The sequence below is a fragment of the Shewanella kaireitica genome (genome assembly GCF_023284045.1).
Lineage (GTDB): Bacteria > Pseudomonadota > Gammaproteobacteria > Enterobacterales > Shewanellaceae > Shewanella > Shewanella kaireitica.
In genome coordinates this window covers 1-115,343 of the sequence record NZ_JAKIKQ010000009.1, presented here as the reverse complement: position 1 = coordinate 115,343, position 115,343 = coordinate 1, and the positions used below count along the sequence as shown (strand labels likewise).

The following is a 115,343-nucleotide window of genomic DNA, read 5'->3' as shown; positions in this document are numbered from 1 at the left end:
GCTGCGTTTTAAAGAGCAAATTGGTGATGTGACGCATGACATCTTAATCAATCCATCACGACCTGACATGATCAACTACTATCACCGCCAAGAGAATGTACCGTTGACAGAGTTTATTGTGCCTGAAGGTCAATACTTTGCAATGGGTGATAACCGCGATAACAGTACCGATAGTCGTTTTTGGGGCTTTGTACCTGAGCATAACCTCGTCGGCAAAGCCGTCGCGATTTGGATAAGCTTTGAGTTTGACAGAAAACCGGCTGACTTTTTACCAGCTTGGATCCCAACAGGGGTGCGTTTTAACCGTGTAGGCGGAATTGTGTAATATGGAACCGATTAAAAATATCCCTAGACTATGTCGTACCTTGGGTTACGAGTTTGCTGAGCAAGCATTATTAGATCAGGCGCTAACACATAGAAGTGCCTCTAATAAGCATAATGAGCGACTCGAGTTTTTGGGTGACTCTATCTTGTCTATTGTGATTTCCGACGCGTTATATCATCAGTTTCCTAAGGCGACTGAAGGTGATTTAAGTCGGATGCGTGCCACGTTAGTCTGTGGGAAAATGTTGGCTGAAATAGCCATAGAGTTCAAATTAGGTGATTATCTAAAACTTGGACCCGGTGAATTAAAAAGCGGTGGGTTTAGACGTGAGTCTATATTGGCCGATGCGGTCGAAGCCATCATTGGCGCTATCTATCTTGACTCAGATATTGAGAAATGCCGTAAATTGGTGCTGAACTGGTATGCATCGCGCTTGCGAGTGATTGAGCCCATTAACCAGAAAGATCCAAAGACGTTACTTCAAGAGCATTTGCAGAAGTTTAGAAAACCGCTGCCAATCTATAAAGTCGTCCATACTGAAGGAGATGCCCATGAGCAAACCTTCACCGTTGAATGTGTTGTAGAAGACTTGAGACAAGCCGTTGTCGGGGTTGCTAGTTCACGCAGAAAAGCAGAGCAAAGTGCAGCCGCTCAAGTGTTGGAGTTAATTAAGAAATGAGTAACGAAAAAGATTTACCTGAGAGCAATGAACCTAGTCTAGACGACTTACTCGCGCAGATGAATAACCCTTCATCAGCTGTTAAGTACGCGGTGACTTATTGCGGTATGGTGGCGATTGTTGGCCGACCAAACGTTGGTAAATCAACCCTGCTTAACAAATTGTTAGGCCAGAAAATCAGTATTACCTCTAAAAAACCGCAGACGACTCGTCACCGTATTATGGGGATCCATACTGACGGTCCACGTCAGGTGGTGTTTATCGATACACCAGGCCTTCACATGGAAGAAAAGCGTGCGATTAACCGATTGATGAACCGAGCCGCTGCTAGTTCATTGGCAGAAGTCAGCTTGGTGATATTTGTGGTTGACGGCATGAACTGGACAGCTGATGACGAAATGGTACTGCGTAAGTTGCAGAGCCGTGATGATGGTCGCAAAACGGTTCTAGCCATCAACAAAGTCGATAACATCAAGGATAAAGAAGCACTATTTCCTCATCTTGAAGAGTTATCGAAAAAGTTTGAATTTGATGAGATCTTGCCTATTTCTGCAACACAGGGCACCAATGTGCAACGGATTTTAGATATGTCCGTTGAATCGGTACCTGAGTCACCACATTTCTTCCCTGAAGATTATGTGACTGACCGCTCGCAGAAGTTCATGGCATCAGAAATCGTACGTGAAAAGTTAATGCGCTTTTTGGGCGATGAGCTTCCATACGATTGTACTGTTGAGATTGAGCAGTTCAAGATGATGGAAAACGGTGTCTATCAGATCAATGCGTTAGTACTCGTTGAGCGTGAAACACAAAAACGCATGGTGATTGGTAACAAGGGAGAGCGCATCAAAAAGATCAGCTCTGCCGCTCGTGTTGATATGGAAGTCTTGTTTGATAATAAGATTTTCTTAGAGATGTGGGTGAAGGTTAAATCAGGTTGGGCCGATGATGAGCGTGCACTGCGCAGCTTAGGTTACGGCGAAGAGTAACGGTTACATTCATATCGCGTAATAATGCCTCTTTTTAGCAATAGAAAGGGGCGTTTTTGTAAGCGGTTTAGGCTATTTGAGCTGCATTGGTATTAGCACTCAATTGGTTTTATGATGGTTACTGTTATTTTTATCAATTTACTCAGCGGAATTAAATAATCATGGAGCGTGGCTACGTTCTTCATACTAGACCCTTTCGTGAATCAAGTGTGCTGGTCAACCTTTTGGTTGATGGCAAAGGGCGCGTTGATGCAGTTGCTCGTCTCGGCAGCAGTAAGAACTCTATTCGCAGTATCGTGCAGCCATTTCAGCCGCTCATTTTTCAGCTGCAAGGAAAATCAGACCTTAAGAACTTAAAGCAAGTTGAAGCAGCAAGCCCTGCAGTACCGCTAACTGGTAATTGCTTGTATTCAGGTCTGTACCTTAACGAGCTGCTTATTCGGTGCTTAACGGTTCAGCATAGCGCTGAAGAGCTGTTTTTTAACTATCATCAAACATTGATAGCAATGGCAAAGGAATTTAATCAAAGTCAGTTACGCTATTTTGAGCTGGCGTTGCTACAAGAATTAGGAACCATGCCGTCGCTAGAGTATGACCCGTCAGGTGCAGAGATGACGGCTAGTGGTTTTTATCGACTTGAACTTGAACATGGTTTTATGCCGGTGATAGCGACACAATATAATCAACATAAATTCTTCACTGGCGAGATGCTATTTGCACTTAAACAACAGACGTTGTTGGCTGAGCACTTTGCCGAAGCTAAAAAGTTGATGCGACAATTGTTGGCACCAACATTGGGCGATAAGCCGCTGCACTCGCGTAGTTTGTTCATCAAGAAGAACGTCAGTTCGAGTAAAGCGACGCCAAGTGACTAACTGATTTTCACTCAAATAATTCAATGGGGTATAGCAGCTCAGATGCTGGCTATAGACTAAATCTCGCAGTACAATAGCGGCTTTATAAATTCGTTTAATCAAGGAACACACATGAGCCGGATCCTACTGGGCGTTAACATTGACCACATTGCAACTCTACGCCAAGCTCGCGGTACTAACTATCCCGATCCTGTTCATGCTGCCGCAGTTGCCGAACATGCTGGCGCTGAAGGCATTACTATTCATCTGCGTGAAGATCGTCGCCATATTATCGATAGAGACGTATATACCTTAGCGAAAACGCTTAAGACTCGGATGAATTTTGAGATGGCCGTCACTGAAGAGATGCTTGATATTGCCTGCGAGATTAAGCCTGCTTATGTGTGTCTAGTGCCAGAGAAGCGAGAAGAGCTTACTACTGAAGGTGGTCTTGATGTTGCTGGTCAGCAAGATAAGATAGCAGCTGCTGTAACGCGCTTATCTAAAGAGGGCATTAAGGTGTCTTTGTTCATCGATGCTGATAAAACGCAAATTGACGCTGCTGTTACAGTTGGAGCGCCAGTGATAGAGATCCATACTGGTTGCTATGCTGACGCCGAAACTGACGCTGAAGCTACAGCTGAACTTAACCGCATTAGTACCATGGCGACATACGCCCATGGAAAAGGCTTAGTTGTGAATGCTGGTCATGGTTTGCATTACCATAACGTCAAGCCGATAGCTGCTATTCCTGAGTTATATGAGCTCAATATTGGTCATGCCATTATCGCCCGCGCTGCTATTGACGGTTTAGCTACCGCGGTACGAGATATGAAACAGTTGATGGTTGAAGGTCGCCGAGGCGAGTAAGTCGCTTGCAAATGTGATTTAAAGAGCCGAGCATGGCACTAAGTTATGCTCGGCTTTTGTTTAGTTAAAAAGGTAATTTATGATTGTTGGTTTGGGCACTGATATTGTTGAGATTGCGCGCATAGAGACTCGAGTTCCGGTGGCTAGCGAGAAGGGGCTGCAAACTAATCGTTTAGCTAAAAGAGTGTTAACACCGTCAGAGCTTGATATTTTTATCAAATCTTCCAATCCTGGCCGTTACTTGGCTAAGCGCTTTGCAGCAAAGGAGGCTGCAGCAAAAGCGTTAGGTACAGGTATTGGTCGCGGTGTGTCATTTCAACATATTGAGATCAGTAATAACGGCAATGGTGCTCCAGTAGTCACCTTTAGCGGTGGCGCGGCTGAGCGGCTAGCGCTACTTGGTGGCGTTAAAGGTCATTTATCGATTGCTGATGAGAAACACTATGCAACAGCAACGGTTATCATAGAGTCATAAACACATTGAGGATTGTGATTGCTCTGCAGAAGGGTACATTTAATCAGATTAAACTCGCGGGCAACATTTATTAGTCAGCTATTGAAGGAGTTATTATGACAACTAGAGTCTACGTATTAGCACAGTTTCAACCAAAGGAAGGTAAAGAGTCGGAGTTATTTGAGGTGCTAAAAGCACTAGAGCCTGATGCTTACCGTGAACAAGGCTGTATTCAATATATGCTAACCCGCCAAATTGATCACCCGAGCGCTTCTCGCACAGATTATCCGATAGTATTTAATGAGATCTGGCAAGACGCCGATTCTTGGTCTGCCCATGGCCGTCGTAAACAGATCCAGCAGTTTTTTGAGACTCAAGTCAAAGCTGATAGTGGTCTGGTCAAAGATGCAATTGTCACCGCCTATACCGATGAAGGCTATGAGTACGATAAGCCTATTTTTGAGTAACCGCGATTCAGTGCTTTTTGTGGACTTCCTTTATACAAATGCGTATTTAGGTTGAATATTTGCTCTATTAATTGTCGTCAAAATCCATTAGGTTAATGATTGGTTAAATTCTAACGCCTAGCCATTTAAGCGTTAAGCACAGATAACCCAATAATAATCATAATAAGCGTTAAGTTTAGTAAGGAGACTGATAGATGAAATCCGCCGTAGAGCAGCTGTCGACCTATAAAAGTGTGCACTTAAACCCGAGCAATATAAAAACTCATTTCTTTGGCGTACCGCTGATCATCTGGTCGGCATTTGTAGGCTTCAATCTTATCCCTATCAACTTTGCTGTATTTGATGACCCCGTCATTAGTTTTAACGTGGCGACTGTTTTTGCTGTAGTGGTATTGGGGTATTACTTTATGTTGCATGCAAAATTAGCGTTCGGTCTAACCTTGTTCATTATTCCAGTGCTTTATACCTCTAGCATTGTTGCTCAATATGCTGGTGCAGGCTACCTTGCGATAGCTACTTTTGTTGTTGGCTGGGTCATTCAGTTTATCGGTCATAAATATGAAAAGGCAAAACCAGCTTTTGTGGATGACTTAAATCAGTTATTGATCGGGCCGTTCTTTTTGATGGCGGAAGTGTATTTTAAGCTTGGTTTTGAAAAAGAGCTGTTAGCTGAGATTACGCCAATCGCACGCGATAAACGCCGAGCGCTAGAAGCTGCGAAGAAAGGAAAATAAATGATAATAAAAAACGCTAACCAATTGGTTAGCGTTTTTTATTTAAGCTGTAGGTTGCGCATAGTGTTGAGGTAATACTCGTACCGTTTTCACCATGTTATCGCCTAGTTCTATTACCTCAATGGGGTAGCCTGCAATTCGCATACTGGTTTTGACCGTTGGGATCTCTTCAAGATGTTCCAATATTAAGCCGTTAAGGGTCTTAGGACCATCAATTGGAAACTGCCAGTCCATCTCTTTATTCAGTTCTCGAATGTTGATACTTGCTTCAATCAGGAAGCTACCATCTTGTTGTTCATTAATATCTTCACTCGGTGTGGTGATCATCGAGGTCGTATAATCGCCAACTATCTCTTCCAGAATATCTTCAAGGGTGACTAAGCCCTGAATATCGCCGTACTCGTCTACCACTAGACCAATGCGTTCTTTATTTTGCTGGAAGTTACTCAACTGGACATTCAGTGGTGTACCTTCAGGGATGAAGTAAAGCTCCTTTACTGCACGTAGAAGCGAAGACTTACTAAATTGTCCTTTAGATTGCAGACGTAGTGCATCGCGCAGGTGAACAAAACCAACTGCGTCATCAACAGTATCACGGTATAGCAGCACTCGAGTATGAGGGCTCTGAATCACCTGTTTATTAATACTCTTGAACTCGTCATTGATATTAATGGCGTAAAGTTCAGAGCGAGGCACCATCACATCTTCAACAGTGACCTTTTCCAAATCCATAATTGACAGCAGCATCTCTTGGTGACGTCTAGGTATCAATGCACCTGCTTCGTGTACTACTGTGCGCAACTCTTCTTGGCTTAGTGCATCTGAAGTTTTTGTCGAGCGGATACCAACCATTCGCAGCACTGCAGAAGTAATAAGATTGACTGCTTTTACGAATGGAAGCAGTACTATCAGTAGTAAACGTAAAATGTGGCTAGACGGAAATGCGATACGTTCCGGGTGCAGCGCGGCAAAGGTTTTAGGCGTCACTTCGGCAAAAACCAGTACAACCATGGTCAATACACCGGTAGAGATCGCAATCCCCACGTCACCAAATAAGCGCAGACCGATAATGGTGGCTATGGAGGAGGCGAGGATATTGACCAAGTTGTTACCGATCAGGATAAGTCCAATCAATCTATCAGGGCGCTCAAGTAGTTTTGTCGCGCGAATAGCGCCTTTATGGCCGCTTGATGCCAAATGACGTAAACGGTATCTATTTAGGCTCATCATGGCTGTTTCAGACCCTGAGAAATAGGCTGAAAGTAAAATCAAGACGAACAGAACAGATAATAGTACGCCAGTGGATATTTCGTCCAAAAGTTGGAGCTCCGCTGTGGATTAATTAAAACCGTAAAAAATTAGTAATTACAGATATTTCGAAAACATGTCAAGTTTGGCTCAATACTGAATCGATTGAGCCAACTGACGAGAGTGGGATTAACCGAGGATTAACTCTTTAACAATACGGGCACCAAAGTAGGCAAGTGATAGTAAAACTCCGCCAGTCAAGGTGTATGCAACGGCTGTTCTAATCTTACAACCGACCCAATATTGCTGCGCTAGCATACCTATATACACACACCATGCAAGGATGGACAAAATCGCTTTGTGACCTTTCCCCTCTTCGAACATATCGTCAAGGAATATGAAGCCCGTTGCCAGTGCTAAACTTAATAGAATGACGCCGACAATCACTAAGTGGTAAAGCTGCTTTTCAACCGTCATTAATGGCGGCATCGCTGACGTCATAACCAGCTTCTTGCTCTTGAGTCGATGTTGAATGATGGCTAATTGGATTGCATAAAGTGCTGCAATCATTAAGGCACTGTATGCCATTAGTGACAATACGACATGCACCAATACATCTGGGTGGATCTCAAAGTGAGTGATGTATTCTGGTGGAACGAGCCATAATAGCGCGACGGAGATCACCGAGCAGGCGTAGACCACTGGTACCACGACGATAACCTTGAGGCGAAACAGCAATATGGTAAAGCTAAAGGTGATAATCCAATTCACCAAAGAGATGACATTAGTCAAGCTAAAGTTTTGACCATCACCAGTAAATACCGCTTGTGATAGGGCGGCTGCATGCAACACAACACCTATGGCTGCAACGCCTGCAACTAATTTCCTGTTTGGTCCATCTGCGTGAAAAAGACGAGTCGCGACGAGAACCAAAGCAATACTGTAAAAAAACATGGCTGAAGCTGAAAAAATAACCATTGAGTATTAACCTATTGTTGTGAGCTAATTGTTTTATTAGCTTGTTGGCCCTAACCAAAAGTCAAAGCAGACTTATATTAACTTGATTCAATCAGAAGTTAAATTACTGAATCACAAATCGTAACCCACCAAGTTTCTATTCTAAAGTCATAGGATTTGAATCACAGAAACCCAGTGGTTAGATTAACATGAGCTTGGGTTATTTGGGCAGTGACATTGGTTGCAAAAATAGGCTGAATCTATGTCTTAGGTCAGTTTTTTCATAAAATGTCGTCGATAGGACTGATGTAAGGCAAGTTACTTGGCTCATTGAGTAGCATAATATCTGGGCATCGCTATAATACTGCCCATCAATATCAATTTAAAACGGTAAAGAACTGGATAATGTTTGAGAACTTAACTGACAGATTGTCACGTACGCTGAAGAATATCAGTGGCCGTGGTCGCTTAACGGAAGAAAACGTTAAGGAAACTTTGCGCGAAGTTCGTATGGCCCTACTTGAGGCCGATGTTGCTTTACCGGTTGTGCGCGAATTTGTTAATAGCGTAAAAGAGCGTGCTGTCGGACAAGAGGTTTCTAAAAGCCTAAGCCCAGGACAGGCGTTTATTAAGATTGTCCAGAGTGAGCTAGAAAATGCGATGGGCGAAGCCAACGAGGCTTTGGATCTATCAGCTCAACCTCCGGCAGTGATAATGATGGCGGGTCTGCAAGGCGCGGGTAAAACTACCAGTGTCGCTAAGCTGTCAAAGTTTTTGCGAGAGCGTGAAAAGAAATCTGTATTGGTTGTCAGTGCTGACGTATACCGTCCTGCTGCAATCAAGCAACTAGAAACCTTAGCTGAAGAAGTTGAAGTTGAGTTTTTCCCATCAGATGTTAGCCAAAAGCCTGTTGATATTGCTAATGCTGCGATTGCACATGCCAAGCTTAAGTTCATTGATGTAGTGATTGTCGATACGGCAGGTCGCTTACATGTTGATGAAGCGATGATGGACGAAATTAAAGAGCTTCACGCGACTGTAAACCCTGTTGAGACCTTGTTTGTGGTTGATGCCATGACGGGTCAAGATGCGGCTAACACTGCTAAAGCCTTTAATGAAGCGCTACCACTAACGGGTGTTGTACTGACAAAAGTGGATGGTGATGCTCGCGGTGGTGCAGCGTTATCGATTCGTAATATTACGGGTAAACCGATTAAGTTCTTGGGTGTCGGTGAGAAAACTGACGCACTAGAAGCTTTCCACCCAGACCGAATCGCTTCGCGTATTCTTGGTATGGGCGATGTATTATCGCTGATTGAAGAAGTCGAGCGCGGCGTTGACCAAGAAAAGGCGATGAAACTTGCCTCTAAGGTCAAAAAGGGCGGTAGTTTCGATTTAGAAGATTTCCGTGAGCAGCTGCAGCAGATGAAGAACATGGGCGGCATGATGAACATGATTGAGAAGCTGCCAGGTGTTGGTCAACTGCCACCAGAAGCGCTTGCTCAAGTTCAAGACGGTAAGATGACTGGACAAATGGAAGCTATTATCAACTCAATGACTCCCGGTGAACGTCAACGTCCTGACATTATTAAAGGCTCTCGTAAGCGCCGTATTGCTATGGGGTCTGGTACACAAATTCAAGATGTAAACCGTTTACTTAAACAGTTTACTCAGATGCAGAAGATGATGAAGAAAATGTCATCTAAAGGCGGCATGAAAAAGATGATGCGTGGTATGAGCGGTATGTTACCACCGGGTATGAAAATGCCAGGCCGCTAGTCTATTATTAATCGTTCCGTACAAAATTTTACAGGCTAGAGTGAGTTTTCATTCTAGCCTGTAAATCGTTTTTGGCGTAATAAACGTCGATTACGGTTGCATTCGCCGGTCAGTCAGGTAAAATCGGCCGGCTTTCTATCTGGGGCTCTCCGCGAACACGGAGTTTCAGTTTTTATTTTTGCTTGATAAAAAGCAAATCATTAGAGGATACAAAACGCATGGTTACCATTCGTTTAGCTCGTGGCGGCGCAAAAAAGCGTCCATTTTATAACATCGTTGTTGCTGACAGCCGTAACGCCCGTGACGGTCGTTTCATTGAGCGTGTTGGCTTTTTTAACCCATTAGCTCGTGGCCAAGAAGAAGCTCTACGCTTAGATCTTGACCGTGTTGAGCACTGGGTTTCTAACGGTGCTGCTACATCTGACCGTGTAGCAAAATTGATCAAAGACGCTCGTAAAGCAGCTGCTTAATAGCGTTAAGGTATAGATTGATGAGCAGTAAACAAGAACCCGTCGTACTTGGGAAATTAGGTTCAAGTCACGGCATTAAAGGTTGGTTGAAGATCACTACCTATACCGATTCTGTTGAAGGTATTTTTGATTATTCTCCTTGGTTGTTAAAAGAGCAAGGTGAATGGCGTGAGGTTAAAGTCCTCCAGTGGCGTATGCAAGGTAAAGCGGTAGTCGCTTGTCTTGAAGGCGTAGAAACACGGGATCAGGCTCAGGCACTTACAAATTGTGAGATTGCCGTCACTCCTGAACAGATGGAAGTTTTGCCAGAAGATGAATTCTACTGGCGAGATCTTATCGGATGTGAAGTGGTGAATACCAAAGGCTATAACATGGGTAAAGTGCAAGAGATCGTGGAAACAGGATCAAATGACGTACTCCTAGTTAAAGCTAACGCAAAAGATGGCTTTGGCAAAGCGGAACGAATGATCCCCTTTGTTACCGAACAGTTCATCCAAAAGGTGGATTTGACGGCAAAACAGATTTTAGTGGATTGGGATCCGGACTTTTAAGTCGAGGTAGAGCAGATGTGGTTAGGGGTAGTAACCCTGTTTCCGGAGATGTTTCGTGCCGTAACAGACTTTGGTGTAACGGGTCGTGCAGTTAGTAAAGGATTACTAGAGATGCAAACGTGGAATCCTCGTGATTTCACCCATGATAAACATAAGACAGTGGATGACCGCCCATACGGTGGTGGCCCTGGCATGTTAATGATGGTGCAACCTCTACGTGATGCCATCCATGCGGCGAAAGCTGCAGCTGGAAAAGAGGCAAAGGTGATCTACCTTTCTCCTCAAGGCCGTAAGCTGACACAGCAAGGCGTTGAAGAGTTAGCAAAATCATCCTGTTTGGTCTTAGTGTGTGGACGATACGAAGGTGTCGATGAGCGCATTATACAAACTGAAGTGGACGAAGAGTGGTCGATTGGAGATTACGTGCTTTCGGGCGGTGAACTTCCTGCGATGACTTTGATTGATTCAGTATCGAGACTTGTTCCTGGCGTGCTAGGAAAGAAGGCTTCAGCAGAGCAGGACTCCTTCTCTGACGGTTTACTGGATTGCCCCCACTATACGCGTCCTGAAAGTATGGATGGGCTGGATGTTCCAGCCGTGTTACTAAGTGGCAACCACGAACATATTAGACGCTGGCGTTTGCAACAAAGTCTCGGAAGAACTTTGTTAAGACGACCAGAATTACTTGAAAATCTAGCTCTGACTGGCGAACAAGAGCAGCTTTTAGCTGAATTTGTTGACAGCATCAAACAAGATGCTTAGTCGAAGCGCAGTTATTACTAGTATGGAGTTTATTTAATGAATAACATCATCAAAATGCTCAACGAAGAGCAAATGAAAACCGACGTACCAGAATTTGGTGCCGGTGATACAGTAGTTGTAAAAGTACGTGTTGTAGAAGGCGGTAAAGAGCGTCTACAGGCGTTTGAAGGCGTTGTAATCGCTAAGCGTAACCGCGGCGTTCACTCTGCATTCACAGTACGTAAAATCTCTAATGGTGAAGGTGTTGAGCGTGCGTTCCAGACTCACAGCCCAATCATCTCTAGCATCGAAGTTAAGCGTCGCGGCCGTGTTCGTCGTGCTAAGCTTTACTACCTACGTGAGCGTTCAGGTAAGTCTGCACGTATCCGTGAGAAGCTTTCAACTAAGTAATTACTTTTTAGTAATAATTAGTTCGGCTAAAAAAAGATGCAGTGTTCGCACGAGAAACCGCCTATATGGCGGTTTTTTGTTGGCTGCGATTTATGATCTTTCATTTTCCTATTCTGAAGACTTATAGCCAGTGCCTTGTTTCAAACGCTGAAGCATCATAGAGAGCCAAACCAACAACAATAATTTTCATTATTTAAATTTGCTGCTTGATCTTAGCCTTGCTCGCTGGCATAGTGCTCTCAAGATGTAATGGTGTAGCAGTACGGCGTTACGATTAATTAGTTTAGCTAACGGTTAACTCTGCAAATTGGTTTGCAACAGTAGAAGACTTAAATCAGGTGATGAGCATGCAGCAAGATACAATTAACAACGTACATATTAGTTCAGAGAAAGTGTTGGTGACTCCAGAGGAGCTAAAGCGTGCTTTGCCATTATCTGCTCATGCTAGTCAATATGTGATTAATGCGCGTAAAACCGTATCCGACATCGTCCACAAACGAGATAATCGAGTGTTGGTGATCTCTGGACCTTGTTCAATCCATGATATTGATGCCGCTAAAGAGTACGCGCTTAAACTTAAAAAGCTCCATGATGAGTTGGGTGACCAATTTTACGTATTGATGCGGGTGTACTTTGAGAAGCCACGCACCACTGTAGGTTGGAAGGGGATGATCAACGATCCAGATATGGATGAGTCATTTGATGTTGATAAAGGCTTACGTAAAGCACGCGAACTGATGATTTGGCTTGCTGAGCTTGAGCTGCCGGTTGCGACTGAAGCGCTTGATCCTATTAGCCCCCAGTACATGTCAGAGTTGATCACTTGGTCAGCTATTGGCGCACGTACAACTGAATCACAAACTCACCGTGAGATGGCATCGGGTCTATCTATGCCAGTTGGCTTCAAAAATGGTACCGATGGCAAATTAGGCGTAGCAATAAATGCATTAGAATCAGCCGCAAGTAGCCACCGCTTTATGGGGATAAACCAAAAAGGCCAAGTTGCCCTGCTGCAAACAGCGGGTAATCCAGACGGGCATGTGATTTTGCGTGGCGGTAAAGCGCCAAATTACGATGCCGCAAGTGTCGCTGAGTGCGAACAGCAGTTACATGCAGCCAATTTGAATGCACGCTTGATTGTTGATTGTAGTCACGGTAACTCTTCAAAAGATCACAATAAGCAGACACCAGTATGCGAAGATGTATTCAATCAAATTCTTAACGGCAACCAGTCGATTATTGGTGTGATGCTTGAAAGCCACCTTAATGCGGGCAAGCAGAGTAGTGATTTGCCGGTTAGTGAACTCGCTTATGGCGTGTCTGTTACTGATGCATGTATTGATTGGCAGACAACCGATACATTATTACGCAGTGGAGCTGCAGACTTAGCTTCAGTATTACCAACAAGGTTTGATATGCTGAAAGTAGCAAACGGCTGATGGAAGAGAGAGTAATGAACGAGAAGACCACTGCAGAGCTTGAAAACCTAAGAGGCTTGATTGATGGCGTTGACCAGCAATTACTGCACCTACTCAGAAAGCGTTTAGATTTAGTGGCGCAAGTAGGCGCTGTTAAGCACGGTGCAGGGCTTCCAATCTATGCGCCACAGCGTGAAGCGAAGATGCTAGCTAAAAGGCGCGCAGAAGCACAAGCGATGGACGTTGCACCGCAACTTATTGAAGACATTTTACGGCGTTTAATGCGCGAGTCTTACCTTAATGAAAAGGATGTTGGCTTTAAGCAAGTTAAAGCTGATTTAGGGCATGTGGTCATTGTCGGTGGAGAAGGTAAGCTTGGCGGGTTATTTTCGCAGATGCTTACTTTATCTGGATATGAAGTTAAGTCGTTAGATAAAGATGACTGGCTTAATAGCCAAACTATTTTTGACGGCGCTGGTCTCGTCATTGTTACCGTGCCTATCAATATTACCTGCGAATTGATTGCCAGTAAGCTGACCCAGCTACCAAGCAACTGTATTCTTGCGGACTTAACCTCGATTAAGAGTGCGCCAGTTGAAGCTATGTTAGCGGCCCATTGTGGACCGGTTTTGGGATTGCACCCGATGTTTGGCCCTGACGTTGGTAGCCTTGCTAAGCAAGTTGTTGTGGTTTGTCATGGTCGCGGTGAGTCTGAATACCAATGGCTTATCGAGCAGATAAAAATTTGGGGTGCACGCATTGTTGAGGCTGAGCCTGAAAAACATGACAAAGCGATGCAGCTGGTGCAAGCGATGCGCCATTTCTCCTCATTTGTTTATGGGCTTAATCTTTATAAAGAGGAAGCCGATATTGAGTCGTTGTTGCAGTTTAGCTCGCCTATTTACCGTTTAGAGCTGGCGATGGTAGGGCGCTTGTTTGCCCAGAGTCCAGAACTCTACGCTGACATCATCTTTGCTCAAGAGGAGAGTTTAGTTGCTATTAGTGACTACCTTGATAATTACTCACAGGCATTGCAGATCCTAAAATCTGGTAATCGAGAGGCTTTTGTTAAGCAGTTTGAAGAAGTTGCGCAGTGGTTTGGTGATTTTGCACCGCAGTTTCAACGTGAAAGCCGCGCAATGCTGCAATCTGTGAATGACATGAAAACTGGCTAACCTGATTTGAGTTTTTGTGAGAGATAAAAGGAGCCACGGCTCCTTTTTTGTTTTCTAGCATTTATAAAATTCTTATCCAGTCCTCAAAATACTAATTCAAAACCCATTACAAAGCCGACTCCAGCGTCTTTACTTTAATTCAAACACACTGAAATGAGAGTCGTTATCAGGTTGATTCTTATCCATGGCCAATATAAGGCAAATATCAGCCAATATTTATAATTTAGCATTCGCTTAAAGTGATCTCTTTCATAGTTTTAGTCTTTGTCGATAAAAAGTGCTTTTGCAATTTTTTAATCGGCGTAAACTTAGCTTTAAAGATGCAAATTATATGCATGTATTAAGTATTAGGAGTAAGTGTCGTGTTTTGTATTCAATGTGAGCAAACAATTAGAACGCCTGCGGGCAATGGCTGTAGTTACACTCAAGGTATGTGTGGTAAGTCGTCTGATACATCAGACCTACAAGATCTTCTGATTTATATTCTTCAAGGGGTGTCAGCATACGCTGTTCGTGCTCGTGAAGTCGGCGTTATCGATCACGAGATTGACACTTTTGTGCCAAAGGCATTCTTTGCTACGCTAACCAATGTTAACTTCGATGATGACCGTATTATTGAATACACAGCGCAAGCAAACACTTTCCGTAGTCGTTTACAAACAGCTTATGAAGCTAAATGTGCTGAGCTAAATGTTGAAGCAAAAGCTCCAACAGCGACAATGCAGCTAGTCTTGGGTACAACTAAGCCTGAGATGCTAACACAAGCTCTTCAAGCTGCGCCTAACCGCGGTAAAGATGAAGTTCATGAGGATATCATGGGTTTACGTTTACTTTGCTTATATGGCCTTAAAGGCGCAGCGGCTTACATGGAGCATGCTCGCGTTCTTGACCAAACTAACGATGAAGTTGCTGGTGAATTCCACGAAATTATGGCTTTTCTAGGTGAAGATTCTGTTGATGGTGACAAGCTATTTGAAACCGCAATGCAAATCGGTCAGCTAAACTACCGCGTCATGGCGATGCTCGATGAAGGCGAGACACACGCATTTGGTCACCCAGAGCCAACTCAAGTGAACACCAAATCTGTAAAAGGTAAAGCTATTTTAGTGTCTGGTCATGACATGAAAGATCTAGAGCTTATCTTGCAACAAACTGAAGGTAAGGGCATCAACGTATTCACTCACGGTGAAATGCTACCTGCACTTGCTTACCCAGAGTTGAAAAAATACCCACACCTTGTAGGTAACTACGGTAGTGCATGGCAGAACCAACAGAAAGAGTTCGCCACATTCCCTGGTGCTGTAGTAATGACTTCTAACTGTATTATCGACCCTAATGTGGGCGATTATTCAGACCGAATCTTCACTCGTAGTATTGTTGGCTGGCCTGGTGTTAGTCACATCATCGGTGATGATTTTAGTGCTGTTATCGCTAAAGCTGAGGCTTTAGAAGGTTTTGCTTATGATGAGATCCCCCATCTAATCACTATAGGCTTTGCTCGTAACGCACTTATGGCAGCTGCACCAACCGTGATTGATAATGTGAAAAGTGGTGCTATTAAGCATTTCTTCTTGGTTGGTGGTTGTGACGGTGATAAAGAGGAGCGTGGATACTTCACAGATATAGCCACTCAAGCGCCTGATGACTCGCTTATCCTGACTTTAGGTTGTGGTAAGTACAAGTTCAACAAACTTGAGTTTGGTGATATCAACGGTATCCCACGTTTACTGGATATTGGTCAGTGTAATGATGCTTACTCAGCAATCCAACTTGCAATTGCACTTTCAGAAGCATTTGAGTGTGACATCAATGAGCTTCCTTTGACCTTGGTATTGTCTTGGTTTGAGCAAAAAGCGATTGTGGTATTGCTTACGTTACTGTCTCTAGGAGTGAAGAACATCCTTACTGGTCCAACGGCGCCAGCGTTCTTAACTGCAAACTTAGCTAACGTGTTAGAAGAGAAGTTTGGACTACGCACTACAACAACTGTAGAAGCGGATCTTAATCGCATTCTAAACGTGGCGTAACAGCTCGTTTAGGCGCTGATGAGTTAGTAAAAATGGCCACTCATATGTGGCCATTTTTATGTCGGTAATAGGGTAAAAAGAAATGATGAATAGTACGAATACACCTGTAAATGGCTCTTTCACTGCTGAGCAGTGGCAAGCGGGTGAGCATCAATTGGTTTGTGTGGAAAAATGGCATGAAACTCATGATGTGATCAGTTTTCGTTTCCAAGGTGTGAGACCGGCAAAGTTTCACTTTAAACCGGGGCAGTTCCTTACATTATTGCTAGAGATAAATGGTGAGAAAATCGGCCGCAGTTACACCATTAGCTCATCACCATCTCGTCCATTTTCAATTGTATTGACCGTTAAGCAGATTGAGGGCGGTAAGGTATCGAACTACCTTGCTAACAACCTAGACGTTGGTCATGTTGTGCGTGCCTTAGGACCAGATGGTGCCTTTAACCTGATCGATATAGAAGCTGAAAAATACCTATTTTTGAGCGCTGGTTGCGGGATCACGCCGATGTACTCAATGTCTAGATGGTTGGCGGATACTCAGATTAATCCAGATATTGCTTTTTTACATAGCGCTAAGTCAACAGAGGATCTCATTTTCAAGCAACCGCTTGAGCAGATGGCTGATCGCAGTGACCAGTTTAAACTTAACTATATTTTAGAAAACGTCGATTCCGAGACTTGTGCTCATGTCGACAGTGAAGCCGGCAGGTTGTCTGCGGACAATCTACAGCGATTAGTTGCAGACTTTCACTCGCGCACAGTATTTGTCTGTGGACCTGAGCCATATATGGCAGCGGTAAAAACACTGCTTGAATCAATTGATTTTGATATGAGTAAGTTTCATCAAGAGAGCTTCGGTTCGTTCAAAGGCGATCTTGGTGAGCTTGCAGCGGCAAAAGAGGTTGCTGCAAGTGATGAAAAGAGTGGCTTTATGTTGCAAATTGGCGACAGAACCCGGGCACTTTCTAGTGAGCAAACTGTGCTCGATGGTGTTGAGGCCGAAGGCCTACCTATTATTGCTGCATGCCGCTCAGGTGTCTGCGGTGCCTGCAAATGTAAGGTGGTAGAGGGTGAAACTGAGTCAACCAGTCAAATGTCATTGACCGCTGACGAGATAGCGCAAGGCTACGTATTAGCTTGCTCAACTAAGTTGAAGTCTAACGTCACGCTAGAACTTTAAACTTTGCTCAGTAAAGAATGTTAAGTAATTCCAAATAAATCAGTAGTGAAAGTTGCGAAACTCACAATGAGAAAGTAAGGTTAAAGGCAGGCAGTAATGTAATTTACGCCTGTCTTTTCTTTTTTGGTGGAGTGGAATATGGTATCAACAACGCATACTGAAGCTTTACCTTTAGAAGACAAAAGTCTTGCTCATATGCTCTACGGGCTAATGGCATGCTTCCCTATTGTGTTACTCCCTGCGGTATTAAGCTTATGTATTAACTTAAACCAACGTCCAAATACCTTAAGTTCTATGCTTGCATCCCACCTTAGGTGGCAGCGATGGTCGATTATCTGTATGTTACTGGTTATGGCCATCGGTTACTTAAGTAATCAACCTTGGCTTAGCGCAATGCTCTATGTTGCTGCTTCAGTTTGGTTTAGTGGTCGTATATTTAAAGGCTGGTTGAGCCTCATTGAAGGCCGTTGTATATAACTTCGCCTATCTCTAGGCCTTAATTACGAGTACAACCTGTGACCAGCTATGAAATTCTCTGCCTGCTATCTGCGCTTTCTTTAGTTATTTCGTTAATCTCTTCTCGCTTACATCGATGGCAAGACACCATTACCATCACAGCATTAGCCTTATTGTTGAGTTTACTCATCTTAGCGGCAGGGAAGATCTTCGGTGTGTCAGTTTATTCAAGCTTAGTAACTGATCTTGAACAGCTCGACTTTAAAGCTTTGTTGCTTAACGGTATGTTGGGTTTTTTACTGTTTGCTGGGGCGCTGCAAATAAAACTACAGGTACTTAAAAAGCAGCGCTGGGAGATATTCACCCTTGCCTTTGTGGGTACGCTTATCTCGACGGCAGTTATTGGTGGTGTACTTTATTGGGTTTCTAGCTTTCTAGGCTTATCGCTTCAACTTAGCTACTGCTTGTTATTTGGTGCACTTATATCACCAACCGATCCGATAGCGGTGCTGGCTATCATCAAGCAACTTGGTGCGCCTGAAGACATTGCTACACAAGTTGAAGGCGAGTCATTGTTTAATGATGGTATAGGTTTAGTGATTTTTGTTGCTATCTCACAGGTTGCCTTTTCCACTGAACCGTTGACGGTAATGGGTATCGCAGGTCTATTTTTACAAGAAGCGGTCGGTGGCGTTATTTATGGTGCTATTCTCGCCGCAGGCTTACATTTTATGTTGGGCTTCTCTGAAGATAAAACCCAGTATCTGTTGATGACTCTATTGCTACCCACTGCAGGTTATGTGGTGGCAGATATGATTGGTGTTTCAGGGCCTTTAGCAATGGTAACTGCTGGGATTATCGCTGGCAATTTAAGTATTCCTAAACTACTGAAAAAGAACGAATGTGTCACTCTAGAGAGTTTTTGGGGGCTGATTGAGTCGTTCTTTAACTCACTGCTGTTCTTACTACTAGGTCTACTGTTACTGCTTATTGATTTCGATGCTGAGCTTTGGTGGTTCATGCTGCTATCAGTTCCGATTGTGCTGCTTGGCCGTTCAGTGAGTGTTTACTTGCCATATTTGGCTTTTCGCCGAGTAAAGCATTACAACTCTTTTGCTGAAAAAATTCTTGTCTGGGGTGGACTCAGAGGTGGCTTAGCATTAGCGATGGCGATGAGCTTACCTACAGGAGTGATGTTGGCGACGGGGAGTAATATTGATTTGAGGGAGCTATTGATGGTGATGACCTACGCAGTGGTCGTGTTTTCCATCTTGGTTCAAGGAACAACTATTCCTCGGCTCATTGATAAGAGCAATGCCGAAGATAAAGGCACGATGTAACACATAATAATGGCCGTGAGCGTAAGTGCTCACGGCCGTTATTATTAACTATTTTTAGCGGTATAGATTGTTGAGTAGATCGTTAAGTAGCGTTTGTTGCTCCTCGCTATTACCTGCCTGTTCAATGCTGGCGATATTGACGACTATGCCGTCGCCGCCAAGTTGCTTAATCGCTGTGCTAAATCCTGCTAGCTGCTCAGTTTCTACAGCGTAGCTAGGGTTGACTAGCACAGGTAGGTGGCTAGCCGTTTTAAGCTGTACTAACGCCGCTAAATCCAGTGACGGTTTGCCTGAATTATTCAGTGTACTTACACCAGATTCACATAGCGCCAATTGTTGATTGCCTTGACTCAATACCACCTCAGCAGCATCTAACAAGTCATCAATACTCGCCATGGTATTTCGTTCTATAATGACTGGCAGCAACAATGAGCCTAACTGAGTGAGTATTGCTTGGTTATACATTTGCGTACCAGACAATATAATCGCATCAGCTATCTGAGCGGTTACAGCTAAGTCGGTTTCATGCTCAACCATTAAAATACACACGAGTCCAAACTGTTCTAAGGTCTTTTTAAATTGAGAGAGTGATACAAGTAGTTCTCTTTGTTGACTTAAACCTTGGATCACTACCGCTTGGAATCCAGCTTCTTTTAATGCTTTCGCGCGTTGCTCAAACTCGGTCGTTTCAAAAGGCAGGTGCAATTGAGCAATGGCGGCCAAATGATTGTTACCTATATTGAGTTGGCCACAAACTATCTCTGTTGCTTGGGTTTTAAACTCTTTGCTATAGCGTTTCTCTTTGGTCGATGCGGTGCTCGCTAAAGTGCTTACTTTTGATGTACTAGGTTCAATCATCAATTGGCTGTTGGTTAGTTGTGTAGGGTTGACCGTTTCACATGGGTAACATCCCAATACCTTGATAAAGCGCGTCGTTCTTTCTAGCTCTTTTAATGCTGCTTGCATTGGCTCACTGGAAAGGTTTGCGTCGATGTCCAAATAGAACATCTCTTCCCATGGTGTACCGGGAATTGGACGCGATTCGAGTTTACTCATATTTAGGTTTCTAGCCTTTAGCACTAATAAAGCTTCGACCAAGGCGCCGGGTTTTTGTCCTGTGGCCATAATCAAGGTGCACTTGGCAGGTAATTGTTCAGGAACATCAACGGCTTTACGGGCGACAACAATAAAGCGACTTTGGTTAATTTTTTGATTGGCTAAGCCTGTCTCGATAGCTTCAAGCTGATATAAAGCGCCGCCCTCACTGCTACCAATAGCTGCAACGCTGTTGTCTTGAGCGTTACAGACCATATCCATTGCTTCAGCGCTACTAGAGCAATACTCTAGCTTGAAGTCACCATGTTGACTTAGATAACGACTGCACTGACTAATAGGTTGTGGGTGCGCGTACACTGTTTTTACATCATTGATGTTGGTGCCGCTTTTCGCTAGCAGGCAGTGTCCAACTTCAATGGTTGTTTCGCCGACAATGGCTAAACTTGTGTGTTGCAGTACATCGTATACTTCGTTGATTGAACCTGAAGAGGTGTTCTCTATCGGCAGGAAACCATAATCTGCATGACCAGATTCAACCGCTTGCACTATCTCATCAAAACTTTGGCAGCCTAAATCCTGCATTTCAACTTGGCGTCTGTCGCAGTAGCGACTTGCTGCTAAATAGGAATATGAGCCTCTAGCACCGAGATAAGCAACACAATACTGCTGCTGTTGAGTTTGTGGATTAGCGCGGCCATGTAAGTAGGCTTGCTGGTTTAGTACCGAATCTTCAATAATGCTTTGATAAAGCGAGATAACATAATGCGCATCTAACCCTTGTTCGCGGCCTTGCTTAACGAGGCGCGCTAGCAACTCTTTTTCGCGGATTGTATCGCGTATAGGTCTGACATCCACTTCTTTACTACGAGCAACATCTAAACTTAACTCGCGGCGTTTAGCCAGCAGAGCTAAAAGATCATTGTCGAGAGTCGTTATTTGCTCTCGAGTGTGGTTTAAAGGTTGTGGTTTGCTCATTAGTGCCTCTACATCTTATTTAGCGCGCTTAGAATTAAAAAAGCCTCCCGTGTGGGAGGCTTTGGAATTTTCACTTTCGTTTTTACACCGAAATTCCGCCTCCGAGGGTGGGGGGCATAAAAAAGAAAGTAAAAAACGCAGTTTGGATTTTGTTCATGGATTAAAACTAAAGCGGAGTCGGTTTACTGTCAATCAAAACTTGGGCTATTTGAAAATTTTGTAAGAAAAAGCGCACCTGAGGTGCGCTTTTGGACAAAAGTTAATAATAAAATCAAGCTGCGTATTCCTCCTCTATGTTGTCGTCAAAGCCTTCATCAATGGCATCATCTTCTCTTTTAAGTGTTGCGTGACGTTGGCTTTCTGGTTTGTGTGTTAGGCGATTTAGCTGTTTCTCCAGCTTTTGTCCCATTGCATTGATTGCTGCATATAGGTCTTCATGTTTCGCCTGGGCAAATAACTTGGCACTTGGAATGCCGACAGAAGCTTCAATCTTAAAACCTTGTTTCTCCTGTAGTATGATTACATGTGGATTAATAAGCTGCACATCGTGTCGTGCTAATTTTGCTAATCTTGCTTCAATACGTTCGCGGATAGATTCAGTAACTTCGAAGTGCTTGCTAGTAATCTTTATCATATGTCGAACCTTTTGTTGTTTCCTTGAATTCAGACTAACAATCTCACTAACGAAAGTCGTGATCTAAATCACGTTTTACAGTGTCTTTTAAATCGTTCGCTTTTTATTTGATCACTTAGACAAATATAGTCAATAACTGCCAAAATTTCCTTGAAAACCGCGAAAAACAGGTTCATATTTGAATAGATAAGAGCCCGCTCAATTAGCTGTTTTTTTAAAATCCTCTGCATAAATAACCCCATAGCTCTTACCCTCAGCTCAATATATAATGCTCACAAAAGACCAATTAATTTCTGAGACCGAACATTCATGACGCAAAACACTGTCAAAGTTAAAGTATGGGATATTCCAACAAGGCTCTTTCACTGGGGGATGTTGTGTTTGCTTGGTGGATTATGGTGGACTGCTGAGTCAGGAGAGATGGAGTGGCACCAACTACTGGCTTACAGTTTAATGATTTTACTTGCCACGCGACTGCTTTGGGGCTTTATAGGCAGTGATACTGCACGGTTTAGCCATTTTGTTCGCTCTCCGAAAACGGTATTTAACTACCTTAAGCAAACTAAGCAGAATGGGATTTCTGCGAGTGTTGGGCATAATCCGGTTGGTGGCTATATGGTTGTCGCACTCATCTCGCTTGTTTGCTTGCAGCTGGTGAGTGGACTTTTCGCAACGGATGACATTTTTACCGAGGGGCCACTATATAGTAGTGTGAGTAGTGATACTGCTGCATGGTTAACTTGGCTGCACAAAAAGAACTTTGATCTGATTTTGATATTAGCTGCGATACATGTTTTGGCTGTCGGTGTACATATGATAAAAGGTGATAAAATTATAATGGCGATGTTTAGTGGCTATAAACGTCTTCCAGAAGTTCAAGCGCCGTCTTTAGCATTTGCATCGGTATTAAAGGCAGTTGTAATCTTGCTGGTGATAGGGGCGTTGGTGTTGAATTATTTGATGTTGCCGATTATCGATATGCTGTAGTGACAATATTTGAATCGTAAAGGGTAAAATGTAAGAGCCAGCTTAATCTAAGCTGGCTCTCTTGTTACTTAATCTTTCTTGTATACGTCGTGACAACCTTTACAGCTCTTACCTGTATTCATAAAGGCTTTCTTGATCTCTTTCTTGTCACCTTTCTCTGCAGCTAAAGCAAGCACAGCTGCATTCTCTTGGAAGGTCTTCATCTTGGCATCAAAATCAGTTTTATCACTCCAGATCTTTGCAAGAGCTTCTGTTTCACCTTTATCAGAACCACTGATAAAACCTTCAAGTGGCAGCTTAGAAAGAGCAGCAACATTTGTCGCACGCATGGCGAATACGCTAGCGTCGTAATCTTTCTTGCCTTTTAGCATTGCGCCCATGTCACCAAAGTTATAGGCAATCATCCCAAAAGCAGATTGACGATAATGAATGGCGTCATCAGCGTCATCAAAATTATTAGCTTGCACACCAGTAGTAATAGTTGCTGTCGCAGCGAGTGCGATTAGACTCATCTTTAATGATTTTTTCATGGCTATTCTCACGTTTTTATTATGTTATGTGACTTGTTTCGCGCTATTGTACCTATTTTTAGCTAGTTGACTCCATTCGTTTTTTATTAAAATTACGCTTAGTTACAATTAAGTTGGATATAGCACTTAAATTTCTTCTCTCAAAATACGTGACTGGAAACTGAATCCTGATAAACTGGCTGTAATGATGCACTAGTACACCATTGAGGCTGAAATGCGCGCAGAGTGGGATTTAGTTTTAGACAAAGTCATGGCTCAAAAGGATCACAGTGCTTTAGTGACACTGTTCGAATTGTTATTAACCGAAGAGGAGCGTAGTGCTGTTGCTGGTAGGCTTAAGGTTTTTCAGACATTGTTGCATGGGGATATGAGCCAGCGACAAATCGCCCATGAATATCAAATTAGTATCGCAACCATCACTCGTTGTTCTAATTACTTAAAACACATGACTGAAGCACAGCGCGTGCAGATAAAGCAGTTGACCTTGTAGCTAAATGTAGCTTGAATGAATAACTTTGTGCTTACGATAACTGAGCCGTCGAATAAATATGTACATACTATAACTGCACAGACAAAGACCGAAAACAGGGGCTGTTTTGGCGTCTAACTTGTTGGTTAAAAGTGCAGCTAGAAAACACAGAGCGGGAACATGTTCATAAACCTGAGTGGGCAGCCAGCCTTTTTTACGACGTTTTTTTGAATCTGTGCGGCGGTTATTGGAACGAAGAGCGTAAACTCTGCTACCTAATAGGACGAGAATAATCGCAAGTCCTTGCGCAAAGGGATGCTCGATAATTAATAGTGAGAGGCTTCCAATAGCAATGTAGCAGTAGGGTAAAGCCTCATAAAGTGGTTTCGATAACATCGGCAAATCCTTTGCACGCAATTCATGCTCTTGAGTGTAGAACATAAAAAAAGCGCGTTTCATTTTTGTAATGAAACGCGCCTTAAATCAGTCTAAAGAGCTAGATAGTTTTAGTGTCTGCAACCACAGCCACCGTTGCCATCGCAACCCTCTTTAGCTTCTTTGGTTTCGTCGTCACTGCAACAACCGCCTTCATGGCTGTGCTCATGCTCGCCACCACAACATCCACCTTCATGAGAATGTTCGTGTCCGCCACAGCTAGAACCTGCCGCGTGAATGTGACCGTGAGCGACTTCTTCTTCTGTCGCAGTGCGCACGTCAAGAACTTCAACGTTAAAGCTCAGTGTTTGACCTGCTAAAGGGTGGTTACCATCTACGATAACAACGTCATCTTTAACTTCTGTCACTTGAACAGGACGTTGTCCCATTTCTGTTTCAGCGATGAAACGCATGCCAGGTACGATATCTTCGATGTCACCAAAAGCTGATAATGGGACTTCTTGGCATAGACCATCATGGTATGCGCCATAGCCTTGCTCTGCATCGACAGTTACATCAAGTACGTCACCTTGCTCTTTACCTTCAAGAGCAGCCTCTAGGCCTGGGATCATGTTTTCTGCACCGTGCAAATATAGCATCGGCTCGCCTTCAAAAGAGCTTTCTACAAGCTGGCCTTTTGCATCTGATAATCGGTAATGGATGCTTACTGCACATTTTTCGGTGATTTTCATATTGGCTCCAATCGGTAATTTGCGCGCATTCTAGCTCGGATTGTGTCAATTTGCGACAGATTGGATCGACTTATGCTACCTAAGCCACATCTTTATTAGGAATCGAATTGGCTTAGTAAATATAATTAGCTACCACTTATAGCTAAATATCATAAATAGTGCTTTTTAGTTTTATCAGTAACTGCGCTGGATTCTTGCAGAGGCCTTTGAGGCTAAAATGTAAAAATGAGCCTCAGTTATAAGATTTGACTATTACCCATAGCGTTAATCCGTATTAATTTTTGCAGTATTTCAACTCTGTAAAATCGTTTAATTAACAATGATATGTGTGTTGTCGCTGTTTATGTTTACGTTAACGTAACATTTGAGACTGTAAAGGAGTATTAACGACTACTTATTAAAATTACCATTTATAGCGCTTTATTGCTGTTTACTCGAGAAAATGGTCATTAATAACAATAATGATAATTTAGGGGTTGACACTTCTTGGTTAAAAAGCAATTCTGTTAGCACACAAATTATTCCAATTGGATTAAACCTAATTTATATGTCTAGCCATCAGTTAATGATCACCACGATTATTACAACCACCACGATTACCAACGTGGGGGCGGGCTAAGCACAACCTGATATAAGTTAAATATCAAGCCCGCTCCCCACAAAGGAGCGGGCTTTTTTGTTTCTTAACGTGGCGCGGCACAAGGAGTTTTCGATGAAAGTAATGAAATTTGGTGGAACCTCGCTCGCAAATTGGCAGCGATTTAGAACTGCAGCCGATATTGTAATCCAGTCGGCAAAAGCTGAGAGTACTGCGGTGGTATTATCTGCGCCAGCAACGGTGACCAATGGTTTAATTGAAATGGTAGAGGTCGCGGTAAAGGGCGGCGACTATAAAGTTGTATTAGCTAAAGTTGAGCAGGTGTTTAATGCTTTATATGCTGAGGCAGCGAGTTCTTTAACTGACGAACAAAATCAACACTTAGCTAATCGATTACAACAGCAGATGAGCTTTTGGAGCGATAAGCTTGCTGGTATGAGCCTACTCAATGAGTGTCCAGAGAGTGTAGAGGCCGCTGTGTTAGTAGGCGGTGAGAAACTGTCTTCTGCATTGATGGTTGAAGTGATGAAGGCGGCTGACTATTCGTCAGCGATATTGGAACCAGAATCTCTGCTGGTAGGATATGGTCCGCGGTTGGAGTCTGTGGTCGATATTGAAGCGAGTAAGCTACGGTTCGGCGAGTTAGATCTGAGCGCTGCTCATGTGTGGGTTATGCCAGGTTTTACCGCTGGAGATAGCGACGGTAAGATAGTGACTTTAGGTCGGAATGGCTCCGATTATTCTGCAGCGGTACTATCAGCGTGCCTACAAGCAAGCTGTTGTGAGATCTGGACCGATGTCGATGGTGTTTACAATACGGACCCGCGAGTGGTCAGCGACGCCAAACTTCTTTCACAGATGAGTTACCAAGAGGCGATGGAAGTTTCCTATTTTGGCGCGAAAGTTTTACACCCAAAAACAGTAGCGCCAATTGCTCAATACCACATTCCTTGTTATATCCGAAACACGTTAAACCCCCAAGCCGTTGGCACCTTAGTGTCTAATGAGCCAGATGAAACCGGACTCAATGTAAAAGCGATCTCAAATCTCGATGATCAAACCATGTTTGATGTGTCAGGCCCGGGCATGAAAGGCATGGTGGGGATGGCAAGTCGTACATTAGGCGCTATATCTCGTTCTGGCGTGTCAGTATCACTGATCACTCAAAGTTCCTCTGAATACAGTATTAGCTTCTGTGTCGCTACCGAAGATGCTGCTAAAGCGAAATATGCGTTAGAGCAGGAGTTTGACTTAGAACTTAAGAGTGAGTTACTGGAACCTATCGAGATGCGCCATCAATTGGCTATTGTCTCTTTAATTGGTGATGGTATGCGCACCCATAAGGGCGTTGCCGCCAAATTCTTCCAAGCTCTGGCGCAGGCGACAGTCAATATTGTTGCTATTGCACAGGGCTCATCTGAGCGCTCTATTTCTGCAGTTGTCGAGCAGCGAAAAACCAAACATGCGATATCTGCCTGTCATCAATCATTCTTTGATGTGCAGCACTATTTAGATGTATTCCTTGTTGGCTGCGGTAATGTGGGTGCCGGTTTACTTGAGCAGATTAAACATCAGCGTCAAATGTTAAAAGAGCAGCATATTGCTGTTCGTGTTTGTGGTATTGCCAACTCTAAACAGATGCTATTGGATGCTCAGGGTATCGATTTGTCTAACTGGCAGGGGTTATTAGCCGCAACAAAGCAGACCGCCAATATTGAAGAGATGCTGCTATGGGCTAAAGAGCAACAGCTGTTAAACCCAGTGCTTGTGGATTGTACCTCTAGTGAGTTTATCTCTGATCAATATCTTGCGGTAATGAATGCCGGATTGCACGTTGTTACGCCAAATAAGAAGGCCAATACTCGTGACATGGATTACTATCGTTCTCTGCGTCAAACAGCGTTAACGCAGCGCCGTCAGTTCCTTTATGAAACAACCGTTGGTGCGGGGCTGCCTGTTATCGACAACCTTAAAAAGCTACTATTTGCCGGTGATAAACTACTACGCTTTAATGGCATTTTATCGGGCAGTTTATCGTACATCTTTGGTATGTTAGATGAGGGGATGACGCTATCTCAGGCCACTAGTATTGCCAGAGACAAGTGCTTTACAGAACCAGACCCTCGTGATGATTTAAGTGGTATGGACGTTGCGCGAAAAGTACTCATACTGGCTCGTGAAGTGGGTATGGAGCTTGAGTTATCAGACATAAATGTGGAATCAGTATTGCCTGAGTCATTTGATGCATCTGGCGATGTTGACGCATTTATGGCGAATTTACCCTCTGTTGATGCTGCCATTGCACAACGCATTGAGGCGGCGAAAGCCGAAGGGAAAGTACTACGTTACGTCGGACAGATTGATGATGAAGGCTGTAAAGTGAAAATAGCTGAAGTGGATGCCAGTGACCCACTTTATAGCGTTAAAGGTGGCGAGAATGCCTTGGCATTTTATAGTCGCTACTATCAACCCATCCCATTTGTATTAAGAGGTTATGGTGCCGGAACGGATGTCACTGCGGCTGGTGCTTTTGCAGATATCTTAAGGACGTTGAACTGGACACGTGAGGTGGGCGTATGAGCGTAACTATCTATGCCCCTGCTTCAATGGGCAATGTTGGGGTGGGTTTTGACTTACTCGGCGGCGCGTTAGCACCTGTTGATGGTAGCTTACTCGGTGATAAGGTCACCGTTGAAAGCGCTGAGCAAGGGCTTGAACTCGTTGTTGTCGGTCATTGGGCTAACAAGCTTCCTGCCAAGCAAGATGAAAATATAGTGTATCAATGTGCTGTTTTTTTCCTTGAGCATTTAGGACAAAATGTAGGGCTTAAGCTGACGCTGGAGAAGAACCTACCTGTTGGCAGTGGTTTAGGCTCTAGTGCTAGCTCAGTTGTTGCTGCATTGATGGCACTCAATGAGTATTTTGAGCAACCATTTTCCGAGCTGCAAGTACTCAAACTCATGGGTGACTTTGAAGGTAAGATTAGTGGCTCTGTGCATTACGACAATGTGGCTCCTTGTTTTCTAGGTGGTATGCAGTTAATGCTAGATACCCCGCAAGCCATTTGTGAACCTATACCGACTTTTAAGCAGTGGTACTGGGTGGTCGCTTACCCTGGTATTTCATTATCAACAGCACGCATGCGTGGCTTAATGCCTGAGCATTATTCAAAGCAAACGACCATCGATTTTGGTCGTTACTTAAGTGCGTTTGTACATGCTTGCTATAAGCAAGATGACAAGCTTGCTATTGCGGTACTAAAAGATGTACTTGCTGAGCCATATCGCGCCGCTGAGATCCCACAATATCAGCAAGCAAAGTCTGCACTGAGTGAGTTAGGCATGTTGACCACAGGAATTTCGGGCAGTGGTCCGACCCTGTTTACCATTACAGATGATGCGGAAACAGCACAAGCTGCCAAGCTGTGGCTCGATGAACACTACATAGATCCTGAACTGGGTTTTTCTCATATATGTCAAATTGATGATTTAGGGGCGCGTCGCGTCTAAATAGATTTTTATGCTTTTGCCTAATGCAGCGCAATTAGCGAATAGATATAAAGAATTAAAGGAAATAGTCATGGAATTGTACAACCTAAAGCATCCCTCACAAGTCGTGAGCTTTACTGAAGCAGTCAAACTTGGGCTTGGAAAAGATCGTGGGCTTTTCTTTCCTAAAAGCATCCCTAGCTTAGAAGGTATCGACAGTATCCTTGCCTTGCCGTTTGTTGAACGCAGTAAAAAAATCATTGGAGCTTGGCTTGCGTCGGAACTGGGACAAGAGACTGTAGATCGATTGGTTGAGAAAGCATTCAATTTTGAACTGCCTTTGGTACAAGCAGATAAAAACCTCTATAGCTTGGAGCTATTTCATGGTCCTACGTTAGCCTTTAAAGATTTTGGCGCCCGTTTTATGGCGCAATGTCTAAATGAGTTAGCTAAAGATGAAAAGATAAACATTCTAACAGCGACCTCAGGGGATACTGGCGCCGCGGTTGCTGATGCATTTTACGGACTTGATAATATCAATGTTGTCGTTCTGTACCCCAAAGGCAAAATCAGTCTATTGCAGGAGAAGATGTTCACTACATTAGGTGACAATATTCATACTGTTGCAGTAAGTGCCGATTTTGATGCATGCCAGACCTTGGTAAAACAATCATTCGAAGACAGTGATATCCGTGACGGCTTGCACCTTAACTCGGCAAACTCAATTAACATTAGTCGCTTGCTGGCACAGATTTGTTATTACTTTGAGGCTGTTGCGCAATACAGACAAAGCAATAATGATGCTCCTGTTATTGCAGTACCAAGTGGTAACTTTGGTAATCTGACTGCTGGTTTGTTTGCTAAAGCGATGGGACTACCCGTTAAGCGCTTTATCGCTGCGACTAATAGCAATGATACCGTGCCACGCTACCTGGATAATGGTGAGTGGTCGCCGCAGTTAACAGTGGCAACTATGTCTAATGCAATGGATGTGGCAGAGCCAAGTAACTGGCCAAGAGTCGAGGCGATTGTTAAGGCGATGAACTGGTCTTTGGCCGAGATTAAAGGCGTTGGAGTCTCTGAAGCTGATACCTGTAATTCTGTTAAAGCGCTACATAATGGTGGATACCTATCTGAACCTCATGCGGCAATTGCCGCTTTTGCATTGAATCAAACAATGTCTGCAGATGAAAAAGGGATTTTCCTTGGCACAGCGCATCCTGCTAAGTTTAACGAAGTGGTCGAGCAAGTGTTAGAGATAGAGTTAGCACTTCCGCCAGCGCTTGAAAATGTTGTACCTAAGACTATTTTGTCGGCAGAACTGGCAGCCGATTTTGACGTCTTGAAGGCTCACTTGTTTGACGTATTAGACAAATAAATTTATTGATTAAACTCAAATAAGATAAAAGGGAAGCTGTTATGGTTTCTCTTTTATTGTGTTTGGTATGTGCGCCGCCTGTATTTTTACGTACTTTTATGTGTAACTGTTGTTATGTATATGCTGGGAGGGTTTCGCGTGTTTACAGGTGATTCTAAATGTATCGTTTAAATCTCTCTTACTGTTATTTGCACCATTTTTTTTGCTCTACATATTCTATATTATTGCGCGCAGTTTTCCTTGTGGGTGCATATCGGTGTTACGTTTCTTTGTCAGTATATTATTAGTGACTCTATTAAGTGGTTGCGCTAGCGAAGAGTTTCAGCTTTACCATAGAATAAATGAAGCATACGACTTTGAAGTGACTCACTGCGATAGCTTTGCCATGGTTACCGGCGTTGGACGTGGCGAAAATGCGCTGGCCGATGCTAAGCTCAGCGCTATCAAACAGGGTGAGGAGATCCAAGGCACGCACATAGTGTGGTTGCAAATCGATCAAGGTGAACCTACACGGGTTGTTGCAGTGATCTATAAGTGTTTACTTTAGCTCCGCTCCTTCCTACTTTTCTATTGTGGCACTAAGCTACGTAGCCAGTTAATTTCAGCTGGCCAAAGAGCGGCGTCTATCGTTTCTAAAATCAGTGGGATCCCTTTCACAGCTTCAAGCGTCATTAACGTTGAAAATGCCTCAGCACCTATTTCCCCTTTGCCTAATGACTCATGGCGATCTACTCGGCTATTAAGCTTAGTTTTGCTGTCGTTAAGGTGCATTGCTTTTAAATAGCGATTACCGACAACTTTATCAAACAAGTTAAAGGCTGACAGACAGCTCTCTTGACTGCGAATATCATAGCCCGCCGCAAACATATGACAGGTATCGATACAGATGCCAACCCGTGACTTATCTTCAACTCCATCAATTATCTGTGCCAGCTGTTCAAAGCTATGGCCTAGGTTAGAGCCTTGACCTGCGGTATTTTCGATGACAGCAGTGACTTTAGTTGACTGTGATAGTGCAAAGTTTATCGATTCACTAATGCGCGATAAGCACTTGTCTGTATCTATCTGCCTTAGATGGCTGCCAGGGTGAAAGTTAAGTAGAGTTAAACCTATCTGTTCGCACCTTGCGATTTCGTCATAGAAGGCTTCTCTCGACTTTGTAAGCAACTCATCATCGGGGTGGCCTAAGTTTATAAGATAACTGTCATGGGGGAGGATGGCATCCATTGAGATATTAGCTTCCGCGCAGTTTTTTTGAAACAGTGCTATCTGCGCTTCATCTAAAGGTTTGCTTACCCATCTACGTTGATTTTTGGTAAAGAGTGCGAAAGCATTGGCACCGATGGAAGCGGCGTTTATTGGCGCATTAGCTATTCCGCCAGAAGCGCTGACATGGGCGCCAATAAGGTGTTGTGGTTGCATTATGGCGTTTTCCTGTATTTGTGTTGCAAGGCAGCCTGCGGCTTAACGGCAATGAAAATGAATCTTATTCTTTTAATGTTTACTTCAAGCAATGGAGTAAGTGATTGTAACATAATCCAATTTTGTTGATCTCAATCACGAACAGATTGATTATCATTTTGTTATAGTTGGGTGTTATTCGTACGGTTTACTAATATTGTATCTAGTGGGGCTTAATTCGGGTGGAGAAAACTATGCTAGCCAGACTCATGCACGATCACAAGCATATTGGTATTTTGCTTAAGATTTTAAAAACCAAACATATTAAGCTAGCGGCGGGTGAAGGGATTAATTACAACTTGGTTCGCGACATTGTTGAATATATGCAGAGCTACGCTGAACACAGTCACCACCCGTTGGAGGAGGTGATCTCTGAGTTTTATTGGAACAAGTTAGGCAGGGCGCATATTAACGAAACGCTCACATCAGAGCATAAGAAGCTAGTTGATGCATCAGCCTCGTTAATGGCTACTCTGAATCTTATTTTAAGCGATGTTGTGGTTTCTAAAGAGCAGCTAGTCAATGACTTAGAAAATTATGTTGATATACAGCAGTCGCATATGGATTTTGAGGAATCGACAGTCTTTCCTAAATGGCAGAATGTGATAACGGAAACGGATTGGCAAACCGTTGTGCAGATGTGTGATGCAAGGCTTATTGATGACCCGTTATTTAGTGAAAGCGATAATGTGTTGTTTGAAGAGTTGAAAGAGTATATTGAGTCTGATGAGTAGCTATGCCTCTAACGAATATCAGAGACAAAAAAAGAGCGCCTAAACGCTCTTTTTTTATGGTTACATCAGGAGGGTGTCCAATTCACCTTCAAAGCTGGTGTCAATGTCTTGAAGTTCTTTAAGTAAACGGTGCTTTTCCTTTAGAGCTTCAATTTCACGCCACTTCCGCTTTTTGTTGGAGCTTCTCGAGCGGCTTGGCTTCTCAACTATACTATCTAGCGCACTACCATAATCTAGTCGATTCATGGCAACCTCCTGTTGTTTATTTTGTCATCAAATAAATAGCATGTTTTTCAAGCATGGTGCAACATAAATGTTTCATTTATGTTAACTGATTATGAAATTTCAATGTTGGGCTGGAGGCGTTAATCTGGATAAACTTGAATTTTATTCATGTTTATTTGGGGATGTTGACAATGGAAATCAAAAAAGCCAGTCGAAACTGGCTTTTTTAGTGTAATTAACTATTAAACTGAATGGTTAAATTTTATTCTGCTTGAATAGGTTAATTAGCGCATTACTTGAGGTATCTAAATCTGTTGCCTCAGATTGAGCTGTCAATCTGTCCAGCACATCATTACCCAACTGTTTACCTAGCTCTACACCCCATTGATCAAAAGAGTTGATCTGCCATATTGCACCTTGAACAAAAGTTCTGTGTTCATACAGTGCAATCAGCGCACCCAATGTTGTAGGTGTAAGCTTGTCCATCAGCAGTGTGTTGCTAGGTTTATTACCTGGCATCACTTTGTGTTGCGCAATAAGCTGCTTTTCACTATCTGACAATGAGCTAGCGCTTAATTCTGCTAATGCTTCGTCGAAAGTCCTTCCCTGCATTAATGCTTGGGTTTGGCCAAAGCAGTTTGAGGCTAGCTGAACATGGTGCTCACCAATTGGATTATGGCTGTTCAATGGCATAATAAAATCGGCTGGGATAAGCGCAGTACCTTGGTGTAACAGCTGGTGGTAGGCATGCTGTCCATTCGTGCCTTCACCGCCCCAGATCACAGGTCCAGTGCTGTAATCCACATCAGTGCCATTAAGCGTGACTGATTTTCCGTTACTTTCCATATCAAGCTGTTGGAAGTATGCGGGCAGGCCACGTAAGTAGTGATCGTATGTCAGTACGACGTGAGATTGCGCATTAAAGAAATTACCGTACCAAAGAGAAAACATTCCCATGATCACCGGCATATTGCTTTCGAGCGGGGTCTCAAGGAAGTGATTATCCATTTCGTGGGCGCCAGTAAGCAGCTCACGAAAGTTGTCCATACCAACAAGCAATGCGATAGGTAAACCAATTGCCGACCATAGTGAGTAACGTCCACCAACCCAGTCCCACATTGGGAAGATGTTATTAGCATCAATACCAAATTCAGTGGCTTTAGCCACATTAGAACTAACGGCAACAAAGTGCTTAGCAACATCTGACTGGGTAGCCCCCTGTGCTAAGAACCAATCTTTAGCACTTAATGTATTGGTCAATGTCTCTTGGGTGCCGAAAGATTTAGAGGACATGACAAACAATGTTGTCTCTGCATTGAGTCCTTTAAGCTTTTCAGTAATAGATGTGCCATCAACATTGGCAACAAAATGACAATTTAGCTGTCCAGTCCAATATGGACGCAGCGCTTGGGAGACTATTTTAGGACCTAAAAATGACCCACCAATGCCAATACTCACAACGTCAGTAATGGTTTTGCCTGTATAGCCTTTCCAGTTACCTGTTGTTACCGAGCCAACAAAGCCTTCCATCTTGTCTAAGGTTTGCTGAACTTCAGCAACAATGTTGACACCGTCAACGTTTATAACCTTATCTTTTGGCGCTCGAAGTGCTGTGTGCAGTACTGCTCGCTGCTCAGTATTATTAATTGTGTCACCAGCAAACATTGCTTTGATTTTTTCTTCAAGTTTAGATTCTTTTGCCAATGCAAAAAGCAGTGACAAAGTTTCTGTTGAAGCTCTATTTTTAGAGTAATCTAAAAGCAAGCCGCATGCCTTGGTAGACATATCATCGAATCGCTGTGGCTGTTGCTTAAATAGCTCGCGCATGTGCGGCACGGTTTTACTGTGCAGCTCTAGTGCTTGCCAACTGGCAAGCTGAGTCAGTTCGGTCATTTTAGTAGTCCTATTCCTTTAAGACGATAGCTCTGCTTTAAGCATGACTTCAAGTTTACCTTGGTCTACAGCAAAGTTACGGATCCCTTCAGCTAGCTTTTCTACCGCCATTGGGTCTTCATTAAATTCCCAGCGGAACTGTGCTTCAGACATCGCAGGCTCGGCCGCAACCGTTTCTGTTGCAGGTAGCAATTTTTGTACGATAGGCGTACTGCTGTTTGATAACTCTTCTAACAGCGCTGGGCCAATGGTCAGTCTATCACAGCCAGCCAATTCGATGATTTCACCGGTGTTACGGAAACTCGCGCCCATGACTACAGTGTTAAAGCCATGACGCTTATAGTAGTTGTAGATACTTGTGACAGACACAACACCTGGATCTTCTGCCGCTGAGTACTCTAGACCTGTATCTTTCTTATACCAATCTAAGATACGGCCTACAAATGGAGAGATTAGGTAGACACCTGCTTCTGCACAAGCTCGAGCTTGAGCGAAACTAAATAGTAGCGTTAGATTACAGTTAATACCTTCTTGTTCAAGCTCTTTCGCTGCGCAGATCCCTTCCCATGTAGAGGCAAGCTTGATCAAAATACGTGACTTGTCGATACCCGCTTCTTTGTACAGCTTGATAAGCTTGTGTGCTTTTGCGATAGAAGCAGTTTTATCGAAAGATAGACGTGCATCGACTTCAGTAGAGATGCGACCAGGAACAATTTTAAGGATCTCTAAACCAATATTTACCGCAAGTTTATCGCCAGCATCTTCAATTTGCTGTTCAAGATCGTCACTTTGGCTTTTTGCCCAAGTAATGGCGTTTTCAATGAGGCCACTGTATTCAGGAATTTGTGATGCTTTTAGAATGAGTGATGGGTTCGTAGTTGCATCTTCTGGCTGGTAACGTTTTATGGCTTCAATATCACCAGTATCCGCCACGATAGTAGTGATGGGTTTAAGTTGTTCTAATGTGTTGGCCATGTGAATTACATCCTTCTCAATGAGCAGCATAAGTTTGATGGTTAATTAGCAGGTATTAAAAGCCATTTTAATGATCATTCCAACTAAATATGAAAAAAAATTACAGAAAAGTTGCAAAAAATCAGTAAAACAGCTTTTTTTGGTAATATTGCTACTAATGTTAACGTTTCATTCTTGCAGTCTGATGAAATTCCTGTGCCACAGACTGCTAAAACAAAAATATTGAGTAATGAGCTAAACCTTAGCTGTTGAGTATAGTGGCTGCAACAATTAAACAAAAAGCTCACAGCCATTAAAAGCTGTGAGCTTGTTTAAATCATCCAACAAATACTATATCAAATATTATCGAAATAATGAGATGTATAGTGATGTAGATTGATAGTTCTTACTTTAGCACTGGCACTTTTTCTGTGCCGCTTACATGTGCTTCAATACGACGGTTTGCTTGGTTAGCTTCTATTGAACGGCCTTCAATTAATGGTTGAGTGATACCGTAGCCTTTAGATGACACTTTACCCGGTGCAACTCCATACTTGTTGATTAGAATATCAGCAACAGCAATTGCACGGCGCTCAGACAACGCCATATTGTAGTCAGCTGCGCCAGTATTAGAGGCGTGACCGGCTATGACGACTTCTGAATTTGGGTGCTTACTCATGTATTCGGCTAGATCCTTAATATCACTATAAGATGACTCTTTTACAGTGGCAGAGTTACTGGCGAATTTAGCTTCAATCTCAAATTTATCTTCGGCGTCTTGATAGATAGTACAACCATTACTATCAACTTTGTGAGTGGCTGGGGTATCTGGACATTGGTCTATATCGTCATTAACGCCATCACTATCGGCATCACCGATCACAACTGCTACAGGTACTATTGGCTTAGATTTGCTGCCGAAACGGTAACTTAACTCAAGTCCCCAATAGTTACTCTCCATCTCTAGTGTTTTCCACTTGTCTTCGTCTAGGTTTTCATAACGACGATACTTAGCTTGTAGCTTTAGGTTATCGGTAATATTGTAGCCGATACCTGCACCAATGTATGGCGCTACTCCGCTATCACTATAGTATTCGCTGCCGTAATTTTTGTTGTTGGAGATGAGGTAGTTCAGTGCGCCAGCTTCTGCTGATAAGCTCCAGCGGTTGGCAAATGGCCAAAATGCGACTAAACCTAGGTTCATGCCTCGAGCACCGACGTCATTAAGCTTGTTTGAGTAGTCCACCCATTCAGCGCGGCCTAAGTCGCGATAGCCTAACTCAACACCAAAGTAATCGTTAAATAGGTAACCAGCAAATACATCCCATGCATATGGATCATCATCGCCACAAGTTTTCATGGTTTTTTGATCGCAATTGGGCTCGTAGTTATTGATACCGACACCGCCACCAACGTACCAAGGGCTCATACCGTCAGCTGCGCTAGCAGCGAAAGGTAGCATTGAAGTCAGCAATACTGCTTGTAGAGTTTTGTTCATCATTCGTAGTCCTTATGTTTTATTTATAAAACTCCTCCGTCTACTTAATACTTAGGTAGTGCCAGCACTTATCACGGAGATCCTTTGGTTTTATAGCTGGCTGACACTATTATCCGTCGTAGATGTAACATTTTCCACTTTATTGTTAATATAAATGCTTGGGTTGATAATAAAAAAAAGGTGCCTTCTTGAGAAGGCACCTTTTTAATTGGATTAATTTGAGGAGGCGTTATCGCGTCCACACCCAGTTTTCGATACTTACAGGGTCAACACCGTTAGCTTTGATGTAGTTTCTGTGGTCAACCAAACGTTGCAGCATATCTGTGGTTAATGCGACGTGTTGTGTCTCATCAATAACACCTTGCTGGAATAGTTTGTAGGCCATATCAATAACAAGGTGGTAGCGTGAAGTACCGTTACGAACGCCCATATCAAATGGTGTCGTTGTTGAACCTTCTTCTTCGTAGCCTTTGATTCTGAAACGGTCGCTGCCTTTGTAGTCAAACACTAGTTTCTTAATCGTATTCGGGTAGCCGTGGTAGTTGAATACTACGCCTTTATCCGCGGTGAATACTTCGTCCATTAACCATGGCTTGCTTTGGAAGTCTAAGCTACCTAACCCGCTGCTAGTAAGTTCTGTGACACTAACAAAACGAATACGTACACGTGGTAATAGTTCTCTAATGAGTACCAGTGCAGCCATCGCTTCTTGAGTCACGTAATCACCACACCCAACAAGTACCACGTCTGGGTTTTCATCAGAAGCGAAATCCCAAACCATGACACCATCTTTAGCTTGTTGACGTGCTTCATCAAGTGTTAGCCACTGTGGTAGATCTTTCTTACCGGCTACAAGTATGTTGAGCTTGTCACGATCAGCGTATGCGCGTTCGGTGTAAACCAAAGTACTGTTACCATCTGCAGGTAGGTAAGCAGAGATAATCTTTGGATGTTTTTCTAGCATCGCACCTAGGAAAGATGGATTCTGATGAGAGTAACCATTGTGGTCTTGGCGCTCAAGCAGTGACGAAAGCACTACATTACATGCAGGCACTGGTTTACGGAAATGTACACCTTGGCTCGCATAAACGTATTTACAGTATTGGTCAGCCATAGACGATACAACTTGTGAGAAAGCTTCATAAGTTGGGAACATCGCATGACGGCCAGTTACTGTGTAACCATGGAGCATACCGAAAAGTAGGTTCTCAGATAACAGCTCAATGACACGACCATCACGAGACATATCCTCGTCCCAACTTTCGATAGGCCACTGCCATGCGCGGTCAGTTTCTTCGAATACAGCTTGTAGCTGGTTTGAATAGGTTTCATCTGGGCAGAAGATACGTAGGTTACGCTGGTCACGGTTAAGTTTAAATGCGTCACGCATCCACTCACCCATCTTGAACATGGATAGACCACGCTGACCACGAGGAGTCTCAGGACCGTAAGCTAGCTTCTCAAGATCTGGATTCGCAAGAGCACGAACCACTTCACCGCCATAACTTAAGTGCTGACGACCACAAGATAGTTCTTTCGGTGGAATAAGAGACTGAATGTCTTTGTCGAAAATCAGCTCACCTTGCTCGTTAATGCTGTAAAGTTCGTTAAATTTGTAGCTGGCAAGCCAAGTGTTTAGTGCATCAAGATGACCTTTATCAGTTGCACATTTGTTGACAATAACTTGGTGAGATTCGCAGTTACCTTCAAGCTTCTTACCATTATACTCTGCAGTACCAGTCCAACCTTTCGCAGTGCGCATTAAAATAACAGGCCAGCGTGGCTTAACAACATCTTCGCCCGCTCTAGCGCGAGTTTGAATGTCGTTGATCATCTCATAAGATAAGTCCATTGCGGCAGTCATCTGCTCATAGACATCTTGTTCTAGCTCATCATCAACAATGATTGGGTGGTAACCAAGACCACGGAATTCTAAATCAAGTTCTTCATGGCTCATTCTTCCCATACGAGTAGGGCCTGAAATCTTGTAGCCATTAATGTGTACGATAGGAAGTACTGCACCGTTGTTCTTTGGTGATACCAGACGGTTTGCATACCAAGAAGCGGCAAGAGGGCCTGTTTCAGATTCGCCATCACCAATTAGGCAAGCAGCAATTAAATCAGGGTTATCAAGTACGGCGCCCCACGCAACTGAAAGTGAGTAACCAAGTTCACCACCCTCTAGGATTTGACCTGGTGCTTCAGGGTTTGCATGAGAAGGGTAGCCATATGCTGCAGAGAACTTTTGGCAAATATCAGTGATACCGTCTTCATTATATGGGATGGTGTCAGGATAAAAATGACTAAGCGAACCTTCCATGAAGAGGTTAGCTTGTACTGCAGGGAAACCGTGACCAGGGCCAACAAGGTATACAAACGAGCGATTATGCTTAGTAATCAATCTATTAACGTTCGCGTATACGAAGTTAATTCCTGGGCATGTTCCCCAGTGACCAAGTAGTCTTGGCTTAATATCAGTGTGAGCTAAAGCACGTTTGTGTAGCACGTTTTGCTTTAGGTAAATTTGTGATGTCGCCAAAAAGTTAGTTGCTCTAACGAACTTCTTTAAGGAAACGATCTCTTGTTGATGTGACATAAATAACCCCATTTACGTAATCAGAAAGTTAAACAAATTTGATGGGAACTACTATATTTGTAATTTTATTACAAAAACGTGTCCTACATCTTATTTATAGAAAGTAATTTGTACTGATAAATGTAGTAAAACTAGATGTAAATGGTGTGTTATTTTAGTTAATCTAGTTAGATATGTTTAATAGTTCCTGTGATTCGGATGTCAGCTAAATGATGATGTGTGATCTGTATCACTCAGGGTTAAAGCAATGCTATGCTATTTTGCAGCGCGGAATGCGGCAGGCGTGACAGTAATTTAATCACGTATGGATAATTCAAAAAGAAAATCTGCCGACATTTAAATACATTAGGAAGGATAAACACAAGCCAAACCTAATCCAGTGTCACAACGCTCGATTATGTTTGTCGTGGGGATAAATAATAATTATGTTCGAACCGTTAATTAATGCAGTTGAATCTACGATCAATGCCGTCAATGGTGTGTTGTGGGGAAGCTTGCTGATCTATGTTCTAGTTGCCGCAGGCGTACTCTTTACACTTCGTTTGGGCTTTATACAGTTTAGATTGTTTGGCCATGGGGTTAAGTTAGTGCTCCAGGGACGCGAAAAAGTCAATGGTATCTCCTCATTTCAGGTATTTTGTACTTCAATGGCTGCTCGTGTTGGTACCGGTAATATGGCTGGTGTTGCTGTTGCGATAACTGTAGGTGGCGCAGGTGCTATTTTCTGGATGTGGCTAATTGCACTTCTTGGTATGGCAACGGCGTTTATCGAGTCAACGCTTGCTCAAGTCTACAAAGTTAAAGACAGTGAAGGGCAATATCGTGGTGGCCCTGCTTATTACATGGAGAAAGGCCTAGGTAAGAAGTGGATGGGAATACTATTCTCCATACTACTTATTATTGCTTTTGGTTTTGCTTTCAACGCAGCACAAGCTAACACCATGACCGATGCATTGAATAACGCATTCGGTTTGGATAAGACACTTGTTGGCTTAGTCATTGTTATGGCTTCTGCTTATATTATTTGTGGTGGCTTGAAAAAGGTTGCACGCGCTTCTGAGCTTATCGTGCCAGTGATGGCCGTCGCATACTTAGCTATCGCAATGGTTGTTTTGGTTATTAATATTGACCAGGTGCCAGCTGCATTAACGTTAATTGTTAAGAGTGCATTTGGCTGGGAAGAAGCTGCTGGTGGTGCGATGGGCGCAATGATGGCGGGTATTGCTCGTGGCTTGTTCTCAAACGAAGCGGGTATGGGTAGCGCTGCGAACATTGCTGCATCTGCAACGCCAAATCCGAACCATCCTGCGTCACAAGGCTTTGTACAGATGATTGGCGTATTTGTTGATACGATAGTTATCTGTAGTGCATCTGCGGCAATTATCTTACTATCTGGTGTGTTAGATAATCCAGGTGAGCAGAAGGGTATTGGTCTATTGCAGTTAGCGCTTAGCAATGAGCTCGGTGGTTGGTCTGCATACTTCATTGCATTCGCAATAATACTATTTTGTTTCTCATCTATTATTGCTAACTATAGCTATGCAGAAAACAACATCATGTTCCTGACTAAGAGTAAGAAAATTCTTTATATTTTCCGCGCTCTAGTATTGGCGATGGTAATGACTGGTTCTGTGGCTTCGTTGCAGTTGGTTTGGAACTTCGCTGATGTCTCCATGGGACTTATGGCTCTAGTCAATATTGCTGCGATTGTGATGCTGTCTAAGGTCGCATTTGCTGTTGTTAAAGATTACGAACGTCAAATCAAGCAAGGTTTGGTGCCAACATTTGATGCCACTCAATTCCCTGAAATAAAAGGTGTTGAGACTGGTGAATGGTCTGATGAACAGAGCGCGACCAACAAGTCTTAAACAAGAGTTTAAGCTTGATGCGGTAAGTTGAATTAGCGCAATCTAAAAAACCACGCTTTATAAGCGTGGTTTTTTTGTTTTTGATCAGTATGATTGTCACAGTTTAACAATATCTATGTATAGGACATCACATGCTAATTTTGGTTTCACCTGCAAAAACACTAGACTTCGAAAACCCGGCTGCGACTCAGAGTTACTCTATTCCTACGCTGTTGGGTCAAAGTGAGCAATTGATTGATGTCTGCCGTAAGCTAACGCCAAGTGATATTGCCTCGTTAATGAAGGTTAGTGATAAAATTGCTGGTCTTAATGTGGCGAGATTCAGTAGTTGGACCCCTGATTTCACCCCTGACAACGCTAAGCAAGCGGTATTTGCCTTTAGAGGTGATGTTTATACGGGGCTTGATGCTGATACATTATCAGAAGCTAGCTTACAGAAAGCGCAGCAGCAGCTACGGATCCTATCTGGCCTATATGGATTACTGAAACCTTTAGACTTAATGCAAGCTTATCGATTAGAGATGGGCACGCGCTTAAGCAATGCTAGAGGGACAAATCTTTATCAGTTCTGGGGCGATATTATTACTGATGAGATTAACCAGACAACTGCAGCTCAAGGCGATGAGTTCATAATCAACCTTGCTTCTAACGAGTACTTTAAAGCTGTTAAACATAAACAGTTGACCGCAAACTTAGTGACGCCAGTCTTTAAGGACAAAAAGAACGGTCAATATAAGGTGATCAGCTTCTTTGCTAAGAAAGCTCGGGGGATGATGGTGCGCTATATTCTGGACAACAATGTCGAATCATTGGATGCACTGATAAAATTTGATAGCGCTGGTTATTATTTTAGTGAAGCAGAGTCAACGGTTACTGCGCCTGTGTTCTTGCGAGAAGAGCAGTAATTTTTAACGCATATCAATAAAAAAGCAGCCTTATGGCTGCTTTTTTGTTTGCACTTGTCTACCTAGTTATTCAACGTTGGCTATTTAGCCACAATGGGACGTAAATCGATGGTTGACTGTGCCATTAAGTAAGCAAACTGTGCATAGGCTGCAACATTTTGCTTAAGCGCGGCGGGTTCAATTTTGTCTAAAGTATCATTTGGTGTGTGGTGGTAATCGAAATAATCGGTACCATCTTGTCTCAATGAAGCAACAGGAACCCCCTGTGAAGGTAGCATAGAGACATCTGGGCCACCTGAGGCTTTATTAGTACCCAAAACAACGCCATTGTTCGTCATTGGTGTTGAAAGGGCTAATAGTTGCGGGTAGGCACTTTCACTCGCTCTAAAATCAACTTGATAGATTCGGCCAGCACCAAAATCAGACTCTGCGGCAATATAATGTTTATCTAGCTCAGCTTGGTGTGCTTTTGCATAAGCTTTACCACCGACGAGGCCAACCTCTTCTGCTGCATATAATACAACTCTTATGGTTCTCGCTGGCTTTGTGGGGAGATCTTGAATTAGCTTTCCTGCGGCTGTGACAATACCCACACCAGCTCCATCATCGATGGCGCCCGTGCCCTCATCCCAAGAATCTAGATGAGCACCAATTAATACTATCTCTTCAGGTTTACTGGAACCAGTCACTTCAGCTATGACGTTATAAGAAGTGGCAAAGCCTTGGTTTTGAGATGAAAGCTGTAAATTAACGGTAATATTGCTATCACGCTTTAACATCGCGTTGATCAAATCGGCATCAGGGCTAGACATTGCGGCTGCTGGGATTTTTGCTACACCCTCTTTATATCTCATCATACCGGTATGAGCCATACGGTCATGGTCGGTGCCAATAGAGCGGATCATTACGGCTACAGCGCCTTTTTCTGCTGCCGCCACAGCCCCTCTAGAGCGACCGCCTACACTTTTACCATACCCTTTTCCGGTAATGTGACGCTCAGTAATGTGATCGATAAATACTATTTTTCCCTGTACCTCTGCAGGTTCTGCAAGTTTTAGAGCCGCTAAGCTGTCGAAACGAATGATACTCGCCTCAACACCATTTTCAGGTGTTGAGACACTGCCGCCTAGAGCCGTGATGACAAGCGGTTGGGGATAAGGGGCTACGATAGAAGCTTTAGCGTCTCCTCGGTGCCATACGGGCACCTGTACTGCTTCTTTATAGACTTTATCAAAACCAAGAGAGTTAAGTTTAGACTCTGCCCACTGCACCGCAATAAGATCTTTATCACTGCCAGCGAGTCTGGGCCCAACTTCGACAGTTAATGACTCGACGAGTTCGTAAGCAAGATTTGAGCTTAATGCTTGCTGTTGAAGTTGCTTGGCAATCGTCTCATTTTGGCTATTCATTTTTTGAGTTTGGCAACCAATCAAACTGAACAAAAAGACTGCAGCAGTTATTTTGAGATAGATACTTTTCATGAGTTTCCTTTGTTTTTATTACGTATGTCCCATTTTTGAAAACAATCTAGCAAAAAGTGTGCTTCATGTCCCGACTATATCTGTAAGGCAACGCTATATTAGGCCGTCGGTTTGTTTTAGGAGAAATAGCTCGTAATGAATATAGAATTAATGCAGCAACGAGCAGACCATGCCGTTGTATTGTTGAAGGCGATGGCTAATGAACGTCGTCTGTTTATCTTGTGCTATCTTCTTAATGAAGGGGAGATGTGCGTTGGTGAAATGAACAAGAAATTGGGATTAAGCCAGTCAGCGCTTTCGCAGCACCTTGCGTGGTTACGTAAAGACAATTTAGTTGAAACGCGCAAAGAAGCTCAAACAGTATATTACTCGTTAAAAAGTGATGAAGTCGCTGAGATTATTAAGCTACTTAATAATATTTACAGCGAAAGCTTACAGACAGTGGCGTAATAGCCTTTTAAGAGAGAGCCGCCGCTCTCTTTTTCATGTGGGCTGTAAAAGTTGTCACAAATAGAGAGGTGTTCCTCTCTATTTTTTTGTCTGTAATTTGAGTAGTAGATATTTTGAATACTACAAACTGCAGGCATAAAAAAACCGGCCGAAGCCGGTTTTTAATTACTTGAAACTAAAAATTAAGCAGCAAGTGCTTTGATTTTAGCATTCAAGCGTGACTTATAACGAGCAGCCTTATTCTTGTGAATAAGACCTTTAGTCGCCATACGGTCAACAATTGGTTGTGCTGTTACGAAAGCAGATTTAGCTGCTTCGTGATCACCTGCATTAATTGCAGCGATTACTTTCTTTACGTAAGTACGTAGCATTGAGCTACGGCTTGCGTTGTGCTGACGACGCTTCTCAGACTGAAGCGCGCGCTTCTTTGCAGACTTGCTATTAGCCAAGGTGCAACTCCTAAAACTGGGTTTGGTATTTTTAAGGTCGAGGAATATGCCCTATTTATGTCACTTTGTCAATGACAATGATTGAATCAGTTCGATTAACTCAAAATAATCCAACCAGCTTGGCTATCTTCAACCTAACTCGTGTAATATGGTGCGCAATTCTAGCAGGTATTGCTTTGAGACAATAGAGGCAAGCGCTATTTTGTGCGCGATATCGCCTAAGTATTTTAGCTCTAACAACAAGAGCAGGGGACGTTTTGAGCAGAAAGCTATTTCGGTCTGGCATGATAGTCAGTGCCATGACACTAATTTCGCGCGTATTAGGTTTGGTTCGTGATGTGGTTATCGCGAATTTGATGGGAGCAGGAAGCAGTGCAGATGTTTTTTTCTTCGCCAATAAGATCCCTAACTTTTTAAGACGACTTTTTGCTGAAGGTGCCTTTGCACAAGCATTTGTGCCTGTGTTAACTGAGTACCAAGAAAAAAATAGTGATGAAGAGGTCAGGGAACTTATAGGGAAAGTGGCGGGTACACTGGGTGTGCTTGTTAGCGTGGTAACCTTATTTGGTGTAATCGCTTCACCAGTGTTAGCAGCCCTTTTTGGTGGTGGTTGGTTTCTTGCGTGGTTAAACGATGCTCCCGGCGGAGAAAAGTTTGAACTTGCCTCTTTAATGCTAAAAATCACCTTTCCTTATCTTTGGTTTATCACCTTTACTGCTTTGGCTGGTTCAATATTGAACACCCGCGGTCGTTTTGCTGTCTCTGCGTTTACGCCTGTTTTCCTTAATATAGCCATTATTTGTGCGGCACTATTTTTAGCACCTAATTTACAACAGCCTGAAATCGGCTTGGCGTGGGGTGTATTTTTTGGTGGTTTGATCCAGTTTTTGTTTCAAATTCCGTTTCTATTACGAGAAAAAGCGATTGTAAAACCAAGTTGGGGATGGCGCCATCCGGGAGTCACCAAAATTAGAACATTGATGATCCCAGCGCTATTCGGTGTGTCAGTGTCACAAATCAACTTGTTATTCGATACCTTTATCGCCAGTTTTTTAATGACGGGTTCTATTAGTTGGCTCTATTACTCAGATAGGTTACTTGAATTTCCGCTAGGCCTGTTTGGTATAGCGATTGCGACAGTCATTTTACCGGCGTTGTCAAAACGTCATGTAAATGCTGAAAGCCAAGCTTTTTCACAAACAATGGATTGGGGAGTAAAAGCGATAATTCTACTTGGACTGCCTGCAATGTGTGGCTTGATTATGCTTGCTAAGCCAATGTTGATGGTGCTGTTTATGCGCGGTGCCTTTACCTATGAAGATGTAGAAATGGCCTCGTACAGCTTAATGGCATACGGCAGCGGTTTACTCAGTTTTATGTTAATTAAGATTTTGGCGCCAGGTTATTACTCACGCCAAGATACTAAAACGCCGGTGCGTTATGGCATCATCGCGATGGTGAGTAATATGGTTTTCAACCTAATATTTGCTATCCCTTTTGGTTATGTCGGTTTGGCTATTGCGACATCGATGTCAGCACTGTTAAATGCATGCTTATTATATCGCGGGCTGCATAAAGCTGATGTGTACAGGTTGAGTGCATCGACGGTTATTTTTGCGGTTAAGACATTTATTGCCGGGCTAGTTATGGTGGCTGTCATCTACTATTTGCAACCGACAATTGCTGCTTGGTTAGCATTTTCGTTGCCTGAACGTGGTGTTGAGTTAGTTAAGTTGATTGCAATTGCAGCAATTTGCTACTTTATTTGCTTAGTTTTGTTGGGAATTCGTCCCTGGAAGATGAAAGCTGCAGTTTGAGTGCTGATTATAAAGGCTAGCTGGTATATAATCCGCCCATTTACTCTCATGTGTCGTGTAAGATAATGGAATTGATCCGCGGTATTCATAATATTTTACCTCAGCATCATGGTTGCGTATTAACTATAGGCAACTTTGACGGTGTCCATCGTGGCCATGCTGAAGTGATTAATCGGCTAGTAGAGAAGGCAAAGCATCTAGACTTACCTGCGGTTGTTATGACATTTGAGCCGCAGCCACAAGAGTTTTTTCGCGGTGAGAATGCACCAGCTCGATTGAGCTTATTACGCGATAAAGTGATGTTGCTTGACGAGTTATCAATTGAGAGAATGCTCTGTATAAACTTCAATAAGAAGTTTGCTAACTATACAGCTGAAGATTTTGTAGAGCAGTTATTGGTCAAAGCTCTTGGTGTAAAGTATTTAGTGGTTGGCGATGATTTCTGCTTTGGCAAACAGCGTCAAGGTAACTTCGATATGCTGAGAAAAGCGGGTGAGAAGTTCGGCTTTGCGGTAGTGAGTACCCAAAGTTTCGTTCTTGGTGATAAACGCGTTAGCTCTACAGAAGTCAGACGACTACTTGCAGAGGGCAATATGGAACAAGCAAGACGCTTGCTTGGGCACCCATATATCCTGAGTGGCAAGGTCGCGCACGGCCAGAAAATTGGGAGAACCATCGGTTTTCCCACTGCAAATATTGCATTAAAGCGCAAAGTCACCCCTGTAAGAGGTGTGTTTGCCGTTAAGCTTTATTGGGACAATAGTGATATATATGAAGGCGTAGCTAATGTCGGTTTTAGACCAACAGTTAACGGCCAAGTATGTCAGTTAGAAGTCCATTTATTTGATTTTGATGGTGACCTTTATGGTAAAACTGTTGAAGTTGAGTTAGTGGCAAAGATAAGAGACGAGCAGCCATTTGGATCACTAGATGCGCTGAAAAAACAAATTAAAAATGATGCTGACAGAGCGAAAGCTTTGCTTGGCAGCGATGCAGGCTAATAGCTTAGCTAACAAAACGGTAAAGGGTTAATGAGCGACTATAAATCTACTTTGAATTTGCCGGAAACAGAGTTTCCGATGCGTGGTAATTTGGCTAATCGTGAGCCAGAGATGTTGAAGTCCTGGAACGAGAAAGGACTGTACCAACAGATCCGTGAAAGCCGTAAAGATAGCAAACCGTTTATTTTGCATGATGGTCCTCCATATGCAAACGGTGATATCCATATTGGCCACTCAGTTAATAAAATTCTTAAAGATATTATTATTAAGTCCAAGACCATGTCTGGCTTTGACGCACCTTATATTCCTGGTTGGGATTGCCATGGTCTTCCTATCGAGCTTAAAGTTGAGCAGAAAGTGGGTAAGCCTGGTCATAAGGTTACCGCTTCTGAGTTCCGTCAAAAGTGCCGTGAATATGCTGCTAAGCAAGTCGACGGTCAGCGCGATGACTTTATCCGCTTAGGTGTATTTGCTGATTGGCAAAACCCTTACCTAACGATGGATTACAACACTGAAGCTAATATCGTTCGCTCACTATCAAAAGTAATCGACAGTGGTCACTTGCACAAAGGTGTTAAGCCCGTGCATTGGTGTACTGACTGTGGCTCTGCGTTAGCTGAAGCTGAAGTTGAGTACGAAGACAAAATGTCTCCGGCAATCGACGTTGCATTTACCGTTGTTGATAAGCCAGCGCTGTTAGCCAAATTTGGTTTAACTGAGTACGCGCATCCTATCTCAATGGTTATCTGGACCACCACGCCTTGGACACTGCCTGCTAACCGTGCATTGTCGGTTGCGGGACAGTTAGAATACACCTTGGTTGAGATGGTCAAAGATGGGCAAACTCAAGCACTAGTGTTAGCACAAGAGTTAGTTGAATCATGTGTTGAGCGTTTTGGTGCCGAATCGCACAAGGTACTAGCCAACGTGCTAGGTAGCGAGCTTGAGCTACTGCGTTTTAACCACCCATTCTATGATTTTGATGTGCCAGTCATTCTTGGTGAGCATGTTACGGTCGACTCTGGTACTGGTGTGGTACATACCGCTCCTGGACATGGTCAAGACGATTTTGTTGTTGGTCAAAAATACGGCTTAGAAGTTGCTAATCCTGTTGGTGATAACGGTGTCTATAAAGCCGATACTGAAATATTTGCAGGTCAGCACGTATTTAAAGCTAACAAGAGTGTTGTTGCACTATTGGAAGAGAAAGGCGCGCTGCTTAATCATGTGGCTATTAATCATAGTTACCCGCATTGCTGGCGTCATAAAACACCGATTATTTTCCGTGCTACGCCACAATGGTTCATCTCTATGGATCAAAAAGGTTTGCGTACGCAAGCGTTGAGCGAAATTGAGCAAACGCAATGGATCCCTGATTGGGGCCAGAGCCGTATCGAAAAGATGGTTGAGAACCGTCCTGACTGGTGTATCTCTCGTCAACGTACTTGGGGTGTGCCAATTACGCTGTTTGTACATCGTGAAACCGAAGAACTGCACCCAGATAGTGTGTCACTGATGGAGCGTGTTGCTAATCGTATCGAGCAAGAAGGTATTCAAGCTTGGTGGGATCTAGATGCAGCTGAGTTATTAGGTGATGAAGCTGAGCAGTACCGTAAAGTGACTGACACGTTAGATGTTTGGTATGACTCAGGTTCGACATTCTCGTCAGTGGTTGCTTCACGTCCAGAATTTAACGGCCACGAAATCGATCTTTACCTAGAAGGTAGCGATCAGCATCGTGGTTGGTTTATGTCATCATTAATGATCTCTACTGCGATGAATGGCAAAGCGCCATACAAGCAAGTGCTGACTCATGGTTTTACCGTTGACGGTAAAGGCCGCAAGATGTCTAAATCTGTTGGTAACGTGATTGCACCGCAACATGTAACCAATAAGCTAGGTGCTGACATTTTACGTTTATGGGTTGCTGCGACAGATTACAGTGGTGAAATGACGGTATCTGACGAAATCCTAAAGCGTAGTGCTGATGCTTATCGTCGTATCCGTAACACTGCTCGATTCTTACTTGCGAACATCAATGGCTTTAACCCTGAGACAGATATGGTTGCCGTTGAAGATATGGTTGCACTGGATCGTTGGGTTGTGCGCCGCGCAGCTGCGCTGCAACAAGAACTACTTGAAGCGTACGATCAGTACAACTTCCACTTGGTTACACAGAAGTTGATGCAGTTCTGTTCTGTTGAACTTGGTAGTTTCTACCTTGATATCATTAAAGATAGACAGTACACCGCAAAAGATGACAGCAACGCGCGTCGTAGCTGCCAATCTGCACTGTACCTTATCTCTGAGGCTATGGTTCGCTGGATCGCGCCAGTATTGAGCTTTACCGCCGATGAAATCTGGAAGCTTCTGCCTGGCGAGCGTGGCGAATTTGTCTTTACTGAAACTTGGTACGAAGGCCTGCAATCAGTGACTTTAGATTCAGACTTGAGTGATGAATACTGGGATCAATTGCTGGCAGTTCGCGCTGAAGTCAACAAAGTGATAGAGAATGCCCGTCGTGAAAAGCAGATTGGTGGTTCACTAGAAGCTGAAATTACCCTGTTCGCTGATGAAGCACTGTCTGCAGCGCTAAGCACACTTGGTGATGAGTTACGCTTTGTATTGTTAACTTCTAAAACGGATGTTGTCGCACTAAATGAAGCGCCAGCTGATGCGATTGAAACTGAACTTGCATCACTGAAACTTGGACTTAAAAAGTCTGAAGCAGAAAAGTGTGAGCGCTGCTGGCACCATAGAGAAGATGTTGGCCAAGTGGCTTCGCATCCAACTCTATGTACTCGCTGTGTAACTAATATTGAAGGTGAAGGCGAAACTCGCCAGTTTGCATAAAGGATCTGTAATGCCCACTTCTTGGAAAGACAGTGGCCTACGTTGGTATTGGATAGTTGTGTTGGTATTTATTGCCGACCAACTGTCTAAGCAGTGGGTGTTGTCGAGCTTTGAACTACATGAGTCTATACAGTTATTGCCAGTCTTTAACTTTACCTATGTGCGTAACTATGGCGCTGCTTTTAGCTTTTTAAGTGATGCAGGCGGCTGGCAACGTTGGTTATTTACCTTCGTCGCAGTTGGTTTTAGTATTTTGCTTTCGGTCTGGTTACGTCAGCAATCGACTAAAATGTGGCGCTTAAACCTTGCCTACACATTAGTGATTGGCGGGGCATTAGGTAATTTGGTCGATCGCTTGCAACATGGCTTCGTGGTCGACTTTTTGGATTTCTATTGGAAAACCAGCCATTTCCCTGCATTTAACATTGCTGACTCAGCAATCTGTGTTGGTGCGGGATTGATTATTTTAGATTCTTTTGTATCGGATAAAGATGTCAAAAAATCAGATGATATAAAGGAGTGATCTGAATGTCAGATAACCATTCAATTTTGTGCCACATGAATATCGTACTTGAAGATGGCTCTACCGCTGAAAGTACCCGTTCAGGTGGTAAACCTGCACGCTTTAATGTTGGTGATGAAAGTTTAAGCCCTGCATTTGAGGCCGAAATTGTTAACCTTAAAGAGGGCGACAAGCACAGTTTTACTCTGCAGCCTGGCGATACTTTTGGTGAATCTAACCCAGATGCTGTGCATCATATGGATAAGAGCCGTTTTCCGGCGGATATGACGCTTGAGCCAGGTGTGATTGTCAGCTTTGCTGGCCCTGGTGGCAGCGAAGTGCCAGGCATGGTGCGCGATGTTGTTGGTGACTCTGTGACTATCGATCTCAACCATCCGCTCGCAGGTCAAGTATTAACATTTGAGCTTGAAGTGGTACAGGTACTGTAATTATGAAAATTCTTTTGGCAAACCCACGAGGTTTTTGCGCTGGCGTTGATCGTGCGATTAGTATTGTTGAACGTGCACTAGAGCTATTCTCTCCGCCTATCTATGTTCGACATGAAGTGGTGCATAACCGCTACGTGGTACAGAACCTTAAAGATCGTGGGGCGGTGTTTGTTGAAGAGTTAGATCAAGTCCCTGATGACAGTATCGTTATTTTTAGTGCCCACGGTGTGTCTCAAGCAGTACGTGCAGAAGCTAAAACACGTGGCTTAAAAGTGTTTGATGCTACCTGCCCACTGGTGACAAAAGTGCATTTACAAGTCACTCGAGCAAGCCGTAAAGGTATTGAATGTATTTTGATTGGTCACGCTGGTCATCCTGAAGTCGAAGGCACTATGGGGCAGTACGACAATCCCGAAGGCGGTGTACACTTAGTTGAGTCTCCTGAAGATGTGGCTAAGCTTGAGGTTAAAGATCCAGACAACTTATGCTTTGTGACTCAAACCACGTTATCGATGGATGATACTGCGGACGTGATAGCTTCATTGCAAAAGAAGTACCCTGCTATTGAAGGGCCGCGTAAAGATGATATTTGCTATGCCACACAAAATCGCCAAGATGCTGTTCGTAATGTCGCCGAAGAAGTCGAGCTATTTATCGTCGTTGGTTCTAAGAACAGCTCTAACTCCAATCGTTTGCGCGAGTTAGCGCAAAAGAAGGGGACTAACTCATACTTGGTGGATAACGCCGATGATGTTGATCCAACTTGGTTCAATGGTATTCAGCGAGTAGCGGTCACTGCTGGCGCGTCTGCACCAGAGGTGTTAGTAAAGCAGGTGGTAGATGCTATTGCCGATATGGCACCTAGCGTTATTACCGAAGTGGAAGGGCGATTAGAAGATACCGTATTTGCGGTACCCGCAGAATTACGCTAACGATAACTGCTAAACATCAAATATTAAAGAGGCTAAAGCCTCTTTTTTTATGCTTAAAATTCAGACACATCATTGTTAATTACTCTTTAAAAGACGACTTGTGCTAAGCAAGTATTCGACTAAACTTTATTTAACCTGTATGCTGGTATTTGTTTGCTAAGTAACAGATTTTAAAGAGTAAAAACCTTAATTTAACGTCAAGAATATGACGAAAGCAAAGGAATTGACAGCAATGAAAAATCAACAACGGGGGCTATCGCTAATTGAACTAATGGTCTCGTTAGTTATTTTAGTTGTTGGTCTTATTGGTATTTTTAATCTCCATCTCATCGCTAAACGCGGTAGTTTTGAATCCTTTCAGCAAACCCAAGCTGCTTATCTTGCCAACGATATCGTTAATAGAATGAAGCTTAACCGCAGCGAATTATCAAACTATGCAGATACTTACACTGGCGCTAAGGCAGCTGTTAAGTCATGTGAAACCAATATCTGCACTACAACAGAAACACTTAACTGGGATCAGTATCAGTGGGACCAAAGCTTAATAGGTGCTTCTGAGCAGGTAGGCAGCCAGAAAGTCGGCGGTTTAGACTCTCCAGTGGCTTGTATTATTGAAAATGCAGGGGCTGTTTCTGTCACTATTACTTGGCGAGGGATCCGTGAAATGAGCTCCTCTTCAAAAGTGTCGGCTGACTGTGGCCACTCTCTAGGCAAGAGACGAAGAGTATTTGCGCTAAATACGATGATTTTATAGGGCGAAGGGATGATTAAAAGTAAAGGTATGTCGTTAGTCGAGTTGATGGTTGCCATGGTTATCGGGCTATTTTTGTCTGCGGGACTATTTTCAATGTTTGTCATGTCATCGACCAATGTCACCACCACTAGCCAATTTAATCAGCTGCAAGAGAATGGCCGTATCGCATTGACTTTGATGGAGCGAGATTTAAGTCAGCTTGGATTTATGGGCGACATTACCGGTACTGATTTCATTATCGGTACCAATACTACAGTTGATGCGAGCGCGACGATAGGCTCAAGTGGCGACTGTGTTGGCGCTGGGCTCAATAATGCGACCTTGCCAATTAATATCGCGGCGCATTTTAGACGACTTTGGGGTTATGAGAACGGGGTCAGCACGGAGAGTTTAGCGTGTTTATCGAATGTAAATGATAAAACCGACGTGATTCAAATGAAGCGTTTATTAGGTCCATCAGTGGCAACTGGCACAACAGATGCGTTTTATATTGAAGCCAATGCTAACCAAGCCGTTTTCTTTAAGACTGCTTCAGCAGGAGTTTTAGATAATAGTCGTATTTGGGAGTATCAGCACCATATCTACTACATTGGTGATGATGCCGATGGTATCCCTGTTTTACGCCGAAAAAGTTTGTCCTCTACCGGAATGGGTAATGATGAACAGCTCGTAGAAGGAATTGAAAATATGCGAGTCATGTATGGGTTTGATAGCAATGGTGACAGTACCGCTGATAGCTTTATGCCTGCTGAGGATGTGAGTTCCTTAATGTGGGACAACGAACTGTTTCAACGCTTAGTAGCGTTGAGGGTGCACCTTCTGGTTAGAGCGACAGAATCAGACAATAGCTATACCAATGAGACAACCTATACATTGGGCGATAAATCGATAGGACCACTTAAGGATAATTTTAGACGCAAAGTGCTATCGACAACCATTGTTCTTGAAAACCCAGTATTGATGTAAAGGAGCCACTCATGATGCAAAAACAAAAAGGGATGGTGCTTTTTTTCTCGTTAATAGTGCTCATTATTATGACTGTGATTGGTGTTGCATTAGCCACCAATTCAAACATGTCGATGAAGATGGCAGGTGCGGGTTCTGAACGAATTGAAGCTAGTATTATCGCCATTGGTGCACTTGATAAGGTTATCGATGATAACAAAGGCACTAATTTTGCCAATATGACCGCTGAAACAACTAGCAGTGTGATGGGGGAGACTCAATCAATGCTACCGTTACCTGACAACGGTACAGTACAAGATGTAAGTTGTCAGCGCAGTGGTAATGCGAGTTCGGCTAACCTTATTAGTTGCCGTAGGGTTGAAATATCCAGCAGTGCCAGCTTCGGTAAAAATGATATCGGAAATTTAACCGTGGTAGCTGGTGTAGAACAAGAAGTTCTAAAGATTTAAATAAGTAGTGCCGCCAAAAAATAATGGCAAAAACGAAACTACAAATTGGGTATATTTGGGAGCTTATTATGATATTCAAACGTGCTGCTTTAGGGGCGCTGTTCGCGATGGTTACTTTCTCGGGAGTATCTTATAGCGATGATACTGAGCTTTATGTGACCGATTACTCTATTGGTAACGGTAATACAGCCAAGGTTTTGATTATCTTTGATAACTCTGGAAGTATGAAAACAGTTGAGGAGGACGCGCCTGGCGGCTATGACTCGAGCATTACTTATGAAGCGATCAGTTCAGCTCACTCCTACCAAGATGACATGGTCTATTTCACTAAAGGGGTTGGAATTGATAATGCGGGTATTGATATACCGCTAAGCCCTTCAGATTCTCGTCGTTTTTTAGAAGAGATTAACGGCTGTAATCAAAGTAAGCCACTACTAAAAAAATATGGTCGTTTCACTGGCTTTGTTGGTGAATATCTAGTTAAAGGTCAAACGGGTACTTGGGGAGATCTTAGAGACAATAGCGGCGCTAACTATGACACCATTGACTGTTATGAAGATATTGTAGAAAGTGATCCTACAAATGCCGTTGATAAAAGTGGCAATGCCCACGATTCCGGTTATCCGATTGATGGCGTTAAAAATGGTAAAACGCCAGTGCCATACACTGCAAATAAAGCTTCTAGCAAGACTCAATTAGGCAAAGGTGAGGTTGTTACCTTATATACTGCTAATTACCTTCGGTGGCACGCTGCAGCCGTTGCAGGGGTATTACCTACGGTACCACAATCGAGATTAGACATTGCTAAAGATGCGATAGAGAACGTTATTAACACTACCTCTTCTGTCGACTTTGGTTTAGCACTGTTTAATATGAACTATCCTTCTGAAGGTTATAGGGATGGCGGCCGAATAGTCTCTGGCATACAAGCCATGACGCCATCGGCTAAAAATGATTTGTTAGACACCATCAGTGGCACCAATGCTGAAACTAACACTCCATTGTGTGAAACATTATTTGAAGCCTACAATTACTTTGCAGGTAACAGGGTTAACTTTGGTAAGAAAGATAGTGATTACAGCAATTGGTATGACGGTAATAAGCCGCCACGTGATAGAACTATAGAAACAGGTAATAACTATGAGTCGCCATTTAAGGTTTGTCCCGATGTAGCTTACGTTATCTACATTACCGATGGTGTACCAAGCCAAGATACTTACGCTGACGATGATGTTATCGCGCTTGGGAGAAGTGGCGAAAAGGAGCAAGCTGAGGATAAAACCGCAGCGCCAGATTATAGCTCTTTTTCTGAAGGCCTTTCTACGGCGAGCTACCTGCCTGCGTTAGCAAGTTATCTATACCATAATGATTTAGTTGTATCGCCAGAAACCATGGCTGATGGCAGCAAAACTGAACATATGCAAACGGTCAGAACCTTTACAATTGGCTTTAGTAAAGGGGCAGAGGATGCTGCGCCATTACTTGCTGAAACAGCAAAAAGAGGCGGTGGAGATTACTTTGCAGCTACCAGTGGTTTGTCATTACAAAAAGCACTGAGCGATGCGCTGTTGACGATTATGAAAACCAATGCCAGTTTTACCTCGCCGAGTATTGCCAGTAATAACTTCGATAGAACCCAGACCTTCGATTCTGCATATTACGCTATGTTTCTGCCGGGCAGTGGCCCTCGTTGGAGTGGTAACTTAAAGAAACTTAAAGTGACTTCGCAAGGAATGTTAGTCGATAAAAACGGCGATGTAGCAATCGGTGAGCAGGGCAATATTAAGGATACTGCTTGTACTTTCTGGAGTGGCTGCTCAGGAAAAACGGATGGCAACAGTGTTAACGAAGGTGGGGTATTAGAAAGACTAAAGGCCATGACGCCATCAAATGGTGTCAGCTTACGTACTATTTATACCAATACCGCTAGCCCGTTTGCTCAATTAAAAGATGTCGCAGCCTCGACACTTTCACCGTTAATGAATATTGATGATGTTGATGTTGCAAAAACGGTGAAGTGGTTATACGGCTATGATGTTGATTTAGATAATGGCGGTTCAGTCAATGATCCTCGCGCCGATATTATGGGGGACCCACTGCACTCAAAACCACTAGCATTAAACTTTGGTAGTAAAAATAGTCCTGACGTACGTATTATTTTGGGGACTAACCAGGGACTAGTGCATATGTTTAAGGACTATGACAGCAATGGTTCAAATGAGGTTACTGAGTCTTGGGCATTTATACCTAAAGCGCTGCTTTCAAACGTAGGCACTCTGCAAAAGAATGTATCAGGAGCTCATACTGTTTATGGTATGGATGCATCTCCAGTCGCTTATACTGAGCTTGATTCAACAGGCAAGGTCGAAAAAGCATACGTCTATATGGGGATGAGAAGGGGAGGAAGTTCTTACTATGCTTTAAATGTGAGTAAGCCTGATTCACCTAGTTTAATGTGGACCATTACACCTAGCTCTTCAGGCTTTTCTGAGCTTGGTCAAAGCTGGTCGGATCCTGTCGTGACAACGATTCCTGGTCACGAAGGGCCAGTACTTATTATTGGCGGTGGTTACGATACTCGTTATGATACTGACGTTATCCCGTCAGATCCTCAAGGTAAAGCGATATACATTGTTGATGCAGTGACAGGCAAGTTAATTCACTCGTTTAGTAATAGTGGATCTAATGGAACCGCTGTATCGGGGTTCTCTGATAGTTTCCCTAATTCTGTCGCTGTTTTAGATAGCAACAATGATGGTAAGACCGACAGAATTTATGCCACTGACGTAGGCGGCAATGTCTGGCGACTGGATTTAGCCAGCAGTACTAAAACCGAGTGGTCCGCTTTTAAATTTGCAGACTTAGGTGGAACGGGTACTAACGATAGACGTTTTTTTGCTGAAGTGGCTATTGCGCAAACCGTATTTAGTAATATTGCCCAAGTTAACGTCAATGGCACTATCTCTACTTCTTATCAAAACATACCTTATGATGCCGTGGTGGTCGGTAGTGGTAAAAGACCAAGCCCGACAAGTAAAGATGTGACAGACATGTTTTTTGTTTTGCAGGATAGAAACGTTGTTAGCAAAAGTTTTGCCTCTGCTGAGACTCCCGCAGCGATTACTCTTGGCAATTTGTATGATGTGACATCAGCCGCGCCGGTATCTGAATCAGAGAATATTAGCTTTGGTAAAAAGCGTGGCTGGCTGTATAACTTCACTGGCATTGGAGAAAAGAGCTTAACAGCAGCTTTGATTGTTGACGGGAAAGTGTATTTCACCTCTTTTGTACCCGCTGTAAATTCAGTTTCTGAGCTTGTTTGTACAGCTTCAGGACAGGGGAGACTATATGTCTTTGATCTACACAAAGGAACTCGAACATACGTACACACCTATTATGAATTGGGTGAGCGAGTGCCTGATACGCCACAAATCGTGATTCCAGCCCCTGAGTCAGGTGAGGACCCGTATATTTATATTATCGGTATAGGTAAAGGTGAAAAAGTTGGGGATGACTATTCTGGGACAATCAATGTTGGCTCTGGGCTTGGCGTAAATAAAATCTACTACCATATAAATGAGTAATAATATGAGCTATTCAACAAGGCTTGAGCACAGTGTAAGTCGTGGATTTACCCTCATCGAAGTGATGATAGTGGTTGCCATTATCGGTATATTGGCCTCCATCGCTTACCCTTCATACATCGATTATGTGACTAAAGCTGGTCGCTCTGAAGGGGTCACTGCGGTGATGAATATTTCCAACCTGCAAGAGCAATATTATTTAGATAACAGAGCTTATACTAACGACTTAACTAAACTTGGATTGGCAGCGTCCTATGTTACCGAAAATGGCCACTATAGTGTGGCTTCAACCGGAGGAACGAGCTTTACCATTACTGCATCAGCGAAAGGGACACAAAAATCAAGAGATTCAAAATGTCAGACAATCACCTTGACTGATATTGGAGTCAAAGGGCCAAACGCGGAGTGCTGGAAATGAAGACTATTAACTTATGCTTGCTAGCAATGCTATTGCCAAGTTTTGTATCGGCTGAAACACTACCTAGAACTGATAAAATGGACTACAAATGCTTTATTAGTTCATCCATCGGTAATAAAGTTTTGTTTTACAGTTGGCCTATTAAAGAGTTTGAGTTGAAGATGGCGAGTTTACCGAGTAAACAATTCTCCGACAAAAAAGGTCGTAAAGTCTTTATTCAGGATGTCGAGGAGTGTGTAGCGGTCAGTGAATCGTTTCAGTCGACTAAAGCACAGAAACAAGATCAATTAACAGTACGCTAAGCGTGGTTAACTTAATCAGGCATGTTAACTCTGCCTGATGACGATAGCTCAATAGATTTGCAGTTTGAGCTAGAGGAGCCTCCTGGGCAGTAAGTCATGGTCCCTGAAGTTGACGCAAGTCCGTCGGGGCTAAATACAATGGAGGTTGAAGCAAAGCTTAAGCTATCTTGGGAGTTAAACTCATTAATAACCTTGAGTGATTCATTGGTTCCGGCGTTGTCATAGATAACCGTTATTCCCTTTATCCAATTGGTACCACAAGAATTTGAACTGCTGCCTAGTGGACATACGGTAACATCTAAGCCGTAGCTAATAGCCTGATTCCTTGCAAACATAAGCACCTGTTGCGCCTTTCTTATCTCACTGTCACTGCGATAAGCCTCATACAGCGAGGTTAGAGATGGCATGCCGACAGTAATTAATATTGCTGCAATAGCGATAGTGACCATTAGCTCTACGAGTGTGAAACCCTTTAACTTAAAAATTGCTAGCATAACCCTTTTCCTGTATTCACTTCAGGTCGATACAGCTAACTTTACACTATTTTTCAGCAGATTAGCGGGTAAAATCATAGCCAATTTATTGGCTATGATTGTTTTTTTGGCAGAGTTAATAAAGAGCGTTAAAAAGAGCACTCTATATTTTTTTTGGAAGATATCCTTACTCTTCCTGAGCGGTTGATAACAATAGCTTTAGCGTGTGAATCTAATGCCGCGTCAGCACAGTATTTGAAGGTACCGTTGGAGCCTGCTGCTAAGCCGTCAGGTTGAAACTTAATCGCTGCTCTATTGAAATCTATGACATCTTGCTGATGAAAGGGACCAACTGATTGAATGAGTTGGTCATTGCCATCTAACAATTTAGGTTCACCGGTATCAGTGAAGACACTAATGTTTTCACGCCAATTTGTGGAACAGCGCTGAGATACAATAGGGCAAACGGTAACTCTTATGCCGTAGGTAATAGCATGATTTCTTGCGAGTTGAATAGACTGCTGAATCTTTCTTATATTCGTGTCTGCTCTAATGTAGGCATATAAAGATGTAAATGACGGTAATGCGATTGCCAATAATATTGCGCTCACGGCTAATGTGACGATAAGCTCAACTAATGTAAATCCATGTTTGTTTATATCCATGCGGCCTCTTCCTTGAATAATCTAAATTGCATCCTGCAACGAGTTAGCTTTTGAGTAACATACGTCAGTATAGTTACCATGCTTTCTCAATCTCGGCTGATTATTTAGATTGTTCCGTTATAAGAAGACTGCATTTACTTTTAAGGTCAGCAGGAAATCACTTTAGACTTCAGAGTTTTGGGGCTGCGTGCTAAGCTATCCGCCATAGAATTAGTCTGTTCAGCAAGTTTTAGGAGTATTACAATGAAAAAGGTCGAAGCCATTATTAAACCGTTTAAGTTAGATGATGTGCGAGAGTCACTTGCTGATATTGGTATTACCGGTATGACGGTTTCAGAAGTTAAAGGGTTTGGCCGTCAAAAAGGCCATACAGAGTTATATCGCGGCGCAGAGTATATGGTCGATTTTTTACCGAAAGTTAAAATTGAATTGGTCATACAAGATGAACAACTTGACCAGGCGATTGATGTGATTGTGGATACTGCCCGTACCGGTAAAATAGGCGATGGTAAGATATTCGTTACTGATATTGAGCGTGTTATTCGTATTCGTACCGGCGAAGAAAACGAAGAGGCTGTTTAAGACTGCGAGCAGTCTTTCACATGCTTTAACCCAATAAAGCATGTGATAATTTGCTTAGTTGCGGTATTTATTATTCGGTTAAACGGTTTAAAAAGTTTATTTCGGTGAGCTTGATGAGTCGCGTATAACAGGCTCTGGTACAAATACTCTAGACTGTTCAGAAGTTTGGGCTCGACGCTTTGCAATTAGCAGCTCGGTTGCAATCTGGGCAATTTTCTCGTTAGGCTGATGTACGGTGGTCAGTTTAGGCCAAGTTTGGCGAGAGAAAGGGCTATCCTCAAAACCAACAATTGAAATATCAGCAGGAATATCAACTCCCTCAAGCCTTGCTGCGAACAATGCTCCCGCCGCAATTTCATCGTTACATGCAACGATTGCAGTTGGCTTATCTGACTGATTAAGCAGCTTCTTGGCCCCGTCTACTCCCGATTCAAAAGAATATTGCCCATCAATAACTAAACTATCATCGAGAGTAATGTGATTATCAGTTAACGCCTGCTTAAACCCAGCTAATCGCTCTTTAGTTGATTCATGTTGCTCATCACCACTTAGGAAAGCAATGCGCTTATGACCAAGGTCGATCAAGTGTTGTGTGATGGCGATTGCGCCTGATTTATCGTTAACGAGCACCGCAAGACCATTGTTATCTTCAACCTTTTCCCCCGCAATAATGCGGACATAGCTAGCGTCAATCTGATCAAGGGCTGCCAATATAACCGGATCTTCAGATAACGGGGGGGTAAGCACTAATCCAGATAAACGGTTGTGTTTTACAAGCTTTATTAATTCTTCGCATATACCTGCAGACTTGGAGTCACAAGGGTGGATGAGTAGTTCATAGCCAAGATCTTTACAAGCAGACAAAATACCGTTTTGCATATCGATAATATAATAGGCATTCGGATTATCATAAATAAAGCCGATTACATAAGAGCTTGTTCCTGCGAGGTTTCTTGCTGCAAGATTCGGTTGGTAATTTAGCGCTTGAATCGCGTCATTAACTTTATCAATCGTTGCCTGTTTGACTGAAGGTTCGTTATTGGTAACCCTCGAGACAGTTTTTATCGATACGCCAGCATATTTAGCGACATCATTAATTGTGACTTTCATAAAGCTGTTTTCTCATTAATTAGAGAGCTGGACAACAGTACTAAACTAGTAACGCGCCATTAACATTTAGGCTGTGCGTAGTTGTATTTGTTATCGATTTTAGCCGTATAGTGCGAACTTTTACTGGAATTAGCAATCATCAAGGTGCAGTTTTTTAGATTTTTTTCCATATTTAAAAAAAATATTACATCTTTTTATGATACGCGTTAGCGATTTAACTTTCTGTATTTAAACACTAATAATGTTTTACCATTTATCTTTATGTTGTTTTTAAGAGATATATTTGACGTGCCAGTTATTTTGTTGTGGCGCAGCTGTTAAATATTGTGTAATGTTTGCTCTAGACATGACAGCGTTGTCATTCCGGTTGGGGAATGGTTATGGATATAAAAAAAAGATAATAAGTTATGGAAGGGAAACGAGATGCGACCATCTACTTTTAAAAAAAATGTACTAGCTACAAACATTGCATTACTGCTCGGTAGTGCTTTTTCTATGTCTGCTATGGCGGCTGATGCTGATGCTCCCGTAGCGGCTGATGAGAATATAGAGAAAATTGAAGTACGCGGTATGCGTGCATCGATGAAAGCTTCAATTAATGCAAAAAGATTCTCAGACTCGGTTGTTGATGCCGTTACTGCTGAAGATATCGGTAAGTTCCCTGACGGTGATGTCGGTGAATCATTAGCTCGTATACCGGGTGTTGCGGTAAACCGTCAGTTTGGTCAAGGCCAGCAAGTTTCGATCCGTGGCGCTTCTAGCCAGTTAACACGTACTTTGCTTAATGGACATTCAGTTGCTTCTACAGGTTGGTATGATCAACAAGCTATTGACCGCAGTTTCAACTATTCACTTCTTCCACCTGAAATGGTTGGCGCGATTGAAGTTTATAAATCATCTCAAGCTGATATTGCTGAAGGCGGTATTGGTGGTACGGTTATTGTTAATACTCGTGAGCCACTAGATCTTGATGCGAATTCAATTTTTGTAAGTGCTAAAGCCGATTATGGCACTATTTCTGAAGAAACAGATCCAGAGCTTTCTGGCCTATATAGCTGGAAAAACGAACAGGAAACATTTGGCTTCTTAGTCTCTGCTGCTGCATCTGAGACGACTTATCAACGTAATGGAATTGAATCTCTAGTGGGTTGGGGTGACATTGTTCCAACTACATTTGAACAAGAGCGTGAGCGCACTGCAATTAATGGTGCATTCCAATTCCGTCCAATGGATAATTTAGAGTTTGGCTTAAACATCATGTCGCTTGATATGAAAGCGAACAATGCCAACACCTCTTTGTTCACTATGTTCCCAGATGATAAAGAAGCTGCTTGTGAGAAAAAGAACTCGTCAGGCACTTGTACTTTCTATCGTAGAGATGGCAAGGGAGCTAACTCTGGATGGGCTCAAACGTGGGCACGTAAAGCTAGCATGGATTCAAATACTTATGATTTGGATTTCAAGTATGAAGCAGATAGCTACACCCTAGAAGGCCGAGTGGGTAACACTAAGTCTGAAGGTGGTACTGACTTGACTTCAAACTATGGTTTTTGGTTAGGTGACGCTGCTGATTATGCTGGTACATACGACGCGACTGGCGATGTTGTTAATATCGATATTGCAAACAAGTCATTTACAGCTGAAGATTTTAAAGGTCAACTATCACCAGCAGGTTGGGCGTTAAAGAAACAACCTAACTCTGACGAAGAAACCTATGCACAGTTTGACGTAACAGTACCTGTTGATTTAGGTGCTATTACCTCTTTCAAGACCGGTGTTCGTTGGGCTGACCATGATGTTAAGCAAGAGACTTACCCTGCTATTGTTAATGCTGATGTAGTAGCAAAAGATGCTTCTGCTTACTATTCTGGAACCATTTCGTCTGGCGCAGGCTTTACATTGCCTAAGCCTAATATGGATGCGATGTTAAAAGATGCAGCAGCAGCCGTTGGTGGTTTTGATAAAACAGGAACAGTTTATAAGTCTGGTTACGGTACTATTAACGAAGAGAATTTAGCGCTTTATTTAATGGCTAATTTTGAATCAGATGGTATTCGCGGTAACTTCGGCTTACGTTATATCTCTACCGATGCTTCATCTGACTACTACAAGCTACAAGCTGACGGTTCATATGCTGACGACCTAAGCACAATGAAGGAAAGCTACAGCGATGTGCTTCCAAGTGTTAACGTAGCGTTTGATGTTGCACCTGACGTTATTATCAGAACATCTGCATCGCAGGTTATATCACGTCCTAACTACGGTGATATGTTCGCATCATCAGCATTAGCAGGTTATAACGATGGTACTGCAGGCAATGAAGTTGTAAACACCGGTAATATTGCTCTTAAGCCATTTAAAGCGACTCAAGCTGACTTGGGCGTTGAATGGTACTTCAGTCCTGATGGATTGGTTGCGGCAACATACTTTATTAAAGATATCAGCTCGTTTATTACATCAGATCAAATCTTGGATCAAAGTATCGGAATTATTGACCCTGATTCAGGTCTAGATAGCTGGACTAAATCAACCAAGAAGAATGGCACAGGCGGCCAAATTCAAGGTGTTGAACTTCAGTTACAAGATTCATTTGAAAATGGCTTAGGTTACTCTGCTAACTATACATTTGCCGAATCAGATGCTCCTGCTGATAACTACCCTGATGAAGTGAGTGTATTCTCTGATTCTTCTAAGCACACTGTAAACTTAGTTGGTTACTATGAACTTGAAGACTTCTCTGCTCGTGCTGCATACAACTGGCGCAGTGAGTACATGATCCGTGAATTACCTGGTTTCTACGGCAACCGTGAGCACCAAGCTTATGGCACAGTAGATTTAAGCGCTAACTACAATATTACTGATTACTTATCAGTGACCTTTGAAGTGGTTAACTTACTTGAAGAAGACAGTGTTCAACTTGGTGTTGCTCCAGATTCTGCAGAAGTTAAACCAGAACTTAAGAATGGTTACCCAGCATGGAGCTTCGAAGGTGAAGCTCGTTATAAGCTAGGTGTTGCTCTACGCTTCTAAAGCTAAATATAACTCTATAAAAGCCCAGCAATTGCTGGGCTTTTTGTTAGATAATATGCATGATAAATACTCTAGTTAAGCTAGCGTAATAGCACTTATTAGGGCGTTAGTATTTCGCTGTCATTACTAGATTTTCCGCCAGTGCATGTGAAGGGGACTTATGAATATAAAAAAAATAGCGATTGTTGGAGGGGGGACTGCAGGTTGGCTAGCCGCGAACCATTTGGGGAAAATGGCGGTCAATCATGACCATTTATCCGTTACGCTTATCGAGTCGCCTGATATCCCAACGATCGGAGTAGGGGAGGGTACCGTTCCTGCTATACGCCAGTCATTACAAAGTTTTGGCATCAGTGAAACTGAGTTTATTCGCAGTTGTGATGTAACGTTTAAGCAATCGATAAAGTTCGCTAATTGGCTCGATAACACCAAACATGCTAAAGATAATTTTTATCATCACTTGTTTGATATGCCAGGCCCTATTGGCGAGGACCTGACTCGCCTATGGCTATTAAAAAAGGGCAAACCCTATGCGCAGTCTGTTTCTCCCCAGCATGCAGTTTGTGAGGCCTACAAAGGACCTAAAACCATTCGTGATGCAGAGTATCGAGGTCATCTAGGTTACGCTTATCATCTTAATGCCGCTAAGTTTGCCAAACTCTTGGGGGCGAACGCGTGTGAGAAGTTCAATGTAGAACATATTACAGCAAACGTCGGTAAAGTTATTCTTGGCCCTGAAGGAGAGATAAAATCTCTCGAGACAGACACCAAAGGTACACTTGAATTTGATTTTTACATAGATTGCAGTGGTTTTGCTTCGCTATTAATAGATAAAGCACTGAAGGTTCCTTTTGTGAGTAAGGCTGAGCAGCTATTTGTTGATAAGGCGATTGCGGTACAAGTGCCAACGGCTGCAGACGCCCCGATCCCTCCTTTTACTATCGCGACGGCACATCAAGCTGGCTGGATCTGGGATATTGCCCTGAGTAATCGCAGAGGTGTTGGTTTTGTCTATTCAACAAAGTATATGGACGATGTTGCAGCAGAAGAAAAGCTGAATAAGTATTTGGGCGGTAAGCTAGATCAATATCAGCACCGTACTTTACCTATGACAGTGGGCTATAGGGAACGTTCGTGGGAAAAGAACTGTGTAGCGCTTGGTTTAGCTCAAGGGTTTCTTGAGCCGTTAGAAGCAACCTCTATTTTGCTAACCGACTTTGCCGCTGGTTTTTTAGCTGATCGTTTCCCAACAACCACTGAGCTACAGTCTCTAACAAGAGACCGATTTAACCATGTGATGCAATATGCTTGGGAACGAGTGGTCGACTTTATAAAGCTCCACTATTGTTTATCAGATCGAACCGATTCGCAGTTTTGGATTGATAATCGGCTACCTGAAACGATGTCTGCCGAATTAACTAAACGACTGTCGCTTTGGCAAAGTTTTGTCCCCAATAGAGAAGACTTTTTCAGCAAATTCGAAATCTTTGATTTGGAAAATTATCTGTATGTTTTATATGGCATGGAGAGCATGCCTGAAGTAGGCTCTTGTGATATTCAAATCAATGAAGCCACTTTAGAACAGCATAAAAAGTTAGAGCTGATAGCTAATAAAATGGCAGATGAGCTGCCAGAACATAGGCAATTGTTGGATAAAATCAACCGATATGGATTACAGAAGATATAGTCGCTTTATATAGGGCTAAGCGTCGCAGTAAATCTTGTTACTGCGACACGCTCATTCTACTGATTTAAGTCATACTGATTTTGTTTATCAATGAGCCTTGCCAGTTGTTGTAGTGAGGTTAAGTGAGCATAGATTAGCGGGAGTAGGCCTTTTTCTTTTAATGTCAAAAAGTCATCATTTTTTAAGCTATTCAGTTGTTTTTCATCGACAATATAGACACCATCTATATTAATGACTTGCTCATCTTTCAATAGTTTAACACTAAGCTGTTTAGGGGTTAATAACCCTTTTGAAGCTAAGAATTGGCAGATATTAGCTGTTTGGTGGCTATATGAAGCTATGTCAACCAGTGCCTTTGTGCGTGCTTTAAGATAGTCGGATTGCTCTTTATCGTCATTAAATAAGCGGTGTCCACCTTTTGCTACGACTAACTCACTACTTTCATCGACACAAACCATCACATCGTCACTTTTTTCATCTGTTTTGAAGAGCGATAACGGCGCGTTATTAAACCCCATAGGCCTTAAAATTGTCTGCCATTCCTGTTGTTGGCAGTATAGGTTTAAACCATTTTTGATCCCCATAAGAGCAACTGGGATAAATTGTCCTGTTTCACTATTCTTTACAAAAACCAAAGGAAACTCGGTGGCTAGATGTTGAAATTCATGAAATACCACAGGAATGAGGTGTTGCTCTGCAAAACGACGGAAGTCTTTTGATTCTTCAATCGCAATATTAAGGTGTTTATCCGCGTTTAATGGGGCAATGCTATTTCTCATTGTTTGCTAATCCTTGTCACTATTTCTGATAGTTTGTCATTCTAATGACTATAAACCCACACGAGTGCCTAAAAGTATCATTTTAAATTATTAGGGTGGTTTATAGTTTGTGAATTATTTGTAACGTTTTTTGACAGCGCTGTCAATTCGAGTGGTTATACTCGAATAGATATTTGTGTGCTTTTAACTAGCTGACCCTTGGCTATGGTTATGGCGAGTTTACTGATTAATTCTGTCTCAAAATTATTTGCAAAGAAAACTGCGATACGGAGCGGAAATAGCCGTGAAGGTACAATATATTTGGAAATGACATCACTCTCAGTATTCAAAAACTCTTTATCAATAGCTTTCCCTTTCTATAGCAAAGCTCGCTGGAGTTAAGTAAAAGCACTACTAAAGTGCAGCTATTCAAAGATGAGCACAGTTAGCCCAGATAAAATTATCCATACCCCAAAGAAGGCTTTTAATTTTTTAGCTGAAAGGTGTAACACCAGTTTACGAGCAAATAGTCCACCCAAAATTGCACCAGGCCCCGCAAAAATAACTATATTAAATAGCGTCTTAGTATCTTCAGTAAAATGAATGTAGGCACTCCCCCAAACAGTAAACGCTGACACTATGACTGCAATAGCAACAGACATTACAGGATTAACTTTTCTAAAGAGCAGATAAGTGGCAATTAGCTCTCCTACACCGACAGATAACCAAGCTGTGATAATGCCACCAATAAAACTAATACCAGCCAATGCTATAAAGTCATGGCGATTGATTAAGGTCATATCAGAATATGAGTCCGGATAGCGTAATTTGAAGATTAGGGCTGTACCTAACATTATTGAGAATAGTCCGAAGGTAAAAAGCATAGATTGAGGTGGGGGGAATCCGAGCCATTGGCATAGCCAAAGCCCCGATATCGAAAATGGAGTACATACAGATACAATTTTGTAAAACTGAGGCCATGAGTTGTTAGCCTGTGTTTCGCGGTAACGCCACCAGGTAAGTGCCCCAGCTGTCATGCCAAAACATTGAATCGCGAAAGAAGTAGAAATACTTTGAAGAGGCTCTAGCCCTAAGCCACTAAAAACCGGGATAAATATAACCCCTCCGCCAGCTCCTGTGGAGTTAGCAAAGATAGCCCCAATAACTCCAACAAAGAAAAACATACCGTAGTCTTGGGTTGCATCTAGAACACCTTGCTGCTGTGTCGTCCAAACAACGTAAAATACTGCTAAAGGGCAGAAAAGTAACAGAGCCTTGCTCATTATGTGACGACGTAAAAATTGAAATTTCAACAAGTAGACCTCTTTATGTATGCGCTTACATCCTGACATGTATCTAACTTGTTATCAATCGAGGCGTTTTGCTATATGGTTTTTCTAACGACAGTGATGAGCTATGCGATTGTTATTTATGGGTTTGAATTATTCTTTAGATTGCTTCGATTAAAAAAATAATACTAAATGTCAATTAAATGTAGAAATTTGAAGTGGTCTTGTGTATGTTCTAATGACAGCGTTGTCATCTGCTTGTGTGGCAGCTGTTTGTAAGGTCTGCATGGATAGGATGAGGTCTCCTAATTCGTGTTTTTTTAACAAACAAATTGTGTTTGTTATTCCTATAGTCTCTCCCCAGAAACTAGTGTAGGCCGGGTGCTTGTTGAGTGCTCGGCCATTTTTTTCTTAAGAGACTTGGCCTGTTTTAATCATTAGATAATAAAAATAATAGCTCTTACCTAGCGTTGACTACCGTAGTCACGATTAGGCCATTAATGGAGTGACTAATATGAACAAAACAGCTGTGACGCTAATACTGTTATTAAGTGCATTGCTTATGGCAAGTCATGCGCTTGCAAGGGACGTGGTGACCACTATTCCTCAGAGTTGGCAATTAACGCTAATGGAAACTGCTCTTGAGCGAGTTAACAGCCAATACCAGTCTAAAATAATCACCACTGAGATGAACCAAAAGCGGAAAGTTGAAGAGTCGCTAGCGGGAAATGTTGATGTGTTTTGGAGTATGACTTCAGCTGAGCTTGAGTCGCAGGTTTTACCTATTCGGATCCCCATATTTAAAGGTTTGCTTGGTAATAGATTGCTTATTATTCGCAAGCAGTCCCAAGCGGATTTTAATCGTGTTCGAAATCAAGCAGACTTTGAGCAATTTACAGCAGGGCAAAATCACTATTGGCCAGATGCCGATATTATTCGCGCAGCAGGCCTTCCTATTATTACCACCTATAAATACAAGAATCTTTACCCGATGCTTGAAGGCGATCGCTTTGACTATCTAGCCCTTGGTGCACAGGAGATTTGGGGCGAATTAGATAAACATCCTGATCCTCGTTTAAAGGTTGATGATCGAGTGTTACTGCAGTATCGCTCACCAGCTTATTTCTTCGTTTCTCCACAACAACCTGAACTTGCTAGAGATCTGTTGCAGGGATTGGAGCTGATGGTTAGTGATGGCAGTTTTGATAAGTTGTTTAATCAGCATCTGATGATTGATGAACTCTATGCTAAAGCTAACTTTGAACAAAGAGCGATTATTCGTTTAGAAACCCCGGGGTTAAGCCCGCTCACACCGATATCAAGATCAGAGCTATGGTTGGACCTATTTAGTATTGAAGGAGCTATGTAATGAATTCTTTATCTACAAGAGTATTAATCGGTCTAGCTTCGGCGTTGTTTGTTGTCGTCACCATTCTTTTTAGCTCAGCATACCTACTTGAAAAATCTAAGCTAGTGCAGCAGTTTGAGGATTACCAGTTAAATACCTTAGCCAATCTTGAAGTTACCTTGGCCCAACCGATATTTAATTATGATTTTGAGCAAATTAGCGCAGCGCTATCGACCTCATTAAAATCCAATAAAATCTACAGTATTTCGGTAAACGACCATCGCGGAAAATTGATGGCTGAAACCAGTCAACCTTATTCCGTTGATGCAAGTGAGCTATTAGCTCACAGCATTAAGTTTACCGACAATGGCAAAGCGACAGGGCAATTATCAATTGAGTTTTCAGCTGCACCTATTCATAGCGCAATGAATGAACTCATGACGACTTACATTGTTATGGCGCTGCTTATTCTTGTGTTCAGTGTTGTCGCTATATTCTTTATTTTACGAGTATTAGTGATTGCCCCTCTAGCCCATGTTGTCGAGGCGATGAATGAGATTGCAATTGGTGATGGTGACTTAAGCCGAAAGTTGCCGGTAGAGAGTCAAGATGAGATTGGTCGATTAGGTTTAGCCTTCAATCAGTTTATTGCACAGATCCATGGAACTATCACTAAAGTCAGTGAAACGTCGGAGCAGATATTAGCCGATGCTACAGCTCTCGATGCGCTCTCTAATACCAATAATCAGCGAGTACAGTCACAACTGCTAGATGCAGAAGCCGCTGTAACCGCGATTACTCAGTTAAGTGGTAGCGCCTTTGAAGTGGCAAATAGTGCCAAATCAACTGCGGATGAGGCTACTCGCGCCGATCAAGAGGTTGAGCACAGCCAGTCACAATTTGATGCGGGGTTAGCACTTACTGACCGTTTAGCCAATGAGCTAACGCTATCTGCATCATCCGTTGAGCAGTTACAACAAGAGACGCAGAAAATTGATGAAGTTGTGGTGGTGATTAATGCCATTGCGGAGCAGACCAACTTACTGGCACTTAATGCAGCGATTGAAGCTGCCAGAGCAGGAGAGCAGGGTAGAGGTTTTGCGGTAGTTGCTGATGAAGTGAGAACGCTAGCGAGCAGAACGCAACAGGCCACTGGTGAAATACAAAAGATGATCCAGCTGGTACAGCATCGAGTGACAGAGACCGTCACTGTAATGCAGTCGAGCCAACTTCTATCTAGTGAGGCGCTATCTCACTCTAAAGAGATTAAAGTTTTACTAGGTAACGTGACAGAAATTGTATCTAATATCAGCAATATGAATTTAGATGTTGCCAGTTCAGCAAAAGAACAAACCGAGGTTACAGCCGGGATTTCAAAGAGCTTAGATGATCTACTGGCTGTGTCAGGTTCGGCTTCAATAGACAGTGAAAAACTTGCAAAATCAAGTGATCGTTTATTTCACCAGGGGGAGAAATTACGCGACTTGGTTAAATCGTTCCACCTATAAAAAAGAATATGGAAATGAGGATTGTAATGAAGAAAAGATTAATTGTAGCAGCTGTTGGCTTAATATTAGCGACCAGCGCGTGTTCTCAAAAGGATGTTGAAATAACGGCTAAAGGTGCACAAGACGGATCCCCCATTGCACTGAGTCAAGACAAGTTGAGCCTCATTGGTCAGCAGTTGGCTGTGAACTACCGAGTCGTGACTAATGTTGCTGATAATAATTGCGATAAAGACTCTGCTGGTGGCAAGTGCTTCGTGGCTGAAATAGATTTGACCTTTCCTGTGGATGTCGCTGCTAAAGATTGGGCTATTTACTACTCTCAGATGAGACCTGTGCAATCGATTGAAGGTGATGAATTTACCATTTCTCGTGTTAAAGGCGATCTGCACAAAATTGAACCGTCTACAGGCTTTAAGGGGATACTTAAAGGGCAGACTAAAACGATTCGTTTTAGAGGCGATAATTGGCAGCTAGCTGAAACTGATGCCATGCCTAACTATTATATTGTTGCCAATGGCTCAGATCCTGTACTCATCGACAGCACCAAGGTTGCCATTGATACCGAGACTGGCCTAGAACTTCGGCCTTACTCTGCAGATTTTACCGATGCCGAAAAGCAGTATAAGCGCACCGAGAATGATAAAGTTGAGTGGGCGACATCGGGCGTTTTATACCGTAATAACTTTTCTACTCAAGCAAACCCCAAGTTGGCTGAAAACCGCATTATACCAACGCCTACATCGGTTGAGTTGACCGCTGATACTGCGCAAGCTTCTTTGAAAGATGGGCTAAAGGTCAACTATAACAAGGTTAACCCTCAGTCAGTTGAGGCTGCACTTAAACGTCTAGCAAGATTAGGTGTCACGGAGTCAGATAAAGGGCTCTTGGTTACCTTATTACCGTTATCAGTAAAAGCGGTGCCAGGCAGTTACCATCTCGATATTAGTGCACAACAGATTACTATTTCAGCTAATGACGATGCTGGTTTTTCTTACGGGTTAGCATCGTTAACATCTTTGGTTGATGTTAACACTCTAGTCGTAAACGCAATGTCGGTGGAAGATTCCCCACGCTATGATTTTCGCGGAATGCACATCGATGTATCTCGCAACTTCCATAGTAAACAGCTGATATTAGATCTGTTGGATCAAATGGCCGCTTATAAGCTCAATAAGTTACATTTGCATATGGCTGACGATGAAGGTTGGCGTTTAGAGATTGAAGGGCTTCCCGAGCTTACAGATATCGGCAGTAAACGCTGCCATGACTTAACGGAGGATAACTGTTTACTGCCACAACTCGGCAGCGGCCCCTCTAGTAATACTAAGGTTAGTGGTTACTACAGTAAAGCTGACTATATCGAGATCCTGCAGTTTGCAAATGCTCGACAAATCCAAGTCATTCCATCAATGGATATGCCGGGTCATTCTCGCGCTGCCATTAAGTCGATGGAAGCACGTTACCGTAAACTGCTAGAGCAGGGCTTAACAGCTGAAGCAGAGCAGTATTTGCTATCAGATAGTAATGACAAAACGGTTTATTCATCGGTGCAATACTATGACGATAACACCTTAAATGTATGTATGGAGTCGACGTTTACTTTTCTCGATAAAGTCATTGATGAGATAGCACAACTGCATAAAACGGCAGGTGTGCCGCTTACGCTTTACCATATCGGAGCTGACGAAACTGCTGGTGCTTGGCTTGAATCTCCAGTGTGTAAAGCCTTTATCGCCAATAACGATAAAGGTGTTAAAGACAGCAGTGAACTTGGGGCTTATTTCATCGAAAGAACCGCTTCTATACTAGCAGCAAAAGGCATTGAAGCCGCAGGCTGGAGCGATGGCATGAGCCATACTCGCCCAGAAAATATGCCAAAAAAGGTACAGTCAAACATTTGGGATATTGTTGCACATGCAGGCCATAAACGCGCCCATCAACAAGCTAACTTGGGTTGGCAGGCGGTATTGAGTCAACCTGAGGTTCTCTACTTTGATTTTCCCTATGAAGCCGATCCAAAGGAGCACGGCTATTACTGGGGCATTAGGCAAAGTAACAGCAAGCACGTACATAGCTTTATGACCGACAACTTGCCTGCCAATGCTGAACAATGGACCGATATTGAGGGCTTGCCTTTCGAAGCTGATGACACAGTTCAACGCGATGAAAATGGCAATGTTGTAAGTGGACCGCTAGCTAAGTCGGCTAAATTTAGTGGTATTCAAGGTCAGCTTTGGAGCGAAACGGTTCGCAGTGACGAGATTGCTGAGTACTTGATGTTCCCGCGGGTATTGATGCTAGCCGAGCGAGCATGGCATAAGCCAAGTTGGGAAGTGCCTTACCAATATCAAGGGGCTATTTATAATCAACAAAGTGGAATGTTTACTGAAGATATGCGAGCCCAACAGGCATTAGAGTGGCAGGCGATTGCTAATACCTTAGGCTACAAGGAATTGATAAAGCTTGATAAAGCTGGCATTAGTTACCGAGTGCCAACTGTTGGTGCAGTAATAAAAGATAATAAGCTATTCGCTAACCTTATCTATCCAGGACTGGCGATAGAGTATCGCGTCAATGGTGGCGATTGGCGGCTTTATAACGCGGGTGCGCTTGTTAAGGGCAACGTCGAAGTTCGAGCTATTGCCGCTGACGGTGTGCGAAAAGGTCGAACATTATTGGTGAAATAATAACAGCATCAGGCAGTGTGCTGTCGTGATGTGAGTATTTACTTAGATTAGATGCGGTAACTAACAGGTGTTACCGCATCTATTCTTGTCCTTAAAGCAATGTGAAAAAACAAATGACAACGCTGTCATTGTTGTTGTAACATACAATTAACTTATTAGGTTTCTCAGTTAAGTTTATTAGCTCCATATTAAATATTAGAACAATAAAGAGGTTTGTCATGGGCATAGGCCAGGCGAAAGAAGCATCCTTGTATATAGGTATTGATGGTGGTGGTAGTAAGTGCCGCGCAACTATATATGCAAGTGATTTCAGCATTGTGGGAACTGGCGTCGCCGGGCGTGCCAACCCGCTGCATGGTTTAGCACAAACATTCCAATCTATTGAAGAATCAACTCAGTTGGCGTTGACTGATGCAGGACTCAAAAGCTCGGACAGTAAACGCTTAATAGCAGGGCTTGGACTTGCAGGCGTTAATGTCTCTAGGCTTTATGAGCAAGTATTGAATTGGCAACATCCGTTTGCTTGTATGTACCTAACCACTGATCTTCATACTGCATGTATCGGCGCTCATGAAGGTGGTGATGGCGCTGTCATCATTACAGGCACCGGTTCTTGTGGCTACGCACATGTTGCTGGTGAAGAGCTTTGTCTTGGTGGTCATGGCTTTGGTTTAGGTGATAAAGGTAGCGGGGCATGGCTTGGACAACAAGCCAGTGAACAGGTGCTACTCGCGCTAGATGGTTTTGGAGAGAAAACCATACTCACAGAACGCTTATTCGCTCATTTCAATGTTAACAATGCCATGGGGATCGTAGACAATTTAGCTGGGCAATCGTCTAGTACCTATGCCAAGTTAGCGAGAAACGTGTTTGAAGCTGCCCAACTAAAAGATGGCGTGGCGCAAGACATTGTCCGTGAGGGCGCTGGCTATATAAGCGAGTTGGCAAGGAAACTGTTCACAATAGAACCACCGCGTTTTTCTATGATTGGCGGCCTTGCTGAACCGCTGGCCAATTGGTTAGATGATGATGTTATAGCTGAAATAGCACCGACGCTGCAGCCTCCAGAGTGGGGCGCAGCATTCTACGCACAGCAACAGCATAATAAGCTGCAACAGAAATAGTTTTTTGCTGTTTTGCAGTTAGCATAGACAAAAATTGATAGTGAGTTTCAAATGAAGCAAACAATAGTAGCAGAGCGACTTTTTGATGGGCAGCAGTTTCATTCTGAGCTGCCTATCACTTTTGAAGACGGCAATATTATCGCGTTTGATACCGTCAAGGGCGCTAAAGAGTCTAAAGTGAATGGCACTGTTTGCCCCGGATTTATTGATGTTCAGGTAAATGGCGGCGGCGGAGTACTGTTTAATGCAACCCCTACTCGTCAGGGGATCGAAGCAATAGGTCTTGCTCATGCAAAGTTTGGAACGACAGCCTACTTACCAACATTAATAACCGACAACGTGAGTGTAATGCAGCGTGCTGCCGATGCAGTAGCTGATGCTATAGCCGCTAAAAGCTCTGGTGTTTTAGGCGTTCATTTTGAAGGACCACATTTATCAATACCGAAAAAGGGCGTTCACCCACAGCCACATATTAGGCGTATTTCAAATGCCGAGCTTGAGGTGTTTAGCCGTCAAGATTTAGGAGTAAGAGTTGTCACTCTTGCGCCAGAGAATGTTTCCCCTGAAGTTATATCGGCGCTGGTGGAAAGTGGCGTAAAGGTTTGCTTGGGTCACTCTAATGCTGACTATGACACAGTAAAGGCTGCTTTAGATGCCGGTGCCACAGGTTTTACTCATCTCTTTAATGCAATGTCTGCTTTTGGCTCACGTAGCCCAGGGATGGTTGGCGCAGCGCTTGAGAGTGCTGATGCATGGTGTGGACTTATTGTTGATGGGCATCATGTCCACCCTGCAGCCGCTAAAGTGGCTATTAACGCCAAGCCTCAAGGTAAAGTCATGTTAGTCACTGACGCTATGCCGCCAGTAGGGCTTGATAGCGAAGAGAGTTTCGAGCTATTTGGCACCCAAGTCATACGTGTTGGTGATCGGCTTAATGCGGTAACTGGCGAGCTTGCTGGCTGCGTACTTGATATGGCTGGAGCAGTTAAGAATAGCGTTTCTATGCTTGAACTGTCACCAGAGGAGGCGATAAGAATGGCCTCTCTGTACCCGGCTAAATTCTTAGGTATAGATAAACAGTTCGGTTCACTAGAGATTGGGAAGCGTGCTGATTTAGTGTTAATCAACAATGAATATAAAGTGCAGCAAACCTATATCGGCGGACAGTTAATTTTTTCTGCGCGTTAAAAGGTATTTGATTCATGTTACCTAAACCTCTGTAGCTTAGGCTATCGAGGTTTTTTGTTATACACATAAATCGTTGAAATTGAGCCATAGCAGCTATTTGTTTAAAGAGTGATACTAATGACAATAATAAAAGATACCCATTCACAGACAGATCCCAGTCCTAAACAGAACAAAGTAAGACTTAAGTCACTCGATGCGCTTCGTGGGTTCGATATGTTTTGGATCTTGGGTGGTGAAGCTATTTTCGCAGCACTCATCGTATTAACGGGGTGGGGCGGCTTACATTGGTTCGATAAACAGATGCATCATAGCGCTTGGCATGGTTTCACCTTCTACGATTTAATCTTTCCGCTATTTATATTTTTATCAGGTGTTGCACTTGGGTTATCACCAAAAAGGCTAGATAAGCTGCCAATGCATCAGCGAATTCCACTCTATCAGCACGCTGTAAAAAGATTACTGTTATTGCTATTGCTCGGGGTCATTTATAACCATGGTTGGGGCACTGGTGCTCCTATGGCATTGGGAGATATTCGCTACGCAAGTGTATTGGGGCGTATTGCTTTTGCTTGGTTCTTTTGTGCCTTACTCGTTTGGCATACGAGCCTCAGAACCCAAGTGATCACCAGTGTTACTATTTTAGTTGCTTATGCGGTATTGCAACTGTTTCCACTCGTGACACTTGATGGCACCGGCTCGTTTACAGTTACCGGATCAATTAATGCGGCTATCGATAGCATGCTATTACCTGGCGTCACTTATCAAAATGCAGCGGTTGACCCTGAAGGGATCTTATCGACTATTCCCGCAGTCGTTAACGGCCTCCTAGGTGTTTTTGTCGGTCACTTTATTGTTAAGACCCACCCCAAAGGGGAGTGGTATAAGCTTGCTGTAATGTGTTTGTTAGGTTTAGGGCTACTAGTTCTGGGCTGGCTGATATCACCTATTATTCCGGTCAATAAGACATTATGGACCAGCAGTTTTGTGCTGGTTACATCCGGTTGGAGTTTGTTGTTATTGACGCTATTTTATTGTGTTATCGATGTTATGAAACTTAGTCGCTGGGCATTTCCGTTTATTGTGATTGGCTGTAACGCGATAGTTATCTACCTTGCCACCAGTATAGTTAACTGGAAGTATACTGCTGAAAGCCTATTTGGCGGGGTTATCAATTGGTTTCCTGTACCAGCTCAGAGCTTAATGGCGGTAATCGGATTATTGCTAGTGCAGTGGTTGGTGCTTTATTGGATGCATAAACGATCAATTTTCATAAAGGTTTAAGTCTTTGTAATTAAGCTGCTGAGTTGCGCCATTAAAGCGACTGAAAAGTCGATGTTGGTTTATGAAATTAATTCGCTAAAAGTTAAAATGACAGCGTTGTCTTTTTGCTGGTAATGTTTTAACATCAATGAAACAATAACCCAGTATTGGGTACTAAAAGCAGATAAAAATCTGTTGTTGATAAGTCAAGAACATGGAAGGATGGGATAACAGGCGATTCTGTTATCATCAAATTAATTACTATAAGAAGCAGGTTTAAATACATGACAGCAACGACTCAGGCTCAAGCTAGCCCTAAGAGCAGTATTCTACCTATGACCATAATAGGTGTGCTCTTTTTTATCTTTGGATTTGTGACATGGCTTAACGGCTCTTTGATCCCATTCCTTAAAATCATCTGTGAACTGAATGAATTCCAAGCGTTATTTGTCACGTTTGCTTTTTATATTGCTTATACCGTGATGGCACTACCTATGTCATCGATACTCAAGAAAACCGGTTATAAAAATGGGATGGCTATCGGCCTTGCCATCATGGTTGTCGGTTCCTTACTGTTCATTCCTGCAGCTCAAAGTGCCAACTTTATCCTATTCTTAGGTGCACTGTTTGTTTTAGGTACTGGACTTACTATTTTGCAAACAGCATCTAACCCTTATGTGGTGCATATCGGCCCTAAAGAGAGTGCTGCGATGCGAATAAGCATTATGGGTCTCATTAACAAAGGTGCGGGCGTTATCGTGCCAATTTTGTTTACAGCATTAGTCCTGTCAGGTTTTGAAAACTTCACTGCAGACCATTTAGCTGCATTGAGTGAAGCTGAGCGAACTGCGCAAATTAGTGAATTGTCTTCACGTCTTGTCGCGCCATATATCTATATGGCTATTGCACTGACATTTTTGATTGGCTTAGTGAAATTTTCATCACTGCCTGAATTAGAATTTGAAGCGGCAGATGATCATCAAACTAAAGGCAGCATTACTCATTTTCCGCAGGTGATTTTAGGTGCCGTTGCACTATTTGCTTATGTTGGTGTTGAAGTGATCGCCGGTGATACCATTGGTTTATATGGCGCGAGCCTCGGGGTGAATAACTTTGCCTCATTAACCTCGTATACTATGGTGTTTATGGTGCTGGGTTACATTATTGGTGTCACCTGTATTCCTCGATTTATCACTCAAGAAAAAGCACTGTTAGGATCGGCGATAGCGGGTATTTTATGTGTTGTTGGTGCAACCACTGCATCTGCTGATAGCACATTTATAGCGGATGTTTTATGGGGCTGGAGTGGTATTCCTGTTATTCCAAATACGGTTACATTCGTGGCGATGATGGGGCTTGCACATGCATTGGTTTGGCCGTCAATCTGGCCTCTAGCGCTTGAAGGTCTTGGTAAGTATACCGCGCAAGGTTCTGCACTGTTAATTATGGGGATCTCCGGTGGCGCTATCTTACCGCTAGTTTTTGGTAAGGTTGCTCACTTTGCTGACAATACACAGCTAGCTTACTGGGTGTGTCTACCTTGTTACCTATTCATTCTATTCTATGCGCTTAAAGGCCATAAGATGCGTAGCTGGTAGTTAGGTCGTTTATAGCGGCGACATCAATTTAAGGGAGCCATAGGCTCCCTTTTTTATTCGTCGCTAGGCTAGAGCTATAGAGCTCCTGTAGAAGGCCTATGGTGGTTCTCTTTTTTACACAGAGGAGGGCATCTACCACTGAACCACTTTTGGACAGAAATGCCTTAGCACAAAGAGTTTAAAGGTCAGTATAAGGGTTCAGAAAATATATGGTAATTCAGCTGTATTGAGCTTTTGCAAGTCGCCGTGAATATATCCCTATAGGCTCTGCTAAATCATCCATGATTTAGAAGCTTGCACAGCCCAAATCAGATGAATAACGAGTAAGCCCACTTTAGTCGCTAACTTATTATTGGACAGGAACGCGTTAGTGCAAAGGGTCTAAGAATGGGTAGTGGAATTAGCAAATGTATGGGTATCATTAAAGTTTACACTGACCCTGACGGATCCCCACGAATTTAATAGCATGCTTGTGGCTCCCGAACTAAGCCTTGTAGTGTTTTGATTGCTACCTGCCAATGCAATTTCAACAGCTTCAAGTTCCTATCTTTGTATGCTCTCAAGCCTATGAATTGGTTTGAGAGTACGTTGCGGTGCTTTATTGAGTTAGCTTGATATTGCCAGTGTTTACCAGCTGCTTTCACCGCTAATCCTAAAAGATAAAGCACAAATTGAGATAAGCAGGCAATGAGTAGCAATACGCTGAGCCTGCTCACTACTCGGGTACCGCTATCATTCATTTTCAGGCCTGTTTTAACATCTCTAAAGCTTTCCTCTATCTGCATTCTTGTGGCATAAATCTTAACGATTCTTTTAGCCTTAAAGTTTGAGTTACAAAGTGATGTCGCTAGTAACCAAGGTTCTTTTTCTCGCTCTGCACTCGTACGAGACTGCTTACTACGCCTGCTTTTATCACCTGTTGCGGTTCTATCTTTTCGTCCTTTAGGATCGCGTTTGAAGATAACTAAACGAGAGCTGAAAGAAGTCTGCTCACCTAAAAGATATACGCCAAGATTTTTGGCTATAGAGCTTGCTTGAGCGTAAAGCTTTTTGACTGGATACCACTGATGAACCGAACTTTTTCTGCAGTGTGTCCGATTTCTAAAGCGGCCTACATAATCCCAGCCAAGAGACAAAACCTGCTTAAACCAAGGAATACGAAAGCCTGCGTCAGTTACGATGATAGGCTTGCAGCCATTGGGCAACATAGCCTTTAATTTTGTCAGAAATAATAGGTGAGTTCTTGGTTTCTCTTTCTTATTAAGTGGGTGTATCTCTTCATAAAGTGTTAAAGATCGCCCTTGAGCAGCAAGTGATGCTCTAATTAGAAAATGTTGCTTTCGGTCATCAAGATCTGACCAATCGATATGAATAATTGGCTGCTGCATGGTCCCCACTAACAGGTAAGTCATACGGGTATAAATGAACTCGATATCGCGATGTAAATAGGTGTTACTACAAAGCCTATCTACGCGTTTAATCTTATGTTTTTCCATGGCTTTGCTCTCAATCTCACGACCAAGACCTGTGATTGAAAGTGAAGCACCGTTCATTGAACTTTCTATTGATGAGAATAAACTTTGTCGGCGAGTTTTGTGCATTAACGGGGTGACAAGGGATAGGCATTTTGATAAAACTTGTTTCGCATTCATGGCATTTACTCGTGGTAATTTTTGTTTGGCGATAAATTTGATCACCAAATGCCATGAATGTTCCTTATTATTTTGCCTATCTCATTATTTCTATTTGTCTTTTTGTGGGGATTCGTCAGACACTGACCCCACTTTTTCTGTTCACCGTCGCTGCGAGCGTGCTGAAGGACTTTGCCAGAAACTCAAAGCACCTCGGTGGCGAGATTGGCTTTACCGGCGTGCTGCATACCCATAATCGGCGGCGTGACTACCATCCTCATATCCACTTTATCATTCCTGCTGGTAGCTTCAACAAAGATAAAAAGCAGTGGCAAAAAAGCAGGGGTAAATATCTGTTCAACGCCTTTAATCTCGCCACAGTGTGGCGAGCAAGGTTGCTGGAATACCTGACAAATAAGCTAGGTATCACACTGCCAGCTGCTACCCCAAAGAAGTGGGTGGTCGACTGCCAGCATGTTGGCAAAGGACTACCTGCGCTAAAGTACCTGTCGAAATACCTCTATCGCGGTGTGTTGCCTGATAAAAATATCATCAGCAACATCGATGGCCAAGTTAGCTTTGAGTATCAAAACAGCCAAACCCAAGCCACCGAAATACGCACTTTACCCGCTGTTGAGTTTCTGTGGTTAGTGCTCCAGCATGTGTTACCGAAGGGATTACGGCGAGTACGAGACTATGGATTACTGCAAGGAAGTTGCCGAAAACTAAGACTGCAAATACAGCTCATGCTGGCGGTTTCTGGGGCGGTGTTTCCAATAATCGCTGAGGTGAAAAAAGCGGTTGCGATACGACTTTGCCCCTGCTGCCAGCAGCCGATGAAATTTATGGGCTGCTGGCAACAAAGGAGTGGGAAAAAGCATGCACGACTGACAAGTTTTATCATGCAGAAAACAAGGGAACCTAACGCCACTGTTTAAGCGGAAGGACTACAACATCTAGATTTAACATACAGAGAAAAATAAGAACAAGGAGGTATTAAGGCATTGATATTTTGACGTAAATAAATTAGCTGGCGATGCTAAGGGATCGATGCGGCTAGTAAAAAATGTTACTGCTCAGCACACACCAAAAAAGCGTAAGATCTTACGCTGATATTTACACTATAAAGGTATCACTTTAAGCTCGGGCTTGTTCAACACTTGGGATAAGGACGCGGCTGCGCTCGGCCTATCCTTATACGTTAGGTTTAATTTACCCCGTACTGTCCTTTAACTTTATTGATAGGACTTTTGGCCAAATATACGAAAAGAGCCAATTAACAAAAAAATAAACGACAACTAAAACTATAAAACTTAACTCAGAGCTATAACCTGTAACTTCTACTATTTGTTTTCCAGTGAGCATTAAACATATTAGAGTAACCATAAATATGACAAACCAAATGCTTCTCGATGTTTGCGTTGATACGGATGTTTCACCACAGTTTTTACACTTTATTTCAGATACTCCGAACCGTTTAAGAGGTAAAAGCTTATTTACATCATTTCTAGATAACAAAACACTTTGGCAATTTGGGCACTGAATATTCATTTAAACCTAACGCCTTACTAATGGGCGCATAAATGCTTGGCTAAAATTAGCGACGAAGGAGCACAAGCCAAGCGTTTTGCGTCCTTTTGAGTAACTTGTTATCTAGCTGGTTTAATTGACTCAAATGACTTAACAGCTTGATTCAGATAGCGACCATTAAACTTAATTAAGTCTTGAGTATGCAAACTAATAATCTTTGAATTGAACACGTAACAATACATTACACCATGAGCTTGCTTTGAATCGATTTCACCACTCCACTCTATTTTGGCAGCAGGAACTCCAGATATTTCTATGAACTCGATCTCACTTTTTTCAAATTTGTTTCGTTTTCGAGCTATACCTGATAGGAATTGTTCGAGATATTGAGCGGCCCCTTTTTTAAGCTCATCATCAGTCATTTCGGGAAATGGTTTGCCTGGATTCCAAATCGTTATTTGCAATAGCGTCGCGTTATTTCCGTCTTCATGTAAGTTTCGGAATGCAATAGTTGACGCACCTTGTCCCATACTACGCTCAATTGGCCCTTCAAACCCTTCCGGAATATTGATGGACGCATCAGCAAAGGAAAACTCATTTGCATGCGTTGCAAACGATAAAAAAATAATAAATATAAAAATAAGAATCCGATTCACCCGATGCTCCTTGCTAGATAACATTTGTATACACGCCTTGCGCGTTTATCAGGTTAGACCAGTCAGCGCGTGTATCAATAAGTAATTAATTTGTGGACGTTTTTAACGAACACACTCAAAACAGCCGCTGGCAAAACGAGAATGGCGAGCTAACTTGCCTCGTATCTCCTGTAAACCGAGCAAGCATACTATTTAGTCAATTGAATTTACTCTGATTTTTATTTTCACTCAATAGCAAACCGAGAACTGATTAGGAATAATTTTAAGGATATTCGTAGGAAATCTAATAATACTGTATAAAACCACAAGTAATGGCTAACTTAAAAGTTATCGTTTAACAGAATATTTTGTCTTTCGGTTGGAGAGAAAAGTATTGCGAAGCGGACAATACTAAATCGAGGAAAGGTTGCCGCTGACTTGCAATGAGTCGAATTGAGTTACAAAACTGGTAGAGCACACAAATTCCCCATCGGAGTTGCCGAAGTGCGGAGATGAAAATGCCGTAGAACCATCACGGATGATGGTTCAGGCTCGGGGGGACATGGATGTCCCATCTGAGCCGTTAGGCCATTTTTATTGGAGTATGAGGAGCAACAACTCCGTAGGGGCGTCATGGTGGATGCAAGGAGGATAAGGACGAGCAGTCCTCCTTGCTCGGGTGTGGGCGAAGCGCCACGACTTTGATCAAGCGTAGCTTGATAAAACTTATAGAGGTCCAACTAACTTTGGGCAAAAGTTAGTTTCAAAAACTTACAGAACACACTAACTCCCCATCGGAAGCGTTAGGCTCTTTTGAATTAGTGCGAGGGAGACGACTTAGTTCGAGAGAAACTTGATAAAACTAATCGTTAACTAAAACGTTTTGGGCAGAGTGGCTCCGCACTAACCAGAAAGAAAGTTAAAGTGATCTCGATGTCAGAACGTTAGATACAAAAAAGCCACTCTATTGAGTGGCTTTTTTGTTTTTATGGTGCCGGCACCAAGAGTCGAACTCGGGACCTACTGATTACAAGTCAGTTGCTCTACCAACTGAGCTATGCCGGCTTATCTTGCTAACAAGTTACTGTCTACACAGAAAACTCATTATAAAATGTTGGTGCCCGAACCCGGAATCGAACCAGGGACACGAGGATTTTCAATCCTCTGCTCTACCGACTGAGCTATTCGGGCAACTATCGTTATATAAATAAAATGTATAAATATAAGCGTTAGATTTGCTACTTCAAACCAAGCTGTTAAAGCCTGTGTCGTTTGGAGTGCGCGTATATTATAGCGATGCTTTGCGTGGTGCAAGCGCTTTTTTCGATATATGGCTAACAAATAGCCGTACAAACTGAATTGTGATGATAATTGATTATTTGCCGATTATTTTGCCTAGAAAAACGCCCAGTTAATGCTGTTCAAGTTAATGCAGTGGCTTTCACCATGAGTATTGACCAGTCATTGAGCTGGATAGTTGAGTGGGAACTATTGTTTAAATCAAAGATAATTAGCGAGTGAATGTAAATTTTAGGCACAAAAAAGCCACTCTATTGAGTGGCTTTTTTGTTTTTATGGTGCCGGCACCAAGAGTCGAACTCGGGACCTACTGATTACAAGTCAGTTGCTCTACCAACTGAGCTATGCCGGCTTATCTTGCTAACAAGTTACTGTCTACACAGAAAACTCATTATAAAATGTTGGTGCCCGAACCCGGAATCGAACCAGGGACACGAGGATTTTCAATCCTCTGCTCTACCGACTGAGCTATTCGGGCAACTATCGTTATATAAATATAAGCGTTAGATTTGCTACTTCAAACCAAGCTGTTAAAGCCTGTGCCGTTTGGAGTGCGCGTATATTATAGCGCTGAGTTTTATCCTGCAAGTGCTTTTTGTTTTTAGCCTTACTGTTCGCTTAGTTTGTGTGCAGTTGCAAAAAAAAGAACAATGCTAACGACTCATAAATAGGTTTTAACGGGAATAAATGACCGTTTAGTTAGTTAACACTAGCAGTTAAGGAGTTGGAGTTATTGCCCTGTAATGGCTTTCTATTCTAAAAAGTAGAATGTAAAGACCTATATTTACTGATTTTAGATTCAAAAATAGAATGTATGATGACTCTATATTACTTATTTAGGGGACATGATGCTGTTAAATACTAAAAGCTCTTATGGGTTAATTGCGATCCTGTTGCATTGGCTTTCTGCATTTACCGTAATCGGTTTATTTGCTGTTGGTTTTTGGATGGTTGATTTGACCTATTACAGTGAGTGGTACAAAACTGCGCCGCATTGGCATAAAAGTATCGGGCTGCTGCTTCTTTTGGCTACATTTTGCAGAATACTATGGCGACTTTTCACACCCAAACCTGAGAGTTTAGCGACGCATAAAGGTTGGGAGGTCAAAAGTAGTCATGTTGCCCATTTCGTTTTGTACTTGCTTTTAGTGATCATCATGTTGAGCGGATATTTGATATCAACGGCTGATGACCGAGGTATATGGGTGTTTGATTGGTTTGAAATACCTAGCCTTGGAGCCATTATTGATGATCAGGCCGATGTTGCTGGAGTTATCCATCAGTACGCAGCATACAGTTTGATTGGTTTGGCCATTGTGCACGCTATTGGAGCATTGAAACATCACTTTATCGATAAAGATTCAACATTACTTAGAATGATTAAAACTCAGCAAGACTAACATTTAAACAAGATTAGCACTTAAAGGGAGAAAGTAAGATGAAAAAAGGTTTATTAGCGACAACATTAGCAGCAAGTTTAATGATGGCAAGTTCTGCTCAGGCGGCTGACTATGTTATCGATACTGAGGGAGCACATGCATCGATAGAGTTTAGGGTTAGTCATCTAGGTTATAGCTTTGTCGCTGGCCGCTTTAATACCTTTGCAGGTGACTTCTCATTTGATGAATCTAAAATCGCTGATTCGAAAGTCAATGTCACCATCAATACTGCAAGTGTTGATTCAAATCATGCAGAGCGCGATAAGCATCTGCGTAGCGCTGATTTTTTAAACGCGGCTAAGTTTCCTGAAGCGTCCTTTGTATCAACTTCTGTTGATGACAAAGGTGATGGAAAGTTTGTACTCAACGGTAACTTTACCTTTAACGGTGTAACTAAACCGCTAGCGATTGACGCTAAAGTGATAGGGGAAGGTAGTGACCCTTGGGGCGGTTACAGAGCCGGTTTTACTGGTAGCACAGAATTTGCGCTTAAAGATTACAACGTACAGATGGACTTGGGGCCAGCTTCTTCCCATGTAAGTCTAAACCTTGTGGTTGAAGGGATTAAAAAATAATCCTTAGCTCAGAATAATAAAAAAGCGCCTTGCGGCGCTTTTTTATTGAAGACTATTCGTCGTCTTTTTGAGGTACATAACCCTCAATTTCAACGTCTTTACCTTCAAACAGAAAGTTAATCATTTGCTCTTCAAGAAACTTACGATCATCAACATTCATCATGTTGAGTTTATTTTCGTTGATAAGCATCGTTTGCTTGGACTGCCAAAGCGCCCATGCCTCTTTACTCACATTGTCGAAAATACGTTTGCCTAAATCACCAGGATAGAGTTGAAACCCTAATCCTTCAGCTTCTTTCTTCAAATATACGCAATTTACTGTGCGAGCCATGATTACTCCTTAATTAATACAGAACCTAAACTCGCTAGAATGCGCTCAGTCGCTGAGGCTAAACCAACTTTAGGTGGATGAGGTAAGTTATACCAGACCGAGGAGTCTTGTTCCATGATCTGGTTATCGCTAATCTTGTTTACTGAGACCAAAACCGGTTGAATGTCGAGGTGAAAGTGGCTAAATGTATGCCTAAAGCCAATGAGCTCTTCACGATGCTTGATGCTAAATGCTTGTTCACTTAAGTATTCTTCAAGTTCAGCTTGGCTGGTAAATTGGGGGAAACACCAAAGTCCTCCCCAAATGCCGCTTGGTGGCCTTTTTTGTAGATGAACATGGTCATCATGTTCTATTACTAGCAACCATGCTGATTTTTCTGGGATCACCTTTTTAGGCTTTTTACCTGGATACTCTAGTTGGCGTCCACTCAATTGTGCCTTGCAGTCAATTGCAACCGGACATGCTGCACAGTTGGGCTTAGATCGAGTACATACCGTTGCGCCAATATCCATCATCGCTTGGTTATACTTCTGAATATCTTTTGCAGGAGTTAACGCTTCAGTGAGTTGCCATAGCTGGTTTTCTACAGGTTTTTTCCCCGGCCAGCCATCAATAGCTCCATGTCTCGCCAGTACGCGTTTTACATTACCATCAAGAATGGGGTGATTTAACCCAAGCGACAATGACAGTACTGCGCCTGCTGTAGAACGTCCAATACCTGGTAAAGATAATACCTCTTCAAACCCAACTGGGAAGCTACCTTGGTGCAAGGCAACAATTTGCTGAGCCGCTTTATGCAGATTACGTGCTCTGGCGTAGTAACCTAAACCAGTCCAGTGATGGAGCACTTCATCTTGCTCTGCAGCGGCCAATACTTCAATGCTTGGAAAACGGCAAATAAACTTTTCAAAGTAGGGGATAACAGTCGCAACTTGAGTTTGTTGCAACATGATCTCTGAAATCCATACTTTATATGGGGTTTTATTTTGTTGCCAAGGAAGTTGTTTGCGACCATGTAAGTCGTACCAACTGATAATTCGTTGAGAAAAGGGGGCTGGAGTTTTCATCGGCGCAGTGTAACCACAGAGGAATACTTTAACAAGCAGCAGTTGTTATCTCGTTTAAACGATCATTGTCAGTTAATCCTGCTTCAACGGCGGGAAAATAGCTGACTTGGTGAGTATTTTTTGTAAAACAGTGCTTGTAACTCGCACAAACTGAGATTATTGGTATAATTTTGCCTCAATAGGGCTTGCACTAAAGGTTTAACTTTGGATAATGCCTTTCTTTTTAATTAATAGCTGTCTTAAGCGAGGGCGAAAATGAGCGACGTAACAACCGCTGAATTCAATGAAGAGGGTAAATACCTTCGCAAAGTAAGAAGCTTTGTATTAAGAGAAGGCCGCCTAACAAAAGGGCAGGCTCAAGCGATGGAACAGCAGTGGCCATCTATGGGGCTAGATTATACCCCTGAAGCGATCGATTTAGTCGAGGTGTTTGGCCGTGAAGCTGACACTGTGCTAGAGATTGGCTTCGGTATGGGAGGTTCATTAGTCGAAATGGCTAAGGCGTCGCCAGAACTTAACTTTATTGGTATTGAAGTGCATAAGCCTGGTGTTGGTGCATGCTTGTCAGTTGCAGCAGAAGCTGGCGTGACTAACCTTCGCGTGTATCATCATGATGCATTAGAGGTGCTTGAAAATAGCATTGCCGAAGGTAGTTTAGCTCGGGTGCAATTGTTCTTTCCTGATCCTTGGCACAAAAAACGTCACCACAAACGCAGAATTGTACAAGCTCCATTTGCTGAACTTATTCGCAGTAAGCTTAAAGTAGGTGGCGTGTTCCATCTTGCTACTGACTGGGAAAACTACAGCGAACACATGTTAGAAGTAATGAATGCTGCGCCTGGTTATAAAAACCAATCTACGACTGGTGATGTAGTCGAGCGTCCAGAGCATCGTCCGCTAACAAAATTTGAAGCGCGCGGCCACCGATTAGGGCATGGCGTTTGGGATCTCATGTTTGAGCGTGTTTAAGCGCTCTGCTGAAATTGACATACTTATAAAATAACCTTTCTGGGAGAATAACCATGGCAGCTAATCGTAGTCGTCGTTTACGTAAAAAATTACGCGTTGATGAGTTTCAAGAGTTTGGTTTCGATACAAACTGGACTTTCAATGACTCTGTAACCGAAGAGCAGATTGACTCAATTGTTGATCAGTTCATTGAAGAGGTTATTGAGCCTAGAGATCTTGGTTTCCATGGCGGCGGCCATAAAGAGTGGGAAGGTATTATTGCTACTCAAGCTATCGGTAAGTGTACCGATGAAGACAGAGCAGCAGTTAAAACCTTCTTTGAAGGACAGCCTGTATCAGATGTTGAAATCGGTGAGCTTTACGATATTTGGTGGAGTTAATGCCTGAGCTGGCATTACTTGAAGAGGTTATTGAAAAAGTACGACCTCTTTTAGGTCAAGGTAAAGTGGCTGATTATATTCCGGCTCTTGCTGAGGTCAATGCCAATAAGCTTGGTATCGCCGTGACGACTAGAGATGGTGTCACAATAGGGGCTGGAGATTATCTCGAGCCCTTTTCAATTCAGAGTATTTCGAAGGTCTTCAGTTTAACGCTGGCACTAATGCATTACGAAGAGCCTGAAATTTGGTCTCGGGTAGGCAAAGAGCCATCGGGCCAGTCATTTAACTCTTTGGTGCAAGTTGAGTTAGAAAAAGGACTGCCGCGTAATCCATTCATTAATGCGGGTGCTTTGGTTATTGCAGATCTATTGCAAGGTCGCTTAGGCGCGCCGAAACAGAGAATGTTGGAGATTGTCCGCGGGCTTAGTGATAATCAAAGAATTGGTTACGATAAAACGGTTGCCAGATCTGAATATCAACATAGTGCGCGTAATGCCGCTATCGCATATCTGATGAAGTCATTCGGTAACTTCAACAATGATGTCGACACAGTCCTTAAGAGTTATTTTCATTATTGCTCTTTGAGAATGAGCTGCGCCGATCTGTCAAAAGCTATGATCTATCTAGCTAATGGTGGCAAGAGCTTGGCAGGTAAACAATTAATAACACCAGTGCAGACAAGGCAGCTAAATGCATTGCTAGCAACTTCAGGCTTATATGATGGTGCTGGAGAGTTTGCCTATCGTGTTGGCATGCCCGGAAAAAGCGGTGTAGGTGGTGGGATCATTGCTGTGATCCCCGGTGATATGTCGGTGTGTGTTTGGTCTCCAGAGCTTGATGCTAATGGCAATTCACTTGCAGGAACCGCAGCGCTTGAGAACCTTTGTCAGACCTTAGGTCGTTCAATTTTTTAGTATCCTCTGTTTTACTTACCTTAGTAATGTCATATTTAGCCAATAGTTCGCAATATTGGCTATTTAATGCTGTCCAAGAACTCCTGCATTAAGCTCAAGTTCTATATTTTGTTATTGTTAACAGCTGGTTATGTGTGTTGGCATGCTCTGTGCTTTATCTAGAGTAATTATATTTATAAGCGATAAAGGATTACAGCAATGAAAAAACTTCTTACCTCTGTTGGCGTCTCAGCCGTATTACTGTCAGCTTCTAGTTTACAAATGGTTAGTGCCCATGACGAGTCAGGTGAACACTTTAGCAATGAATGCGAAGTATCACTTAACTATGATGTCACCGTTGAGCCTAAAAAGCTGACAGTAAGTGAAGTGGGTAAAGAGCAATACCGCATAGAGATGAATAAGCTATTTGTTAATGGTGAGCAAATCTCATTGAACAAGCAACAACAGCAGCTTGTTAGCCAATATGCTGATGAAGTGTCATCACAAGTTCCCGAAGTTATTGAGTTGGTGAATGATGCTGTAGCTATGGCATCAACTGCTGTGAGTATGGCTCTGACGCCACTACTAGGCGATGCAACCGGAGCTAAAATTGATGAGATGATGGATGGATTACAAGATCGAATTGAAGAAGTCGCTTATCAAAATGGTGATAAATTTTATCTTGGGGCGACCGAGTCTTCCCTTGAAAGCGCATTTGGCGAAGAGTTTGAAAAAGAGATGGAACAGCTAGTACAGAACTCGATAGGTACTATGATGATGAGCTTAGGTAGCCAAATGATGTCAGGCGATGGTGACTCTTTTGAGGCAAAAATGGATGCATTTTCAACAAAGATGGACTCTATTGGCGAAGATATCGAGCTTCAAATGGAAGAGCAAGCACAAGATTTAGAAGCGCGTGGAGAAAGACTTTGTGACAACTTTGAGACTCTAGCTGTGTTAGAGAAAAAGCTTCATGCTCAAATTCCTGAATTAGCGAACTACTCTTTGGTGGCAACGGCAAGCAAAGAGCTGCTTGAATAAGCAATATTAGTAACTGTTAAATGTAAAATCCTTGAGATAATCCTTGTGTTGCCTGACCAAATTGCAACAGCCCCTGCATCCCACCTTTATGCAGGGGTTTTCGTTTATGTCCCATTTCACTTGTCTAGTTAGTTTTCAACGCTAAATGGTGATTGCGGGTTTATATTTCAGTTACCGAAACCTCAGACCAAAAATATCAAAGCCTATAAAAATGCCTTGCTTATGCTAGTACAAAAGTACTTATATGATGAGATCTAAGGTTTTTTTGGTATACTTCTAAAAATAAAAGCAAAACCATTTAATGGTTAAATAAATACAACTCTACTCTAGCGTACGCATATTCACTTAAGATATTGTTCTGTAACACATTTGTGTGTCAGGTTTATCTTAGCGATGGAAGTACTATTACTCTCGTAAACACCTTAAGGCGATTTACATGTTAGAACTTTTAGAACCAATCGCAATTTTTACTCATGTAGCTCGAGCGGGTAGTTTTAGCTCTGCAGCACGAAAGTTAGGTATATCTAAGTCTAAAGTTAGTACTCAAGTTGCAGATCTTGAACATAAGCTCGGTGTTCAACTTATACAGCGTACCACTCGTAGCTTAAGCCTTACCGAAGCAGGGCAGTTGCTTTATGCTCAAGGCGAAGAGCTGTTAAGAGATGCTGATCAAGCTGTTGCTAGCGTTCATAATTTAAATGATGCAACACGCGGCGTATTGAAAGTCGGTATTTCACAATCTTTCGGTACTATGCACATCATTCCCGCTCTACCAGAGTTTATGGCGAAACATCCTGAACTTGAGCTACAAGTTAGTTTACTTGATCACAAAGTTGACGTTGTCAGCGAAGGGTTAGATTTATTGCTGACTATGTCTGAGCAGTTACCTTTAGGTATGGTAGCTAGGCCGCTAATGAAGTGTCAGTTCTTGTTGGCTGCATCTCCCTTGTATGTCGAACAACATGGTATGCCAAGCCGTCCTGAGCAACTGGTTGATCATAACTGTCTCGTATATCAAGGTGAGTGGCATGAGCACAGTGTTTGGCAGTTTAAGCAAGGTGATGACTATTGCGAAATTGGAGTTTCGGGTAATTTTAGAGTCGATAATGCCCCTGCACTTAAATCCGCTGCTGTTAGCGGTTTAGGAGTTGTCTATCTAGCGAGTTACTTGCTTGAAGATGAAATAGCTAAAGGGACGTTAGTGCCTATTCTTGATGAATGGCAATTAACTCATCATCTACCTTTGCAAGCCGTTTATCCTCGACGTAAACACCTCGCACCAAAGGTTAGTGCATTTATTGATTTCATTAAAGATCATATTGGCTCACCGCCTTATTGGGATGACCCATATAAAGAATTGTATGCAAAACGTAAGTAAAAATAGGAAACATTGTTTTAAATATTGAACAATGAGCTTTCGCTATGACTCATTGATAGTTAAAAGTTCGTACTATCAGGTGCTTACTTTGAATTGCTGGTTATTTAGTCGGTGCGAATTTAGGCGCTACTAATGCAGGTTTTTATGGTTTAGGTTGCAGTTTGTTCTTAATTTTATACAATGCATGCAGTTGATTCAAAATGATTTGAGTCCTATAACGCAATACAGAATGACCCCTCTTTATTGTGTTGTACAAATCAGCTTTACGCAGTTTTGATTCGATGCTGGCAGAAGTTTAAGAACTAAAACAATGCTAGCCTTAAAACCATCATCCTAGTTTTGGTTTACCCCGGCTTTTACCGGGGTATTTTTCTGTTAAGCGCTTGAACTTTATCTGTACCCTACAATTTAGGTTATTTACTACTATAAGTAAAAACCTGAATACACCTAGATAGATTTTTATCAAAATCAGTTCAATAAAAAAGCCACTGTATTCAGTGGCTTTTTTATTGGTTTTTTGAGGGCTACTTTATACTGATTGGTATTATTTGGATAAAGTAGCCTAGGTATCATTAGCTGCTTTTTTCAATCCAAAGATCAATTTCAGACTCTAGTACATCTAACGGCACGGGACCATTTTGCAATACAATTGTATGAAAATCTCTAATATCGAATTTGTCGCCTAGTGCAGTTTGTGCTTTTTCTCGCAACTCAAGTAGCTTGAGCATACCGACTTTGTAAGCAGTTGCTTGTGAAGGCATGACAATGTGTCTCTCTACCATTTTGACGGCATCAGACTCGGCATTAGGCGTGTTAGATACGTAGTAGTTAATAGATTGTTCACGTGTCCATTTTTTGGCATGAATACCGGTATCAACCACTAAGCGGCAGGCACGCCATAGCTCCATTGCTAAACGACCGAAGTCAGAGTATGGGTCTGCATACATGCCCATCTCTTTAGGAAAATACTCGCTGTATAAACCCCAACCTTCAATGTATGCGGTGTAACCGCCATACTTACGGAACTTTGGCACTCCCTCTAGCTCTTGTGCAATCGCTATCTGCATATGGTGCCCGGGTGTACCTTCATGGTATGCCAGCGCCTCCATTTGGTATTTAGGCATGGCTTTCATGTCATATAGGTTGGCGTAGTAAGTTCCTGGGCGACTTCCATCAGGTGATGGATTGTTATAAAAGGCTTTACCTGCTGACTTTTCCCGAAAAGCTTCCACCTGTTTCACTATCATCGGTGCTTTAGGTTTTACTTTAAACACTTCATCAAGACGGCTACTCATGGTGTCAATCAGCGCAATAGCTTCTTGTAAATAAGCTTGGCGACCTTGATCGGTATCAGCATAGTAAAATTGCTGATCATCTCGCATAAAGGCAAAGAACTCTTGGAGATTGCCTTCGAAGTTGACCTTTTTCATTATGTCGCGCATTTCACTGTGAATTCGTGCCACTTCAGATAGGCCAAGCTCGTGGATCTCACCGGCACTCATATCAGTGGTGGTTGTGCGTGCTAGTGCATTGTTATAATAAGTTTCGCCCTTTGGAAACTTCCAAGCACCATCGCGAGTATCCGCTTTGGCTTCTAGCTTACCCATGTAACCAATCAGCTTGTCATAGGCGGGCTTTACGTCATCAACTAATGCTTCTTTAGCAGCAGTTAGCAATTGCTGTTGTTCATCTGAACTGATTGATAAGGCGCTTACTTTACGTTTAAAGTCTGCCCATAGCGCACTATCTTCCCCCTCATCAAATGGAGCACCTTTAACAATGTTTTTGCTATCAGAGATGACATATGGAAAGACAAATTTTGGTGCAATAATGCCCTTATTTGCACGTATTTCAAGTGCTGTTTGCAGCTGTGAAAGGCGTTTAGGTACACCGTTTAGACGACTAATATAGGCTTTAGCATCTTTAATATCGCTGATCTGATGTTGGTTGATCAAGAATGAGGCTATTTGTGAGTGGCCACCATACATCTGGTTGACTGGGTAGCTATGGTAACGCCACTGATCATCTTTTATCTCTTGCTCAAGCTTTTGAGTCAGTAGTTGATAACTCAATTTTGTTTGCCTATCGAGTTTATCTACATTGAGCATATTTAGTTGGGCTAAATGCTTTTTAGTGCGCGCTAAATTTGCATCTGTTGCCGCATCACTCATCTCATCCCATTTGTCATAATCGGTTTTTATACCGAGATAGGTTTGAGATATTGGGCTTGCCTGCACATTCTCCATAAAAATGGTTTCAAACAGCGCATTGGCTTTTTCTGATTCACTATTAGCTTTTTGAGCCACTGGCTCACTTGGACTTAAATAGGGAGCTGACGTTGGCGCGGCATATACCGTTGAACTTAAGCAAATAGAGAGGGACAGAGCGACGACAGTTATTTTTGTTTTTATTGGCATTTTTAGACTTCCTTAGAATTATGATTGTTATCCTAAAGAAGCCTAGAGTTAATTTTTTGATCTAAGTGTTAGAAAATGTTTCTGTTGAGCTGTTTTATTTAGTAATGACGAATATATTCAATGCTTTATAAGAATTGTGACAATAAGTCATTTACAAACATATGCCCTCTAGGGGTGAGTTGCCAATGCTCTTGGCTTTGTGTCATAAGCCCTTTAGCACAAGCTTGTTCGATTCCTTGAGAAATAACACTTCGCTCCAAGCCTGTTCTTTGTTCAAACTCTTCCTTAGGGATTGGAGTCATCAACCTCAAACGATTCATTAGGTATTCCAGCGGTCTGTCTTCCTCTTCTACAATAGTGGTATCAGAGGTGTAGTCACTTGCTGCTAGGTAACCTTTTGGGTGCTTGATTTTTACCGTTCGCACTATTTTATTGTGCTTGAGTTGAGTTATTTTTCCGTGCGCACCGCAGCCTATACCTAAGTAATCACCGAACTGCCAGTAATTAAGGTTGTGTTGACACTGGAATCCTTCTTTCGAATAAGCCGATATCTCATATTGAACGTAGCCTAGTTCAGCAAGCCTTTTCTGCCCTTGTTCGTAAATTCGCCATAGTTTTTCATCATCGGGTAGCTGCGGAGGTTTGGAGTGAAACAGCGTATTAGGCTCGATAGTGAGTTGATACCAAGACAGGTGCGGCGGGGCAAGTTCTGCAGCGGTTTCTATGTCGGCGAGCGCCTCATCAAAGCTTTGATTTGGCAGGCCATGCATCAAGTCCAGATTAAAGCTGTTATAACCAGATGTCTTTGCTTTTTTAGCCGCGACCTGTGCCTCTGTTTTATCATGAATACGACCAAGCAGGTTGAGTTTATCACTGGAAAAACTCTGAACTCCAATTGATAAGCGTGTAACGCCTGCTCGCTGATAAGCCTCAAAATCATCATGTTCTAGGGTGCCAGGGTTGGCCTCCATGGTGATCTCTATGTTGTCTTTAAACTTAATCAGTTTATCAACCTCTGTGAGTAAACGCTTTATCTGCGCAGCATCAAACAGAGAGGGGGTGCCACCACCAATAAAAATGGTATGTAGTTGCCGGCCTTGGACATAGTGTAAATCCTGTTTTAGGTCGGCAATAAGCGCGTCGACATATTCCGTCTGTGGTAGCTTTCCATGTTGACCATGGGAGTTAAAGTCGCAGTATGGGCACTTCTGTACGCACCAGGGGATATGAATGTACAAGCTTAATGGTGGCAAGGTTAACATTAGCTAAAAATACCTTGTTGCTTCATTGCTTCAATCAGTAAAACCAACGCTTTACCTCGGTGGCTCAATAAGTTCTTCTCATCGCTACTCAGTTCTGCCGCACTACACTTATGTTCAGCAGGAATAAAAATAGGATCGTAGCCATGACCATTGTCACCAAGTGGGCTAAAGCCTATGCTGCCCTCCCATGATGCTTGGCAAATAATAGGAGTCGGGTCTTTTGCATGGCGCATATACACCAATACACACTGAAAACGGGCACTGCGTTGTGCTTGGTTATCTAAAGCCTTTAGCAACTTGGTATAATTTTGCTGATCTTTAGCTCCTTCGCCAGCATAGCGCGCCGAATATATTCCTGGTGCGCCTTGCAGAAAATCGACCTCTAGACCAGAATCATCAGCAATCGCTGCATGACCCGTTATCTCTGCCGCATGTCGCGCTTTTATTATGGCGTTCTCGACAAAGGTGGTTCCCGTCTCTGGGACTTCTGGGACGTTGAATGCACTTTGGGCGAGGATCTCCACACCATAATCGGCCATCAGTTCGGAAAATTCTTTGAGTTTACCTTTGTTGCCACTTGCAAGGACGATTTGGTTCATAGGGGGACCTTCGAGCTGTCTGAAAATATGGCGGCAATAATAACGAACCGTGCCATTAAATGCATCACTTATATCAGGCTGAAGGGCTATAAGGAAGGGGGATGTAAAACTTCTTGTGTACTGATGATGTGGTTATTGGATTTTCACTGAGAGAAGATTATACCTTAATCATGCTGAGCTGAAAGCTTGACAGGTAGAGTGGGGGATTGCTCCCCCAACGAAAGTCTACTCAACATAGAACTTCTGTTTGAACTTAAGCTGTGTATTGAGTTTAGAGCCATGTTTAACAGCAATGTTAAAGTTTATCTCTTGATCATCACGGTAAGGGACTTCAGCGATGTAATAGATTGATTCGCCTTCGCGGATCTCCCTGAACTTTAACTCTACCCGTGCATCGAGCAGGTTGTTAGCTATGCCAGTTATTTCAACTGGTACCGCTGGGTTACCGTCAACACTGGTATCTAACACCGAAATATTTAAGATCCCTGAATAACTGCTGCGCTTAATGCCGTAGGATTTGGCAATGCTGGGAGTTAAAAAGGTGCTACTGAGGGCGATATAATGAATATCATAGTTGCCGACTTTTTGTTTCTGTTCAGCAAATGCGCTACTGGCTAGGCATAGGCTGAGCAACAAAACGGCTATTAGTGAGCGGAGCATATTGGCTTTCCTTAGGTATTAGCTTTGGTATTAGTATAGAACTTAAGTGTAGTAAGCGCCTTATACTTCTTATAAGTATAAGGTTACAAAAGGTTTTGTATTTCAGCGGGAATAACCTTTGGCGAGGAGATAAGCACTTGCTTATGACGCCCCGTAAGACCTTTAAGTATGTCAACGTCGCCCTTTGGGACTTTGAATGCTTTAGAAAGATATTTAGTCAGATGAATATTCGCTTTGCCATCAATAGGTGGTGCAGTAATGGCTATTTTTAGTTCATTGCCATGCAGTCCTACTATCTGATCTCGACTAGCTTTAGGTTGAATATAAAGCTGAAGCAGCAGGTTTCCCTGCTGCATACAGACAGCTACCACTATACGTTTGCCCAGAAAGGGATATATTGGGCAAGTAGGATGTTGACGAAGTTCAGAATAATCATCATCACTAATAGTGATAAATCTAAACCACCCATTTGTGGCAGCATGCGACGTATTGGCGCCAAAAGAGGCTCCGTCAATTGTCCCATGACCATTTCGATCGGATTGTGGCCTTGGCTCACCCAGCTCAATATCGCCCTTAGGATAAGCATCCAAAACAGCAATACTCCCGCCTCTTTGAGCACTGATACTAGTGAAACGAGTAAGATTGTTGTTATATCTATCGCAGCGCCAGCCATCAAACTGAGCAGTACGAATTTGGCAACCACCACTGTAATTGCGAGCACAAATGAGGCTGTATCAAAATTGCCAAATGATGGAATAACACGTCTTAATGGGCCGACAATCGGGTGTGTTGCTTTTACGATAAATTGGCTAAATGGATTATAAAAATCGGCTCGAGCGAGCTGTAGCCAGATCCGTAAAATGACCACCATTAAGTATAAATCGAATACTGTACTTACTAGAAAACTAAATGCATTCATCTGTTTACTCTACTTATTACGTTTAATGAAATTAATATTGCTTTGCCATTTCTTGCGCCCGCGCAATGCAATTTGTCATTGCATCATCAACTAGGCCTCGTATATTACCCTCTTCAAAAGTGACAATAGCCTGCGCTGTAGTGCCGCCTTTTGAAGTGACGTTATTTCGTAGCTGCGCTAAGCTCAAATCTGGGTTCTGTTTAACCATTAATGCAGCGCCCAATGCCGCTTGTTGTGCCATCTCTCTTGCACTAACTTCAGACATTCCACTCTTAACGGCACTTTCAACCATGGCTTCTAAAAACAGGAAGAAGTATGCAGGTGAACTTCCTGCCAGAGCGATGACCTGATTTAACTCTTCTTCTCTGTCAACCCATACAACTTCACCACCTGTTGCCATCAGTGTCTCGCATAAGGTTTTATCTTCAGCTGAAATATCATCACCTGCAAATAACCCGGTTAAGCCTACACCTATCTGAGTTGGCGTATTAGGCATAGTGCGTATTAATTTGATCTCTTGCTTAAAATAATCACTATAGCGCTTAGCTGTTACACCTGCAGCAATGGTGATGATTAACTTATTTGAAAGATCCAAATCACTTAACTGCTCACCAACTGATGCCATTAGGTGGGGTTTTACACCTAACACGATGACATCAGCAGATTTTACTGCTTCAATATTATCGTTAGTCGTGTTGATGCTAAAGTCTTGCTTTAGCGCATCAAGCTTGGGTTGACTTGGATTTGCAGCTGTAATGCACTCGGGGGAATAGCCACTTTTCACTAATCCACTTACGATGCTGCGGGTCATGTTACCAGCGCCAATAAAACTGACATTTTTCTGTGACATTGATTTCTCTTTTTATTTTAGTTAGGACGACACTTTTACTATTTGTAAATCTTTAAACTGATTAGTATTACACGTTATTAAGACTCAATATTTGGGTGAGGTAGCCCAATACCAAGCCCTGTAAGTATTAAACATTATTTATCTAAAGAGCTGAACCTAATTACTGATGATTCCATTTTAGGGGTAATCACGTGCGCCAAATATAGCGCTACCGATCCGTACCATGGTTGAGCCATGGGCGACTGCCAATTCAAGGTCATTACTCATGCCTACAGACAAAGTGTCTACACTCGGGTATTTAGCTGACAAATGCTGATATTGCTTTTGTAACTCTGCAAGTTCGGCGGTTGCAGTGACATTATCAACGTTGGCTGAGGGGATTGCCATTAATCCCCGCAAGTTTAAATTAGGTAGTGAGTAGATTTTCTCTGCTAAGGCCGCAATTTCAGCCGCAGTCACTCCTGACTTACTGGCTTCTTGACTGATATTGACTTGAATGCAGACATTTAGTGGGGCCATGTGCTGTGGTCGTTGGTCATTTAGTCTGTTAGCAATTTTCTCTCGCTCAACGGTGTGCATCCAATCAAACAGACCTGCAATTATTTTGGTTTTGTTCGATTGCAAAGGGCCAATGAAGTGCCACTCTATATCAGGATAATCTTGACCTAGGCTTTTTACCTTTTCTTCACCCTCTTGTACGTAGTTTTCACCAAAGCGCCTTTGGCCAGCAGTATAGGCCTCTATGATCTGCTCGTTTGGCTTGGTTTTACTCACTGCCAGCAGTTGCACATCTGCAGAGTTTCGTGAAGAATTTTGTGCCGCTTGTTCAATCCTGTGCTGGGCGAGCGCTAGTCTGTCTGTTATTGTTGTCATGTTGTATATTTTTGGTTGAATGGATATCCCAAACTATGGAAATCACAGAGTTACTTGCCTTTAGTGTAAAGCACAATGCATCAGATCTACACCTTTCTGCGGGGGTTTCTCCTATGATCCGTGTTGATGGTGAAGTGAGGAAGATAAATCTTCCCGCTCTAGACCATCAAGGTGTTCACAGTCTTGTGTACGATATTATGAATGATAAGCAGCGCAAAGATTATGAAGAACATCTAGAGATAGATTTCTCTTTTGAAGTGCCTGGCCTTGCCCGTTTTCGTGTTAATGCCTTTAACCAATCTCGAGGTTCTGCTGCCGTATTTCGTACCATTCCAAGCGATATATTAAGTTTAGAGCAGTTAGGAGCGCCGGAGATCTTCAAGAAGATATCGAGTTTTCCCCGCGGGCTAGTTTTGGTTACCGGCCCTACGGGCTCAGGTAAAAGTACCACCTTGGCAGCAATGGTTGATTACATTAACGAAAACAGACACGACCACATATTAACGATCGAAGACCCGATAGAATTTGTACACCAAAACAAACAATGTTTGATTAACCAACGTGAAGTGCATCGCCATACTCATAGCTTTAATGCTGCTTTGCGTAGTGCATTACGTGAAGATCCAGATGTTATTCTCGTCGGTGAAATGCGAGATTTGGAAACCATTAGATTAGCAATGACAGCTGCTGAAACCGGTCATTTGGTATTTGGTACCTTACATACGACTTCTGCGGCAAAAACCATTGACCGTGTGGTCGATGTATTCCCTGAAGGCGAGAAGGGCATGGTTAGAACGATGTTATCTGAATCACTGCAAGCGGTAATATCTCAAGCGTTGATCAAGAAAGTGGGCGGTGGTCGAGTTGCTGCGCATGAGATCATGATGGGCACACCAGCAATACGTAACTTGATCCGAGAAGATAAAGTTGCGCAAATGTATTCTGCAATTCAAACGGGTATGGCGCATGGTATGCAAACCTTGGATCAATGTTTACAAAACTTAGTTAATCGCGGTCAAATTAGTCGTGAAGACGCGCTGCTCAAGAGTTCAAATAAGCAAACCAATTTTTAATAGGTAAATACTTATGGATGTTCGTCCTTTTTTAAAGGTGATGATAGATCGTAAAGCGTCAGACCTTTTCATCACTGCAGGGTTTCCACCTAGCGCTAAGATAGACGGTGAACTGCGCCCACTTAGTGAGAATGCATTTAACCCTGCACAAGCACTCGATTTTGTTGAGTCACTTATGACCGACGTGCAAAAACAGGAGTTTCATGAATCTCGTGAGTGTAACTTCGCATTTGCGGCTAAAGATTTAGGCCGGTTTCGTGTCAGTGCTTTTTGGCAAAGGGAGGCACCAGGTTGCGTAATGCGCCGTATTGAAACTCAAATCCCTGAAGTTGACGATTTAATGCTGCCGCCTATCTTGAAAGATTTAGTAATGAGTAAGCGTGGCTTAGTCATTATGGTTGGTGGCACGGGAACGGGTAAATCGACATCGCTGGCGGCACTGGTTGGCTACCGAAATGCCCATGCTCGCGGCCATATTCTGACCATCGAAGATCCCGTTGAATTTGTTCATGATCATCGACAGAGTATTATTACCCAGCGAGAAGTGGGCATTGATACTGAGTCTTTTGATGCAGCACTTAAGAGTTCACTGCGTCAAGCACCGGATGTCATCTTGATTGGTGAGATCCGTAGTCAGGAGACGATGGAGTTTGCCTTGTCGTTCGCTGAAACGGGTCACCTTTGCATGGCAACATTACACGCCAATAATGCTAACCAGGCGCTTGACCGTATTATGCACTTAGTGCCCGAGAGTAAGCATCATCAGTTATTGTTCGACTTGTCGCTTAACTTGCGTGGTATTGTGGCGCAACAACTTGTGCCTAAGAGCGATGGCACTGGGCGTCGAGCGGCAATTGAAGTATTGATTAACACCCCACGTGTAGCCAGTTTGATTGCTAAGAATGAGCTGCACTCGCTTAAAGAAACCATGTCAAAGTCGAACGAGCAGGGGATGCAAACATTCGATCAGGCACTATTAAAATTATATAGTGACGGCGAAATTAGCTATGCGGATGCGCTGCATCATGCTGATTCGCCAAATGATTTGAGATTAATGATCAAGTTGCAAGGCTCAGACGCTACCAGTACATCATCAATGGATGGTGTCACCCTTAACCTTGATTAGCATCAGTGTTTTAGGCTCTGCTAACTAGGGCTATTCATCTTTGGCTAAGGTCAAGCTGGCAATATACTGTATTGTCAGCTTTTTATTGTGAGAAATTGATCTTTTTATGTATCTGAGCGTAATAGAGGCTAAGGTACGCTAGGTATTAAAAGCTACTGCTATTCTTGTTTCGGTTATCTATTTCAATATTAAATTTTAAGGAGTTCTCTTGGCTAAGTTTTCTGGGTTATCCAAGGAAGAAGGGCACAAAAAACGCGGTAAAACAGGTGTGTTGCTAGTCAATTTGGGCACGCCGGACGAAGCGACTCCATCGTCGGTGAGACGCTACTTAGCAGAGTTTTTGGCAGACCCTCGTGTAGTTGAAATTCCAAAGTTAGTTTGGATGTTGATCCTTCATGGGATTATACTGCGGGTGAGGCCTGCTAAATCTGCAGCACTATATCAGCAAGTTTGGACTGAAGATGGTTCGCCATTAATGGACATCACTAAACGCCAAACAAAGAAGTTAGCTGAGCACTTTGAAGGCTCCGAGAATATTTCAGTGAAGTTTTGTATGCGTTATGGCCAGCCATCGGTGGCTTCAACGTTGAAAGAGATGCATCAAGAGGGGGTTGATAAGTTAGTGGTATTGCCGTTATACCCGCAGTACGCTGCACCGACAACGGCATCAGCATTTGATGCAATAGCTAAAGAGCTCATGAGCTGGCGTTATCTGCCTGCACTGCACTTTATCAACACCTATCATGACAACCCTGATTTTATAGATGCACTAGCTGCATCTATAACTAAAGATTTTGAGCTTAATGGACAGCCACAAAAGTTGGTGCTGTCTTATCATGGTATGCCTGAGCGTAACCTTCATCTTGGCGACCCCTATTATTGCTTCTGTAAGATCACTACTAAGCTGCTGGTTGAGAAACTTGGGCTAACTGAAGAGCAGTATATTACGACCTTCCAATCTCGTTTTGGTAAGGCAAAATGGTTGATGCCCTATACGGATGCAACCATGGAGTCTTTGCCGAATGACGGTATTACAGACATTGCTGTGGTATGTCCGGCGTTTAGTGCTGATTGCTTAGAAACATTGGAAGAGATCGCGGGTGAAAATAGGTTGATTTTTGAAGAGGCTGGCGGCAAACAGTTTAGGTATATCGCAGCATTGAATGACAATGATGACCATATTCAAATGATGGCTAATATTGTTAAACCTCATCTTTAACAAGCCGTTATACTAAACGGGCAAGCTCAATTGAGAGCTTGCCCGTTTTAACACTAGCAGTGAAATATGGTGCAACAGATTTATACTATAGGCTGTCTATTTGGCTGGTTAAATATTGCTGATAGGTGTCTTCACCCCATGCAACAAGATTTCCCTGTTTAAATAACAGAGGAGTGCATTCCTCTTTGGTGGTTTCACCATCAGATTCTTTATGATGCGTGCGGTAAAATAATATCTGCAAATTCTGTTGATTGGAGATCTTAGCTTCGCTGAAGTCTGCTTTACCAAACATCGCTTTTATTTCATCAATACTCTGCCCGATAGCTATTTCTGTCAGCTGGGCTCTATTGTAAGCTTGTCTATCTTCCCAATCCATTTCATCTGGAGTAGGGTCATAAGTGGCCATAATGACAGCGACGAAGGCAATGTAAGCAAAAAAGATTGAGCCTATGATTACGGGGACTTTGGATTTCATCTGTACTCGGGTTCCTTGCGAGGCAATTCCAATTACTGGCTACGATACTATGCAAACTCATCGTGGTAAACGCTAAATCACTAACTTTTTGTTAACAGTTGTAAGTGGTGTAACACTTGAATTCGGTATTCGTTACTGTGTTTTTGGCAGCCTAAATTGTTTAAGGTTAGCATTAAGTGGCATATCTAATTGAAGTTGAACAAGTTTATAGCTAAGCCTGGCTAAGTGCTTACCCTCTTCGAGTTTTTTGGCTTGTTTGGAACCTACTTGTTCGATAGAGCTGTAAATATTGGCAAGCGACCTAAATATCTTTAACAATTCAACGGCGGATTTTGGGCCAATGCCGGGCACGCCAGGGATCTTATTACCGCTATCACCAGCAAGTGCTAGATAATCAATAAACTGTTTATGTTCAACACCTAGCTTTTGCTCCATGGCTTCAACCGTCATATAGGTTTGGTTAAAGTGATCCCACTGCTTGATGTTTGGGTGATTTAACTGGCTGAAGCCTTTGTCGGTCGATACTATGATAGCTTCACCGCCAATACTGACGAGTTTAGTGGCTAAAGTGGCGATAACGTCATCAGCCTCAGAATCAGCTTCTAGTGAAGCGATATGGTGCTCGGCTAGATAGCGCTTGATATCGTTAAGGCCGTTAGCTAACGCTTCTGGCATCGGTTTGCGACCCTTCTTATAATCTTCGTATAACGCCTTACGCCAAGATAGCGCATTACCATCCCATACAATTGCCACATGGGATGGCTGGTGGAACTTTAGTAGCTTTTTACAAGCGCCATGAACTCGCTCTTTGAGCCCACTGATATCAGTTTCATTAGGTTGGGCGGCGTGGATGCGCCGCACTAAATTCATACCGTCTAGAATTAAAAATTTATTCATTTAATTACTTTGTAGCAGGGAACGTAAGCGCTTCCTGGTAACTTCATTCGTTGTTGTGAAACAAAAGCATTAAGGAGCTGATCCATTAATGCCATGAGTTTAGGCTCGCCTTTTAGCTCAAAGGGACCTTGTTCTTCAATTCTCTTGATGGTTTCCATTTTTACATTGCCCGCGACAATGCCGGAAAATGCTTTTCTTAGATTTGCCGCAAGCTCAGCTTTATTGGACTGTTCATGTAGATCTAAATTACTCATCACTTCGTGAGTCGGCTCAAAAGGTAGCTGAAATTCAGGTTCTATTTTTAATGACCACTGGTATTGGTAGGAGTCACCATTATCTTTACGAAATACCTTAATTTTTTCCATCGCTTCTTTTTGAATACGCGCCACTTCAGCAGGATTATCGATCACTATTTGATATTTGCTTTGCGCTTCAGGTCCGAGTGTTGCAGCAATGAACTCATCGATACGAAGGAAATACTCCTCACTCTCTTTTGGTCCAGTCAACACTAACGGGAAAGGGATATCTTGATTGTGCTTGTTCAGTAAAATGCCCAGCAAATAGAGCAATTCTTCAGCCGTGCCTGCACCGCCAGGGAAAATGATGATGCCATGTCCAAGTCTAACAAACGCCTCTAAACGTTTTTCAATATCAGGCAAGATAACCAGCTCATTTACGATCTGGTTTGGTGGCTCTGCCGCAATAATACTCGGTTCTGTTAAACCTATATATCTCGCATGATTAACCCGTTGTTTAGCGTGGCCAATAGCAGCCCCTTTCATCGGACCTTCCATAGCTCCGGGTCCACAGCCGGTACAGATGTCGAGCTTACGTAAACCGAGTTCGTAGCCGACTTCGCGAGTATATTGGTACTCAATGGCGTTGATGCTGTGACCACCCCAACAAACAACAATATTCGGATCGAACATTGGCATGGTTCTGGCGTTACGTAAAATATCAAATACAACGTTAGTGATGTGGTTGGCGTTGGTGAGGTTGATATGTTTTAAGTTCTCATATCTATCATAGATATAGACAATATCGCGTAAAACTGAAAATAGATGCTCTTGTATGCCGGCAATAATTTCCCCGTCAACGAAGGCTTCTAAAGGGGGATTCGTGAGCTCTATTTTTATGCCACGCTCTCGCCTTAACACATTAATGTTAAAATCAGAAAATCGGCTGAATAGGTCTTTAGCATTGTCGCTTTGCAAGCCAGAGGCTAGCACTGCAAGCGAACAGCTGCGATAGAGCTGGTAAAGCTCACTTTTAGCATTCTGTTTGAGACGGTCAACTTCGAGTTGTGAAAGCTGATCTAGGCTTCCTCGAGGACTAATTTTCACTATCATAGCAGCTCCTTAGCAGTGATAGTTTGGCTGTCCCTCAAAGATAGCTGGCGTTAAGAATGGGTAACGCCTGGGGAGAGCTTATGAGTCAATGATGACTCTATCTCTGCTTTGATGTTTGGCTTTATATAGCGCTGCGTCAGCTCGTTCAAAGGTTTCTGTAATGAGCTCGTTTTCAATAATTTGTGCTGCGCCTATAGATACTGTAACTGTAATTCTCTGATTTTTAAACTTAAAGGGAATACTTTTTACTTTTTCTCTAACTCTATTCAGCAAAGGTTTGATATCACTTTCGCTAACATCAGGTAGAAGAAATACAAATTCTTCACCGCCAAATCGCGAGACAAATTCAGTTTCTCTTAAAGAGTTTTTAAGAGCCATAGCAATGACTTGTAACGTTTTATCGCCTGTACTATGTCCAAAACTATCGTTAATAGATTTAAAGTGATCAATATCCGCGACAGCAACCCATAAAGGCTGTTTAGTGCGTTTATAGTTGCGGTATTCTATTTCCATACGTTCTTGCAAAGCAGCTCGGTTTGGCAATTGTGTCAAGGTATCGAGTAAGTTTAGCTTTTGCTGTTCAAATAGACGTTCTTTATAGTCCTCTGTTTCTTTACTCAGTTCGTTAAGCTCGCGGCGCAGTGCATCGACTGATTGTCTTAACTGGATCTGCTCTCTATTTTCTAAGGCTTCTTTACGGCTTAGTGCAGTTCGTAGCGCCAGTAACTGCTCTGTTACTTGGTTTTTCAAATGGTTGATGTCATTGATATTAGTCACAGAGCCATCGATATTATCTACTTGGCTGTTTATCTCGCCGTTGAGTTTCTTTGCAACTTGAAAACTTTTGACTGAATGGCTGTATGAATCGGTAACGACTTCTCGTACGTTGCTTAGAGCGCCGTTGAGTATGTAAAGGAACTCTTGAGACGCCGTTTTCTCTTTTGCGATATTATCGAGCAGTAGATTTAGAACGACTTGATAGGCGCTTAATAGTGTGTCGAGTTCAAACTCATCTGTTAACGATAACTTTATTGAAGAAATCTGCTCTTGTTGTTCTTTTCTAAATTCGATTTCCGACAACATTTGAGCCAGCTCTTGAGCTGATTGGCGATGTTTAGGTAATACTTCAAATTTGTCACCGAGCTTTAGCTGCTCGTTAAGGATCTCATTGTAGAAATATACAATTTTTTCAACTTTAGGAATGTAATCCCAATAGGTATGGAAAGGTTTTACTAGCTCTTTTTTAAAATAGGAGATCTCTTTCTTGAGCTTTACAGGAAGAGAATCAAGTCGCTGGATTTGGCTGATAATGCTGGATAAGGAGCCGCGGCTTTCTTCTAGTTGCTGCATTACCCGGCCATATTGTTGCTTCAATATGCCATCGACCTCTTCGAGATCTACTAGGGATTCATCTATTTGGTTAAAACGACTTAACTTGTGACGCAGTTTGGCGAGTTTGTTGTCCAGCTCAATATTTTGCCCTTTACACGCTATGCTTAATTGCGCGATAAATTGCAAAAGTAGTTGTAGCTTTTCATTGTAGTCTTCACTCATATCATCAAGGGCTTCCCTTGCTGAATACAGTTTTTGTTGTAATACACTTAGCTGAGACGTGCTGGCGACTGCGTCCTTCATTTAATTAGATTTTCCTTTATCAACACGTATAGGCTCAATTTGTAATTGCTTCATTAACAACTAAGGTCGTTGTGTTTGAAGGCTTAATGTATATTTATTTTAACAGTTGTTCCCTGTAACTTAAATGCAAATTGGCTTTACATGAGTTTGATTAATCTAACTCTGTGCTCAAGTTGACATTTTTATGACTTTTCCACCTTGGCCAAACAATATCACTCTTATGACCGTTGGTCTCTATTTTGATGATGCCACGTATTATACTTTTTTCAATATTGAGATATAGCGGCGGGACAAATATACCTGATGATGCAAATTTAAGCGGTTTTAATGTTACATAATAGTCTTGAACACTGCCAAGGGTTACAGCGGCCGATAGCATCATCTGCAGAACACCAAAATGCTGCTCTGCAGAAAGTTTAAGCGCTGGGTTGGTCAACAAAGGCAGGCTGACTAGTCCCATGTGTAAGCTCGTATCGCCATAGTTGTCACGTAAGCTATTTCTAACATTGTTTAATAGTGTCTCAGGGTTAACGTTAATATCGAAATTAAGTAGAAAAATTCCGGGGCGAATGAAGTAAATAATGCATCCTAAGTCATTAGACAGAGCGGTTAGCTGCTGCTTATTCATTTTTGTATTACATTCATACCCCTGAGCGAGATCAGAGTTAAGCTGATCCGTTAACGATATTAAAGCTAGTGTCTTAAAGGTATTGCCATAGTAGTTAAAGTCGCGGATAAAGGCGGCATGGTTAGCTGTCTGAGTTAACGGGTCTAAGAGGCTATTTTTTTCTTGTTCAACGGATTGTGCTCGTAAGGTTTTCTTAATACGCCATAGATACAGAGATAGCATTGTCATTAAGGATAATATTAACAAAGAGAGAATAAGGACCAGCTGACTGTTTGACAGCTCATCTTTTGTTTTTTGTAGATCTGTCTTAGTTTGGCTTTGTTCGAGTTTGATTTTTTGCAACTGAAATAATGTTTTTGCCTGATCTTCATCATTTGCTACATGGGTATCTTTGGCTTGTAGAGTCGATATTAGTTTAATATGTTGATAAGCCGTCTTGAAGTCACCAAGTTGTTCTAAAGCCATGGCGCTATAGTTTAATGCTTCGATATGCTCATCACTCAGTTTCATGTCATCGGCAATGTTGGCGGCTGAATTGGCGTACTTTAAAGCCAACTCCCATTCTGAGAGGCTGCTATAAACCTGGGCAAGCAATAGATGATTGTAAACTAGGTAATGATTGCTATTGCGCGATTCAAAGATTTCACTGGCACGTAGTAGATGTGATACCGCGTTTTTAGTGTCTTCTATTTTGTAATAAGCTTCGCCGAGATTATGAAAGTTCAATGCCTGGCCTATATAATTGCCGAGCTTCGCATCGATTTGCTGCGCATTTAAATAGTAGTCAATGGTTTTATACCACTGCCCTTGTTCAGCATAAATCATTGCCATGACAGTCATCGTTGAAGAAACATATGTTTCTTTGCCAAGGCGTTGATAAATATCGGAGGCGCCAGTAGCGTAAAGTATTGCATCATCCCAAGACTTCAGCTCTCGGTAAACCCGTGCAAGCTGAAGTTGTATATGAGCATCTTGGGTTGGGTTATCCTCTGCTTTAGTATGCTTAATGGCTTCAGAGTAATGTGATAGCGACTTACCAAACTGTGACTGTTTGTAATAGTATTTTCCAAGTACAGACTCCGCATGAGCACGCATATAGGGATCAGCTAACTCTAGCGCAACATTTCTTGAACTCATAAGATACTGCAGAGCGGGGTCTTTCTGTCGCAGCATCATATGGAGCACGCCTAAGTGCTCATAGATTGTGAAGAGTAATACTTGCTCATCTCTATTTCTAGTCGCAGGTAGCTCGTTAGCTGCTTGCTGATATAGTTCTATCGCGGTATGAAAATCTTGTTTGTTTTTACCTATATAACGGCCATTCAACATCAGTACATAACTGCTGTCAAAAGCATTTTTCGCTACTAAATCAAGCTGTTCAATGACTTTTCTGGCAGTTATATATCGCGCATTATCTTTAGATGACAGATCGAGTGATAACCTTGCTAGCAAACGTAATTCTTGCTTAATCTCTGCGACAGAAACACCTTTTTGAGCAGCAAACTGACGAAGTTCATTTTCATTGGTAAACTCAGGAATGATTGGTAAATTCTTATTGACTGATTGGCGTAGTTTATTTGGGAATTCTCTAAATTCACGTTCCGTTGTAACAGGATCTCGGCTTATCGCAAAAGCTGATTGGCACAGGGTAAATGATAATATGATGAAAAAGAGAGTGAACAAACTTCGCATGGGAGCATAATTCCTTGCTCTAAGCATCTGCTAAGGAGCTAAATATTTTTGTTATTTTAATTGGTGTAATTAAGCAAAATGTTATACTTTTCGGCTTAATTAAAACAATAATAACAGAAGGAAGCGAGAGTGAAACCAGTAGTCCCCCTAATATTAACTTTTAGCGCATTAATTTCTCCAGTAGCGATTGCAGACGTTGATTACTCGATAGATTTACTTAATCCTGAGCATCATTTAGCTAAAGTCGAAGTGAGCTTTCCTAAAACATCATCTGCAGCATTAGTGGTAAATCTTCCTGTTTGGCGAACAGGTAAGTATAAAGTGCTGCCTCTGGCTGACTCTGTAAGGCTTTTTACGGCTAAAGATGCAAGTGGAAGTCAGCTCCCATGGACAAGAACAGCTAGTGGAGAGTGGACGGTTGCACTTGATAAGCCAACGGCGGTGACGGTTTCTTATCAACTGTACGCCAATAAACTGGGTCAAAGAGTCAACCATATTGATGCCTCTCATGCATTCCTTGATGCGAGCGGCACATTTGTTTACAGCTCTGAATTTAGAGACGAACCTATCAATGTAAGTTTGTCAGTACCAGAGCAGTGGAATAGTTACTCTGGTATGGATAAAGGACAAACCGCGCATAGTTTTGCTGCTGCTAATTACGATATTTTGGTTGATTCTCCAATAGAAACTGGGATCAGCGAACATAGAGAATTTAAGGCTGACGGTAAGCAATATGAGTTGGTTATTTGGGGGGAAGGTAATTACGACATCGATAAGATGGTTGAAGATTTGAGCAAACTAAGTGGCCAAGCAGAGGTCATTTGGGACGACTATCCTTTCGAACGATATGTTTACATGGTACATGCAACCAGCGGTGCTCGTGGTGCCACTGAGCACTTGAACTCAACCATTATTCAGCGCCCGCGCTTTAGCTATCGCGATCGTAAAGATTATCTTGGTTTTATTAAGACAGCTTCCCATGAGTTTATTCATACTTGGAATGTCAAAGCTTACCGTCCACAAGGGTTAGTGCCTTATGACTACCAAGAGGAAGGGATTACACAATTGCTTTGGATAGCGGAAGGCTCTACCAGTTACTTTCAAAGCCAATTGTTACTCCGTGCTGGGGTAATAACCGCAAAAGAATTTTTTGAGGATTTAGCCAAAAGAGTCGCGCAAAGTGAGCAAACGCCAGGGCGTGAGATCCAATCAATTGCCAGTGCAAGCGCCAATCAATGGGCAAGTACTGGTGGCGATTATGCCGTAAACCACAGCACTAATATTTATTCTGAAGGCTATTTGACATCATTAGCGCTTGATTTTTCATTGCTAAATGAAACTAAGTTAAAGCATTCATATCGAGACGTTCATCGAGAGCTGTACCAATCGCATCGTATTCCAGCGGGCTATAGCATTGAAGACGTTAAGAGCATTCTGAAAAAAGTGTCTGGAACAAACTATGAAAACTGGTGGCAGCAACATGTTAATTCTCCGATAAGTTTAGACTTTGAATCTATGTTAGTCCAAGCTGGATTAACCGTAGGCTATGGCGAGGACGCTAAATCAGAGCCTTTTGTTGGGGTGACGCTAGCATCTGATAGTTTGATACTGTCACGCGTATTACGCAACGGGCCTGCATGGAATGCAGGTATCGTGCTTGGTGATGAAATCGTTGCAGTTAATGGATTAAAAGTGACTGCTGCAGGTTTTGACTCTCGTATAAAAGACTTTAAAGCTGGTGGAGAGATCACCTTGACTTTGTTTAGTAATGACAGACTAAAAGAGGTCAAATTGACACTAGGCGAACAGAAGAGCGGGAAAATGGCGATTAGTAGTGTTGCTAAGCCAAACCGTGCGCAGAAGGCATTCTTTAAAGCATGGTTAGGAGTTGATTGGCCGTTTGATAGCGATGGGAAGTTAACAAGCGTTGACTAACGATAAAAAGGCGCCTTTGGCGCCTTTTTACATCAAACAGTTTTACCTGTGATTATTTGATATTTAACTAACAACTCTTCATCAGATTCTTTGTTGTCTGGGTCGACGGCAATGCAATCGATAGGACAAACTGAAATACAAGTAGGCTTATCGTAATGGCCTTTACATTCAGTGCAAAGTAGCGGTTCAATCTCATAGATCTCCTCGCCCATGGTAATAGCTTCATTTGGACACTCTGGTTCACACATGTCGCAGTTAATGCAGCTGTCATCGATTAATAATGCCATTATTTACCTAATATCTTTACTAAGGCGCTCATTGTGCGCCTTTTGGTTTGGGCTGTTTACTTAGCGGCTGCGTCAGTCGCTTGATGTGGGTTACGGGTATCCTGACCTTGCGGTAAGTTACGCAGCAATACCGCCTTATCTAGCTCTACGCCAGCAGGAACGTCTAAGAAGACAAAGTGCCCTGAACCTAGGCCAGCTTCAACGTTTTGCCCTTTACGGTTGATTAAGCTATCAACATTGATGGTTAAGTTACCCTGCGGGGTCATTACTTCAACGCTATCGCCAACCAAGAACTTGTTCTTTACATCGACTTCAGCAAGGCCAGCTTCGTTACGTACACCGGTAAACTCGCCAACAAACTGCTGGGTATCGCTGATTGAGTAGCCGTAGTCATAATTTTGGTATTCATCATGTACATGACGGCGCAGGAAGCCTTCGGTATAACCGCGGTGTGCCAAACCTTCAAGGTTGTGCATTAATGTTCTATCAAAGTCTTTACCCGATGCGGCATCTTCAATCGCTTGGCGGTATAACTGCGCAGTACGGGCAACGTAATAGAAAGACTTAGTACGGCCTTCAATTTTCAGCGAGTCCACCCCCATTTTTGTCAGGCGGTCAACATGTTGAATAGCACGCAGATCTTTAGAGTTCATGATGTAAGTGCCGTGCTCATCTTCAAATGCTGGCATGTATTCACCTGGTCTGCCGGCTTCTTGTAATAGAACCACTTGGTCAGAAGGCTCACCAGCACCGAGTGTTGGCGTTTCAATTTGCACGTCTGGGTTAACGGCAATAATATCGCCGGTGTCAGTTTGCTTTGCTTCATGGACATCATATTTCCAACGGCAGGCGTTAGTGCAAGTGCCTTGGTTAGGATCGCGTTTGTTGATGTAACCAGAGAGTAAGCAGCGGCCTGAGTAAGCCATGCATAGCGCACCATGGACAAACACTTCCAGTTCAATGTCTGGACAGCGTTGGCGGATCTCTTCAATTTCATCAAGAGAAAGTTCACGAGATAGAATGACGCGTTTAATGCCCTGAGACTCCCAAAACTTAACCGAGGCCCAATTGATGGCGTTTGCTTGTACCGATAAATGCACTACTTGATCAGGGAAAGCTTCTCTGACCATCATGATAAGACCTGGATCAGACATAATCAGCGCATCTGGCTGCATAGCCACAACAGGCTCCATATCTTTGATATAGGTTTTTAGCTTGGCGTTATGCGGGGCAATATTACTCACTACATAAAGTTTCTTATCTAAGCTATGAGCTTCTTTAATGCCTGCCGCAAGGTTTTCCATTTTGAAGTCGTTATTACGTACGCGAAGACTGTATCTTGGCTGACCGGCGTAAACAGCATCAGCGCCATAGGCAAAGGCGTAACGCATATTTTTAAGTGTTCCGGCTGGGGACAGTAGCTCAGGTTTAAACATAATAACTTCTCTGTTAACGGATAAGGTTTAGGCAAACGGTCGCGCATTTTACTTAATGCAAGGGGACTAATGCAAGGCGCAGGTTTGCTTATATTAAGCGGTTATGTTGCTAAACAAGTTGTTTATCTTAAAATCTTGTGACGCCTGCATCAATTTTAGCTTAATTAATGCTCTTTTTTAGCCGCTATATAATTTAACTGCTTGAGTGTCTATCCATCTCACTGGATTCTGTATCTTCAGCTAGCATCGGTATAATACCAATCAGTATAAGAAGTTGAGCTACTCAGAGTGTATTTGGCAAGCTAATTCAAGGCGGATAAATGAAATAATGGTTATTCCCTTATGAGTTTATTCAACACAGAAGTAGCAAGCCAAAAACACTCCTACAGGCGAGTTTTAGCGGCTCTGATACTGCGTTAATGAACTTGAACGTAGAATAACTATGTTCTTCATTCATTGCCTTACTTCAAAGCCGCTAAACTCTCGCTGAGCGATCAAATCTTTATTTTGATTGGTATAAGTATTAACCCTGTGCTGGTCTTTTGCACGTTTCTATACTCTAACAGCATTGAAGCCTGCACTTTCAAGAGGCTTGGGTATATACTCGACCAGCCGCAAATTAATACGAATAATCTAGGGAGTAAAGATGTCAAAAGAGCATCAAGTATTAGTTGGTTTGTTGAGAAAGTTAAAGGCAGATTCATTAGTATTACCGACCTTGCCTGAGGTCGCTATGAGAGTACAGGAGGTCGTAGGTCGCGACGACACCAGCCTAAAAGATGTTGCCGATATTATTGGACAAGATCCCGCTATTTCGGCACGAATTATTCGAGTAGCAAATAGTGCTATATATTCACGTGGGATCCCAGCTGCTACCGTCAATGCTGCGATTAGTCGAATTGGGCTAGGGCAAATTAAGACGATAGTGACCTCCATTGCGATGGAGCAGCTATTTATTTCAACCAATGAGTTGGTATGGGAAGTGATGGACGAGGTATGGCGAACCTCAATTGATGTTACCTCCGCCGCGGTCGCTTTGTTGCAACTCTATAACCGCAAGCATCCTAACAGTGGACTAAACGCTGATACTCTGACACTTGCAGGCTTAGTGCATAATATTGGCGCTTTACCTGTATTGACTGAAGTCGAGGCTCACCCTGAGTTAGTTGAGGATGTTGAACAGTTACGTTTATTAGTGCGTAAACTGCAAGGCCCTATAGGTCGTGCGGTTGTAAAAAACTGGGCTTTTTCACCAAGTGTAATGGAAGTTGTTGAGCGTTGGGCAGATCTGTCTTACACCAGCGAAGAGGTGGGTTATCTTGACTTTATTCGTGCTGCCGCACTTTATACTGGTGAGCTACGTTCGGGTAATGAGTTAGAGGCTCGGTTGGCAGTCTTTAGCGCTAAAGCAATCCCTGTATCTCCTCCAGAGTTAGCAAGTGATGAATTTCTAGAGATTTACAACTCGATTAAAGCGAGTTATGAGTAAGCGACATATTAAAGGCTAGGCTATAGTTTAATACCAATTGCATTAAGTATTTGACCAGTTCAGAGCCCCTCAGCCTTTTCAATTCAAAGCGCATTGGTAAAGAAATGGTTATTCCCTTTTAAGCCAATGCAAAGCAGAA

102 protein-coding genes, 4 tRNA genes, 1 pseudogene and 1 other annotated feature (1 of these 108 running past the window's edge) are annotated in these 115,343 nt (G+C 42.7%); of the genes and pseudogenes, 64 read left to right on the top strand and 43 right to left on the bottom strand.

Translation table 11 applies throughout. The features are described from left to right. From lepB to L2730_RS12830, 8 genes are all read left to right on the top strand, one after another. Positions 1-325: the end of a signal peptidase I gene (gene lepB, locus L2730_RS12865; protein WP_248974956.1), read on the top strand. The gene continues 593 nt to the left of window position 1, outside the view; 325 of the gene's 918 nt are visible here — the last part of the coding sequence; its start codon lies beyond the left edge, outside the window; it ends in the stop codon at positions 323-325. Between the two features lies 1 nt (position 326). Then, positions 327-1,004 carry a ribonuclease III gene (gene rnc / locus L2730_RS12860; protein WP_020913805.1) on the top strand — a complete coding sequence of 226 codons (678 nt, stop codon included), beginning with the start codon at positions 327-329 and terminating at the stop codon, positions 1,002-1,004. Beyond that, positions 1,001-1,993 carry a GTPase Era gene (era, locus tag L2730_RS12855; protein WP_248974955.1) on the top strand — a complete coding sequence of 331 codons (993 nt, stop codon included), beginning with the start codon at positions 1,001-1,003 and terminating at the stop codon, positions 1,991-1,993. The genes rnc and era overlap by 4 nt, the downstream gene beginning before the upstream one ends. 161 nt (positions 1,994-2,154) lie before the next feature. Then, complete coding sequence (gene recO, locus L2730_RS12850) at positions 2,155-2,868, top strand: DNA repair protein RecO (protein ID WP_248974954.1); 714 nt, start codon at positions 2,155-2,157, stop codon at positions 2,866-2,868. A gap of 111 nt (positions 2,869-2,979) precedes the next feature. Beyond that, positions 2,980-3,717, top strand: a complete 738-nt coding sequence (pdxJ, locus tag L2730_RS12845; RefSeq protein ID WP_248974953.1) for a pyridoxine 5'-phosphate synthase — start codon at positions 2,980-2,982, stop codon at positions 3,715-3,717. Between the two features lie 79 nt (positions 3,718-3,796). Beyond that, a complete protein-coding gene (gene acpS, locus L2730_RS12840) occupies positions 3,797-4,192 on the top strand; it encodes a holo-ACP synthase (RefSeq protein ID WP_248974952.1) in 396 nt (131 codons plus the stop codon). A gap of 95 nt (positions 4,193-4,287) precedes the next feature. Next, positions 4,288-4,638 (top strand): putative quinol monooxygenase, encoded by a 351-nt coding sequence (locus tag L2730_RS12835; RefSeq protein WP_248974951.1) that lies wholly within the window; start codon positions 4,288-4,290, stop codon positions 4,636-4,638. Positions 4,639-4,832: 194 nt separating this feature from the next. After that, the gene (locus L2730_RS12830; protein ID WP_248974950.1) at positions 4,833-5,372 is read left to right on the top strand and encodes an Mpo1 family 2-hydroxy fatty acid dioxygenase; all 540 of its coding nucleotides are present in this window, start codon (positions 4,833-4,835) and stop codon (positions 5,370-5,372) included. 42 nt (positions 5,373-5,414) lie between these two features. Here L2730_RS12830 and L2730_RS12825 read toward each other — a convergent pair whose 3' ends face one another. Both L2730_RS12825 and L2730_RS12820 read right to left on the bottom strand, forming a co-directional pair. Then, the gene (locus L2730_RS12825; RefSeq protein ID WP_248974949.1) at positions 5,415-6,689 is read right to left on the bottom strand and encodes an HlyC/CorC family transporter; all 1,275 of its coding nucleotides are present in this window, start codon (positions 6,687-6,689) and stop codon (positions 5,415-5,417) included. A 120-nt stretch (positions 6,690-6,809) separates the two neighbouring features. Further along, a complete protein-coding gene (locus tag L2730_RS12820; RefSeq protein WP_248974948.1) occupies positions 6,810-7,598 on the bottom strand; it encodes a cytochrome C assembly family protein in 789 nt (262 codons plus the stop codon). 384 nt (positions 7,599-7,982) lie between these two features. Between L2730_RS12820 and ffh the strand changes: the two genes are divergently transcribed. The 11 genes from ffh (at position 7,983) to L2730_RS12765 (ending at position 19,125) form a co-directional block, all read left to right on the top strand. Beyond that, complete coding sequence (gene ffh, locus L2730_RS12815) at positions 7,983-9,356, top strand: signal recognition particle protein (RefSeq protein ID WP_248974947.1); 1,374 nt, start codon at positions 7,983-7,985, stop codon at positions 9,354-9,356. A 218-nt stretch (positions 9,357-9,574) separates the two neighbouring features. Then, the gene (gene rpsP, locus L2730_RS12810) at positions 9,575-9,826 is read left to right on the top strand and encodes a 30S ribosomal protein S16 (protein ID WP_044556030.1); all 252 of its coding nucleotides are present in this window, start codon (positions 9,575-9,577) and stop codon (positions 9,824-9,826) included. A gap of 20 nt (positions 9,827-9,846) precedes the next feature. Next, positions 9,847-10,377, top strand: coding sequence for a ribosome maturation factor RimM (rimM, locus tag L2730_RS12805; protein WP_020913793.1), 531 nt, complete (start codon positions 9,847-9,849; stop codon positions 10,375-10,377). Between the two features lie 15 nt (positions 10,378-10,392). Continuing rightward, positions 10,393-11,139, top strand: coding sequence for a tRNA (guanosine(37)-N1)-methyltransferase TrmD (trmD, locus tag L2730_RS12800; RefSeq protein WP_248974946.1), 747 nt, complete (start codon positions 10,393-10,395; stop codon positions 11,137-11,139). 36 nt (positions 11,140-11,175) lie between these two features. Beyond that, on the top strand, positions 11,176-11,529 hold the full coding sequence (gene rplS, locus L2730_RS12795; RefSeq protein ID WP_020913791.1) for a 50S ribosomal protein L19: 354 nt from the start codon (positions 11,176-11,178) through the stop codon (positions 11,527-11,529). 347 nt (positions 11,530-11,876) lie between these two features. Further along, on the top strand, positions 11,877-12,968 hold the full coding sequence (locus L2730_RS12790) for a 3-deoxy-7-phosphoheptulonate synthase (protein WP_220738967.1): 1,092 nt from the start codon (positions 11,877-11,879) through the stop codon (positions 12,966-12,968). Positions 12,969-12,982: 14 nt separating this feature from the next. After that, the gene (tyrA, locus tag L2730_RS12785) at positions 12,983-14,122 is read left to right on the top strand and encodes a bifunctional chorismate mutase/prephenate dehydrogenase (RefSeq protein ID WP_248974945.1); all 1,140 of its coding nucleotides are present in this window, start codon (positions 12,983-12,985) and stop codon (positions 14,120-14,122) included. Between the two features lie 362 nt (positions 14,123-14,484). Then, entirely contained in the window at positions 14,485-16,149 is a 1,665-nt protein-coding gene (gene hcp / locus L2730_RS12780; protein WP_220738964.1) for a hydroxylamine reductase, read from the top strand. Positions 16,150-16,231: 82 nt separating this feature from the next. Beyond that, positions 16,232-17,329 carry an FAD-binding oxidoreductase gene (locus L2730_RS12775; RefSeq protein WP_248974944.1) on the top strand — a complete coding sequence of 366 codons (1,098 nt, stop codon included), beginning with the start codon at positions 16,232-16,234 and terminating at the stop codon, positions 17,327-17,329. A 138-nt stretch (positions 17,330-17,467) separates the two neighbouring features. Beyond that, the gene (locus L2730_RS12770) at positions 17,468-17,806 is read left to right on the top strand and encodes a hypothetical protein (protein WP_248974943.1); all 339 of its coding nucleotides are present in this window, start codon (positions 17,468-17,470) and stop codon (positions 17,804-17,806) included. A 38-nt stretch (positions 17,807-17,844) separates the two neighbouring features. Beyond that, complete coding sequence (locus L2730_RS12765; RefSeq protein WP_248974942.1) at positions 17,845-19,125, top strand: cation:proton antiporter; 1,281 nt, start codon at positions 17,845-17,847, stop codon at positions 19,123-19,125. Positions 19,126-19,179: 54 nt separating this feature from the next. Here L2730_RS12765 and pheA read toward each other — a convergent pair whose 3' ends face one another. Together pheA and hpf are read right to left on the bottom strand one after the other, a co-directional pair. After that, positions 19,180-21,156, bottom strand: a complete 1,977-nt coding sequence (pheA, locus tag L2730_RS12760; RefSeq protein ID WP_248974941.1) for a prephenate dehydratase — start codon at positions 21,154-21,156, stop codon at positions 19,180-19,182. Positions 21,157-21,189: 33 nt separating this feature from the next. Continuing rightward, positions 21,190-21,308, bottom strand: a sequence feature (Phe leader region). Positions 21,309-21,427: 119 nt separating this feature from the next. Further along, complete coding sequence (gene hpf, locus L2730_RS12755) at positions 21,428-21,790, bottom strand: ribosome hibernation-promoting factor, HPF/YfiA family (RefSeq protein WP_020913783.1); 363 nt, start codon at positions 21,788-21,790, stop codon at positions 21,428-21,430. 309 nt (positions 21,791-22,099) lie between these two features. Between hpf and L2730_RS12750 the strand changes: the two genes are divergently transcribed. Beyond that, a complete protein-coding gene (locus L2730_RS12750; RefSeq protein ID WP_248974940.1) occupies positions 22,100-22,777 on the top strand; it encodes a cytochrome b/b6 domain-containing protein in 678 nt (225 codons plus the stop codon). Between the two features lie 68 nt (positions 22,778-22,845). Here the strand turns inward: L2730_RS12750 and L2730_RS12745 are convergent, their stop codons facing one another. Beyond that, positions 22,846-23,289, bottom strand: coding sequence for a c-type cytochrome (locus tag L2730_RS12745; RefSeq protein ID WP_248974994.1), 444 nt, complete (start codon positions 23,287-23,289; stop codon positions 22,846-22,848). A 232-nt stretch (positions 23,290-23,521) separates the two neighbouring features. Here L2730_RS12745 and trpR point away from each other — a divergent pair, with 232 nt between their 5' ends. Then, complete coding sequence (trpR, locus tag L2730_RS12740) at positions 23,522-23,797, top strand: trp operon repressor (protein ID WP_248974939.1); 276 nt, start codon at positions 23,522-23,524, stop codon at positions 23,795-23,797. On the opposite strand, the gene L2730_RS12735 is transcribed toward trpR, so the two are convergent. Both L2730_RS12735 and slyD read right to left on the bottom strand, forming a co-directional pair. Then, positions 23,798-24,172 (bottom strand): hypothetical protein, encoded by a 375-nt coding sequence (locus L2730_RS12735; RefSeq protein WP_248974938.1) that lies wholly within the window; start codon positions 24,170-24,172, stop codon positions 23,798-23,800. Positions 24,173-24,282: 110 nt separating this feature from the next. Next, positions 24,283-24,903: a peptidylprolyl isomerase gene (gene slyD, locus L2730_RS12730; RefSeq protein WP_248974937.1), complete on the bottom strand. Its 621-nt coding sequence runs from the start codon at positions 24,901-24,903 to the stop codon at positions 24,283-24,285. A 712-nt stretch (positions 24,904-25,615) separates the two neighbouring features. Here slyD and thrA point away from each other — a divergent pair. From thrA to L2730_RS12710, 4 genes are all read left to right on the top strand, one after another. Then, positions 25,616-28,081 (top strand): bifunctional aspartate kinase/homoserine dehydrogenase I, encoded by a 2,466-nt coding sequence (gene thrA / locus L2730_RS12725; protein ID WP_248974936.1) that lies wholly within the window; start codon positions 25,616-25,618, stop codon positions 28,079-28,081. Further along, positions 28,078-29,010, top strand: coding sequence for a homoserine kinase (thrB, locus tag L2730_RS12720; protein ID WP_248974935.1), 933 nt, complete (start codon positions 28,078-28,080; stop codon positions 29,008-29,010). Before thrA ends, thrB begins: the two co-directional genes overlap by 4 nt. 70 nt (positions 29,011-29,080) lie before the next feature. Further along, positions 29,081-30,367 (top strand): threonine synthase, encoded by a 1,287-nt coding sequence (thrC, locus tag L2730_RS12715; RefSeq protein WP_248974934.1) that lies wholly within the window; start codon positions 29,081-29,083, stop codon positions 30,365-30,367. A 256-nt stretch (positions 30,368-30,623) separates the two neighbouring features. Then, entirely contained in the window at positions 30,624-30,914 is a 291-nt protein-coding gene (locus L2730_RS12710) for a hypothetical protein (protein WP_044556026.1), read from the top strand. A gap of 20 nt (positions 30,915-30,934) precedes the next feature. On the opposite strand, the gene nfo is transcribed toward L2730_RS12710, so the two are convergent. Then, positions 30,935-31,789, bottom strand: coding sequence for a deoxyribonuclease IV (gene nfo, locus L2730_RS12705; protein ID WP_248974933.1), 855 nt, complete (start codon positions 31,787-31,789; stop codon positions 30,935-30,937). Between the two features lie 233 nt (positions 31,790-32,022). Here nfo and L2730_RS12700 point away from each other — a divergent pair, with 233 nt between their 5' ends. Further along, positions 32,023-32,562, top strand: coding sequence for a hemerythrin domain-containing protein (locus L2730_RS12700; protein ID WP_248974932.1), 540 nt, complete (start codon positions 32,023-32,025; stop codon positions 32,560-32,562). A 60-nt stretch (positions 32,563-32,622) separates the two neighbouring features. On the opposite strand, the gene L2730_RS12695 is transcribed toward L2730_RS12700, so the two are convergent. The 5 genes from L2730_RS12695 to L2730_RS12675 all read right to left on the bottom strand — a co-directional run bounded on the left by L2730_RS12695 (position 32,623) and on the right by L2730_RS12675 (position 39,728). Next, the gene (locus tag L2730_RS12695; protein ID WP_020913769.1) at positions 32,623-32,808 is read right to left on the bottom strand and encodes a DUF3545 family protein; all 186 of its coding nucleotides are present in this window, start codon (positions 32,806-32,808) and stop codon (positions 32,623-32,625) included. 234 nt (positions 32,809-33,042) lie between these two features. After that, positions 33,043-34,680 carry a glucose-6-phosphate isomerase gene (gene pgi, locus L2730_RS12690; protein ID WP_248974931.1) on the bottom strand — a complete coding sequence of 546 codons (1,638 nt, stop codon included), beginning with the start codon at positions 34,678-34,680 and terminating at the stop codon, positions 33,043-33,045. A gap of 18 nt (positions 34,681-34,698) precedes the next feature. Further along, complete coding sequence (gene tal, locus L2730_RS12685; RefSeq protein WP_248974930.1) at positions 34,699-35,655, bottom strand: transaldolase; 957 nt, start codon at positions 35,653-35,655, stop codon at positions 34,699-34,701. A gap of 385 nt (positions 35,656-36,040) precedes the next feature. Next, on the bottom strand, positions 36,041-37,135 hold the full coding sequence (locus L2730_RS12680; RefSeq protein ID WP_248974929.1) for an OmpA family protein: 1,095 nt from the start codon (positions 37,133-37,135) through the stop codon (positions 36,041-36,043). Between the two features lie 226 nt (positions 37,136-37,361). Continuing rightward, positions 37,362-39,728: a phosphoketolase family protein gene (locus L2730_RS12675; protein WP_248974928.1), complete on the bottom strand. Its 2,367-nt coding sequence runs from the start codon at positions 39,726-39,728 to the stop codon at positions 37,362-37,364. Between the two features lie 425 nt (positions 39,729-40,153). Between L2730_RS12675 and L2730_RS12670 the strand changes: the two genes are divergently transcribed. Continuing rightward, positions 40,154-41,596 (top strand): alanine/glycine:cation symporter family protein, encoded by a 1,443-nt coding sequence (locus L2730_RS12670; RefSeq protein WP_248974927.1) that lies wholly within the window; start codon positions 40,154-40,156, stop codon positions 41,594-41,596. 131 nt (positions 41,597-41,727) lie between these two features. Further along, entirely contained in the window at positions 41,728-42,501 is a 774-nt protein-coding gene (gene yaaA / locus L2730_RS12665; protein WP_248974926.1) for a peroxide stress protein YaaA, read from the top strand. 80 nt (positions 42,502-42,581) lie between these two features. Here yaaA and L2730_RS12660 read toward each other — a convergent pair whose 3' ends face one another. Next, positions 42,582-43,982 carry a M20/M25/M40 family metallo-hydrolase gene (locus tag L2730_RS12660; protein WP_248974925.1) on the bottom strand — a complete coding sequence of 467 codons (1,401 nt, stop codon included), beginning with the start codon at positions 43,980-43,982 and terminating at the stop codon, positions 42,582-42,584. A gap of 135 nt (positions 43,983-44,117) precedes the next feature. On the opposite strand from L2730_RS12660, the gene L2730_RS12655 reads away from it, so the two are divergent. Then, the gene (locus L2730_RS12655) at positions 44,118-44,432 is read left to right on the top strand and encodes an ArsR/SmtB family transcription factor (protein ID WP_020913760.1); all 315 of its coding nucleotides are present in this window, start codon (positions 44,118-44,120) and stop codon (positions 44,430-44,432) included. A 182-nt stretch (positions 44,433-44,614) separates the two neighbouring features. Here the strand turns inward: L2730_RS12655 and rpsT are convergent, their stop codons facing one another. Beyond that, a complete protein-coding gene (gene rpsT, locus L2730_RS12650) occupies positions 44,615-44,881 on the bottom strand; it encodes a 30S ribosomal protein S20 (protein WP_248974924.1) in 267 nt (88 codons plus the stop codon). Between the two features lie 257 nt (positions 44,882-45,138). On the opposite strand from rpsT, the gene murJ reads away from it, so the two are divergent. The 12 genes from murJ (at position 45,139) to L2730_RS12590 (ending at position 58,908) form a co-directional block, all read left to right on the top strand. After that, complete coding sequence (murJ, locus tag L2730_RS12645) at positions 45,139-46,698, top strand: murein biosynthesis integral membrane protein MurJ (protein ID WP_248974923.1); 1,560 nt, start codon at positions 45,139-45,141, stop codon at positions 46,696-46,698. 65 nt (positions 46,699-46,763) lie between these two features. After that, positions 46,764-47,699, top strand: a complete 936-nt coding sequence (gene ribF, locus L2730_RS12640) for a bifunctional riboflavin kinase/FAD synthetase (protein ID WP_248974922.1) — start codon at positions 46,764-46,766, stop codon at positions 47,697-47,699. Between the two features lie 30 nt (positions 47,700-47,729). Next, complete coding sequence (gene ileS / locus L2730_RS12635) at positions 47,730-50,552, top strand: isoleucine--tRNA ligase (protein ID WP_248974921.1); 2,823 nt, start codon at positions 47,730-47,732, stop codon at positions 50,550-50,552. 10 nt (positions 50,553-50,562) lie between these two features. Further along, positions 50,563-51,075, top strand: a complete 513-nt coding sequence (gene lspA / locus L2730_RS12630; RefSeq protein WP_248974920.1) for a signal peptidase II — start codon at positions 50,563-50,565, stop codon at positions 51,073-51,075. A 5-nt stretch (positions 51,076-51,080) separates the two neighbouring features. After that, positions 51,081-51,503, top strand: a complete 423-nt coding sequence (fkpB, locus tag L2730_RS12625; protein WP_248974919.1) for an FKBP-type peptidyl-prolyl cis-trans isomerase — start codon at positions 51,081-51,083, stop codon at positions 51,501-51,503. A gap of 2 nt (positions 51,504-51,505) precedes the next feature. Continuing rightward, positions 51,506-52,435, top strand: coding sequence for a 4-hydroxy-3-methylbut-2-enyl diphosphate reductase (gene ispH, locus L2730_RS12620; protein ID WP_248974918.1), 930 nt, complete (start codon positions 51,506-51,508; stop codon positions 52,433-52,435). A gap of 205 nt (positions 52,436-52,640) precedes the next feature. Beyond that, positions 52,641-53,189, top strand: a complete 549-nt coding sequence (gene pilV / locus L2730_RS12615) for a type IV pilus modification protein PilV (RefSeq protein ID WP_428848455.1) — start codon at positions 52,641-52,643, stop codon at positions 53,187-53,189. A gap of 9 nt (positions 53,190-53,198) precedes the next feature. Then, the gene (locus tag L2730_RS12610) at positions 53,199-54,155 is read left to right on the top strand and encodes a PilW family protein (RefSeq protein WP_248974916.1); all 957 of its coding nucleotides are present in this window, start codon (positions 53,199-53,201) and stop codon (positions 54,153-54,155) included. A 14-nt stretch (positions 54,156-54,169) separates the two neighbouring features. Beyond that, positions 54,170-54,604, top strand: a complete 435-nt coding sequence (locus tag L2730_RS12605) for a PilX N-terminal domain-containing pilus assembly protein (protein ID WP_248974993.1) — start codon at positions 54,170-54,172, stop codon at positions 54,602-54,604. Positions 54,605-54,672: 68 nt separating this feature from the next. Then, positions 54,673-58,188, top strand: a complete 3,516-nt coding sequence (locus L2730_RS12600) for a pilus assembly protein (RefSeq protein WP_248974915.1) — start codon at positions 54,673-54,675, stop codon at positions 58,186-58,188. Between the two features lie 4 nt (positions 58,189-58,192). Next, complete coding sequence (locus L2730_RS12595; protein WP_248974914.1) at positions 58,193-58,606, top strand: type IV pilin protein; 414 nt, start codon at positions 58,193-58,195, stop codon at positions 58,604-58,606. Next, positions 58,603-58,908 carry a TapY2 family type IVa secretion system protein gene (locus L2730_RS12590; RefSeq protein WP_248974913.1) on the top strand — a complete coding sequence of 102 codons (306 nt, stop codon included), beginning with the start codon at positions 58,603-58,605 and terminating at the stop codon, positions 58,906-58,908. The genes L2730_RS12595 and L2730_RS12590 overlap by 4 nt, the downstream gene beginning before the upstream one ends. A gap of 11 nt (positions 58,909-58,919) precedes the next feature. Here the strand turns inward: L2730_RS12590 and L2730_RS12585 are convergent, their stop codons facing one another. Next, positions 58,920-59,402 (bottom strand): GspH/FimT family pseudopilin, encoded by a 483-nt coding sequence (locus L2730_RS12585; RefSeq protein ID WP_248974912.1) that lies wholly within the window; start codon positions 59,400-59,402, stop codon positions 58,920-58,922. Between the two features lie 128 nt (positions 59,403-59,530). Further along, positions 59,531-60,046 carry a GspH/FimT family pseudopilin gene (locus L2730_RS12580; protein ID WP_248974911.1) on the bottom strand — a complete coding sequence of 172 codons (516 nt, stop codon included), beginning with the start codon at positions 60,044-60,046 and terminating at the stop codon, positions 59,531-59,533. A gap of 243 nt (positions 60,047-60,289) precedes the next feature. On the opposite strand from L2730_RS12580, the gene L2730_RS12575 reads away from it, so the two are divergent. Further along, positions 60,290-60,628, top strand: coding sequence for a P-II family nitrogen regulator (locus L2730_RS12575; protein ID WP_020913743.1), 339 nt, complete (start codon positions 60,290-60,292; stop codon positions 60,626-60,628). A 96-nt stretch (positions 60,629-60,724) separates the two neighbouring features. Here the strand turns inward: L2730_RS12575 and L2730_RS12570 are convergent, their stop codons facing one another. Next, complete coding sequence (locus L2730_RS12570) at positions 60,725-61,738, bottom strand: LacI family DNA-binding transcriptional regulator (protein ID WP_248974910.1); 1,014 nt, start codon at positions 61,736-61,738, stop codon at positions 60,725-60,727. Positions 61,739-62,161: 423 nt separating this feature from the next. Here L2730_RS12570 and L2730_RS12565 point away from each other — a divergent pair, with 423 nt between their 5' ends. After that, the gene (locus L2730_RS12565; RefSeq protein ID WP_248974909.1) at positions 62,162-64,768 is read left to right on the top strand and encodes a TonB-dependent receptor; all 2,607 of its coding nucleotides are present in this window, start codon (positions 62,162-62,164) and stop codon (positions 64,766-64,768) included. Between the two features lie 160 nt (positions 64,769-64,928). Continuing rightward, on the top strand, positions 64,929-66,455 hold the full coding sequence (locus L2730_RS12560; protein ID WP_248974908.1) for a tryptophan halogenase family protein: 1,527 nt from the start codon (positions 64,929-64,931) through the stop codon (positions 66,453-66,455). 56 nt (positions 66,456-66,511) lie between these two features. On the opposite strand, the gene L2730_RS12555 is transcribed toward L2730_RS12560, so the two are convergent. Further along, a complete protein-coding gene (locus tag L2730_RS12555; protein WP_248974907.1) occupies positions 66,512-67,234 on the bottom strand; it encodes a SapC family protein in 723 nt (240 codons plus the stop codon). A 404-nt stretch (positions 67,235-67,638) separates the two neighbouring features. Then, positions 67,639-68,529, bottom strand: coding sequence for a sulfite exporter TauE/SafE family protein (locus tag L2730_RS12550; RefSeq protein WP_248974906.1), 891 nt, complete (start codon positions 68,527-68,529; stop codon positions 67,639-67,641). A 535-nt stretch (positions 68,530-69,064) separates the two neighbouring features. Between L2730_RS12550 and L2730_RS12545 the strand changes: the two genes are divergently transcribed. The 7 genes from L2730_RS12545 (at position 69,065) to L2730_RS12515 (ending at position 79,215) form a co-directional block, all read left to right on the top strand. After that, positions 69,065-69,871: a transporter substrate-binding domain-containing protein gene (locus L2730_RS12545; RefSeq protein ID WP_248974992.1), complete on the top strand. Its 807-nt coding sequence runs from the start codon at positions 69,065-69,067 to the stop codon at positions 69,869-69,871. Next, positions 69,871-71,358, top strand: a complete 1,488-nt coding sequence (locus L2730_RS12540) for a methyl-accepting chemotaxis protein (RefSeq protein WP_248974905.1) — start codon at positions 69,871-69,873, stop codon at positions 71,356-71,358. Before L2730_RS12545 ends, L2730_RS12540 begins: the two co-directional genes overlap by 1 nt. Before the next feature lie 26 nt (positions 71,359-71,384). After that, positions 71,385-74,045: a family 20 glycosylhydrolase gene (locus L2730_RS12535; RefSeq protein WP_248974904.1), complete on the top strand. Its 2,661-nt coding sequence runs from the start codon at positions 71,385-71,387 to the stop codon at positions 74,043-74,045. 218 nt (positions 74,046-74,263) lie between these two features. Continuing rightward, entirely contained in the window at positions 74,264-75,169 is a 906-nt protein-coding gene (gene nagK, locus L2730_RS12530) for an N-acetylglucosamine kinase (RefSeq protein ID WP_248974903.1), read from the top strand. A 51-nt stretch (positions 75,170-75,220) separates the two neighbouring features. After that, entirely contained in the window at positions 75,221-76,357 is a 1,137-nt protein-coding gene (nagA, locus tag L2730_RS12525) for an N-acetylglucosamine-6-phosphate deacetylase (RefSeq protein ID WP_248974902.1), read from the top strand. A gap of 117 nt (positions 76,358-76,474) precedes the next feature. Further along, positions 76,475-77,638 carry a transmembrane glucosamine N-acetyltransferase NagX gene (nagX, locus tag L2730_RS12520; RefSeq protein ID WP_248974901.1) on the top strand — a complete coding sequence of 388 codons (1,164 nt, stop codon included), beginning with the start codon at positions 76,475-76,477 and terminating at the stop codon, positions 77,636-77,638. Positions 77,639-77,901: 263 nt separating this feature from the next. Further along, positions 77,902-79,215, top strand: a complete 1,314-nt coding sequence (locus tag L2730_RS12515; RefSeq protein WP_248974900.1) for a sugar MFS transporter — start codon at positions 77,902-77,904, stop codon at positions 79,213-79,215. Between the two features lie 458 nt (positions 79,216-79,673). Here the strand turns inward: L2730_RS12515 and L2730_RS12510 are convergent, their stop codons facing one another. Further along, positions 79,674-80,867: an IS4 family transposase gene (locus L2730_RS12510; RefSeq protein WP_248974899.1), complete on the bottom strand. Its 1,194-nt coding sequence runs from the start codon at positions 80,865-80,867 to the stop codon at positions 79,674-79,676. 137 nt (positions 80,868-81,004) lie between these two features. On the opposite strand from L2730_RS12510, the pseudogene L2730_RS12505 reads away from it, so the two are divergent. Then, positions 81,005-81,784: pseudogene (locus tag L2730_RS12505) on the top strand (IS91 family transposase); the annotation flags it as partial. Positions 81,785-82,495: 711 nt separating this feature from the next. Here L2730_RS12505 and L2730_RS12500 read toward each other — a convergent pair. The 5 genes from L2730_RS12500 to L2730_RS12480 all read right to left on the bottom strand — a co-directional run bounded on the left by L2730_RS12500 (position 82,496) and on the right by L2730_RS12480 (position 84,788). Continuing rightward, positions 82,496-83,032, bottom strand: coding sequence for a hypothetical protein (locus L2730_RS12500; RefSeq protein ID WP_248974898.1), 537 nt, complete (start codon positions 83,030-83,032; stop codon positions 82,496-82,498). Between the two features lie 968 nt (positions 83,033-84,000). Then, a tRNA-Thr gene (locus tag L2730_RS12495) sits at positions 84,001-84,076 on the bottom strand. Between the two features lie 50 nt (positions 84,077-84,126). Further along, a tRNA-Phe gene (locus L2730_RS12490) sits at positions 84,127-84,202 on the bottom strand. A 384-nt stretch (positions 84,203-84,586) separates the two neighbouring features. Then, positions 84,587-84,662 (bottom strand) — tRNA-Thr (locus tag L2730_RS12485). Positions 84,663-84,712: 50 nt separating this feature from the next. Further along, a tRNA-Phe gene (locus L2730_RS12480) sits at positions 84,713-84,788 on the bottom strand. Between the two features lie 370 nt (positions 84,789-85,158). Here L2730_RS12480 and L2730_RS12475 point away from each other — a divergent pair. After that, positions 85,159-85,710: a cytochrome b gene (locus tag L2730_RS12475; RefSeq protein ID WP_248974991.1), complete on the top strand. Its 552-nt coding sequence runs from the start codon at positions 85,159-85,161 to the stop codon at positions 85,708-85,710. 38 nt (positions 85,711-85,748) lie between these two features. Beyond that, complete coding sequence (locus tag L2730_RS12470; RefSeq protein WP_248974897.1) at positions 85,749-86,324, top strand: YceI family protein; 576 nt, start codon at positions 85,749-85,751, stop codon at positions 86,322-86,324. A 52-nt stretch (positions 86,325-86,376) separates the two neighbouring features. Here L2730_RS12470 and L2730_RS12465 read toward each other — a convergent pair whose 3' ends face one another. Continuing rightward, on the bottom strand, positions 86,377-86,655 hold the full coding sequence (locus L2730_RS12465) for an oxidative damage protection protein (protein ID WP_020913719.1): 279 nt from the start codon (positions 86,653-86,655) through the stop codon (positions 86,377-86,379). Between the two features lie 2 nt (positions 86,656-86,657). Then, the gene (gene mutY / locus L2730_RS12460; protein ID WP_248974896.1) at positions 86,658-87,722 is read right to left on the bottom strand and encodes an A/G-specific adenine glycosylase; all 1,065 of its coding nucleotides are present in this window, start codon (positions 87,720-87,722) and stop codon (positions 86,658-86,660) included. A gap of 255 nt (positions 87,723-87,977) precedes the next feature. Between mutY and trmB the strand changes: the two genes are divergently transcribed. From trmB to L2730_RS12435, 5 genes are all read left to right on the top strand, one after another. Beyond that, positions 87,978-88,691, top strand: coding sequence for a tRNA (guanosine(46)-N7)-methyltransferase TrmB (trmB, locus tag L2730_RS12455; protein WP_248974895.1), 714 nt, complete (start codon positions 87,978-87,980; stop codon positions 88,689-88,691). A 53-nt stretch (positions 88,692-88,744) separates the two neighbouring features. After that, positions 88,745-89,071, top strand: a complete 327-nt coding sequence (locus L2730_RS12450) for a YggL family protein (RefSeq protein WP_020913716.1) — start codon at positions 88,745-88,747, stop codon at positions 89,069-89,071. After that, entirely contained in the window at positions 89,071-89,985 is a 915-nt protein-coding gene (gene glsB / locus L2730_RS12445) for a glutaminase B (protein ID WP_248974894.1), read from the top strand. Before L2730_RS12450 ends, glsB begins: the two co-directional genes overlap by 1 nt. Before the next feature lie 198 nt (positions 89,986-90,183). Further along, entirely contained in the window at positions 90,184-91,005 is an 822-nt protein-coding gene (locus L2730_RS12440) for a YggN family protein (RefSeq protein WP_248974893.1), read from the top strand. 436 nt (positions 91,006-91,441) lie between these two features. Further along, positions 91,442-92,383, top strand: coding sequence for a LysR family transcriptional regulator (locus L2730_RS12435; RefSeq protein WP_248974892.1), 942 nt, complete (start codon positions 91,442-91,444; stop codon positions 92,381-92,383). A gap of 572 nt (positions 92,384-92,955) precedes the next feature. Here L2730_RS12435 and L2730_RS12430 read toward each other — a convergent pair. The 8 genes from L2730_RS12430 to L2730_RS12395 form a co-directional block, all read right to left on the bottom strand. After that, a complete protein-coding gene (locus L2730_RS12430) occupies positions 92,956-94,800 on the bottom strand; it encodes a DUF885 domain-containing protein (RefSeq protein WP_248974891.1) in 1,845 nt (614 codons plus the stop codon). 125 nt (positions 94,801-94,925) lie between these two features. Continuing rightward, entirely contained in the window at positions 94,926-96,062 is a 1,137-nt protein-coding gene (gene hemW / locus L2730_RS12425; protein WP_248974890.1) for a radical SAM family heme chaperone HemW, read from the bottom strand. Further along, a complete protein-coding gene (rdgB, locus tag L2730_RS12420; protein ID WP_248974889.1) occupies positions 96,062-96,661 on the bottom strand; it encodes an RdgB/HAM1 family non-canonical purine NTP pyrophosphatase in 600 nt (199 codons plus the stop codon). Before rdgB ends, hemW begins: the two co-directional genes overlap by 1 nt. Before the next feature lie 225 nt (positions 96,662-96,886). Further along, positions 96,887-97,321, bottom strand: coding sequence for a DUF4426 domain-containing protein (locus L2730_RS12415; protein WP_248974888.1), 435 nt, complete (start codon positions 97,319-97,321; stop codon positions 96,887-96,889). 83 nt (positions 97,322-97,404) lie between these two features. Next, positions 97,405-97,692: a DUF167 family protein YggU gene (gene yggU, locus L2730_RS12410; RefSeq protein ID WP_248974887.1), complete on the bottom strand. Its 288-nt coding sequence runs from the start codon at positions 97,690-97,692 to the stop codon at positions 97,405-97,407. Beyond that, positions 97,692-98,240 (bottom strand): YggT family protein, encoded by a 549-nt coding sequence (locus L2730_RS12405; RefSeq protein WP_248974886.1) that lies wholly within the window; start codon positions 98,238-98,240, stop codon positions 97,692-97,694. Before L2730_RS12405 ends, yggU begins: the two co-directional genes overlap by 1 nt. 31 nt (positions 98,241-98,271) lie before the next feature. Continuing rightward, entirely contained in the window at positions 98,272-99,090 is an 819-nt protein-coding gene (gene proC / locus L2730_RS12400; protein WP_248974885.1) for a pyrroline-5-carboxylate reductase, read from the bottom strand. A gap of 177 nt (positions 99,091-99,267) precedes the next feature. Beyond that, a complete protein-coding gene (locus tag L2730_RS12395) occupies positions 99,268-99,963 on the bottom strand; it encodes a YggS family pyridoxal phosphate-dependent enzyme (RefSeq protein WP_248974884.1) in 696 nt (231 codons plus the stop codon). Between the two features lie 35 nt (positions 99,964-99,998). Here L2730_RS12395 and L2730_RS12390 point away from each other — a divergent pair, with 35 nt between their 5' ends. From L2730_RS12390 to hemH, 3 genes are all read left to right on the top strand, one after another. After that, positions 99,999-101,036, top strand: coding sequence for a type IV pilus twitching motility protein PilT (locus L2730_RS12390; RefSeq protein WP_044556009.1), 1,038 nt, complete (start codon positions 99,999-100,001; stop codon positions 101,034-101,036). Between the two features lie 13 nt (positions 101,037-101,049). Next, positions 101,050-102,162, top strand: coding sequence for a PilT/PilU family type 4a pilus ATPase (locus L2730_RS12385; RefSeq protein ID WP_248974883.1), 1,113 nt, complete (start codon positions 101,050-101,052; stop codon positions 102,160-102,162). 208 nt (positions 102,163-102,370) lie between these two features. After that, positions 102,371-103,381 (top strand): ferrochelatase, encoded by a 1,011-nt coding sequence (gene hemH / locus L2730_RS12380; RefSeq protein ID WP_248974882.1) that lies wholly within the window; start codon positions 102,371-102,373, stop codon positions 103,379-103,381. An 85-nt stretch (positions 103,382-103,466) separates the two neighbouring features. Here hemH and L2730_RS12375 read toward each other — a convergent pair whose 3' ends face one another. The 5 genes from L2730_RS12375 to L2730_RS12355 form a co-directional block, all read right to left on the bottom strand. After that, entirely contained in the window at positions 103,467-103,856 is a 390-nt protein-coding gene (locus L2730_RS12375; protein WP_248974881.1) for a DUF3192 domain-containing protein, read from the bottom strand. Between the two features lie 132 nt (positions 103,857-103,988). Then, positions 103,989-104,753 (bottom strand): flap endonuclease Xni, encoded by a 765-nt coding sequence (gene xni, locus L2730_RS12370; protein WP_248974880.1) that lies wholly within the window; start codon positions 104,751-104,753, stop codon positions 103,989-103,991. After that, entirely contained in the window at positions 104,750-106,102 is a 1,353-nt protein-coding gene (gene ppnN / locus L2730_RS12365) for a nucleotide 5'-monophosphate nucleosidase PpnN (protein ID WP_020913699.1), read from the bottom strand. Before ppnN ends, xni begins: the two co-directional genes overlap by 4 nt. A gap of 78 nt (positions 106,103-106,180) precedes the next feature. Beyond that, the gene (locus tag L2730_RS12360; RefSeq protein ID WP_248974879.1) at positions 106,181-107,737 is read right to left on the bottom strand and encodes a GGDEF domain-containing protein; all 1,557 of its coding nucleotides are present in this window, start codon (positions 107,735-107,737) and stop codon (positions 106,181-106,183) included. 151 nt (positions 107,738-107,888) lie between these two features. Then, a complete protein-coding gene (locus tag L2730_RS12355; RefSeq protein ID WP_248974878.1) occupies positions 107,889-110,057 on the bottom strand; it encodes a tetratricopeptide repeat protein in 2,169 nt (722 codons plus the stop codon). Between the two features lie 129 nt (positions 110,058-110,186). Here L2730_RS12355 and L2730_RS12350 point away from each other — a divergent pair, with 129 nt between their 5' ends. Further along, positions 110,187-111,992, top strand: coding sequence for a M61 family metallopeptidase (locus L2730_RS12350; RefSeq protein WP_248974877.1), 1,806 nt, complete (start codon positions 110,187-110,189; stop codon positions 111,990-111,992). Positions 111,993-112,024: 32 nt separating this feature from the next. Here the strand turns inward: L2730_RS12350 and L2730_RS12345 are convergent, their stop codons facing one another. Continuing rightward, positions 112,025-112,279 carry a YfhL family 4Fe-4S dicluster ferredoxin gene (locus L2730_RS12345; RefSeq protein WP_248974876.1) on the bottom strand — a complete coding sequence of 85 codons (255 nt, stop codon included), beginning with the start codon at positions 112,277-112,279 and terminating at the stop codon, positions 112,025-112,027. Positions 112,280-112,335: 56 nt separating this feature from the next. Then, positions 112,336-113,715 (bottom strand): prephenate-dependent tRNA uridine(34) hydroxylase TrhP, encoded by a 1,380-nt coding sequence (gene trhP, locus L2730_RS12340; protein WP_248974875.1) that lies wholly within the window; start codon positions 113,713-113,715, stop codon positions 112,336-112,338. Between the two features lie 646 nt (positions 113,716-114,361). Between trhP and L2730_RS12335 the strand changes: the two genes are divergently transcribed. Next, entirely contained in the window at positions 114,362-115,204 is an 843-nt protein-coding gene (locus tag L2730_RS12335; RefSeq protein WP_248974874.1) for an HDOD domain-containing protein, read from the top strand. Positions 115,205-115,343: the final 139 nt, after the last annotated feature.

Coding starts and splice junctions, on each gene's coding strand:
- trhP (WP_248974875.1), bottom strand. CDS start 113,715: ATGTTTAAACCTGAGCTACTGTCCCCAGCCGGAACACTTAAAAATATG.
- L2730_RS12600 (WP_248974915.1), top strand. CDS start 54,673: ATGATATTCAAACGTGCTGCTTTAGGGGCGCTGTTCGCGATGGTTACT.
- glsB (WP_248974894.1), top strand. CDS start 89,071: ATGCCTGAGCTGGCATTACTTGAAGAGGTTATTGAAAAAGTACGACCT.
- L2730_RS12385 (WP_248974883.1), top strand. CDS start 101,050: ATGGATGTTCGTCCTTTTTTAAAGGTGATGATAGATCGTAAAGCGTCA.
- L2730_RS12345 (WP_248974876.1), bottom strand. CDS start 112,279: ATGGCATTATTAATCGATGACAGCTGCATTAACTGCGACATGTGTGAA.
- L2730_RS12450 (WP_020913716.1), top strand. CDS start 88,745: ATGGCAGCTAATCGTAGTCGTCGTTTACGTAAAAAATTACGCGTTGAT.
- L2730_RS12470 (WP_248974897.1), top strand. CDS start 85,749: ATGAAAAAAGGTTTATTAGCGACAACATTAGCAGCAAGTTTAATGATG.
- ppnN (WP_020913699.1), bottom strand. CDS start 106,102: ATGATAGTGAAAATTAGTCCTCGAGGAAGCCTAGATCAGCTTTCACAA.
- pheA (WP_248974941.1), bottom strand. CDS start 21,156: ATGAGCAAACCACAACCTTTAAACCACACTCGAGAGCAAATAACGACT.
- pilV (WP_428848455.1), top strand. CDS start 52,641: ATGACGAAAGCAAAGGAATTGACAGCAATGAAAAATCAACAACGGGGG.
- L2730_RS12545 (WP_248974992.1), top strand. CDS start 69,065: ATGGCAAGTCATGCGCTTGCAAGGGACGTGGTGACCACTATTCCTCAG.
- thrB (WP_248974935.1), top strand. CDS start 28,078: ATGAGCGTAACTATCTATGCCCCTGCTTCAATGGGCAATGTTGGGGTG.
- L2730_RS12570 (WP_248974910.1), bottom strand. CDS start 61,738: ATGAAAGTCACAATTAATGATGTCGCTAAATATGCTGGCGTATCGATA.
- L2730_RS12585 (WP_248974912.1), bottom strand. CDS start 59,402: ATGCTAGCAATTTTTAAGTTAAAGGGTTTCACACTCGTAGAGCTAATG.
- tal (WP_248974930.1), bottom strand. CDS start 35,655: ATGGCCAACACATTAGAACAACTTAAACCCATCACTACTATCGTGGCG.
- trmB (WP_248974895.1), top strand. CDS start 87,978: ATGAGCGACGTAACAACCGCTGAATTCAATGAAGAGGGTAAATACCTT.
- L2730_RS12575 (WP_020913743.1), top strand. CDS start 60,290: ATGAAAAAGGTCGAAGCCATTATTAAACCGTTTAAGTTAGATGATGTG.
- fkpB (WP_248974919.1), top strand. CDS start 51,081: ATGTCAGATAACCATTCAATTTTGTGCCACATGAATATCGTACTTGAA.
- L2730_RS12610 (WP_248974916.1), top strand. CDS start 53,199: ATGATTAAAAGTAAAGGTATGTCGTTAGTCGAGTTGATGGTTGCCATG.
- L2730_RS12510 (WP_248974899.1), bottom strand. CDS start 80,867: ATGAATGCGAAACAAGTTTTATCAAAATGCCTATCCCTTGTCACCCCG.
- nfo (WP_248974933.1), bottom strand. CDS start 31,789: ATGCAACCACAACACCTTATTGGCGCCCATGTCAGCGCTTCTGGCGGA.
- L2730_RS12775 (WP_248974944.1), top strand. CDS start 16,232: ATGATGAATAGTACGAATACACCTGTAAATGGCTCTTTCACTGCTGAG.
- L2730_RS12675 (WP_248974928.1), bottom strand. CDS start 39,728: ATGTCACATCAACAAGAGATCGTTTCCTTAAAGAAGTTCGTTAGAGCA.
- trmD (WP_248974946.1), top strand. CDS start 10,393: ATGTGGTTAGGGGTAGTAACCCTGTTTCCGGAGATGTTTCGTGCCGTA.
- pgi (WP_248974931.1), bottom strand. CDS start 34,680: ATGACCGAACTGACTCAGCTTGCCAGTTGGCAAGCACTAGAGCTGCAC.
- nagA (WP_248974902.1), top strand. CDS start 75,221: ATGAAGCAAACAATAGTAGCAGAGCGACTTTTTGATGGGCAGCAGTTT.
- L2730_RS12605 (WP_248974993.1), top strand. CDS start 54,170: ATGCAAAAACAAAAAGGGATGGTGCTTTTTTTCTCGTTAATAGTGCTC.
- nagX (WP_248974901.1), top strand. CDS start 76,475: ATGACAATAATAAAAGATACCCATTCACAGACAGATCCCAGTCCTAAA.
- thrA (WP_248974936.1), top strand. CDS start 25,616: ATGAAAGTAATGAAATTTGGTGGAACCTCGCTCGCAAATTGGCAGCGA.
- L2730_RS12770 (WP_248974943.1), top strand. CDS start 17,468: ATGGTATCAACAACGCATACTGAAGCTTTACCTTTAGAAGACAAAAGT.
- trpR (WP_248974939.1), top strand. CDS start 23,522: ATGCGCGCAGAGTGGGATTTAGTTTTAGACAAAGTCATGGCTCAAAAG.
- L2730_RS12835 (WP_248974951.1), top strand. CDS start 4,288: ATGACAACTAGAGTCTACGTATTAGCACAGTTTCAACCAAAGGAAGGT.
- slyD (WP_248974937.1), bottom strand. CDS start 24,903: ATGAAAATCACCGAAAAATGTGCAGTAAGCATCCATTACCGATTATCA.
- hpf (WP_020913783.1), bottom strand. CDS start 21,790: ATGATAAAGATTACTAGCAAGCACTTCGAAGTTACTGAATCTATCCGC.
- L2730_RS12790 (WP_220738967.1), top strand. CDS start 11,877: ATGCAGCAAGATACAATTAACAACGTACATATTAGTTCAGAGAAAGTG.
- L2730_RS12535 (WP_248974904.1), top strand. CDS start 71,385: ATGAAGAAAAGATTAATTGTAGCAGCTGTTGGCTTAATATTAGCGACC.
- L2730_RS12745 (WP_248974994.1), bottom strand. CDS start 23,289: ATGAGTCTAATCGCACTCGCTGCGACAGCAACTATTACTACTGGTGTG.
- L2730_RS12670 (WP_248974927.1), top strand. CDS start 40,154: ATGTTCGAACCGTTAATTAATGCAGTTGAATCTACGATCAATGCCGTC.
- L2730_RS12395 (WP_248974884.1), bottom strand. CDS start 99,963: ATGACAACAATAACAGACAGACTAGCGCTCGCCCAGCACAGGATTGAA.
- rpsP (WP_044556030.1), top strand. CDS start 9,575: ATGGTTACCATTCGTTTAGCTCGTGGCGGCGCAAAAAAGCGTCCATTT.
- L2730_RS12700 (WP_248974932.1), top strand. CDS start 32,023: ATGCTAGCCAGACTCATGCACGATCACAAGCATATTGGTATTTTGCTT.
- recO (WP_248974954.1), top strand. CDS start 2,155: ATGGAGCGTGGCTACGTTCTTCATACTAGACCCTTTCGTGAATCAAGT.
- L2730_RS12540 (WP_248974905.1), top strand. CDS start 69,871: ATGAATTCTTTATCTACAAGAGTATTAATCGGTCTAGCTTCGGCGTTG.
- L2730_RS12555 (WP_248974907.1), bottom strand. CDS start 67,234: ATGAGAAATAGCATTGCCCCATTAAACGCGGATAAACACCTTAATATT.
- L2730_RS12695 (WP_020913769.1), bottom strand. CDS start 32,808: ATGAATCGACTAGATTATGGTAGTGCGCTAGATAGTATAGTTGAGAAG.
- L2730_RS12735 (WP_248974938.1), bottom strand. CDS start 24,172: ATGTTATCGAAACCACTTTATGAGGCTTTACCCTACTGCTACATTGCT.
- rimM (WP_020913793.1), top strand. CDS start 9,847: ATGAGCAGTAAACAAGAACCCGTCGTACTTGGGAAATTAGGTTCAAGT.
- L2730_RS12335 (WP_248974874.1), top strand. CDS start 114,362: ATGTCAAAAGAGCATCAAGTATTAGTTGGTTTGTTGAGAAAGTTAAAG.
- lspA (WP_248974920.1), top strand. CDS start 50,563: ATGCCCACTTCTTGGAAAGACAGTGGCCTACGTTGGTATTGGATAGTT.
- pdxJ (WP_248974953.1), top strand. CDS start 2,980: ATGAGCCGGATCCTACTGGGCGTTAACATTGACCACATTGCAACTCTA.
- L2730_RS12430 (WP_248974891.1), bottom strand. CDS start 94,800: ATGCCAATAAAAACAAAAATAACTGTCGTCGCTCTGTCCCTCTCTATT.
- L2730_RS12595 (WP_248974914.1), top strand. CDS start 58,193: ATGAGCTATTCAACAAGGCTTGAGCACAGTGTAAGTCGTGGATTTACC.
- L2730_RS12580 (WP_248974911.1), bottom strand. CDS start 60,046: ATGGATATAAACAAACATGGATTTACATTAGTTGAGCTTATCGTCACA.
- L2730_RS12475 (WP_248974991.1), top strand. CDS start 85,159: ATGCTGTTAAATACTAAAAGCTCTTATGGGTTAATTGCGATCCTGTTG.
- rnc (WP_020913805.1), top strand. CDS start 327: ATGGAACCGATTAAAAATATCCCTAGACTATGTCGTACCTTGGGTTAC.
- L2730_RS12820 (WP_248974948.1), bottom strand. CDS start 7,598: ATGGTTATTTTTTCAGCTTCAGCCATGTTTTTTTACAGTATTGCTTTG.
- L2730_RS12515 (WP_248974900.1), top strand. CDS start 77,902: ATGACAGCAACGACTCAGGCTCAAGCTAGCCCTAAGAGCAGTATTCTA.
- L2730_RS12360 (WP_248974879.1), bottom strand. CDS start 107,737: ATGAAGGACGCAGTCGCCAGCACGTCTCAGCTAAGTGTATTACAACAA.
- L2730_RS12750 (WP_248974940.1), top strand. CDS start 22,100: ATGACGCAAAACACTGTCAAAGTTAAAGTATGGGATATTCCAACAAGG.
- L2730_RS12560 (WP_248974908.1), top strand. CDS start 64,929: ATGAATATAAAAAAAATAGCGATTGTTGGAGGGGGGACTGCAGGTTGG.
- L2730_RS12680 (WP_248974929.1), bottom strand. CDS start 37,135: ATGATGAACAAAACTCTACAAGCAGTATTGCTGACTTCAATGCTACCT.
- L2730_RS12465 (WP_020913719.1), bottom strand. CDS start 86,655: ATGGCTCGCACAGTAAATTGCGTATATTTGAAGAAAGAAGCTGAAGGA.
- rplS (WP_020913791.1), top strand. CDS start 11,176: ATGAATAACATCATCAAAATGCTCAACGAAGAGCAAATGAAAACCGAC.
- rdgB (WP_248974889.1), bottom strand. CDS start 96,661: ATGAACCAAATCGTCCTTGCAAGTGGCAACAAAGGTAAACTCAAAGAA.
- ispH (WP_248974918.1), top strand. CDS start 51,506: ATGAAAATTCTTTTGGCAAACCCACGAGGTTTTTGCGCTGGCGTTGAT.
- L2730_RS12655 (WP_020913760.1), top strand. CDS start 44,118: ATGAATATAGAATTAATGCAGCAACGAGCAGACCATGCCGTTGTATTG.
- era (WP_248974955.1), top strand. CDS start 1,001: ATGAGTAACGAAAAAGATTTACCTGAGAGCAATGAACCTAGTCTAGAC.
- L2730_RS12830 (WP_248974950.1), top strand. CDS start 4,833: ATGAAATCCGCCGTAGAGCAGCTGTCGACCTATAAAAGTGTGCACTTA.
- ileS (WP_248974921.1), top strand. CDS start 47,730: ATGAGCGACTATAAATCTACTTTGAATTTGCCGGAAACAGAGTTTCCG.
- L2730_RS12435 (WP_248974892.1), top strand. CDS start 91,442: ATGTTAGAACTTTTAGAACCAATCGCAATTTTTACTCATGTAGCTCGA.
- thrC (WP_248974934.1), top strand. CDS start 29,081: ATGGAATTGTACAACCTAAAGCATCCCTCACAAGTCGTGAGCTTTACT.
- L2730_RS12660 (WP_248974925.1), bottom strand. CDS start 43,982: ATGAAAAGTATCTATCTCAAAATAACTGCTGCAGTCTTTTTGTTCAGT.
- hemW (WP_248974890.1), bottom strand. CDS start 96,062: ATGTTAACCTTGCCACCATTAAGCTTGTACATTCATATCCCCTGGTGC.
- L2730_RS12415 (WP_248974888.1), bottom strand. CDS start 97,321: ATGCTCCGCTCACTAATAGCCGTTTTGTTGCTCAGCCTATGCCTAGCC.
- yaaA (WP_248974926.1), top strand. CDS start 41,728: ATGCTAATTTTGGTTTCACCTGCAAAAACACTAGACTTCGAAAACCCG.
- xni (WP_248974880.1), bottom strand. CDS start 104,753: ATGAATAAATTTTTAATTCTAGACGGTATGAATTTAGTGCGGCGCATC.
- acpS (WP_248974952.1), top strand. CDS start 3,797: ATGATTGTTGGTTTGGGCACTGATATTGTTGAGATTGCGCGCATAGAG.
- L2730_RS12405 (WP_248974886.1), bottom strand. CDS start 98,240: ATGAATGCATTTAGTTTTCTAGTAAGTACAGTATTCGATTTATACTTA.
- mutY (WP_248974896.1), bottom strand. CDS start 87,722: ATGAAAACTCCAGCCCCCTTTTCTCAACGAATTATCAGTTGGTACGAC.
- L2730_RS12565 (WP_248974909.1), top strand. CDS start 62,162: ATGCGACCATCTACTTTTAAAAAAAATGTACTAGCTACAAACATTGCA.
- L2730_RS12440 (WP_248974893.1), top strand. CDS start 90,184: ATGAAAAAACTTCTTACCTCTGTTGGCGTCTCAGCCGTATTACTGTCA.
- tyrA (WP_248974945.1), top strand. CDS start 12,983: ATGAACGAGAAGACCACTGCAGAGCTTGAAAACCTAAGAGGCTTGATT.
- L2730_RS12355 (WP_248974878.1), bottom strand. CDS start 110,057: ATGCGAAGTTTGTTCACTCTCTTTTTCATCATATTATCATTTACCCTG.
- ribF (WP_248974922.1), top strand. CDS start 46,764: ATGGAATTGATCCGCGGTATTCATAATATTTTACCTCAGCATCATGGT.
- nagK (WP_248974903.1), top strand. CDS start 74,264: ATGGGCATAGGCCAGGCGAAAGAAGCATCCTTGTATATAGGTATTGAT.
- L2730_RS12375 (WP_248974881.1), bottom strand. CDS start 103,856: ATGAAATCCAAAGTCCCCGTAATCATAGGCTCAATCTTTTTTGCTTAC.
- ffh (WP_248974947.1), top strand. CDS start 7,983: ATGTTTGAGAACTTAACTGACAGATTGTCACGTACGCTGAAGAATATC.
- proC (WP_248974885.1), bottom strand. CDS start 99,090: ATGTCACAGAAAAATGTCAGTTTTATTGGCGCTGGTAACATGACCCGC.
- L2730_RS12590 (WP_248974913.1), top strand. CDS start 58,603: ATGAAGACTATTAACTTATGCTTGCTAGCAATGCTATTGCCAAGTTTT.
- L2730_RS12390 (WP_044556009.1), top strand. CDS start 99,999: ATGGAAATCACAGAGTTACTTGCCTTTAGTGTAAAGCACAATGCATCA.